We start from the raw sequence: 89,470 nt of genomic DNA, 5'->3' as shown, positions 1-89,470 counted from the left end.
TAAAAAAACACTCTTTTATATAAATTGTTTAGATTATAACCAAAATTACATTAAAAGTTTTTCACATCGTGAATAAAAATTGAATAATATGTGAAAAATGAATTCCTTTTAAGTGAAAATTTATATATAATTTACCAATATAAAGGCAATTTACTATGTGAATAATTTAAAATCTAGGAAATGTGAATAAATTGAAAATATTAGGAATAGACCCGGGAACAAGAAACTGTGGATATGCAGTTATTGAAAAAAATGGAAGAGAAATAAAACTAATAGAAGCAGGTCTTATTAAAATCAAAACAAAAATTCTTCAAGAGCAGATTGTAGAGATGTGTGAAGGTCTTGAAATGATTTTTAGAAAGTTTGATTTAGATGAAGTTGCAATAGAAGATATGTTTTATGCTTTTAACCCTAAAACAGTTATAAAATTAGCTCAATTTAGAGGAGCAATCTCTTTAAAAGTATTACAAGAATTTGGGCATTTTGCAGAATATACTCCTTTACAAGTAAAACAAGCAGTAACAGGGAATGGTAAGGCTCAAAAAGAGCAAGTTGCCTTTATGGTAAAAAGATTATTGGGTATTAAAAAAGAGATTAAACCACTTGATATTACAGATGCTATTGCAATTGCACTTACTCACTCTCAAAGATTAAAATAGTATGTTTAATTTATCATTTTTTATTGTATTAGCTCTTGGAGTCATTTGGGGTAGTAATTTTATTTATATGAAGATGGCAGCAGATTATCTTGACCCAATGCAAGTTACTTTTTATAGGGTTGTTTTTGGACTTTTTCCTGTAGTAATTTATGCAATTTATAAAAAAGCATTAAAGCTTGAAGATTTAAAATATTCAATTCATTTTTTTGTAATGTCTTTACTTGCAGCTGTGATTTATTATTATGGTTTTGTAAAGGGTTCAGCATTACTTCTTTCTGGAATTGCAGGAGCTTTAAGTGGTTTAATACCTGTTTTTTCATTTTTATTAGCAGCACTATTTTTAAAAGAGGAAAGAATTACAAAAAAAGCTTTTCTAGGAGTATTAATAGGGTTTTTAGGAGTGGTTTTAATTAGTGGAGTTTTTAATGAAAATTTAGAAAATGTAAATCTTGAGGGAACAGTTGCAATTATTATTGGTTCTTTAAGTGTAGGAGCTTCATTTATTTATGCAAAAAAATTTATTATGCCTTTAAATTTAAATCCAGCTGCACTTACAACATATCAATTAAGTTATGCACTTTTATTAATGTTAGTTATAGTTGATTTTGAAGGAATAAATAATATTTGGCAAGATACTCACAGTGCATTAGGAATGGTTTTTGGATTGGGAATTTTTGGAACAGGAATTGCTTATATTATGTATTATTATGCAATAAAAAAATTTGGAGCTTTATTAGCCTCTTCAATAACTTATCTTCCCCCTGTAGTAGCTTTAATTATAGGTTTTTTTATTGTAGGAGAAGAGATAAAAATAATTGATTTTATTGCTACAGGCTTAATTTTCTTTGGAGTATTTTTAATTAATAAAAGAAAAGCTTAGTTATAATAAATTAGAAAAGATTAGGAAAACTTATGAAAAGAATTGGAATTTTATCCTCTCATAATGGTAGTGGATTTGATGCAATACAAAAAGCTTGTGAAGAAAAAATTTTAGATGCACAAGTTGTTCTTGTAGTTTCAAATAACTCAACAGCAAAAGTTTTAGAAAAAGCAGAATCAAAAAATATACCAAATTTTATTATAAATGATAAAAAATATCCAAATGAAAATTTAGATAAAAAAATTACTGAATTAATGCAAGAATTTAAAATAGATTATATTTTCTTATCGGGATATATGAAGAAAATAGAAGAGAATTTAGTAAAGGCTTTTGAAGATAAAATTATTAACTCTCATCCAGCACTTCTTCCAAAATTTGGTGGAAAAGGTATGTATGGAACAAATGTACATAAAGCAGTAATAGAAGCTGGTGAAAAAGAGTCTGGATGTACAGTTCATTTTGTAAATGAAAATTATGATGAAGGTAAGTTTATTTTACAAGCTCAAGTAGAAGTAGATAAAAATGAGACAGTAGAAAGTTTAGAAGAAAAAATTAAAAATCTTGAAACTAAAACTATAATTGAAGCACTTAAAATAATTATAAATTAAAAATACTATAATAGATAATTAATAAATTATCTTTTTATTTTTTTGGAGATTACATATGAAATATTTGGTTGTAGATGATTCTAAAATGGCAAGAAAAATGACAATAAAATCATTACAAAGTTTAATTAATGAAGATGATGAAATCATACAAGCTGAAAATGGACAAGAAGCTGTTGATTTATATAAAGAACATCAACCAAATCTTTGTTTAATGGATTTAACAATGCCTATTATGGATGGCTTTGAAGCAACATTAAATATTAGAAGTTTTGATAATGATGCAAAAATTATTATAATAAGTGCTGATATTCAAGAGACTTCAATGGAAAAATCAAAACAAAATGGAGCAATAGGGTTTATTAAAAAACCTGTAAATAATGCGAACTTAGAAGCAATGTTAAAAAAATTAGGGTTAATATAATGTCTGAATATGCACAATTTAATGAGAATGAAAAAGATTGTTTACAAGAGCTAATGAATATTTCTTATGGAGCTGCTACAGCTGCAATTGCAGATATTATTAATAAAGAAGCTACTTTATCTATTCCAAATATCCAAACTGTTACAACTAAAGAGTTTAAAGATTATTTAAAAGAAAAACTTCTTAATAAAATAGAATATTTTATAACAAATCAATTAATTAGTGGATCTTTTTGTGGTGAAACTATGTTTGTAATAGATAGAAAATCTACAGAAAATTTAGCCTTAGAGTTTGATTTAGATGAAGATGAAGTTAAAGATGATGATGAATTAAAAGATGTGATTTTAGAGATTTCAAATATTATAACTTCTACTACTTTAAGTAAATTAGCAGGACTTATTGAAACAAGTATCTCTTTTTCTCCACCACAAGTAGAGATAGTAAAAAATTCAGAATCTTTTTATAGAAATTATATAAATGAGTATGACCATATAATTATTATTTCAACAGATATAATTTTTAAAGAGCAAAATATTAGTGGAGAATTATTAATTCTTTCAAAAGATGAAGCTACAATTTTTTTAAAAGAGGCTTTAAATAGAGTATTAGAAGAGTTTTAATATGCGTTCAAATGACACTATATTTAACACAATAGATAATGGTATTATTATCTTAGATGAAAACCTTAATATATTAGCTTGGAATAGATGGTTAGAGATAAGAACAAATATTTTAAAAGAAGAAGTAATTGATAAAGGTATTTGTCAAAAATTTTCTTATATTGATGAAAAAAGATTAAAAAGAAAAGTTAAAGCTGCTTTGGTTACAAAAAGCCCTTCTTATTATAATGTTGACCCACATAAATATCTAATAAAAATTAAAATAAATTCTATTAATTCGAATTATGACTTAATGCAACAAGACGTTACTATCGTACCTTATGATATAGAAAATAAAATAGTCTGCTTATATATCTATGACAAAACAGCTTTATGTGAAATCAATTCAAAGTTAGAAAGAGCAAATACGGAGTTAGTTGATTTAACTAATAAAGACTATTTAACCAAAGTTTATAATAGAAGATATTTTAATGATTATTCAAAAAAAGCTATTGAGTTAGCTAAAAGAAATAATCAAGATATAAGTGTAGTAGCAATTGATATTGATAGATTTAAAAAAATCAATGATACTTTTGGACATACTGTAGGTGATGAAGCTTTAATAACTGTTGCAAATATTTTAAGAAGTAATATTAGAAAGAGTGATATAGTTTCAAGATTTGGTGGAGAAGAGTTTGTTATGTTATTAAATAATGCTTCTTTAACTGAAGCTACAGTAATTGCTGAAAAAATAAGAGTAATTATTGAAGATACAATTATTAAAGTTGGAGATAAAGAGATAGATATAACAGCTAGTTTTGGTGTGGCAACACTAAATAAAGAGAATGATGAAAATATATCAATAACTCTTCAAAGAGCTGATGATTTACTCTATCTTGCAAAAAAACATGGAAGAAATGAAGTAGTAAACTCTTTATAGTTTAGGTAAACTCCATTTTTTGTAATAGGCAAGAAGTCTTAGTGTTACTCCAAAAATAAAAGTTATTGTTAATGTAACAATTGAAACATAATTTCCTAAATGTAAAAAATAGGTTATAAGTCCAATTATAATAGCAACAGTTCCATAAAACTCAGAAACTAAAATTGAGGGAACTTTGTTTATTAAAATATCTCTGATAGTTCCTCCCCCTACAGCTGTTAAAAATGCAAGCATTAATACACCTAAGAAGTTGAAATCAGCTTTTATTCCAATAAGAGCACCGGTTATAGCAAAAGATACTAAACCTATAGCATCTGAAACAATAAACCAAGTTTTTCCTTCTAAATCAGTTGTTTTATGAAGTTTAAAAATAAATGCTAAAAATAGAGTAGTACTAACTAAAATAATAGGAAGATTATCACTTAAAACATAGGGTGTTTTATTGGCAATAACATCTCTTATCATTCCTCCCCCAAGGGCAGTTAAAAAAGCAGAGATAAAAACACCTAAAATATCAAGTTTATAATGAACAGCAATTAAAAAACCACTAAGTGCAAAAGAGACAATACCAATAATATCAGCAATTTCTAAAGGAGTCATTTAATGCCTTTATAACTAAAAAATTTTTGAATTATACAAAAAGTGTACTTAACTATTAAATTTAATTATAAAATAGATTTTATTCTCTTCATATTTGTGTAGAAGTTGGTATTTATGTTTTTTTACAACTTTTTTTACAATACTTAAACCTAATCCAAAACCATCTCTTTGAGAAAGTTCTTGAGTAAAAGGTTTTAAATAATATTCAAAATCTTTGCTTAGTTTTTTTGCACTATTTATTATTTGTATCTCTTGGTTATTTACTTTAATCTCTATAGGATATGAAGTAGCATATTTTATTGCATTATCTACTAGATTTTTAAGTGCCATTGAGAGATAGTGTAAATCAGCAGTTATTTTAAAATTCTCTTTTATGTCAATATTAATTAAATTTTCATCTTCAATATATAATCTATTTAGAGCTTGAACAATTAAAGTTTCCATATCAAAAGTAGATAATTCTAACTCTTTAGAGTTTAGTTTTTCCAATTCAATTAGTTCATTTGTTAAAGTTTCTAAATCTTTAAATATCTTTTTTAAAAGCTCTTTTTGAGAAAAGTCTTCAATCTTTTCTATAGCAAATTTTCCTTTTGCAATAGGAGTTCTTAATTCATGTCCTATATCTTTTAAAAGCTCTTGTCTAGTTTTTATTAACTCTTCTAGGGATGAAGCCATTTTATTAAAAGCTTGGCTTAGTTGTCCTATTTCATCTTTTGATTTTATATCTAATCTTCTAGATAAATCTCCATTTGCAAATTTTGTTATCTCTGAGCTTATATTTTTTAAAGGGCTTAATAGTTTGATTAGATATAAAAAGATTAAGATTAAAACAAAAATATCTAAAAAAACTAGGGCATTTAAAATCATTTTATCTTTTAAATTTTCTTCATCTTGAGTTTTTAATAGATAGTTTTCATCTAAATAGTTTATCTCTAAAATAAACTCATCTTCAAAACTTCTTTTTTCAATAGAGATATAACCAAAGGTAAACTCTTTATAAAAGAATACTTCATTATTTTTAGGTTTTATCTCTAAAGGTTTTAGATGATGTTTTTCTAAGATTTGTTCTATTTTTTGTTTATTATCAAAATTTTCAAGTATTTCATTTGCTATTTTTACATACTTCTCTTTTATTAAACTATCTACTCTTTTTGAGTTGATATTATCAGTCCAGATACCAATAACAGACATAAGAGTAAGACTTATGATAAATAAAATTGAGATTTTCTTTAATATAGACATCTTAACCTACAAACTTATAACCAATGCCCCAAATAGATTTTATATATTTAGGAAGTTTTGAGTCATCACCAATTTTTTGTCTAATATTAGAGATATGCATATCTATAGTTCTGTTTTTTGTGTCTTCACTTAAAGAAGTTGCATTTACTATTTGTTCTCTTGAAGAGACTTTATTTATATTTTCACATAAGAATAGAAATATCTCATACTCTATCTTGGTTAAATCAATTTGGTAATCATCTATAAAGACCTCTTTATTTACTTTATCAATGATAAAGTCAGAGATTTTTTCTTTATTTTTAAAACTCTTTTTTAATATATATTCTATTCTTAATACAAGTTCTCTTGGTTCATAAGGTTTAGCTAAATAATCATCAGCTCCAAGTTCAAAGCCATGTATTTTATTTCCAATATCTGCCCTTGCAGAAGAGATGATAATAGGAGTATCACAGATTTTCTTAATCTGTTTAAATAAATCAAACCCATCCATTTCTGGAAGCATTAAATCAAGAATTATAATAGCGAAGCTTTTCTCTTCTAAGATTTTTAAAGCCTCTTTAGGATGAGAAACAGCTCTACAATCAAGATGATAATCTTTTAGATATTCAACTATTAAATTTTGCATTTGAATATCATCTTCAATTAATAAAACTCTTTTATTCAACTTTCCACTCCTGTAGATAATGTGAAAATTTCTCTCTTTGTTCTTTTGTTAAAATTTTATGTATTTTCTTTAATGTTTTTACTTCAAGTTCAACTGCTTCTTCTTCTATCTCTTCGGCAATATCTTCATATTTTTCTTCATCAAAATGGTCTTGTTTTATTAATTCTTGAAGTTTTTTCTCTTCTTCTTGTTTAAAAACATAAAACTTTTCATATCTTTTTTTATGAGAGATTAATATCTTTTTTAATTTCTCTTGTTGATTTTTATCAAGATTTAGAAAGTCAAGATTTTTATAAATATGGTTCTCTTTTGCAAATAATGTAAGATTACATAGAACTAGCAAAACTACTAATATCTTTAATATTTTCATCTTCTATTAAACCTTTTTCTATATCATTATGGCAAGCTTTACAGTTTGCTTTGCTTTTAACTAAACTATTTGAAAAAATTTTATCATCAATATTTTTATGTTTTTCTTTCCAATAAGTAGTCTCACTTATAGCTATTATATCCTTATTTTTTAAAGAATCCAAAATCATAAAACTAGCCTCTTTAGTAGAAGTTTCTGCACTATTTTTTTCTAAAAACTTTAAAATTATATTATGTGTCTCTTCTTCAACTGAAGCATCATCTCCAAAGTGGTTCTCTAAATCAGCCATCAACTTTTCCCAAGAATTTTTAGGCAACAAAAAGGGAGGGATAAAGAGTATGACACGATGCACACTCATCTACAAAAAGTTCATTTTGTACTTTATAATCAATAGGCTTGTTAATTGAAGCTACTAAAACATTTTTTGGATTTATTATATTAAATACTAAAAAAGCAATTAGAAGTATAAACATAAAACCTGCAAAAAGTTTTTGAAAAATATTTAGTTTTATACTTTTATCTTCTTTACTATTTTTGTATCCAGTAAAAATTGATTTTAAAGTCTCTACTTCTTTATGTAAAAATTTATCTATTATAATACCAGCTAGGTGTAAAACAATTAAAAAGATGAAGAAGTTTGCAAAGAACTCATGGATATTATCCATACTTTTCATGCCTTTAAAAAAAGTCTCATTTAAAAAACCTAAAATACCTTTTCCTTCTTGTATTCCATAGGTTAATACTCCTGTTAAAATAATAAGAAAAGTAGAAACTAACATAGTAATCATCACATAAGAAGCTGCTGGATTATGTCCTATATATTTTGACTCTTTTTTTAAAGCATTTGAAGAGTACTCTTTAATCTCATTAGTTGGAAAATCTTTAAATTTTGAGTATTTAGGTCCAAAAAATCCCCATAAAACTCTAAAGGCTAAAAGAATCAATAGAGCATAACCAACAATTGCATGATAATTTAACAAATGGTCATCGTCTGTTAAAAAAGCTATTAAAATTCCTACTACAAAAAGCCAGTGAAAGGCTCTTGTAGGAAGTGACCAAATATATGATTTGTTCATCTTAATCCTCCCATTTTCCATAATTTGGAATATCTACATCATCATCATTGAAGATAGCCTTTTTTGTACTTTGATGACAAGCAGTACAGTTAAAAAGACCTTTTACCTCTTTTTGAGTTATTAAATGTTTTTTTATTTTTTTATGCTTTTTATGAATATATGGTGTTTTTGAAATAGCAATATAGACTTCATCTTTTGGAATACTTTGTACTATCTTTCTACTTCTTTTATAATTCATATTTTTTTCAGCACTATTTTCATTTAAAAATTTTGTTAGAGTTTGAAATGTTTGTTCATCAACTGTAGCATCATCTCCAAAATGGTTCTCTAACTCAGCCATTAGCTTTTTCCAAGAGTTTTCAGGTAACAAACCAGGGAAATATGCAAAGTGGCAAGAACCACACTCATTTGAATATACTTCATTTGTAACTAAAGGAACATCTTTTTTTGCACTTGCACTAAACAGAGATAAATTTATAAAAATTAATAAAATTAAAGTTCTCATTTTTTATCCTTATTTACTTAAGATATAAACTAATACATCACCTTTTTCTTGTGCTGTACCAACTCTATTATATACATCTTTGAAATTTCTTTTTAGCCATTTTTCTACTTTTTTTATATCAGTTAATCTTGTAGGGTTAACCTTTTGTGATAGAGGTTCTAGCTCTTTTCCTGTAAAGAAGTTTTCACTTTTTTTTGTTAGGTCTATGCCATGGCATGAAGTACAAGCAATCTCTTTTCCTTTTTTTCCAATATGTTTAGAAGTAAATATCTCTTCACCTTTTTTAATACTAAACTCTTTGAAATTTGGATTTTCTTTTGTTGCTTCTTGTTTTAAATTATTTAAATAAGTATTTAACTGGCTACTAAAAGAAAAAGTAGCAAAGATAAATATTAGAAGTAGATTTCTCATCTTAATTCCTTTATATTTTGTATTATTTTGAAAGTATAAAGGAATAGTTTAAATTTCTTATGTAAAGTTTCTTGACAATTTCTTTACATTTTAAAAAATAGAAAGATCAGTTAAGGTAGTAAATAGTTCTAAGGCTTTTGTTCCACTGTGAGAATTTCCTTTTTCATTTAATCTTGGAGAATAAACACAAATAGCCATCTTCTTTGGAACAATAGCTACAATTCCTCCTCCTACACCACTTTTACCTGGTAATCCCACATGAAAAGCAAAATCTCCTGAGGCATCATAGTGACCACAAGTAAGCATTAAAGCATTTACTCTTTTTGCTTTTGGTGCAGTAATAAACTCTTCATTTGTAAGTGGATCAACTCCATGATTTGCTAAAAATAACATAGCACTTGCTAACTCTTCACAACTCATCATAAGTGAACAGTGTTTAAAGTAGGTTTCTAAAGTCTCTTCTATAGGATTATCAATATTATTAAAACTTTTCATTAAACTGGCAAGGGCTTGGTTTCTATATCCTGACTCTAATTCTGATTTAAAAATTTCTTCATCAAAAGAGATCTCTTTTTTACTTAGATTATTTATAAATTGATTTATTTCATTAAAAGTAAGATTCTTATCTTTGTAATAAGACAACAAGCTATCTGTAGTAACAATAGCACCAGCATTTATAAAAGGATTCCTTGGAATACCTTTTTCATATTCAAGTTGTACTAAGGAGTTAAAAGGGTTTCCTGAAGGTTCATACCAAACTCTTTGATATAACTCTTTTCCATAATGTTTTAAAGCCATTGAAAAGGTAAAGACTTTTGAAATACTTTGAATAGAAAACTTTTTGTCAAAGCATCCTATATTATAACTTGTTCCATCAAGTAGTTTTATACTCATGGCAAAATCATTGGCTTGTACATTTTTTAGTGCAGGAATATAGCTAGCAACTTCCCCTTTTGGAAGTTCAGTTTGAATCTGTTCTTTTATCTCTTCAAGAATTTTTTGATAGTTCATAATAATCCTTATTTATATTAGAGGTATTATACCTCTAATATATTAAGATTATTTTTGAATAATATATCTAATAGTTGGACCACTACTATCTACATTTAATACTTTATATCCATGATTTCTTGCATCAGCAGGGATATTATTAATACTTTGTGGACAATCACTGATAATTTCAAGGATTTCTCCTTCTTTAAGTTCTTTCATAGTTTCTAAAGCATTTACAGCAGGATATGGACAAGGTTCTCCTTGCATATCAAGTCTATAATCAGGAATGATTTCTTCGCTATTCATTTTTTATCCTTATCTATTTTTTGATTTATTTAAATATCTTTTTTCTAACACTAAAATAAGTGCAAAAAGTAAAATTAGAAGACCATAATTTAAGAATAGTCCACCATAATTTCCAAATACTTCAAGTAGGTTGATTTTTGGCCAGCTTGTAGCTAACTCTAAAGATAAATCATCCCATACAAATGCAAGTAAAGTTGCACCAATTACATTTCCGATACCAACAACCCAGAAATGAACTTGACCTTCAACTGCTCTATACATCCAACCACATTCACAACCACCAGCTAAAACAATACCAAAACCAAAAAGAATACCACCAATGATAGCATTTGGTCCTGCCCACATAATTTTAGGAGGTTGTCCAATCATAATATATGAAAAAACTCCAAGTGTTGCAACAGCCATACCAATAACAATACCTTTAGCTAATTCACTTCTTCCTGTTGTAAAAATATCTCTAAATGCAGAAGTAAAACAGATTTGAGCTTTTGCAATTGCTAGACCAAAAGCACTACCAAATAACATAGCCATACCAAGTTTAGTACTTCCTTGTACAAAAATAAGATATAAAGCCCAAATAATAATTGCAATAAAAGCAAAAGAACCTAAAGTAAATAAGCTTTTAGTTTTAGTCTCGTTCTTTTCTAAAGGCTTAGAACAAGATACTTTTTGAAGTTTAATCTTAGATTGGAAAAAAGGTAATAAAGAAAACTTTGCACCTAAATAAACACCAACAATCATAGCAATAGTAAACATCCAAGCATGGAATGTAAATTGAGGAATACCAGTAAAGAAACTTGCAAGGTTACAACCCATACCAAGTCTTGCACCAAAACCTGCAATAATACCACCAATTAGAGCTTGAAAGATTCTAATATTACTTGCTGGCATTCTAAGTTTTACATTGTTCCCCCAAAATGCTGCTGCAATACAACCTGCAAACATACCAATAATCATAACACCATCAACTCTTGTAAAAATATTACCATCCATATTCATGATTTTGTAATATCCCCATGTAGATAAATCTACACCAAAAGTCTCTAATACGTGTCCACCCCATCTAGTAAACTCACCTGTTACAGCCCAATATGTTCCTGTAAGACCGAAATAATAAGCAGATAAAATTCCAAGTGCAATTACAGCAGGAATTGGAGCCCAAAATTTCACTAAAATATCCCTTTTGAAATTTTGCCAAAAGTTCATGCATTCTCCTAACAATGATAAAATGTGATTTTGAAATATATGGTTTAAAGAAAATAAATTAACCATAAATAATGAAAGACAGCACTTGAAAGAATCTAATCAAGATGTCAGTTTGTACCACAAACCTAAAATGTAATATTAACTAAAATAACTTTAACATAAATTAAAAAGGTAAAGTTTTTTTTACCTTTTTAATTTTAATCTTCTGTTCGTATAGTAGATAAAATATCTAACTCTTTTTTATAACTATCAGTAGTTACTTCAAACATTCCAAGTAGAGTATGAAAGAGGTTATCTTGAGAAAGAGGTTTGTCTTTTATTTGATTAAGTTTATTTAAATCTAAATCCTCTTTCATACTCTCTCCAAACCATACTAAAGAGGCAACATGAGTTTGAGTATCGGGAGCCATAAAATATGGCAAGCCATGTAAGTAAATTCCATTTTCTCCTAAACTTTCTCCATGGTCACTTATATAAAGCATGGCTGTTTCATAATCTTTTGAATAAGGTTTTAAAAAATTAATCACTTGTGATAAAAATGAGTCTGTATGTAAAATAGCATTGTCATAGGCATTGTTTATTTCCTCTACTGTACACTTTTCTAATTGATTTGTTTTACAAACAGGAGTAAACTTTTCAAACTCTTTAGGATATCTTTTATAGTATGCAGGACCATGGTTACCCATTTGATGAAGAATAATTAAGATATCGCCATTTTTATTCTCTTTAATATAGTTATCAAGACCTATTAGCATACCTTCATCTCTACACTCTCCATCTTTTTCACAAATAGGGTTTGTTTTAGAGCTTCTAAAATCTTCATATTTAACTCTTAGTGCAACACCTTTTGAATCAGAGTTATTATCTCTCCATAAAATATTTACTTGTTTTGTATGCGTTAATACATCTAAAACATTTTCGTTTGTGATACCTTTTTTATAATTATAACTATCTCTATCAAATTTAGAGAACATACAAGGTACAGAGTGAGCAGTCGAAGTTCCACATGAAGCCATTTTAGAGAAGTTATAAACCTCCTCTTGTTTCAATAAAGGATTTGTTTCTCTTTCATAACCATTTAATGAAAATCTGTCTGCTCTAGTAGCTTCACCAACTACCATGATTACTAGTTCTTTTTTATCTTCTGCTGTTTCATTGATATTTGCATCTTTTCCTACTTCTTTAACAATAATTTTTCCATTATAAAAAGTTCTTTTTGTATAATTTACAACACTATACATCCAAAAAGTAGGGTTTGCATAATATCTTAATGTTTTATGTTCTCTAAAAAAAGAGGTATAAAATTTACTAAAACCAAATACATTTACAGCAATAACTATAAAAAGTAGAAGAAGCATTTTTATTTTCTTTAAACTCTCTTGTTTAAATGTACCAAATGAAGGTTTTATTTTGTAAATAAAAAAACTTGGAACTAAGCCTAAAAATAGCACATATAAAATAAGTTTAAAACTAAATAAATCTAATGATTCTTCAAGATTTGTTTGTAAAGAGTTTCTAAGCATACTATGGTCAATTACAACATTATAAGTATCCATAAAATAAGCAGTAAAAGAAGAGATAATAAGTAATAAAATAACAAAGGGTTTAAAAATATGTTTTGAACTTAGAAGTGTTAATACAAAGGCAATAAATGCAAAGAGAGTAATAGTAATACTTATTGAGTAAGCTATATTTATACCACTAAAATTATAAGTAAGAAAAAAATTTTTAAAGAATGAAAAGTTATAAAATAGAGTAAAAAGTAAAGAAATATATAAAATTACTCTATATGAAGAGATATTTGTCATGGGCTACCTTTAGTTTGTAATACAAAAGTATAAATAATTAGAGTCAATCTTCTATTAATAATAAATTAATAAGAGATTAACAGTATTAGGTATCCTTAAAAGAGTCTCTAATTTTTAAAAATTCATCTAAATGTTCAAAAAAGATATCTACCAATTTAGGATCAAAATGTTTTTCTCTTTCTTCTTTAAAAAGTTTAAAAATTTTTTCATCACTCCAAGCTTTTTTATAACATCTATCACTTCCTAAGGCATCAAATATATCGGCAATGGCAGTAATTCTTCCATATATATGAATTTCTTTTTCTTTTAATCCTTTAGGATAACCTGTACCATCCCATTTTTCATGATGTTCTAAAGAAATTATAGCAGCAGCTTTTAAGAGAGGTCTATTTGAATGTTTAAGCATTTCATAACCTATTTTTGCATGAGTATTCATAATTTTTCTCTCTTTTTCATCAAATCTGCCTGGTTTATTTAAAATAGAATCAGGAATCGCAACTTTTCCTATATCATGCATAGGACTTGCTTGTTTTAAAAGTTCAGCTTCTTCTTTTGAAAGACCATAATATAAAGCTAATAATTTAGAGTATTCAGCAACTCTTTTTACATGATTACCAGTCTCTTTACTTCTACTTTCTCCAATAGCTCCCATTGTAAAAACAACTTCTTTTTGAGTATCTTCTATCTCATGATTTAACTCTTTTATTGTTTTTAAGCCCTCTTCAACTTTTTCTTGAATTTCATCAAAGCTAAGAGCAACATTTTTATTTACTTTAAAAGCTAAATAGATGATTAAAATAATAGTTACTAAGAGTAAAGAGATAATAAAAGAGTAGCTTCTTTTACTAAAGTTTGAAGAGATTTTTTCAATTTCATTTTCAATTTTTAAGTTTAATACTTTATTCTCTTTTACTGTTTTAGAGATATTGTTTTGTAATAGTTTTTCTTCTTTTTCTATTTTTTCTAACTCTAAAGCATGGGCAGAGATAGTTTTTATAATATCAATATATTCAGATAATTGATTATTTGGGTATATCTTTTGTAAAGAGTATATTTTTTCAAGTAGTATATTTAAATATTTATCTTCTTTATGTTGGAAAAGGACTTCTTTACTGTAGTATTTAATATCTGAGAAATGTTTTATAATATTTAGATCTTTAGTCTGTAAAATTTCCTTTTCTATATTTTTTCTAAGTAGACTCTCTTTGGGATAGTCTTGTAAAAATAGAGTTTTTAACTCAATTTTTCTTTTTTGCATTTCAAAGATATTATCAAAATATTTTTCTATATCTTTTTCAGATTTAGATAGAAGAATTAAATGCTTTTCAACATTTGGGTGTTTATGAATATCCTTTATTAATAAATCTAAAAAATCATCTTTGTCTTTTATAAAAAGATAGTTTTTTATTTTTTCAAATTTTTTTTCATAAATTAGAAATTCATTTTTTAACTCTTCTAGCTCTTTTAAATTTTCTGTATCAATGATATCTTTAACTAAAAAGTTCATATTTTCTTGCATAAAGACAAGTTTAGAAATCTCTTTTTTTGAGTATTGGTTCTCTTTTAGTTTTTCTAAAACAATACTATTTATTAGAAAAATAGATACTACTAAAAAGATAATAATTAAAAAGTTTAATTTAACAAGCTTCTTAATATTCATCAACTTCCTTTAGAAATCTAAAAAAGACTTTTGTTCCTTGATTCTCTTCGCTCTCTAATTCAATTTTTCCTTTATGAATTTTTACTATTTTTTCAACAATCGACATTCCTAAGCCTGTGCCACCAGACTCTTTGTTTCTACTTTTATCTGTCCTATAAAATTTATCAAAGATTTTTTCTTGGTCTTCCTTTGAAATACCAATTCCTGTATCTTCTATACAAATTACATTGCTATTTTCTTCTTTGTAGTTTGAGATAGTAACTATTGAGTTCTCATGACTAAAAGTTATGGCATTTTTTAAAATATTTTTTAGAGCTATCTTTAGTAGTTTATGATGACCTTTTATTTGTAAAGGCTCTTTTATTTGACATTCAAGCTTGATTTTTTTTAGTTTTGCAAAGGCTTGCATCTCTTTATAAGCTTCAAGTGATACCTCATCTAAATATATCTCTTCTTCATTTTGTTCTAAAACTTCATGTTCATTTTTAGCTAAGAATAGTAAATCATCAATGGTTTGTTGTATAGTAATAAGTTCATCTAAGCAATTTGATAAAGTCTCTTTATATTCATTTTGGCTTCTATCTTTTCTAAGAGCTATCTCTATTTCTCCTCTAATAATTGTAAGAGGTGTTTTTAATTCATGTGAAGCATCAGAGCTAAATTGTGAAATCTTTTCAAAAGATATTTCAAGTCTTTGTAGAAGGTTGTTTATCTCATAAGAGAGTAAATCTATCTCATCATTTTTGTTTTTAGATTCTAATCTTTTTGATAAATCACTTGCATTTATGTTTTTTAGATTTTGAAGTAATCTTTCAATAGGTAAAAAAGATTTATATATTAAGAAGTATCCACCAATAATCGATAAAACTAAAATAACAGGAACTATAAAAAATAAAATATAAATTAGATTTTCAAGGGTTGAGTCTATAGTAGAAAAGTTTGTAGCAACCTCAACTACATAATCATCATTCATTTCTATTTTTAATCTACTAATTATATAGTGCTCTTGGTATTCAAAATCTATACGATTTAAGATTAGATTTTTTAAGTAGTTATTATTACTAATTATGTCTTTTGGAAAATAAGTACTTTTTACCTCTTTATAGGTATCATCTAGTTTTATTAACCTTATATAAAGAGGTTTAAATTTATACTCTTTCTCTTCATCAAAATTTGTTGCGTGCAAATCTGTTTTATGTTCAATAATATCATCAGCAACATCAAGTAAGATTACTTTTAGTGTAGCTTCAAGTTTATCTTTTGAAGAGATCTCTAAAGTTTTGTAAATAGAAAAAGAGAAAAGCATCAAAATTAGAATTTGAATAAAAATATTATAGATAAGAAGTTTTCTTTTTATTGATAGATTAGTCATCACTTATTTTAAAACCTAAGCCTCTAATTGTTTTGATAAGTTTCTTTTCATAAGGTTTATCAATTTTATTTCTTAGTCTATAAATATATACATTTACTACATTACTAATATTCATATCATCCATATTACTAAGTGAAGAGCTAATTACACTCTCTGATAAAACTTTGTTTTGATTCTTTATTAAATACTCTAAGAGTGCAAACTCTTTTGCTGTAAGGTTTATAGTATCTTCGCCTCTTTTAGCTGTTTTAGTAAGAAGGTCTAATTGTAAATCAGCTAATTTTAGAGTGGTTTGATTTTGATTGGTAGCTCTAAGTTGTACTCTTATTCTAGCAAGCAGTTCACTAAAAGAGAAAGGTTTTGCTAAATAATCATTTGCACCAATATCTAAACCCTTTATTTTATCTTCAATAGAGTCTTTAGCAGTAAGCATTATAATTGGTGTATTAATAGAGTTTGACCTAAGAGTTCTACACACTTCAATTCCATCTTTAATAGGAAGCATAATATCAAGAAGTATTAGATCATAATCATTTACACTAGCTAAATAAATACCCTCATCTCCATTTAATGAGTGGTCAACACTATAAGACTCTTCTTCAAGACCTTTTTTCAAAAAGTTTACGATTTTTTCATCATCTTCTATAATTAATATTTTCATAATTAAATTATAGTACAAAAATATGAATATAATATGAATACTAATTATTTATTAATTTTAAAAGAGTTATTTCGCTATTGGCTTTATATCTAAAATCAATCCCCCAAGTACCTAATCCTCTATTTACATAGATACAAGTATCTTTTTTATAGAAGATACCAGCAAGAAAAGGTTGAAAGAGTCTTACAAAGTAGTGAAAGGGAAAAACTTGCCCTCCGTGAGTATGTCCACATAAAAAAAGTTTTGTATTTGAAGCTATTGCTAAAGAGTAATCCTTTGGTTGGTGGGCAAGTAAGATAGAGTCTTCATTACTTTTTAAAAAGCTAAGAATTTTTTTTTCTTCTCTTTTTATTTTAAAAAATTTTGAGAATCTATCACTTATCCCAGCAAGGGCAATATCTCTATTTTGGTACTTTATAAAAGTGGTTTTATTATCTAAAAAAGTGAAATTTGTCAGAAGCTCTTTTAATCCTTTTATTCCATAAAACAGATCATGGTTACCACTTATATAAAATACCTTTTTTAAAGAGTTTAAAGCTTTAAGCTGAGGTATTATTTTATCTACTTTACAATCTATAATATCTCCTGTAAGAGCTAAAAAATCATACTCTAAACTATTACAAAAAGCTACAAGTTTTTCTATATTCATTACTTTTGTTTTTTTGTTTATATGTAAATCACTTAAGTGAAGAATTTGCAAACCCTGCAAATTCTCACTTTTTACTTTAAGATTTTTTATTTCAAGTTCTGGAAGTCTCATAGAAAAACTTTCTCTAAATCATCTTTTGTAATAAACTCAATACTTTTTATTACACCATTTTCAAGCCTATAAAGAGTTGACATTCCATCTTGAGCTTTAAATCTATCATCATTTTCATCATAAATTAAAAGTATCTCATGTTTATAGTTTTTCATTTTTGGTAAGGCAAACATTTTAGTTATAATCATGGGCATTCCTGAAATATTTGCAATAAAAACAGCATGATGTTCTCTTAAAAAGCCTGAAGTTTTTTGCTCTAAGAATTCATTTACTTCTTTTCCCGTGTCTTTTTCAAAAGAGACGATAATTGTATTTACTTTTGAATCAATTGTCTTTTTTTCATCAAATTGATTAGCTAAAGAGAAATTATTAATCTTATCATTTATACTTAACTCTTGTGAAAAAGCACAAAGTACCAAAGAAAGAAATAGAATAATCTTTTTCATAAATTTATCCTTTAATATAATCTAAATGGTAAGAGATATCTATTTGGTCTCTAACTGTTAAGAAAAGCATTGTTGGTGGTTCAAGATTAAATGCAGTTAAGTTAATAGAAAAATTCCCATCTAAAACTAGATGATTATTTTCATCTTTAATTTGTGCTATTGAGCTAACTTCTTTTTCTAAACCATTTAGAGTAAGAAAACCTTTTATTAAAAAACTATTATCTAGTTTCTCTATAGAGTTTAATCTAAAAGAGATTTGAGGAAAAGCTTTTGAGTGTAAAGTCTCATACATATGTAAATCCCTTTTTTCATTATCACTATGAAATGAAAAGGTACTTAAAGAGATAGTCCCTTTTAATGAATCTATACTCTTATTCATTGATAAGTGTGATGAAATATCTTTAGAAAATGGATTGATATTTTTATCTCCAAAAACCTCAGTATGTGCTTTTATCTCTCCATCTACAAACTGTAGATTTTGGGCATTTGCAGAACTTAAAAGTGCTGCAAATATTAATGTAAATATTAATTTAGCCATGGTAACTCCTTTTTTTGTGTTTGTTGTGTTATTACAATTTTGATTAAACATAATAAAAATATAGTTGGAACAAAATAGGTTAAATTTTCTAAAGCTACAAATAATCCAGCTCCTGATGCAGCCCATCCAATAAATACCATGTAAATACCTAGTGTTTTTAAATCTTTTTTTACAATAGTTTGAAGAATTACTACATTGTAAAAAGAGATTACAAAAGGATAAACAAGTGATAAAATAAAACCTTCATGTAGGAAATAAAATAGATATGAAAGGGCAAAAAGAGTTAAGATAAGAAGCTCTTTTTGTGTTTTTTCCATCTTGATATAAAATGCACTTACTACTCCAATTAGATGAAAAACAATTATCTCTAAAGTAAAACCATCTCTCCAAATAGAAGTAGTTAAATCCCTTGAAAGTGTTTCAAATAAAGTTGAGTCAAGGAAAATCCATAAAACCATCACAAATAGTGAGTATGAATAGTTATTGCTTGTTAAATCTTTATGCTCTTTTTGATTTATAAATAGTGATGAAACAAGAGCAATTATAGTAAATGCAATTGCAATTGAGCCTCTTTGTGAAGCTTCATATGTAAATAGAAAAGTTCCTAAAGCATATGAAATTGCAAGGGCAAAACCCAATTGTATATTTGAAGCTTTTTTTAGCTCATTTATTAATAATGGTGCTAAAGCCCCAACACTTATTCCAAGTATAAATAGAAGTAGGGCATTTAAATTTGGATAGAAAAAACTAACTGCTAATTGTAGAAGTAAAAATGAAAATATCTTATTTTTATTTGATGTCTTAATATAAAAACTTAATATTGAACCAATAACTCCTCCAATAGGAAGAGGGGCTATAACAAAGATATTTGAGGCTAAATGCTCAACAATACCTGTTTGTGCTATAAGTAAGTAGTAACATAACTCAAAAGCAATAAAAAATACTAGGGCTAATTTTTGCATAACTGCTCCTTTTTATAAAAATAAAGTAGGTAAAAAACCACCATTGAAATATCAAAGGCTGATATAAATAGTGCAACAATTTCTAATGTTCCTGCTGTATAAAGTGAGAAAAATAATGAACTTATAAAAACTCTAATAAAAACAGTTAATTTTGTAAGAATTGATTCATACTCTTTATACTTTAAAGCTAAGAAGTGAATAAGTCCAGTCATACTTACAAAAGCAAAAACGATATATTCATATTTTCCTTCAAAACTAAAGTTTAAACTTGGATAGATAAAACTAGCAAGAAGGATTAAAAATACTCCTCCTAAACCATCATTTAAAAAGCCAAAAAGGTTATACTTTTGTAAGTTTGTAAGTTTGAACTTCATATTTACAAAGGCTAAAACTGAAAGAAAAGCAAATATTCCAAAGATAGTTCTTGCTATCCAAAAGTTATGAATAGAGGCTTTTAACACTCCTGCTTGAACAAAACCACTAAGAGATAAAACAGTGAAAATTCCTATAAGACCAAAAAGATAAAAACTATAAAATTTTAGTGTTTGAAGCTCTTTGATATGAGAAACAAACATAGAGATAACCATAAAGAAAACAGAGATTCCCATAGCAACATGAGCATGGGCTACAATTAAATCATTTCTATGAAATAACCATCTAATCTCTGGAATAAATAGAATATTTCCTTCAATATCTACAAAAAGAAATGAAGCTATAGAAATAAGAAGTGCAAGTTTTGCATACTTTTCTATCTTTGCATCTTTATACCATCTATATAAAAGGGGTACATAAAGTAAAGTAAGGTATTGGAAAAACCACTCTTGGTTATAAGTTAATTCTCCTATAAAACTTCTATAAAGAACTGAGATGATATAAAAAAACAGTGGTGTAATCCAAAGAATATTCCATCTAGCTTTAAACTCATTTTGGCTTAGAAGTTTGATGATTAGAAAGTAAATAGGAATTAAAGCAAAGCTCATTCCAAGTGTATTGTCTCCATGTGGTCCAGTAACTGTTTTTTCAACTTGCCCAATTGTAGGATTCATAAGAACTAAAAGTGCAAGGGGAGCTACTAATACAATATATAAAGAGACTTTAACCCATAAAGGTTTTACTCCGTACTGCTTGATAAATTTATATAAAGCAATGATATAAAAAACTCCCGCAAGACTTAAAATAAAGTTTAATTCATAGGGAAAATCATAAAAAGCTAAACCTCTTGTATTTCCAAAAAGCAGTGAAGAAATCATAAATATTAAAAAGATATACCAAAAAATAGTATATAGATTTAAGTAAAAAAGTCCATCTTTACAAGAACCTACTTCTTTATTTATAAGTAAAAAAGGTAAATATGAAAGCATAAGTGGGATAAAACCATAAAGCATAAGTGAGATATGCAAACTTCTAATATTTACTGGATTTAGTGTTGTTGAATCAATAAAAATACCAAGTAAATTTACAGAGTATAAAATACCGAAAAATAGACCTAAAAAGAAAAACAGTAAAGAGATTCTAAACTGTTTTTCAATAAAAATATTAAAGTTGTCCATCTTTTACCTCCAATGTTATATCAGCAAGTTTTGCTAACTCTTTATCATGTGTTGCAACAACTATTGTTACTCCATTTGAAGAGAGTTTTTTAAAAATATTAAATACATTTAAAGAGTTTTTTGAGTCAAGGTTTCCTGTTGGCTCATCTGCAAAGATAACTTTAGGATGGTTTATTAAAGCTCTTGCAATAGCAACTCTTTGTCGTTGACCCCCTGAGATTTCATTTGGATATGAGTTAATTAAGTTATTGATATCTAAAAGAGATAATAGTTTTCTTATCTCTTCTGTACTTGCTTTTTCATTTGCAAGTAGAATATTCTCTTTTACTGTTAGATAATTGATTAGATAGTGAAATTGAAAAACAAAACCAATATTCTCTTGTCTAAACTTATCCATATTTTTTATACTTTTATACTCTGTATCTTCAAAAGTGATTTCTCCAGAGTTTGGTTTTAATAGTGTTGATAAAATAGAAAGAAGAGTTGTTTTACCACTCCCACTCTCTCCTGTAATAGCAACAAAAGAGCCTTTTTTAATATTTAGATTTATATCTTTTAAGGCAAAATCTTTATCATATTTTTTAGAAACTTCTTTTAAAGTTATCATATTTTATCTCCTTGGATTAAAATCATTGGGTCAGTTTTAGAAGCATTTAATGCAGGAAAAATCGAACCTAAAATAGAGATACTAAGTGTTGTGAAAAGTATAAAAACCGATATCTCTAATGAAATCTCACCATTTACATAACCATGTAAAAAAGAGCTGTTTTTTATAAAGTATAAAACAGATTTTGAAATACCAAGGGCAATAAAGAAACTAAAAAATCCAAGAATTAAAGCTTCATTGATAATTTGAATAACAATTTTATTCATAGAAATACCAAGGGCTCTTTTAATTCCAAATTCACTCTTTCTTTGATTAATTGTGATACTTAAAATTGAAGCAATAGTTAAAAGTCCCATGCAAAAAGAGATAAATGAGATAACATTTGATGAAGTTTTGATTATTTTAAATTGGTTATAGTTATCAACGAAATTAGTTGTTGATTTAGCTTCAATATTTTTATCAAAGATATTAATCTTGTTTACAAGCTTTTCTATATCTGTATCAATTTTGCTATTAACCATAATCATTGAAGCACTTTTATTAAAAATCTTACTTGCATCACTTATTGTTAATACAGCACCACCATTTTCAAAGCCAATAGAACTTTCAAATACTCCTGATACTCTAAATTTTTCATTTGAGATTAGAATTTCATTATGATTTTTTAAACTTTCATAAATAGATTTTCCAAGAAGAACCTCTCCTTGTTTAGGGTATTTGCCAGTTACTAATTCATAGTTTTTAAATCTATTTTCACTTACTCCATAAACAGCAACTATTGGTAAATCTTCAACCATTGAAGCCCCTACAATTAGTGCAGAAGTTTTTATAACTTCATCTAAACTATTTATTTTTTCTATTAAATTAATATCAATATTAGAGAAAAAAGTATCAGAGATATTTTTTTGAGTGATAATAATATCTCCATCACTTTTCAACATTGAAGAGTACATAGAAATTACTCCATTTGAAATAGAAGTAATCAAAAAAATAGAAGTAATAGAAAAGATAAGACTTAGAATAATCAATGATGTTTTGAGTCTATTTGCTTTTATAGCTTTAAAAGCGTATGTCATAATTTCCCTTTATTAATTGTTTATGAAAATTTATCAAGAAGCAATGAATAGATTATGAATAGATTATGAATTTTTATTCATAAATTAAAAAAGACTAAATTTAAGCAAATTTTTAGTATAATCGCGAAAATTTATCATAAAGAGAGTAAATGAGAGACATTAGAAATATTGCCGTAATTGCACACGTTGACCATGGTAAAACTACACTTGTAGATGAGTTATTAAAGCAATCAGGAACTTTTGCAGCTCACCAAGAGGTTGATGAGAGAGTTATGGATAGCAACGATATTGAAAAAGAAAGAGGGATTACAATTCTTTCTAAAAATACTGCTATTGATTACGAAGGTGTAAGAATTAATATTATCGACACTCCAGGACACGCCGATTTTGGTGGAGAAGTTGAAAGGGTTCTAAAGATGGTTGACTCTGTGCTTTTACTTGTAGATGCACAAGAAGGGGTTATGCCTCAAACAAAATTTGTTGTTAAAAAAGCCTTATCATTAGGACACAGACCAATTGTTGTTGTAAACAAAATTGATAAGCCAGCTGGTGAGCCAGATAGAGTAGTAGATGAAGTATTTGACCTATTTGATCAAATGGGTGCAAATGAAGAACAACTTGAATTCCCAGTTATTTATGCAGCAGCAAGAGATGGTTATGCAATTCATTCTTTAGAAGATGAAAAGAAAGATTTACAACCACTATTTGAAACAATTTTAAAAGAAGTTCCAAAGCCAAATGGAAGTGAAGAGGAAGGGCTTCAACTTCAAGTATTTACTCTTGATTATGATAACTTCATTGGAAAAATTGGTATTGCAAGATTATTCAACGGTACTATTTCAATGGGTGAAACAGTTATGCTTTGTAAAGCAGATGGGGAAAAAGTTAAAGGTAGAGTAACTAAACTTATTGGATTTAAAGGTTTAGAAAGAATTGAAATTCAAAAAGCAGGAGCTGGAGATATCTGTGCTGTTGCAGGTTTTGAAACTATTGATGTTGGGGATTCACTTTGTGATCCTGCAAATCCAATGCCATTAGATCCAATGCATATTGAAGAACCAACACTATCAGTTACATTCGCAGTTAATGACTCTCCATTAGCTGGAACAGAAGGTAAGTTTGTAACTTCAAATAAAATTGATGAAAGATTAAAATCTGAAATGAATACTAATATTGCTATGAGTTATGAGCAAATTGGTGAAGGTAAATTTAAAGTAAATGGAAGAGGTGAGCTTCAAATTACTATTCTAGCTGAAAATATGAGAAGAGAAGGTTTTGAGTTCTCTATTGGAAGACCAGAAGTAATTACAAAAGAAGAGAATGGTGTTATTATGGAACCATTTGAACACTTAGTAATTGATACACCAGAAGAGTATTCTGGAACAATTATTGAAAAATTAGGAAAAAGAAAAGCTAATATGACAAATATGGTACCAATGGGTGCTGGATTTACAAGATTAGAGTTTGAAATTCCTGCAAGAGGGTTAATCGGTATTAGAACTGAGTTCTTAACTGATACAAAAGGTGAGGGTGTTATGAACCACTCATTCTTAGAATTTAGACCATATTCTGGAACAGTTGAATCTAGAAAATATGGAGCATTAGTTTCTATGGAAAATGGTGAAGCACTTGGTTACTCAATTTTCAACTTACAAGATAGAGGGATTATGTATATTAAGCCTCAAGATAAAGTATATGTTGGAATGGTAATTGGAGAGCATGCAAAATCTAATGATCTTGATGTTAATCCTATTAAAGGGAAAGCACTTACAAACGTAAGAGCATCTGGTTCTGATGATGCTATTAAGCTTATTCCACCAAGACAAATGTCTTTAGAGAATGCTTTAGAGTGGATTGAAGAAGATGAGCTTGTAGAAGTAACTCCATTAAGTATTAGAGTTAGGAAAAGAGAACTTGATCCAACATCAAGAAGAAGAGCAGCAAAAAAAGCGAAATTCGCAGACGAATAAGATTTTATAAAATCTATTTTGAAAGGGGAGGAGCTTTTGCTTCTCCCCTTTTTTTATGCAAAAAATAAAAAGGAAAGTTTATGTCCGATGACATGCCAAGGTGGTTTATAAAAATTAAAAAATATTAATAGGAGAAGTTTTTTCTCCTATTGAAGGGAGAAAAAATGAATAATGTTAATACAAATAAAAAAGATTATGTAATTGTAGTAGCTATCTATTTATTAACAATATTTACTACTTTTATTGTAGTTGCTTAGCACTTTTAATATAAAATTGCTAAAAATATTAGCACTTACTCTTGACAAGTGCTAAAAATATTTGTTATAATTTCATTAACTTGATAAATAAAGTATCAAGAATAATTAAATTAAGGAGTCAAAATGCTACTTACAAGATTTGATCCATTTAAACAAATTAAAGATTTAGAAAAAAGTTTTTATGTTTATCCTAATAGTGAGTCAGTAAATGGCTTTGTTCCTGTTGTAAACACAAGAGAAGGGGAAAGTGCTTATCATATTGATGTTGATTTACCAGGAGTAAAAAAAGAGGATATTAAAGTTGATATAAATAAAGATGTTTTAACTATCTCTGGAGAGAGAAAAACAAAAGAAGAAATTAAAGAAGAAGATTATTATAAAGTTGAAACATCATTTGGTAAATTTACAAGAAGTTTTACTATTCCTGAAAACATTGATATAGAAAATATTGAAGCTAGAAGTGATAATGGAGTTTTAGAAATTATCATTCCAAAAAAAGAAGAACAAAATAGTAAAAAATCTATAGAGATTAAATAAGAGGAAGTTTTCTTCCTCTTATAATCCTACTGCATCTAAAACTTTATTTTCTACATCTCTCATTGAAATAAAAGGTTTAGTTAAATAGTCATCTACTCCTATTCCATCACATTCAATTATTTTATCTTCTGTTGAGAAAGCCGTAATCATAATAATTTTTTGATTAGGTTTTATCTCTTTTATTTTTTTTACTAATTCAATACCATTTATTTGTGGCATCATAATATCACAAAGAATTAAATCATAATTCTTCTTTTGTATTGAATCTAATGCTGCTAATGGGTTTTCAAATGTATCAATCTCAAAAAGATTTTTTCTTGATAAAAACCTTTGTAATATATCTAAAATAGAGATTTCATCATCAATAATTGCAATCTTTTTCATAAGTATCCTTTCTATAAATTGGCATTTTCAACTTTTACTGTATCTAAAGCTTTAAATACTTCTGCAGTAGCTATTTCTACGCCATTACCAATTTCAATTAGTTTTTCATTTGGAGCATGCTCTAAATTCTTATCTAAGAAACATTGTACTCCACCGTGAACTCTTTTATGTGCATCTTTAAGTGCTTGCCAGTTTGCAGTTTTTGTAAATGGTTTTCCTTCTTTTTCTACTTGAAGTATCCACTTTCCTAAATTACATTGAGTCTCATTTACTACTGTAATTTTACTATTTTCTGCAATTCTTGCAAAGTTATTCTCTTTGAATAATATGTGCTGAAGTTTTAGATTATTTAATTCATAAACTAAATTAGTATCAGCAATTTGAGCCCTAGCACTCTCTTTAAATTTTGCATTTTGTGCAACAGAAATTAAATTAGTAGATAACTCTTTTACTTCATTTGCTAGGTTTGCAATACTTGTTGCATCACTTGCATTTTCTTGTGTATTTTTATCTAAGATAGTAATTGCATCGTTAATTTGTGCAATTCCTAAACCTTGTTCTTTTGAGGCATTTGCTACATTATCTATAATTTGTTTAGTCTGAACAATTGCATTTTGAAGTTCATCATAACCTTTAATCATTGTATCAGCAATAGTTTTACCATTATTTGCTTTTGAAGTAGCTTTTTCAACTAAGTCTTTAATCTCTTTAGCTGCTTCAGCAGATCTATTTGCAAGATTTCTAACTTCGGCTGCAACAACGGCAAATCCTTTTCCAGCTTCTCCAGCAGTAGCTGCTTCAACTGCTGCATTAAGTGAAAGAATATTTGTTTGGAAAGCAATTTGGTCAATTACTGTAATTGCATCGGCAATTGATTCAACTTCTGTATTAATCTCATCCATTGAAGTTGCTGTTTGATGAGCAAGCTCTTGACCTTTTTGAGCTGAGTTCATAACAACATCATCAAGCTCTTTCATTTTTTCCATATTTTGAGTACTGTTTTGGATATTACTATTGATCTCTTCTACCGCAGCTGCTGTTTCTTCAAGTGAAGCTGCCTGTGCATTTGCAGAATCAGAAAGAGAAGTTGCTGAAGAAGTTAAAATTTCAATATTGTTTGCAAGTTTCTCTCCACTTGTCATAATAGTTGCTAAAATCTCTGAAACATTATCTCCAATTGATTTTGTTCCTCTTACAACTGAACCTAAGTTACCACTTACATTTTTTACATCAAAGTCATATTCAAAATTACCTTTAGAATACTCATTTAAAGCACTATTTACTTCCCCTAAATGCTCTTTAAATTCATCAATAAGTACATTAATAGCATTTTTTAAATCATTTGTAGATCTATTTTCTGTTGAACTTTCAACTTTATAGGCAAAGAAACCAGCTCTTACCATTTCAATTGCTTTTTCACTCTCTTCAACAATTTTTTGGTCTTGTGCTGTTACTTTTCTAATTGATTCAAGATATTCATTAAAGTATCTTGCTAAATCTCCAATTTCATCTTTTGAATTAATATTGATTTTTTGGTCAGCACTAGAAAATTTTGTAAGGGCTTTAACTGTTCCTGTTAATTTTGAAAGTGGTTTAACAATCATTCTATTTGCAATAAATACAACAATTGTAGAAATAATAACAGTAAGTAAAATTACACCAATAAAGATTACCATAATAGCATCAGCAGTATCTTCATCTGATAATGCTTGCATTTGTGCAACACTATTTTCAACATCATCTAAATAACTACCTGTAGCAATTACCCATCCCCAAGGTTTAAATACTTCTATATAAGTATATTTAGGTTGTGGTTTATCAAAACCTGGTTTATTCCATACATAAGTTACTAAACCTGAAGCTTTGTCTTTTGCTATTTTTTCTATTTCTTTGAAAAAATATTTACCTTCAGGGTCTTTTACTTCTGAAACATTTCTTCCAACTAATGATTTTGAGACAGGGTGCATAAGCATATTTAAGCTGATATCATTAATCCAAAAATATCCTTCTTCTCCATATCTAATTTTTTCAATAGCTTTTAAAGCATTTTGTTTTGCTTCTTCCTCACTTAAACCCTCTTGTGACATCTTGTCATACTCATCTTTAAGTGTATTCATTGCTAAAGAGACATAATTCTTTAAATTAAGCTCTTTATTTTTATAAGCATCAATTGTATATTTTTCAATATTTTGCTTACTTATCTGGTTGATGGTATAGATAGCCTCTATAGCCAAAATAATTGAGACGGTTATAATAGTAGAAATGACTATTATAAGTAGTTTGTTTTTGATTGTTAGATTTTTCATGCATGCTCCTAGTCAACTGTTATTGCGTAACTTAATTGCCATAACTAATAATTTTACTTAAAATTTTTTAGGAATAAGATTAGAACTTGCTTAATTTTCTATAATTGTGTAAAAAAATAATACAATAGCAACTAAATGATAAAGATTATTATTTAAATAGTAATAATAAAAAAAATTAAATAATTTAGTTAATTGAGACAATTTTGAGACACAGTTATGATAAAATTAATAAAATAATCAATTAAGGTATTTATTATGTCTAGTTTTTTTACAATTGACCTTCTTTTTAATTTAACAGTTGCAGTTATAATTTCTTTAGTTGTAATTGAGGGATTTAGTTATTTAAGAAGTAAAGATAAATCATGAAAATAGAGATTTTTTAATAGAGTTTATTTTTAAGTGAATACCACTATATTTCATCACTTTTGCAACTCTTTTCCACATCATTTTATCATAACATGGTGTTTTACATTTTCGACATCTAGGTTTTTCTTCATGAATACAGTTTTGTAATCTTTCAATACTATAATTTATATCTTTTATACACTCTTCACAAAGATTCAATTCATATACAAAAGTATGCCCCTTGTAAGAGACATCTTTTATATATAAATTTTTTTTCTCATGTTTATTATCGCAATAAAATTCAAAAAACTTTTTTAAAGTTTTAACTTCTGAATCAAATTTTTCTTTTGTCATTTTTTAGTGTGCGTGGCAAGGACTTTGTCCTGTTTTAAAAAACATTGCTGTAACAGTATCCATAGTGTGAATATGATTTATTAGCCAATTAACTAAATCACTTTCAAAATAGTTTCTTAATATCTGTGAGTCTTCATTTTTTATAAAATGTTCAAGAATTAATCTCATTTGCTCTAAACATCTTTCATGCTCACTTTTATGCATCATATAAGGAGGAAAATTTAATTCAAGCATTTTCTCTTCTTCTCCTTTAAAATGTGCAACGGTATGGTCATACCACTCTTGATAATTATCTATAAATATATTTTTATTTTCTTTTGTTGAGTCATTTATATAAGTTAATAGTTTTTCATATAAATTATTAATAATTTCAACATCTTCAAAATGAACATCGTTCATAAAATCTTCAGCAACAAGGGGTAAATCATTTTTATTGATTAACATTTATACCTCTTTAAATTTATTTTCAAAATATTTGCATAAAATGTCAAATAAAGCATTGATTGGAATCAAGAATGAGTAAGTTAAAAGATTTCTATTTATTTAGTGGCTTAAGTGCTAAAGATTTAGAGTTATTAGATAGTATAAGTTTTGAAAAAAAATATATAAAAGATGAGTTGATATTTTATAAAGGTGATGAACCTAAATATTTGTTGTTTTTACTAACTGGTTGTGTAAAAATTTATAGACATGACTTTAAAGATAATGAGGTAACCATTCATAATATAAAGGGACCATCTTTTATTGCAGAATTAGCAAATTATGAGAAGATTTCATACCCAGCAAATTGTAGAAGTGAAATGGATTCGACTATTGTTTATATTGATTACGAAAAGTTTGAAAAATATTTTTTAGAAAAAAATGAGTTTTTATTAATTTTTATTAAATCTTTAACAAAGAAGATAAAAGCTTTAGAGATGTTCATTAGTTCAAATATGATTGAAGATATAGATGCAAAAATAGCTAAATTTATTTATGATAATAAAGATGAAATTAGTAATTTAAAACAGATAAAAATAGCTGAACTTTTGAATATTAGACAAGAGACTCTTTCAAGAAAACTAGCAAAATTAAAAAAAGATGGAGTTTTACATGATAAAAAAGGTAAGATAGAATTAAAAAGTGAGAAAAAACTAAAAGAGCTTTTTTAAGCTGGGATAATAGTTATCTCACTTATTTCTGAACTAGCTCCTAATCTCATTGGAGGACCCCAGAAGCCAGTTCCTTTATTTACATAAATTTGTGTATCTTCATTGTGTTGATTTAAACCTTTTACATAAGGTTGTTGAAGCTTAACAAGTAGATTAAAAGGTGCAATTTGACCTCCATGAGTATGTCCACTTAAAACTAAATCAACTTTTTGATCTATTTCTTTTATATATCTTGGTTGATGAGCTAATAAAACTTTTGGTGCATCATCTGTTCCTTCAAGGGCCTTTTTTAAATCAGGAATATAAGCATTAATTCTATTTCCAAAAATATCATAAACACCAGCTAAGTAAAAACCTTTATCTTTTTCTCCAATATAAACATTTTCATTTTCTAAAGTTTTTATTCCTAGACTATTTACATAATTTATAATAGCTTGAACATCATGAAAATATTCATGGTTTCCAACTATAAAATAAGTCCCATATTTAGAGCTTAAATTTTTTAATTCATCTAAAGCAGGTTTTGCATACTTCATTTTAGTATCAACTAAATCTCCTGTGATTACTACAATATCTGCATTTAAAGTATTAACTCTTTTTACAAGATTTGCAATAAAAGTTTTATCTACTAAACCACCAATATGTACATCACTTAATTGAATAATTTTATAAGAGTTTTTTAACTTTTTTATTTTAACAGTTACTTTCTCAAGCTCTATATGTTTTGCATTATACATAGCTTTTGCATTGATTGAACCAGCAACTGCAACAGCTCCAATATCTAAACCTTTTTTAAAGAAGTCTCTTCTTTTTTCACTAACAGGAGTTTTGTTTATAATAAAGGCAAAAAACTCATAGAAAATAGTTGCAATAAAGAGTAAAAATATAATTCCTATAGGTAAAGAGAGAAGAAAATATGCCCAATTAGGTACACTTGGGTTATATCTTACAAACATATAAGCTACGACACCAAATAGATTAACTAATAAAAACAGATTTAGATATCTTTTTACTCTTTTAGAAAAATGAAGTTTTCTAATAAATCTTCTTGAAATAAAAAGGCTAAGTAAAGCCATAACACTTAAAAAAATTGTTGCAAATATAATAAATCTCATGGATGGGATTATACAAATCTTTTTTTAACTGAGTATTAATCAAAAAATGTAAATAATAATTCAAAATAATACATTTCTTTTACAAAATTGATAAAATCATAAAAAAAATGACAAATATTTTAGTTTGCTTAATATATAATCTTATGTAAATCAATAAAGGGAAAAGACCATGAAAAAGGCAATATTACTATTTTTTATATTTCCAACTATACTTTTTTCAAACTATATAAATTTTGATTCCTTTATGAAAAATAATAATACTGTAATGTTAATAATTGACCCTAAGAGTGGTGAAATAATAAATGCAAATGAGTATGCTGCAAAATTTTATGGAAAAACTTTAGAGCAATTAAAAAAGAGTAATATAAAAGATATTAATGTTTTCACAAAAATACAAGTACAAGAAGAGATGCAAAAAGCAAAAAGAGAGAATAGAAACTATTTTATCTTTAAACATAAAATTGCAAATGAAAAAATAGAAAAGGTTGAAGTTTACTCTTTCCCTATTGTATATAATAATCAAAAACTACTTTTTTCTATAATTAATAAATATAAAGATAAATATGCAGTTGAATATTTTAATAAAAATTTAGAAGAGCAAGTAAAACTTCAAACAGCAGAAATTGAAGCTTCTAAAAGAAAAATATTAAATATCTTTTTTATCTGTTTTGTTTTATTGATTATTTGGGTTTTTATCTTAATTTATCTACTAAGACAGAAAAAAGAGCTTGCAATTAAATTACAAGAAACAAATAAGAACCTCTCTGAAACAAACGAAAGATTCGAACTTGCAATGGATACTACAAAAGATGGTCTTTGGGATTGGAATCTTAAAACAAATCAAGTTCTTTTTTCTAAAACCTTAAAAGAGATGTTAGGTTATAAGGAAGATGAATTAGAAAGTAGATTTGATACTTGGGCTTCAATGGTTCATCCTGATGATTATAAAAAAGCTGAAAAAGATATTCATAACCATCTTAAAGGTTTTACTGAATATTATGAAAATATTCACAGAATGAAGCATAAATTAGGACATTGGATCTGGGTACTAGATAGAGGAAAAATTGTATTTGATGAAAATAGAAACCCTATAAGAATGATAGGTTTTCATACTGATATTAGCTCACAAAAAGAGGCTGAAAAGAAGATAGAAGAGCAAAAAGAAGAGTTTGAAAAGATTTTCTCGAATTCAAACGATGCAATTGCAATCTTAGATTTAGAAACTAAGTTCTTAAACTTTAATGATGCATATTTAAAAATGACAGGTTTTAGTAAAGAGGAGCTTCTTAAAAAAAGCTGTTTAGAGTTAACTTTAGAGGATGATATAGAAAATACAAAAAAAGCTTTAGAAATAGTATTAAAAGAAGGACATATAGAAAACTTTGAGAAAAGTTGTGTTGTAAAAGATGGAAGAGTCTTATTATCTAGTATGAATATGGCTTTGATGTCAGATAAAAAAAGAATAATTTTAACTACTAGAGATATAACAAAGATAAAGAATTTACAATCTCAAGAAAAGTTAGTTTCAATGGGGGAGATGATAGGAAATATTGCCCATCAATGGAGACAGCCTTTAGCAGTAATTACAACTAATGCTAGCGGAATAAAATTGCAAAAAGAGTTAGAAGTTTTAGATGATGAAACTTTTTATAAATCAATGAACTCAATAATAAAACAATCAAAATACTTATCAGAGACAATTGATGATTTTAGGGCTTATATTAAAGATGATAAAGCAAAAGAAGATACGACACTTGTTTATATATTAAATAAAACACTTAGTTTAAATGAAGCAACATTAAAAAATAATCATATAAAAGTAGAAACTAATTTTAAAGAAGATATGGAGATATTTGGTTATAAGAATGAGCTTGTTCAATCTTTTTTAAATATATTAAATAATGCAGTAGATGCTATAAAAGAGAGATTAGGACAAGATAAAGTAAGAGTTATCTTTATAAACACAGAAAAAACGCAAGAGGGCTTAAATATAATTATTAAAGATAATGCAGGGGGAATAGAAAAATCAATTTTGCCTAGAATTTTTGAACCTTATTTTACCACAAAACATCAAAGTGTAGGAACAGGGATAGGTCTATCTTTATCTCATGATATTTTAGTAAATCATCATAATGCAGAAATAAGTGTACTTAATGAAGAGTTTTCATATGAAGGTAAAAAGTATAAAGGTGCTAAGTTTATAATTAAGTTTAAAAAACTTTAGTATTATTTACTAAAGTTTTTTAGAAGACTATCTAATTGTGTTTTTAGAGATTGTAGTCTTTTTGTTGTTTTAATTAAATCTTCTGTTGATTCAATCATTATATCTTCACTTCTATCTAAGCCTTTTAAAACATCAGATTTATTTTCAAACTCATTAATTAATTCATCAAATTCTTCTGTTAAACTCTCTAATTTTTGAGAAGCTTTTTTTGACTGTTCTAAAGCTGTTTGTGAATAGTTCATTGCAGCAGAGACTTTATTTATGAAGTTATTCATATTATCTGCAACTTCAACAAACTCTTTTTCTGTATTAATATCTATTGGAGTTAAATCACTTATATCACCTGAAGATATTTTTTTTGATTTCTCTATAAACTCTCTAGCATTTTGTTCTATCTGTCTTAATTGAATTATTGAATATAAAGCAAGTAAAAAGAGTAAACTAAATGCTAAATATTGGAATTTTTTTATAAAATCTGTTTTCTTCTCAATATGAGTAGTATAAAGAGAAACTATCTTGTCTACTTCTTCTAGCAGTCTGTTATTATTGTTATTGATAAACTTTATTGTTGAGTTTAATTTTTGATTATCATTTTTTAATAAAGCCTCTTTAAAATCTTTTACATTTTGTTCAAAGCTATTCCATAAAATTGTAACTTTTGTCATTTGAGCTTTTAGCTCTTCATTTGGTGCAGAAGCTATTCCTAATAAAGAATCTCCACTAATTAAAGTAGTTAATCCATAATTAAATTCTGCAATTGCATTATCTATTTCAGTAAAATTATTCTCTTTGTTTTGGTACAAAAAGTAGATATTTTTTGTAATTCTTTGTGTTAGCATTCTTTGCTTACCAGCAATATTTACTATTGTTGCATCTTTTACATTTTTTTGGTTTAAAAAAATAGTTACAACAATAACTGTAAAAATAGATAGAATTAATAGTGCACCAATAATTTTGATTTTTTGACTCACACTAACTTGTTTCATTTACATTCCTAAGTAGATACTTTTTAACTCATCATAGTTATTAATAGATATTTTCCCTCTATCTATGGAGATAATCTCACTTCTATTAAGTTTTTTTAAAACTCTTGAAAGAGTCTCTGGTTGAATATGTAATAAAAGAGATACCTCTGTTCTTTTTAGTTGGTTGAACATCTTTAAATCATTAATTAACATAAAAGCAACTTTTGAAGTTGCATCAAAAACTAGTTCTCTATTTACAATACATTGAAGTTGTTGATTTTTATAAATTAATTCTTCAATAAATTTTAGTATAAAAGCATTCTCAAATAAGAACATCTCTTTGAACTTTTGATAATCTATTGATAAAATAACACTATCTTCAACAAATTCTGCATTAGAAAAACATTGAATTTTATTTTCATTTAGATTTGAAAGTTCTGAAATCATACTATTTGAATAAATATAATATAGAAAAATTTCATTATCATATTTATCAATCTTATATACTTTTATCTGTCCCTCAATTAAAAATAGAAGTTTATCCATATCTTCAGTTTCATAATATAAAATAGAGTTCTTATCATATTTTGAAATAGAAGAAATCTCAATTAAGGATTCAATCTCTGAATCATTTAAATGAGAAAACAAACTAATATTTTTAAAAATCTCTTTGGAGCTTATCATATGTAATACACCTAAATATTTTTAACAGAGTCAGTATAATAAAAAAATCTCATAATATAATTGATTTTAATCAATACTTAGAAAATCATATATAGAAAAAAGCCTCTAAATAATGACAAATTGAAGTAATCACATAATGAAAATAATTTTTTATACACCTAGGAATTAAGTCTTAAAGTAATATAATTATATAAAATAATCCCTCTTTTATATATTAAAAGTAAATTAAATTTTACCATTAAATTTTGAGTTAAGAAATTTATAAAACAATTTGACGCAGGTCAATGAAGTAATTTTTTCTTAGTGCTAAAATTGATTTGTTTAGAAAATAAACCAAAAATTTAAAGGAGGAGAGTATGGCACTTTCAAGAAGAGACTTCCTTAAAAGTTCCGCAGCAGCTTCAGCAGCAGCAGCTGTAGGTATGAGTGTTCCTTCACAACTACAAGCCTCAGCAACAAATGCTGAAAAAGGTTGGAGATGGGATAAAGCAGCGTGTAGATTTTGTGGTACAGGTTGTGGAATCATGCTAGCAACTAAAAATGGGAAAATCGTAGCCGTAAAAGGTGATCCTGCAGCACCAGTTAATAGAGGACTTAACTGTATTAAGGGTTATTTCAATGCAAAAATTATGTATGGTGCAGATAGATTAAAGCAGCCATTACTTAGAATGAATGCAAAGGGTGAATTTGACAAAAATGGTAAATTTGCTCCTGTATCATGGGAAAGAGCTTTTGATGAGATGGAAATTCATATTAAAAAAGCTTTAAAACATAGTGGTCCAGAAGGTGTGGGTGTGTTTGCTTCTGGTCAATATACAGTTATGGAAGGTTATGCCGCTCAAAAGATGATGAAAGGTGGATTTAGATCAAATGCTATTGATCCAAATGCAAGACACTGTATGGCATCAGCGGTTGTTGGATTCTATCAAACATTTGGTATTGATGAGCCTTCAGGGTGTTATGATGATATTGAATTAACAGATACAGTTGTATCTTGGGGTTCAAATATGGCAGAAATGCACCCAATTTTATGGTCAAGAGTAACAGATAGAAAACTTTCTGATCCAAAAAAAGTACAAGTTGTAAACTTATCAACATATAGACATAGAACTTCTGACTTAGCAGATATTGAAATTATTTTTACTCCAAATACTGACTTAGCAATCTGGAATTTTATTGCAAGAGAGATTGTATATAACTATCCAGAAGCAATTGATTGGGATTTCGTTAAAAAACATATTGTTTTCGCAGCAAGCCCAGTTAATATGGGTTATGGAATGAGAAGATCTGATGAAAAATCAATCAAAGAGGGTAAATATACAGATAAAGAGATGGAAATTATCTCAAAAGAGATGGAAACTATCGTATCTGAAACAGAAGCACCAGCATTAAAACCTTATGGATATAAAGCTGGAGATAAAATGATTCATAAACCAGCTGGATTAAAACACTGGGAAATCTCTTTTGAAGAGTATAAAAAATTCTTAGAACCATATACAGTAGACTATGTAGCTAAAATCTCTAAAGGTAACCCTGACGAGTCATTAGAAGAGTTTAAAGAAAAACTTGAAAAATTAGCTCAACTTTATATTGAAAAAAATAGAAAAGTAGTATCTTTTTGGACAATGGGTATGAACCAACATACAAGAGGTACATGGGTAAATACTTTAGCATATAATGTTCACTTCTTATTAAATAAACAAGCAAAACCAGGTTCTGGAGCATTCTCTTTAACAGGACAACCTTCAGCTTGTGGTACAGCAAGAGAAGTTGGTACATTTACACATAGATTACCAGCAGATATGATGGTAGCAAATCCAAAACATAGAGTAATTGTTGAAAATAGATGGAAAATACCTGCAAATACTTTAAATCCAGTTGGAAACCAACATATTATGAAAATTCATAGAGATATTGAAGATGGTGTAGTTAAATTTGCATGGGTAAATGTATGTAACCCATATCAAGATACTGCAAGTGCATCTCACTGGATTAAAGCAGCAAGACAAATGGATAACTTTATTGTTTGTTCAGATGGATATCCAGGAATTTCTGCAAAAGTATCTGACCTTATTTTACCAACAGCAATGATTTATGAAAAATGGGGTGCATATGGAAATGCAGAGAGAAGAACTCAACATTGGAGACAACAAGTATTACCAATTGGTGATTCAATGTCTGATACATGGCAATGGGTTGAATTATCAAAAAGATTTACTGTAAAAGATGTTTGGGGTGAGTGGACTTTAAGAAATGGTAAAAAACTTCCAGATGTAATCTCAGAAGCTAAAAAAATGGGTTATAACGAAGATACAACTATGTATGAGATTTTATTTGCAAATAATGAAGCAAAATCTTATAAAGTTAATTTAGAAGACCCAGTTCAAAAAGGTTTCGATAATACAGAAGCACTTGGAGATAGTAGAAATGTTAAAGGTAGTGATGGAAAAGTTTGGGAAGGATATGGATTCTTTATTCAAAAATATCTATTTGAAGAGTATGCATGGTTCGGTAGAGGACATGCTCACGATTTAGCAGACTTTGATACATACCATAAAGTAAGAGGTCTTAAATGGCCAGTTGTTGATGGAAAAGAGACTCAATGGAGATTTAATACTAAATATGACCCATATGCAAAAAAATATGGAAAAGAGACAGGTCATACTGAGTTCGCATTCTATGGTAAGTTAGCAAAAGCTTTACCACAAGGTGATTTAAATGGTATTAAAGATAAAACTAAAAAAGCTTTAACAAATAAAGCTAAGATTTTTGCTAGACCATATATGGATCCACCAGAAATGCCAGATGAGGCATATCCATTATGGATGAGTACAGGTAGGGTATTAGAACACTGGCATAGTGGTACTATGACAATGAGAGTTCCTGAACTATATAGAGCAGTTCCAGAAGCACTTGTATATGTTCATCCAGAAGATGCTAAAAAGTTTGATATAAAACAAGGTGAATTAGCATGGGTTGAATCAAGAAGAGGAAAAGTAAAAGCAAGAGTTGAAACAAGAGGAAGAAACAGACCTTCAAGAGGACTTGTTTATGTTCCATGGTTTGACGAAAAAGTATTCATTAATAAAGTATGTTTAGATGCGACTTGTCCAATGTCAAAACAAACAGACTTTAAAAAATGTGCAGTAAAAGTATATAAAGTATAAAACAAAAAACAAAAAGAGTAAAAGATGAAAAAAGAGGTTGTAAGCGATAGAAGAAGGTTCTTCTTAAACATGGCTAGAGCTTTCGGATTAGCAACTTTAGGTGCCTTAACTTGGAGCGCTTATGTAGATGAAGTAACAGCGTCAGAACTTACATTAAGACCTCCTGCTGCTTTAGATGAAGAGGACTTTTTAAAGACATGTATAAAATGTGGTATGTGTGTTGAAGCCTGTCCTTTTGATACTTTAAGTTTAGCAAAACCAGGTGACAACAAGCCTTTAGGTACACCATACTTTACTCCAAGAGATATACCATGTTATATGTGTCCAGATATACCATGTGTTCCAGTTTGTCCAACAAATGCTTTAGATATAACTAAAGTTACAAAGAATAATAAACTCGATATAAATATGGCACAAATGGGTGTTGCAGTAGTTGATTCAAAAAACTGCATTGCCTTTTGGGGAATTCAATGTGATGCCTGTTATCGTGCATGTCCTATTTTAGGAGATGCAATTACAATTGAATACTCTAAAAACGAAAGAACAGGGAAACATGCTTTTATGAAACCTGTTGTTAATAGTGATTCATGTACAGGTTGTGGTCTGTGTGAAAAAGCCTGTGTAACAGATAAGGCAGCCATATTTGTACTTCCTAGAGAAGTTGCTTTAGGAAAAGTAGGAGATTATTATATTAAAGGTTGGGATAAAGCAGATGAGAAAAGATTAGAAAAAGTTACTAGTGAAACAACAAAAACAGAAATTAGTAACAGAAAAGCAGTTGATTCCTTAAATGATATGGAAGGACTTTTAAATGATTAAGAATAAATATTTAATTCAAAGAAGAGTAGTTCAAATATCAATACTATTTCTTTATGTTGCAGCAAACATTTGGGGATGGAAGGTTTTAACAGGGAATTTAAGTACTTCAGTATTTTTAGAGAAAATACCCTTAAGTGACCCCTATGCTGTTTTACAAATGTTTTTCTCAGGAGCACTAATTGCATCTGACATTTTTATTGGAGCATTGATTATTTTTATTTTCTATGCTTTAGTTGGAGGAAGAGTATTTTGCTCATGGGTTTGTCCTATGAATATTGTAACTGACCTATCAAACTTCTTACGAAGAAGATTAGGTTTTAATCAAATTCAAAAAAGACAACCAGCAAGTAGAACTATAAGATATTGGGTATTAGGATTAAGTTTACTTCTATCTTTTATATTAGCAGTTCCTGCATTTGAGTTTATATCTCCTATTTCTATGTTACATAGAGGGATAATTTTTGGTATAGGTCTAGGTTGGGCAGCGGTGCTAATCATTTTCCTTTTTGACCTTTTTGTTTTAAAAAATGGATGGTGTGGACATATTTGCCCCTTAGGAGCTTTTTACTCTTTAGTTGGGAAATATAGTCTAGTTCGAGTAGAACATAATGAAAGTAAATGTACTTTATGTATGAAATGTAAAGAGGTTTGTCCAGAAAGCCAAGTACTTTTTATGGTTGGAAAATCAAGTGAACAAGTTCTTTCAGGCGAATGTACAAATTGTGCTAGATGCGTAGAAGTTTGTGATGATGATGCACTAAACTTCTCAATTAGAAATTTGATAGAGCAAAAAAAACAAGGAGAAATAAAATGAAACTAATCACAAAAATTAGTATTGGTCTTGCAACTTCTTCCTTTTTAATCTTTGTAGGATGTAGTACAGCACAACCTACAATTAGTGAAGAGTCTTTAGGACTTAGAAAAGTAGACTTATATAGTGAAGATAAAGTAACACCTGATGAAACAAAATATAGTAAAGCAGCTCCAAGTACATCAAAAACTATTGCGAGAGCATTCCAAGATGCTCCACCAATGATTCCTCATGATGTAGAAGGAATGCTTCCAATTACAGTTAATAATAATCAGTGTATTTCTTGTCATACTCCAGGTGTGGCAGAATCTTTTGGAACATTACCATATCCAAAATCACACATGATTAATTTTAGACCAGATACATCTTTAACTAAGAATGGTGATATTGTAAAAAATGGTAAAATAGTTGAAAACACTTCAAGTGAGAAATTAGAATACGTGACAATCAATGAGATGCACCAATTATCTAATTCAAGATTTAACTGTTCTCAATGTCATGCACCTCAAAGTGAGATGAAAGAAATCGTTGGTAATACATTTACACCTGATTATACAAGTGAAGATGGATCAAAAAAATCTTCTTGGACTGGAACAAGTCTAACAGAAGGTTTAGATACTTTAATGGAATAATATGAGAAGAAGAGAGTTATTTAACTCTCTTGCTTCTTCTTTTACAAAGAAAAAAGAAGAGCAAGTAGAGTTTATTAGACCCCCATACAATGAAGACAAAAGTCTTTTTTTCAAAGAGTGCCCAAGTTGTGAAGCACCTTGTGTCACTTTGTGTGAAGAAGATATAATAGTTATTGCAGAAGATAAAACACCTATTATTGATTTCTCAAAGGGTGGTTGTACTTACTGTGGAGAATGTGCAAAAGCCTGTGAATATGAGGTATTAATAGAAGATTCAAATCAAAAGATATCTGCAAAAGTAGAGATAGATATGTTAAAGTGTTTAAGTTGGAATAATACAATGTGTTTCTCTTGTAAAGATCCCTGCTTAGATGATGCAATTGAATTTCTAGGTATGTTTAGACCTTCTGTTTTAGAGGATAAATGTACAAACTGTGGATTTTGTATAAATGTTTGTCCAAGTGAAGCAATAAGTGTTAAAGGAGTATAAATGCCAGTGATTTTTAAAGCAAATGTAGAAGAGTCAGATAATAATAGTTGGATAATAAGATTAACTGATGAGCAGAGTACCAAACAAGTAATTTGTAAAGATATGGAAGATTTCTCAAAACAATTAGCCTTAATGGGTGAAGAGTATGGATCAGATATAGAAGTACAGTGGTCAAAAGATGATGATGTAACAGATGAACACTTTTATGAACTTCATCAACAAATGGCAAAAATAAAAGAGGATTTAGAAATAAATGAGTAGATTAGTTTTAGTATTAATTCTTTTTATTGTTTCATCTTATGCGTTAGAGCAAAAAGCACCTACTTATAGTTTAAAAGCTAGTGGGGCAGTTCAATCAATGGTTTATAATAATGAATTATTGTATGCAGGTACAGATAATGGAACAGTTGAGATATTTGATATTAAAACAAAAGAGCTAGTAAAAACTATTGAGATTCCTAAAATAAAAGATTTTATGGGAGATATGATTCCTTCAAAGGTTTATTCTATAGATTTATTTGAAGATAAGCTAATAATTGTTGCGCAAGGGATGAAAGGTTATAGAAACTTATGGATATATGAGAAAGAAAACCTAAAAAAACTAATTGGTATAGAGAAAAAATATTTTATGCAAAGAGCCTCTTTTTTAAGTGACTCTAAAATTATTTTTGCCCTATTAAGTAATCAGTTAGGAGTTTTTGATATTGAAAGAAATGAAGTAATTCTTTTAAGTCAGATTAGTCAGTCCTCTTTTTCTCATTTTATGTTAAATGAAAATAGAAGTAAAGTAGCTACAACAGATGAAAGTGGAATTGTAAGAATTTTAAAAACAAGTGATTTAGTAGTAGAAAAAGAGTTAGAAGCTTTAAATCTAGATAGAGTATATCAAGTGGATTTTAAAAGAGGAAAAATTTTAACAGCAGGACAAGATAGAAAAGCAGTTTTCTATGATAGTTTTAGTTCATATGCACTAAATTTTGATTTTCTTTTATATAGTTGTGCCCTAAGCAAAAATGCAAAATATGGGGCAATTGCTTTTAATGAGGAGAATGAAATTTTAGTGTTTAATACAAGCAGTAAAAAGTATTTATATAAATTAACAGGACAAGATGCAACTTTGACACAAATTTTGTTTCTTTCAGAGAATGAAATTTTTGCAAGTAGCGATAGTCAAATAATTAATTTTTGGAGTTTAAAATGAATATTTCAAGTATAGTAGTACAAACAAGACCAGAGTATATTAATGAAGTTGTAGAGTCTTTAAAAAAATGTGAAGCCTGTGAGTATCATTTGCATGATGAGGTAGGAAGAGTAATTGTAACTATTGAGGGAAATGGTGTTCAAGAAGAGCTTGAAAAGTTAAGAGTAATTGAAAGTATTCCTCATGTGGTAAGTGCAGACATGCAAATGGCTTATAGTGAAGATGAGTTAGATGAACATATAGAAGTACTTGAAGACTCAGATATTGTTCCTAAAATGTTAAATGAAGATATACCAGTAGAAGATATTGTGTATAGAGGTGACCTTAAAAGAAAAAATTTAGAAGGTTTTGCTAAAGAGTTTGATAAAAGGTAAATATCATGGAATTCTTAGAGAGTGAATTTTTAATAGAAACAAAAATTCCTAAAGATGAATTAATTATTTCAAGAACAGATTTAAGAGGAAATATTACTTATGCAAATGAAACTTTTGCAAGAATTTCAGGTTATGAGATTGATGAATTAATAGGACAATCTCATAATATCTTACGACATCCTGATATGCCTAAAAGAGTCTTTCGACAACTTTGGGAAACTTTATCTGTAAAAGAACAATGGCAAGGAGTTGTAAAAAACCTTAGAAAGGATAGAGGTTTTTATTGGGTTCATGCAACTATTAGTGGAGTTTATAAAGATGATAAACTAGTAGAATATAAGTCAATTAGAGTACCTATCTCTTTTGAACAAAAAGTAAAATATCAAAAACTTTATGATGAATATAGAAATGTAGATAGAGATAATATTAGAATTATAAAATATATAAGTTAAACTTTTTAAATATTATTAATAATTATTATCATAATTAAGAAATAGCTAAGTTATTTTTGCTATTATTTTATTTGCAACCAAGTTGCATAAAATAAAAGCAAGGATACAGATGGAAAAGAAAATTCTTTCTATAGTTGCTGCATCTTTTATATTTTTTTCTAATATACTATTTTCAGCAGATATAGAAAATGATAGTAGCGTTACTTTATCTTCCGTAACCGTTACTAGTGAAGACTCAGAAGAGAATAAAAACTCTTACTACAAATTAGGTCCAACTTCAGCCACCCGTACAGATACCCCTTTATTAGAGACTGCTCAATCTGTCCAAGTATTAACAAATCAAGTTTTAGAAGATTTAAATGTTGTAAATTTAAATAGTAGTTTAGATTATGTAAGTGGAGTAACTAGACAAAATAACTTTGGAGGAATGTGGGATAACTTTTCAATTAGAGGTTTTGCAGGGCATGAAAACTCAGGAATAAGTCTTCTTAAAAATGGTTTTGCAGATAATAGAGCTTATAATGCTCCAAGAGATACTGCAAATATTGAAAGAATAGAGTTTTTAAAAGGTCCTTCAGGCTCTCTTTATGGAAATTCAGAACCAGGTGGAACTATAAATATAGTAACAAAACAACCTAAATTTGAAGCAGAGAATAAAGTAGAAGCACTAATAGGAAGTGATGACTTTTATAGAGTAGCTTCTGATATTACAGGACCTTTAAGTGACTCTTTTGCTTATAGACTAAATGTTGCAGCAGAAAAGAAAAAAAGTTTTCGAGACTATGTTGAAAGTCAAAGATTTGTTATTGCTCCTTCTTTTCTTTGGGAACTTAATGATACTACTTCAATCTCTTATATGGGAGAATATATTAGACAAGAAGCTCCATTAGATAGGGGAATCGTAGCAATCAATGAAGATGTAGAAAAGCTTGATCCTAAAACTTTTTTTGGTAATCCAAATGATGGAGATATGACTCTTCAAAATTATACGCATCAATTAAGATTAGAACATTTCTTTTCTGATTCATGGAGTGCAAAAATAGGAGTTGCATATAAAACTGGACGTTTTAATGGAACAGGCTCAGAGGTAAAACCCTTTGTAAATGTTACAGGAGATAGTGTAAAACTTCGTACTAGATATAGAGACTATAATTCAGAAGATATCTCTTTACAAGCAGATATAAAAAATGTTTCAACTATAAAAGGTGTAAAAAACACTCTTTTATTTGGAGTAGAGGCTTATCGTTATGAGTTAGATTCATTAATGTATACTCTTAATAACTCAGTACAAATTGACAATTTTAATTCAAATCCTATTTATACAGTATTAGCAAGAGGAAAAGGAACTCTAAGTACAGATAAATATGAAGAGCAAAGAGGAAAGGCTTTATTTGTTCAAGATGAATTGGCTTTCTCTGATTCTTGGAGACTTCTTTTAGGTTTAAGATATGATGAAATAAAGATGGATTTAGAAGATTATAAAAAAGATAGCTCTTTAGTTCAAAATGATTATGCTCTTTCTCCTAGAATAGGACTAACTTATCTTATTAATCCTAATTTCTCTTGGTATGTAACTTCAGGCAAATCATTTAGACCAAACTCAGGAGTTGATGTAAATGGAAATAGTTTTGAAGCAGAAGAGGGCATCTCTTTTGAAACAGGTTTAAAGTTTGAATCTTCTGATAAAGAGATGGGTGCAACTTTGTCAATATTTAGAATTGATAAAGAGAATGTTTTAACTGCTTCTGATCCAAGTGGAAGTTATTCAATAGCTGCAGGAGAGGTTAGAAGTCAAGGTCTAGAGTTTGATATAGGTGGAAAAATCACAGATAATATCAAAATAAATGCAAACTATACTTTTACAGATACAGAGGTTACTAAAGATGCAGCAGGTGCAAAAGATTATTGGACTGGAGAAGTTGTAAATTTAGAAGGGAAAGCTCTTTCAAACATCCCAAAACATAAAGCAGGACTAGTTTTAATGTGGGAAGATTATTTAGCTAGTAAAGGTTCTTATGGAATAGGGACTAATCTTATTTATGTGGGAGAAAGACAAGGAAACTATATTGATAGTTTTACTTTACCTTCTTATGTAACAGCTGGTTTAAGCTCTTATTGGCAAGTAAATAAGGATTTAAAATTCAAACTTAATATCGAAAATATTCTTGATAAAGAGTATATTGCAAGTAGTTATGATAGGTCTTGGATAACTCCAGGCTCACCAAGAGGTTTTACATTAAGTATGACATATAAATTTTAAAAAAGGAAAAATAGATGAAAAAATTTTTAATGATTTTAACAAGTTTAGCCCTAGGAACAACAGCTTTCTCTCATGATTTATGGGTAAAAGCTTCAAATGATGATGTTTTAAAAGCACAGATAATTTATGGACATGATTTCCCTGTACCTGAAGTAATCTCTGAAAAGAGAACAGGGCTTTTTAATCCCATTGAGATAATTGGAGAAAAAGAGAGTTTTGTTCTTTCTTTAAAAAATGAAAACTATAATTATGAAGGTAAAAAACTAGAAGAGGGTACTTATCTTGTAAATGCTACATATAAACCAACTGCTTGGATTAAAACAACGGATGGAAAATGGGAAATGAATAAAACAAGAAAAGATACTCAAAAAGAAGTAGAGCTGTGTGGTATTTATTCTAAAATGGGTAAATCAATTTTAGTTGTAGGAAATAGTGATGGAGAGTTTGCTACAAAGGCCTTAGGAAAAGGTTTAGAGATTACTCCTTTAGTGAAAGCTTCGGAGTTTAAAGAGGGAATGCCTATTAAGTTTAGAGTTACAAAAGATGGGAAACCTTTAAAAATACATGAAGTTTATGGAAGTTTAGACTCATACTCAAAAGATGAATCAAGAATGGCATTTTACAGTAAAACAGACTTAAAAGGAGAGTTTACTTTCAAAGCTTTAAAGAGTGGATTTTGGTATTTAAAAGCCTCTTATAAAGCAGATACAAATGATGCTAATTGTGAAAAAATAGGAATGGATACAACTCTATCATTTGAAGTAAAATAATATCCTTTGGGATATTATTTTATTGATTCTTTAATAGCCTCTAAAAGTCTATCAATTTCCTCTTTTGTTTGAGAGTAGTGGATAGAAATTCTTAACCAACCTGGCTTCTCTTCTAACTCTTCTTTAGAGGTTTTGCCTAATAAATCATGTCCATATGGTCCAGCACAAGAACAACCTGCTCTTGTTTGAATTCCACTATTTGATGATAGTTTTTCACAAATTTTATAAGGATTTAAATTTGCAATATTAAAAGAGATAATTCCTATATTTGCAGCTGTTTTATTACCATAAATAGTTATATCTTCTATCTCATCTAAACCTTTAAGAAGGTGTTTAAGTAACTCTTCTTTCTGCTTTTTAATAAATTCAAAACCTATCTCATTTCTTAGTTGATAAGCAAGTGCTGCACGAATTAGTTGGATTATTCCAGGTGTTCCAGCAGTTTCCCTTGCACTTATATCTTTTTCATACTCTTGTACTTGAGCATTTACATAAGCAACAGTTCCTCCACCTGCAAAAGTTGGAGCTAAAGAGTTATCCACTAAAGATTTTCTAATTGCAAGTATTCCACAACTAGCAGGACCTCCTAAAAGTTTATGTGGAGACATAACTAATGCATCGTATAACTCACAAGGAATATTCATATAAGGAGAACTAGCTGCTGCATCAAAACATACAGTTGCTCCATAAAGTCTTAAAAGTCTTGAAATCTCTTCATAAGGTGTAATAATTCCAGTAACATTTGAGGCAATACAAAAACAACCTATAATCTCTCTATGTCTATTCTCTTGTAAAACCTCTTTTAATTGCCGTAAATCAACTAAACCTTCATCTGTAAGTCTAATTCTTTGTACTTCACAAAGAGCTTCCCTATAACTTACTTCATTTGAATGGTGTTCATAAGGTCCTACAATAATAAGAGGAAGCTTTTTTTTAGCAACAGAGATTCCAAATCTTTTTAAAGTTGCCGGTGGAATATATACTCCAATAAGCTCTTGAAATTTTTTTATTGCAGCAGTTGCCCCACATCCAGTAGGTATAACTGTAAACTCTTCATTTAGTTCTAAGCTTGAGCATAAAGAATCAATTGCTTCTAAATAGTATTGGTTAGTTATATTTGCATTTAAAGACTCTTTAGAGTGAGTATTAGCATATGTTTCAAGAACATCTCTAATTCTATTCTCTATTTGTCTAAAGGCAAGTCCTGAAGCAGTATAATCAAAATATTCATTTTTGCTTTTACCTATAGTGTTATATCTAATAAAATCTAGAGTTTGAGTATTTTTATCAAAAAATGGTCTGTAGATATCTTTTTTCATTAAATAATTTTAACTTATTTAAATTATATGTTCGATTAATAGTAGAAAAGATTTTATCTTTTCTACTATTTTGCTTTAGTTAAGATGTAGTCATGGAATGATGAAAAATCAGAAGAGATATACTCTTTTATAAATTCTTCAATAGTTTCATTTACATCATCTACTGCAAACTTGATTCCAGTTTTTTCATTGAATTGTGATTTATCACCTTCAAGGAATCCACCAACAAGAAGTTCAAAACCAGTAACAGTTTGCCCATCTTTTTTAACTTTTGTTCCCATTAGTCCAATATCAACAATATGTGGGTGTGCACAAGAGTTAGGACAACCATTTACAGAGATAGAAACTCTCTCCCCAAAATCAGGGAATTTGTTTTCTAAGTGGTCAACTAATCTTTTTGCAACACCTTTTGTCTCAGAAATAGCAAATTTACAGAAATCAATTCCTGTACAAGCTTGAACTCTTGCTCTAAAGTTAGATGGGTATGGATAGATATTAACTTTCTCTAACTCTTGTGCAAACTCTTCTGCTGTATTTGTATTTGCATCTAAGATGATAATATTTTGAGTAACTGTTGATTTTAATGAAGTTGCTCCATATTTTTCAAAAAGTTTGATTAAATCATTTAACCCTTCAACTCCAATATGTCCAGAGTTTAAAGCACATCCGATATAACTTTTACCTTTTTGTTTACTCTCATGAATACCAAAATGTTCTCTATATCTTGAGTTTGTATATTCAATATCGTTTGGTTCTTTGATTTTAAATGTTAAAGAAGCTTGTAACTCTTCAACAAATTTTTCTAATCCCCACTCTTCAATTAAGTGTCCAAGTCTAGCTTTATTTCTTTTTTCTCTTAATCCATGGTCTCTATAGATTTTAGTAATAGCTTTAGCTGCTGGAACAACTTGTGAAGGAGTTACAAATCCTATGTGATTAGCAATTCTTTTGTTTGAAGCTAAACCACCACCAACACTAAGTGCAAATTGAATTTTTCCATTCTCTTGTTTTACTGCATTAAAACTTACATCTTGAATCTCATGGTGCATACAGTTTTTAGAACATCCATTTACACCAACTTTAAACTTTCTAGGTAAGTTTGAAAATAGTCTATTCCCTTTAAATGCTTCATTTAACTTATCAACAGTTTCTCTTACATCAGCAATTTCTTCATGGTCAATACCATTTATAGGACATGATACTACGTTTCTTGGAACATCTCCCGCTGCAAAAATAGATGATAATCCTACAGTATCAAGAAGTCTAAAAATTTCAGGTAAATCAACTACTTTGATAAAGTGAAATTGTAAATCTTGTCTTGTTGTAAAATCAGCAGTTCCCCTTGCATATTTTTCAGATATTTCAGATACAACTTTTAATTGAGGAAGTGTTAACTCTCCACCTTCAAGTTTAACTCTAAGCATGAAATATAAAGTATTATCATCTTCTGCTTGTAGATTTTTATTTTGTGTGTACATTCCGTACCATTTAAATCTATCAATATCTTCTGGGTGTACTTCTTCACCAGTTACTGCATAAAGATAGATGTCTTGAAGTACATCAAGACCATCTTTCTCTTTTTTAATTCTCTCTACTCTTTGTGCTTTACTCTCTTTTGTTGCCATGATTATCCTAAAATCTCTTTACATTCCCATTCTGGAAAATTATTTCTAATATACTGATTTAAAGCAATTTCTGCTTTTGTATATTCTCTTACTTTCTCTTCATTATTTGTAGCTTCACTTGCAACTGAAGATATAATCATTCCTGCCCCAACAGTTGTATTTGTATATCTATCAATAATGATAAAACTTCCTGTATGTCTATTATCATTATATGGGTCAACTGCAATTTGTCTATCTAAAGCTAAAGTACATTTTGCAATATCATTTAACTCTAACTTATCAGTTGCAATCTCTTTAAAAGTATTAATATCTTTTTTAAACTCAATTGATTTAAATGAACCATTGATAACAGAAGTAGCTCTTTTGATAATATAATTACCATTTAGTTCTAATGATTTTTCATTCATCCAAACAACCATTACTTCAAGTTTGTTTGATACTTGAGGAATAGAGTTTGATTTTACAATCATATCTCCTCTACTAATATCAATCTCATCTTTTAATGTAATTGTTGTAGCCATTGGTGCAAATGCTGTTTCAATAGTCTCAACTGTTTCATCTTTTCCAATTGGTCTTAAATCTTTAATATCATTTGATACAATAGATTTTACAACTGATGTTTTTCTTGATGGTAAAACTGTGATTTCATCGCCTACAGAGATTTTACCACTTGCAATTGTTCCAGAGAAACCTCTAAAGTTTAAATGTGGTCTATTTACATATTGAACTGGTAACCTAAAGTCATCATTTTCATCATGGTGAATAGCAACAGTATCTAATAACTCCATTAATGGAAGTCCTTTGTACCAAGAACATTTTGGTGAAATTGAAACAATATTATCACCATCTAATGCAGAGATTGGAATATAGTTAAAGTTAATATCACTATTATGTGGCAAGTTTGGAATAATTGCTTCATAATCTTTTTTAATCTCTTCAAATCTTTCAGAGCTAAAATCAACTAAGTCCATTTTGTTGATTGCAACAATTAGGTTTTTAATTCCTAAAAGTGATGCGATATAAGAGTGTCTTTTTGTTTGTGTTAGCACCCCTTGTCTTGCATCAATTAAAATAATAGCTAAGTCTGCTGTTGAAGCACCAGTAGCCATATTTCTTGTATACTGCTCATGTCCTGGAGTATCTGCAATGATAAACTTTCTTTTATCAGTTGAGAAGAATCTATATGCAACATCAATAGTTATACCTTGTTCTCTTTCAGATGCTAAACCATCAACTAAAAGTGCAAGGTCAATTTTATCTCCAGTTGTACCAGACTTTTTAGAATCTTTTTCAATAGATGCTAACTGGTCTTCAAAAATCATTTTTGAATCATAAAGAAGTCTTCCAATTAGAGTACTTTTCCCATCATCAACTGAACCACAAGTTATAAATCTAAGAATCTCTTTATTCTCATGTTCTTTTAAATATGCTTCAATATTTTGTGCAATTAAATCTGACTGATGTGCCATTAAAAATACCCCTCTTGTTTCTTTTTCTCCATTGATGCATCACCATCACTATCGATTAATCTTCCTTGTCTTTCACTTGTTGTACAAATTAACATTTCCTGAATAATCTCAGGTAGTGTTGTTGCAGAACTTTCAACAGCTCCTGTTAATGGATAACAACCAAGTGTTCTAAATCGCACCTTTTCTTTTTTAGCAGTAGCTCTTAATTCTTCTGGCATTCTCTCATCATCTACCATGATTTTTGTACCCATGTACTCTACTACTTCTCTTTCTTTAGAGAAATATAAATCAGGAATAGGTATTTGCTCTAAGTAGATATATTGCCAAATATCAAGCTCTGTCCAATTTGATAAAGGGAATACTCTAATAGACTCACCTTTTGTGTGTCTTCCATTATAGATATTCCAAAGTTCTGGTCTTTGGTTTTTCGGATCCCATCTATGGTTTTCATCTCTAAATGAGTAAATTCTCTCTTTAGCTCTACTCTTTTCTTCATCTCTTCTTGCTCCACCAAAAACTGCATCAAATTTTTGGATGTTAAGCATATTTTTTAAACCTTCAGTTTTCATGATATCTGTATGAACAGCAGAACCATGTTTAAAAGGAGAGATATCCATCTCAATTCCTTTTGGATTAGAGTAAACGATTAATTCCATTCCTACTTCTTTTGCTCGTCTATCTCTAAATTCAATCATCTCTTTAAACTTCCATTTTGTATCAACATGCACTAAAGGAAGTGGTGGTGGTGCTGGATAAAAAGCCTTTTGTAAAATATGTAGCATTACAGAAGAATCTTTACCTACTGAGTAAAGCATTGCTGGATTAGAAAATTCAGCTATTACTTCTCTCATGATATGCATAGATTCAGCTTCTAATTGTTTTAAATGTGTAAGTCTTTCAGCACTTATATTTATATCACTCATTAATTATTTCCTTTTAAATTGTTCCCATTTAAAAGGGAACCTTTTATCAAATAGATTCCCTCAAATTAAAAGTTTGAATTCATCTACATTTACTTACTTTGCGTGTAATCCGCACTCTTTATGCTCGGGGTTTTCCCACCACCATCTTCCAGCTCTAATATCTTCACCATCCTTAATGGCTCTGGTACAGGGAGCACATCCAATACTTGGAAAGCCTTGGTCATGAAGTTTGTTATATGGCACATTGTTTTGTTTAATGTAATTCCATACATCTTCTTCATTCCAGTTGATTAAAGGATTAACTTTAATAACTTTAAAGTTTTCATCATATTCAACTATTGGCATATCTGTTCTTGTAACACTTTGTGCTGCTCTAAGACCTGTAATCCAAACCTTTAAAGGTTTTAAAGCACGTCTAAGAGGCTCCATTTTTCTAATATTACAGCAGTTTTTTCTATTTTCAATACTTTCAAAATGACCATTAATTCCTTGTTTTTGATAAAGTTCTTCAACTTTCTCATTTAAAGGAAAAAAAACATTTAACTTAACACCATATTTTAAGTTTGTTGCATCCATTACGTCATATGTTTCTGGATGTAATCTTCCTGTGTCAAGTGTGAAAATATTTGCATTGTTGTCTACTTTTAAAATCATATCTGTTAAGACTTGATCCTCTGCACCTAAGCTACTTGATAAAGCAGCATCTTGTCCATACTCCTTTATGAAGTATTCTATTATCTCTTGTGCATTTGAGTTTTGAAACTTTTGGTTTAAATTATTAACGTCCATAATTGCCTTTTTTAAATCTGATAATCAGGTTCTTTAGTTTTTCCAAAAGAGATTTTATTCCAAGCTCTTTCATGGAAGTAATACAATACCATCTTAGTAACTAATTCAATTGAACCAATTGAAGCTGCCATACCTAAGTTACCTGTAATAAAATAAGAGATGATGATTGTATCAAGCGTTCCAACTGTACGCCAAGAGACAGTTTTTACAACTGATCTGTAAGCTTTTTCTGCCATATTTACCTCATAGTTTTATTGTATATGAGGATGAGTTTTACTCATCGTCATATAAACCAACACTTAGATATCTCTCTCCTGTATCACAAAGGATAGTAACGATTGTTTTACCTTTGTTTTCTGGTCTTGATGCAACTTGCTGTGCAATAAATGCATTTGCACCAGCTGAGATACCAACTAATAGCCCTTCTTTTCTTGCAAGTTCTTGAGAAGTTGCAATTGCATCTTCATTTGAAACTTGAATTACTTCATTATAAACAGTAGTATTTAATACATCTGGAACAAATCCAGCACCAATACCTTGAATTCTATGAGGTCCTGGTTTTCCACCACTTAATACAGGAGAAGCTTCTGGCTCAACTGCAATTACTTGAATATCTGGATTGTGTTGTTTTAATACTTCACCAGTACCAGTAATAGTTCCCCCTGTACCAATAGCAGCAACTAAAATATCAACTTTCCCATCTGTATCTCTTAGAATCTCTTCAGCAGTTGTTTTTCTATGAATATCTGGGTTTGCACCATTTGCAAATTGTTGAGGAACAAATGAGTTTTCAGTTTTTTCTGCTAATTCATTTGCTTTTTCAACAGCACCTTTCATTCCTTTTTCTGGCTCAGTTAATACTAATTCAGCACCTAAAGCTTTTAATAGTTTTCTTCTTTCAATACTCATTGATGAAGGCATAGTAAGAATTAATTTAATTCCTAATCCTGCACAAACTGATGCTAATGCAATACCAGTATTTCCTGATGTTGGTTCGATAACTGTAGTATTTTCATTGATTAATCCTTGCTCTAAAGCAGCTTTAATCATATTTGTACCAATTCTATCTTTTACTGAATGAGTTGGGTTCATAAACTCACATTTTCCTAAAACTGTAGCTCCACTTTTCTCACTCGCTGCTTGTAACTTTACAAGTGGTGTATTCCCGATTAATTCTGTAACATTTTGTGCAAATTTCATATTTTTGTTTCCTTTCAATTTTATATACTGTAATGTAAAAATTCGTTATATCTATCTTGATATTCATCTAGCTTTGCTAGTGAGATATCAAACAATTCTTTTGTACTTTTTTTAGCATCATCAAAGAAGATATTTAAAATTGGATTATCAGCTTTACTATCAATGATTTTTAAATCACCTTCTAGGGCAACTAAAATATCCTTTACTGAAATATCTTCAGGCTTTTTCGCTAAAACATATCCACCTTTTGCTCCCCTGATACTTTTTACTAGTTCCGCTCGTCTAAGCTTTCCTAGTAACTGCTCAAGGTAGTTTTGTGGAATATTTGCATTTGATGAAATCTCCTTGATTTGCATGGGAGATTCATCTTCATATTTACTTAATTCGTACATGGCAGTTAAACCATATACTCCTTTTGTTGAAATTAGAGGCATTACTAAATCCTTATGCTAATGCTTGCTCTAAGTCTTCAATTAAATCTTTAGGATTTTCTAATCCAATAGACAACCTAACTGTTGTAGGGTTTACACCTGCTTTTAATAACTCTGATTCACTCATTTGTGAGTGAGTTGTCGAAGCTGGGTGTACAATTAATGACTTAGAATCACCAATATTCACAACAACACTAAATAGTTTAGCTGCATCAATTACAGTCTTAGCTGCTTCATAAGATTCAGCTTCAAAAGAGATAAGACCAGAAGCTTTACCATCTTTGAAATATTTTTGTGCTTTTGCATAGTTTTCATTTGATTCTAATCCAGGATAGTTAACTGCTTTAACCTTTGGATGAGACTCTAAGAATTTAGCAACTTCTAAAGCACTATTAGAGTGTTTTTCCATTCTAATATCTAAAGTTTCAATAGATTGTAATAGTAACCATGAGTTATGTGGTGACTGAGCTGCTCCAATATCTCTTAAAAGAGCAAGTCTTACTCTTAAACAAAAGTTTGGAAGAGGAACATCAGTATAAACTAATCCATGATATGACTCATCAGGTTCAACAAAGTGTGAATATCTTTTTGCATTTTCTTTAAAAAACTCTGCTAAACCATCTCTTTCTACAATAATACCACCAATTGCAGTACCTTGACCATTTGTATATTTAGATGTTGAGTGAACAACTACATCTACTCCCCAAGAGATAGGATTAAATAAAGCTGCACTTGCAACTGTATTATCACAAACTGTTAAAACACCATTTCTTTTAGCAATTTCAACTATCTTTTCTATATCTGCAATAGCAATTTGCGGATTTGATAATGATTCAAAAAAGATAGCTTTTGTTTTATCATCAATTTGCTCTTCTAAATCAGAAGCATCAGCACTTTTAAATACTTTTGCAGTGATTCCAAATCTCTTAATTGTGTGAGTTAATAAAGTAACTGCACCACCATACAATTTATCAGAGATTAAAATATTATCTCCTGCTTCAGCCACATTAGCGATTGCATAAAAGATAGCAGATTGACCACTCGCAACACAAATTGCAGCAGCTCCACCTTCTAATTGTGCAAATCTTTGCTCTAAAACGTCTGTTGTAGGATTTGTTAATCTAGTATAAATTGACCCTAGCTCTTTTAATGCAAATAAGTTAGCTGCGTGTTCAGCATCTCTAAATGCATATGCAGTTGTTTGTGCAATAGGCACAGCCATAGTACCCCAACCTTCTTTATTGTTGTACCCTCCATGAACTGCAATTGTTTCTTTTTGCATTTTTTTTCCTTTTATTAAATTGTCTTTTTTTATTTGTAGTGAAATTGTATAGAAATTTTTTAATAATGTCAAGTGTTTTAATAGTGATTAATCAAATAGGCTTTATATAAGGGCTAGAAAATATAGTTGATTAAAAGAGTCATGTTTAATTAAGATGTTAAGAATTTATTTGTTATAATCCCCATTATATCAAAGTTATATGGAAGTATCAAGATATAAAAAAGCATATTTAATAAATAACTTTTTATACAATAAAAAAAATATAAAAAATTTTGAAAAAAAGAGTAATTCATGAGTAAAATTGCAATAATTGGTGCAGGAGCAGCAGGATTAATAGCTGCAATTACAGCAAAAAAAGATAATAATAGTTTAGAAATTGACCTATTTGATATAAATAATGCAATAGGAAAAAAGATTCTTGCAAGTGGAAATGGAAGATGTAATATCTCAAATATTAATGCAACAATAAATAACTATATAGGTGAAAATCCTACTTTTGTATCTTATGCTTTAAAACAATTTGATTTTAACTCTTTTAAAAAGTTTAGTAAATCACTTGGGCTTTTGCTTGATGTGAAGGAAGATGGTAAAGTTTACCCTTTATCAAATGAAGCAAAATCAGTAACTACACTACTTCAATCAAAACTTGAAAGCTTGGGTTTAAATTTTATTGGAGATACTAAAATAGTAAAGATAAAAAAAGAGGAGGGGAAGTTTACTCTTTTTTCAGATGAAAATGAGTTTAAAGCTTATGATAAAGTATTAATAAGCTCAGGCTTAGCAGCAGCACCTCAGTTAAACTCTACAGAGATAGGACTTGACCTTGCTAGTAGTTTTGGACACTCTTTTAATATGACTTACCCCTCTTTAGTTGGACTTCAAACAGATTTTGAGCATAAAACAAGATTGCAAGGAGTAAAAAAAGAGTCACTTGTAACACTTTATATAGATGGACAAAAAGAGAAAGAGATAGAAGGAGATGTTCTTTTTACTAAATATGGAGTCTCTGGTTTTGCAATTTTAGATATTTCTCAATATGCAGTTTATCCAATGGCTTTATATCAAGATGTACAAATAGCTATAAATCTCTTTCCTAAACAAAATAGGAATGAAGTTTTAGGAATGATAGAGTCTTTAATAAAATCTCTACCTGAAGAGAAACTAGAAAATATACTTAGTGGAATAGTTTCAAATAAATTAATTCCAGTAATAATAGATATGATAAAAGTAGATAAAGAGATAAAAGCAAAAGAGATAAATGCAAAACATATTAGAGCTATTGTAAATACTCTTATAAATCTTAGAATGAAAGTGATAGATACTCAAGGTTTTAAACACGCAGAAGCCAGTGGTGGCGGAGTTAGAACTGATGAAGTTGATGATAAAACTTTTGAGAGTAAGAAATGTGCAGGGCTTTATTTAGCTGGAGAGGTGCTGGATATTGTAGGGAATAGGGGTGGATACAATCTTCAGTTTGCTTGGGCTAGTGGTTACTTAGCTGGAAAGTCACTAGCAAGGGGAAAATAGTTCTTTTTGCAAATCTCTACGTTATTGTAAAAAATATTATAGTCATTTAGTTTAGTAAACTCCTACAATATTTTTTACTGCTTGCCTTGACCTTTACAAAAATTTACTATTTTCTTACTTTGTGACGTGATATGTGACAGTTTTTTGTTAACATTAAAAGAAATAAAAGTAGGAGTTTAAATGGCAGTTCCGAAAGTGTTTGTTAGTTCAACATGCTATGATTTAGGAGAAATTAGGGAACAGTTGCATAATTTCATTGAGTCTTTTGGTTTTGAAGCTGTACTAAGTGAAAATGGTGATATATTTTATCATCCAGATTTGCATACACATGAAGCATGTATAAAAGAAGTATCTAACTGTGAATTATTTATTCTTATTATTGGAGGACGTTTTGGTGGAGAATATATTGTTGATAAAACAAAGTCTATAACTAATGCTGAATATATTGCTGCAAAGAATAATAATATACCAATTTTTGCTTTAGTGAAAAAATCTGTTTATTTAAATCATCATATTTATAAAGAAAATAAAAATAAAGAATTTGTAGGAGATATTGGGTATCCTGCAATTGATAAGCAAGAGTATGCGTTAGATATATTTCAATTTATTGATGAAGTGAGAAGAGCTTCAACTAATAATGCTCTTGAGAGTTTTGATAGTTTTCAATCAATAGATAGTTACTTAAGAAAACAATGGGCAGGAATGTTTTTTGATTTTTTAAAAACTAGAGAAGTTAAAACTCAAATAGATGCCACAAATCATTTAGTTTCAGAAATTAATAATTCAAGCAAAAATTTAGAAGCATTAGTCAAGAGTTTATATCTATCTACTTCTGATAATAAGTCTTTGGCCGAGAAAGAAATAGAATCGATAGAAATTAATAGTTTGGTAGAAATGTTTTTTGATAGTGTATTATTTCCTTCATGGCAAAACTCAGAATATTATCCAATTGATCCATTAAAGTTTGATGTAAAAAAAATAGCTAAGATTTCCCCTAAGAGTCTCTCTTGGGATAAGTATTTAGTAAAAGTGGGACTGTTTGAATATGATAATATATCTAATGATGAAGATGAACTTGAAACCTATCTTCAGTGTGTAGTAAATACATATAGTAATAGGTACTTTTTACTTAATATAAAAGAGAGTATAGAGCATGAAAAGCTATTTGAAAAAGGTGTTAAAAATTCAACATTAAAACAAAGAGAGAAAGTATTAAATAGAATATTATTAAAGTATTCTAAATAGAATCTTTAAAGACTAAAATCTATCTCTTAAAACCTGCACTCTAGAAAGTTTACCAAGCTCAAACTTTCTAGAGTCACTATGTAAGATATTCTCTTCTATCTTTAAAGGCTTAACCTTTTTATATGATTTACCCTCATATGAAAAGCTAACATAGTTTTTATCTTCAACAGCTTTTTGTAAAAATCTTTGTTCTATAGTCATCTATTTGTACTCGATTTTATTCCTACCATTGTCTTTAGCTTGATAAAGTGCATCATCCGCTCTTTTTAAAATAGATTCAATGGTATCATCCTTTTGAGATATGGTTACTCCAAAACTTGCAGTTTTGTCTCCTACTTCATAAAACTTATGAGTAGAAATTTTTTCTTTAAAGATTTCCATCAATCTAAGTACTCCCTCTAAGCTTGATTCAGGACAGATAATTACAAACTCTTCTCCACCATATCGTCCTACAAAGTCTGTTTTTCTTCTATTTGTATTTAGGATATTAGCAATCTCTTTTAATACCTTATCTCCAACTTGGTGACCATATGTGTCATTTACTTCTTTGAATTTATCTATATCAACAATTGCTAAACCAAAGTTGTGGTTAAATCTTTCACTTCTATTTATCTCTATTTCTAAAAGTTCTTCTATTTTTCTTCTATTATATAAATTTGTTAGTTTATCTGTTGTTGCAAGTTTTTCTAACTCTTTATTTTTCTCTTCTATTTTTCTTTGTGCTTCTTCTAAAAGCTTGTTTGTTTTAATGATTTTTCTATTCCAATATATGACTAAAAGTATTACTATTAAAGAAGTAATAGCAATCTTCCATACAAGATCATAATTTACACCTTTTTCATATTTAATAGGAATCCATTTATGGAAAATTTCTCTATGAAGTTCATTTGTCATACTATTTATGGCTTTTTGTAAAATATTTAATAATGTAGTATCTTCTTTAACAACAGCCATTGATAACTTTAGTGTTTCAGAGATTTTCCCTGCAATTTTTAATTCTCCAAAATATTTTTGTTGAAACTCATAGCCTATACTTGCAAGGGTATCAATAAAACCAAAAAGCTCTCCTTTTTTTACTCTATCTAAACCTTCATTTATATTCTCAACTTCTACTAAGTCAAGAGAAGGATATTTTTGTCTTAATATCTTTACAAAAGCATCTCCTTTGATAATACCTACTTTTTCTCCTTCTAAATCTAAAATATGATTTATAAAAGGAACATCAACTTTTGTTGCTACAACTAAAGGGACATCTAAATAACTACTTGTAAAGTTTAGATATTTTTTTCTTTCATATGTTTCCATACCAAGGGCAAGCATATTACATTTGCCTTCTTTGATAAAAGTTATAGATTCATTCCAGTTTTTTGTTTTTACAAGTTCAAATTTAGCAGATAAGATTTTTTCAAATAAACTATAGTAATCTGAACTTATACCAGAATGTTCTTTTTCTTCATTTAATCCTTCAAAGGGTAAGCCATCAGGATTTATACAGTATTTGATAACTTTTGTGTTTAAATAAGCTTTTTCATCTTTATCAAGTTCAATATGTCCACCTTTATACTCTTTAATAGAGCCAATCCACTTAGTTACTAACTCTTCTTTCTCTTTTTTTGTAATAGAGTTAAGTCCTTTTTGTAAGATTGAACTCAAAATTGGTTTTTCTGGAATAATTCCTAATCTTAAGTCTTCTTTTTTTGTGTTTGGTAAAATAAGTTCACTTGCAAGTTTTAGATTTGAGTATAGGTTTTTTTTGATTAAGTAGTTAATATTTGTAAGATTTTGCATTAATGCATCAATCTTACCAAAAACTAAATCCTTTGTTAGTTCTTCATAAGTATCATAATAAACTAAATCTATAGTTCCCATTTTTTCTAGTTCTTTTATATAAAAAACATCTTTTAATACTCCTACTTTTTTACCTTCTAAACTTTTAATTCCTTTATATTCTCCAAAATCATCTCTTACAAAAATCATAATAGGAATATCATAATAAGAGCTAGTAAAAGTAGTAAATGGTTCTCTAAATTTTTTATATGAAATACTTGTGATTACATCAACTTCTTTATTTTTGAAAGCAGTATAGATTGTTGTCCATTTGTCTATTTTCTTTTCAAACATTAAGCCTGTTCTTTGAGATAATATATTTAATAATTCATGTTCAAACCCTACAGGAGTATTTTTTATATAATAAGAAAAGGGTGTAAAGTCAGGCATGATACCTACTTTTATTACAGGATTATTTTTTATAAACTCTTTTTCTTCTTCTGTTAAAGTGATAGTTTTTGCATTTAGTTGTATTGATAAGATAAAAAGAAATAGTATTAGTAGTCTCTTCATTTGTGCCCTTAATGAATTTATAAAAATTATAATACATATTATACATGAAGATACTTATAAGAAAAACAGAACTACTCTGGAGGAAGAAGTAGCTCTGTTACTTGACGGGTACAAAATTAAATTTGACTATATAGTCAAAAGATTAGTCAAAAAAAATTATTGATATTGATAATAATTGATATCTGCTGTAGGTTTACCATTAAACTCTACGATTCTATCAAGTCTAATAACATTTCCATCAGCAGTTTCCATAAATTCACTGTTATTTACATTTCTAAGGTCGACAATTTTAGAAGATACAGTAATCTCTTCTTTTTCTTTTACAAATGTAATATCACAATCAACTTTATTGTTAGCTGCTTCTTCAAACATGTTATATAAATCGCATGAAACCTGTACGTAATTATTCATAATCTACTCCTTATCATTTTTAGCACATAAAAGGACATCTATAAATATACATTTACATTTATAATTCTAGTTTGTCTAATATTTCAAAAAAGATTCTATGCTCTTCTTCTGTGATTTTAGAATTTAACCCTTCCCTAAAAGCTGTTACGTCAGCTAAGGTTTGTTCTAAAATCATTTCGCCTTTTTTAGTTAGCTTTATCTTATTGCTTCTTTTATCATTTTGAATATCACTTTCTCTAGTGATTAACTCTTTTTTTTCTAAAGAGTTTAATGAACGACTTATAGTTGTTTTATCTTTACCAAGAAGGTTCGCTATTTTTGTCTGATTTACATCAGGTTCATATTTTATGATTTCTAGCGTCGCTCTTTGTTCAATAGCAATATCATAAGCTGAAAGTATCCTGTTTAAGCTATTTACTACACTATTTGAACTTCTAATAAGTCTATACGCAATAGAGTCTTTCAATGCATAATTCATAAGGCTCCTTTTAGTTGCATATACAATTATTGCATATGCAACCTTTTTTTAAACTTAAACAAATTTAAGAAAAAATATTGATATATTTAACAATAATTTTTGTCTTTTGGAGAAATTCCATTGAAAAAAAGTATAAAATCTAATCTAATTTGTTGATTATTTTCAAGTATCATAAACTCTTCTTTTTGAATATTTTTTAAATCTATAACTTTAGAATTGATTATTTTTTGCTCTTCATTTTCGAGGTAAATAATCTCACAATTTAGCTTTTTAACTACCGCAGCTTCAAGTTCATCATAAAAGGCACAAGGTACAGGTGTATATTTTTTATTCATAGTAGCTCTTTAATAATTATTTTTATTTGATATTATACACAATCTTAGATTTCATCATAAATAAAGCAAAAAAATATAATAATGCTATTTATTTGCAACTAAGTTGCGGTATATTTAAGAAAAATATTTTAGGGAACAAAATGCCAAAAACTTTAAATCAAAAACAGATAGAAGAGATCAAAAGTCTTTTAGTACAAAATAAGATGACAATCGAGTCAACTTTAAACAATTTGTCGAACGAGCATGTAAATTTAAGTGAAATGGATTTAAATGATGAGGGTGATTTTGCTGCTGCAAGTAGAGATTATATTACTGATGTACATATTAAAAATCAACAACTTAGAGAGCTAAATTTAATTAATCACGCTTTAACTAAAATAGAAGATGGAAAATATACAGGTCTTTGTGAAATGTGTGATTCTGAAATTACAATCAAAAGACTTAGAGTAAAACCTCATGCAATGTATTGTATTGATTGCAGAGATTATATTGAAAAATCACAAGTAAAAAAAGCTGTTTAGTTATTACATAATTTAATCCAGGAAGTGATTTTTCTATCTTCTTGGATTATATGTTGTACTAATGATATATCGATTATTCTAGCTAACTCTTTTTCTAAAACATTCTGTTGCATAAATGAACTATCTCTTACAAAAAGAGTTAAATCATTAATTATTTTTTCATGACAAGCATGATGGTATTTCAGCTTAGGATAGTTTATTTTTTTCATAAACTCTTCTTCTCTTTGAAAATGTGTTTTCATATAAGAGTATAGTCTATTTAAAATATCTTTTATTTTCTCTTTTTTATTCTCATTTTGAGTAATATTAAAAGCTTCTGTTGCAATATCAAATAACTCTTTATGTTCCTCATCAATAAATTTTTCATGTACTAAATAATCTTTTTTCCAGCCAAAAGATTTTCTTAGGTCTTCAATTGGAGTTTTAAAAAGTTTTATTTTTTTGTCTTCAGTTATAATATGAGTTATAAAATACTCGTTGATAAATTCATTTAATTTTGAGTTTATCTCTTCAATTTCAAGACTATTAATATTGCTTATCATCTCTTTTAGAATATTAATTAGCTTTTTATGTATTAATTTGTGCTTAGCCAAATAGGGGTAGTTTATACTACTCATATACTCTTCTTCCGTCATAAAATGAGTAGAAACATATTGAAAAAGTTCTTTTATTATCTCTTTCAATGGTTCCATTTCAAAAGATGTAGCTTTTGTACTTGAAAGTTGATAGGCTTTTTTTGCTATGTTAAATAATTTTTTGTGTTCATTATCAATTTTAAAGTGACCAATATTATATTCAGTTTTCCAAATAAGCGCTTCCATAATTGCTCCTTTGCTGATAACAAAAAATGTTATAAAATAATATTACAATTAAAACCTTAAAGAATGTAAAATTATAAAAATTAGTATATAATTACTAAAAAAAATAGGATAAAACTAAATGTTGATGTTGATTTATTTTTTGATAGCTATAGGAGTATCTTTTTTATGCTCAATACTTGAAGCTGTTTTACTTTCAATAACTGCTTCACATATTGAAATTGTAAAAAAAGAGAATAATAGTTTAGGCTCTTTAATGGAGCATCAAAAAAGAAATATTGATTTTTCTATTGCAGCAATTTTAACTTTAAATACGTTTGCACATACTTTAGGTGCAGCAGGTGTTGGAGCAGAGGCTGCAAAAATGTTTGGTGATGAGTATATGTTTTATATCTCAGCAGTTTTAACAATTTTGATTCTTGTTCTTTCTGAGATTATTCCAAAGACTTTAGGTGCATATTATTGGAAAAATTTAGCAGGGTTTGCAACAAGAGCAATTAAGGTATTAGTTTTTATAACATATCCAATTTTAGTTGTAATGAACAAAATTACTACATATATAACGCCTGCAAAAAAAGAGACAATTACAAAAGATGAAATTTTAGCAACAGCTTCAATTGCTGAGAAAAAAGGTATATTAAGAGTTAAAGAAACAGCAGTGATTGAAAATCTTTTAAAATTAAATGAGATAAAAATAAAAGATATTTTTACTCCAAGATCTGTTGTATTTAGTGTACAAAAAACTGCTTTTTTAAATAGTTTTACAGATAGAAGTAGTGTAGATTTAGAGAAGTTTAAAGAGTATTCAAGAGTTCCTATTTATGATGCAGATATTGATGATATTATTGGGATAGTTATTTCAAAAGAGTATTTTCATGAGTTATTAGAAAATAAGTATGAAAATAAAGAGGATTTAATAAAACCTGCGCAAAGAGTAAATGAAAATATCGCTATTTCTAAATTAATAGATATGTTCCTTACAAAAAATGAGCACCTTTTTATTGTTACTGATAATTATGAACAAACAGAGGGTGTTGTTACTTTAGAAGATGCTTTAGAGTCACTTCTTGGTGCAGAGATTGTTGATGAGCTTGATAGTAATGTAGATTTGAGAGAATTAGCAAAAATGAAAATGAAAAATGCGAGAAGAGTTTTAGCTTAATTTCAAAAGGGGAAACTTCCCTTTTTGAAATCTATTTTTTACTTTTACAATGTTCTGCGTAGAAGTTACCAAATTTAAGACCAGTTCCACCTTTGTCTTTTTTAACTGTATATTTAGTAACAACAGGATTACACTCATCAATCCAAGAGTATAAATCATAAACCTTTACTTGATTAAATCCCATTTTTCTAATTGTTTCTGCTTCAATAGATGCTCTTGCTGCGGAGTTACATACTATAATAAGATTTGGTTTTATAAACTTATCTTCCATATCAAGAGCATGAAGTGCAAGACCTTTTTCAGGAGCTTGTCTTCCTATTCTCACTGAACCTTTAATATGTGCTGCTGCCCACTCTTCCATAGTTCTAACATCTGCAACTAACCAGTCTTTTGCTTTTAAAGCTTTTTGTACTTCTTCAGTTGTAGCATATGTCCCAGCTTTTTTATTTTCCTCTTTTAGTTTTGAACTAAGCTCTTCATAGCTAATAAAATCAGCTGCAAATAAAGAACTAGAAGCAACTAAAAGCCCTAATAATAAACCTTTAAATTTCATTACTTTTCCTTATGATTAAATTATTAGTATTATAAATAATAGTTATTTATGTATACCTTAAAATAAACTTAATCTTATTTATGATAATTATTAATTTTAGTTATAAGTCAATTAAAGAAATAGCTTTTTTTATTTGTTCTTTATTCTTATGTACTATAATTACATATTTTATTTTATGACATAGGGAACAAAATGGATAATAGTGATTTAACAAAACAACCTGAAACTAAGTTTGAAAAAAAGCTTGTACAGGATGCATACAATGTAAATGTAGCTTTTTATGTTCACCTAAAAGAGTATAACAATTCAGTAAGAGATGAATTAGAAAAAAGACTTGAAGAGGTGTTTTTCTATTCAAGAGGTGTTGAATGGAAGTTTGATAGTTTTGGAATAGAAAAAGCAGGAAAAAGAAGTAAAAATATTGTAGGCTTTTTTATTTTTAGAACAGCAAATATTACAGAGCTTAAAAAGCTTTTTAAAGAGTATTTTGAAGATTATGATAATGCAATCAAAATTACTTGTTCAGTTGCAGAGTACAAAAAAACTGACGAAACTTTTTTTGAGTTAGATGTATAACATCTGACTCTCTTTCTTATATATAACTTATCTTTTTAAAATAGTTTGGAATATAATAAACTTATAGATGAAGGAGTTTATTATGAGTCTTAAAAAAATCACTTCCTTAACAATGTTATTATCAATGTTTCTTATGACTTATACAGGAATAATGTTGTTTATTTCTCCCCCTGGAAGAGTTGCAAAATGGTCAAATTGGGAGATTTTAGGATTAGGAAAAGAAGAGTATGCCCAAGTGCACTCAACTTTTATGGTTCTGTTTATCATAGCTACAATTTTGCATGTTTATTATAATTGGAAACCTATGATTAGTTATATGAAAAATAAAGCAAAGGTAGTAATTATATTCACAAAAGAGATGGCTGTAGCTTTTGTAATAACATTACTATTTTTAGTAGGTACTTTATATGAAATTTCTCCTTTTTCAACTTTTATAAATTTTGGAGAAGATATAAAAAATTCATGGGAACAAAAATATGAAAAAGCTCCATATTCTCATGCTGAATTATCTACCTTAGAGGAGTTTTCTTCAAAATTAGGTTTTGATTTAAATAGAAGTATGGAAATATTAAAAGCTAATAATATTGAAGCTGATGAGATGGATACTTTAAAAGAGATAGCTAAAAACAATAATATTAGTGCGCAAAAAGTTTTCTCATTATTAAGTGAAAAACAAAAAAGTACTATTTCAAAAGCTGAGAGTTTAACTGGCTTAGGAAGAAAAAATATCTCTGAGTTATCAAATGATTTAGGTATTACAGCTAATGAGTTAATAGAGAAACTAAAAACAGTAGGAATAGAAGCAAAAAGTGATGATAAGTTTAAAAGCTTATGTGAAGAAGTAGGTAGAACACCTAGAGAAGTAATAGAAGAGTTAGGTTTTTAACTCTTCTTTATTAATTCAAAAATATCAAGTGGAGTTTTTACAATATGGTCTGCTCCATTTTCGATTAACTCTTTTGTTCCTCTGAATCCCCAAGAAACACCAACTGCTTTCATATTTGAATTTTTTGCTGTTTTCATATCAACATCACTATCTCCAACAAAGTAGATATTTTCACAAGTAAGCTCTAAAGCCTTTGCAATCTCTAGTGCAGCATGTGGATGTGGTTTTTTAGGTACATCATCTTTTGAGCCATGAACTTCTAAAATATTTGTATATTTTGGAAAAAATTCATTTACATATTTTATTGTAAATTCATGGGGTTTATTTGATAGAATAGCTACTTTTATCTCATTTTCATGTAATAAGTCTAATAAGTCATAAATACCTTCATATGGTTTTGTATTATAATGAAACTCTGAATCATATACTTGTTTAAATCTTTTAAGTACTTCAATTGCCATCTCATTTGAGGAGTCTTTAGGAATAGCATTGTTTACTAAAACTTCAGCTCCTCCACCTACAAAATATTTATACTCTGTAATCTCATGTATCGGTAGGTTAAACTCTTTTAAAACAATATTTGAACAAAGAGCAATATCTGTTAAAGAGTCAATAAGTGTTCCATCAAGGTCAAAAATAAAACCATTATTTTTCAAGGTAATTTCCTTCTTAAGTTTTAGATACTATTTTATCTTTTGAAAATATAAAAGAGATAAAAACAGTAATTAATGTTAAAAATGAAGTAATCATAAATACATCTGAATAATCTTTTGAAATATCATGAATAAGTCCTGCAATAAAAGGACCAAAGGCTTGTAAGATAGCAAAAAGAATAGTTACAAAAGAGAAAACTTTTGCAGTCATTTTTTTATCAAACTCTATAGAACAAAGTAAAGTCACAAGAGAAGGAATACTCCATACAGAAATACCAAAGAAAATAGCAGAAAGCCAAATAGAATATGAAGGCAAAGAAAAGGCTAATGTTGCATGGGCAATTGTTTGTAAAAGATATACAAAAATAAGTGTTTTATATGCTCCTATTTTATCTGCAATTGTTCCAAAAAGAATACCTGAGAAAATACTCATAAAGCCTAAAAGAGTCCAAAAATTTCCAGATATTTGAGTTGAAAAATCATATTTTTCTATAACTGCACTAACAAAAAAAGTTACATAAATTGAGTATGAAAATCCAAATACCATATAAACAAAAGCAATTTTCCAAAAGCTTGAAGTGAATAAAAACTCTTTTGTTTTAAAATTTATATCTGAAATTGTGTGATTAGCATGTTTTTTAATTCCAGGTTGTGAGAAGAAACTTACAAGAACAAGAATTAAACAGAAAACTAACCAAGCAGACTCCCACGGAACATCTTTAACTAACTTTTGAGTAAAAGGCACAATTTGTCCACTTAAAACAATTGCTAAACCACTTGCACTTACAATAATACCTAAAGCTTTACCTCTAACATTTTTAGGAATAACATTTGAAATATAAGCCATAATAGCAATATTTGAAATTGCAGAAAAGAAACCACTAAATGAATAGAAAAATGAAACTAAAATATAATTTGTAGTTAATATCATTAAAAACATAGAAAAGGCTTGTAATAAAATAGTAGTAAAAACTAATCTATGCGTAGAAAATTTTCTATAAAGATAGTTTGCAAAAAAGATACCAACGAAATATCCAATAAAGTTTGAAGTTCCTATAAATCCAGCTTGAGTAGTTGAGATATTTAAACTCTCTTGTAAGTTTGGAAGTACCATTCCAAATGAGAATCTTCCAAAACCTAAACAGGCTAAGATTACTAAAAATGAGGCAATAATAGATTTTATATATGGTTTCATTTCACAGGCTTTTTTTAAATTTAATCTGCAATAATACACTTTTATAATTAAAGGTAAATAATGAAAAGTTGGGATGATATTTTAAGGCTTGAAAAAAGCAAAGATTATTATAAAGAGTTAGAAAACTTTTTAGAAAAAGAGTATGCTACAAAAAAGATATTTCCTCCAAAAGAGTTGATTTTTAATGCTTTCGAAAAAACAAGTTTAGATAAGATAAAAGTAGTTATTTTAGGTCAAGACCCTTATCATGGAGAAGGACAAGCACAAGGCTTCTCTTTTTCTACCCCAAGTAATATAAAAAATCCACCCTCAATGCAAAACATTTTAAAAGAGATAAAAGATGATACTAGTGTTGATTCTATTTGTCTTGACGGAGATTTAACTTCTTGGGCACAACAAGGAGTACTTCTTTTGAATGCTATTTTAACAGTGGAAGAAGCAAAACCTAAGTCCCATGAAAAAAAGGGCTGGGAAAACTTTACAGATAATATAATTAAATATATTTCAAGTTCATGTGAAGATATTGTTTTTATTTTATGGGGTGCTCCAGCAATTAAAAAATCAAAATTAATAGATGAAACAAAACACCATATTTTAACTGCTCCTCATCCAAGTCCTTTGTCTTCATATCGAGGTTTTTTTGGATGTAAACACTTTTCTAAAACAAATGAAATATTAAAACAAAAAGGAAAGGAGCAAATACAATGGTAATAGATGAAAATAGCTGGGAATTAAAAAGTACAGATAATATAAATCAGTTATTAAGAGTTAAAAAAGAGCTTGATTTAGAAGGTTTTGATAATCTACTTATTGTAAAACATAATTTCCATGTAGCAGATGATATTATGTTTCCTGACCCAGCATGTTTGTCATTTTTTGCAGCTTTTGAAAAAAATCTTTTAGAAGAATTAGAGTTAAAAGAGCAGTTAAAACTTTGTGCAGTTGATATAAAAGAGGGTCTAATGAGATTTTATATCTATTGTAAAAACTATGAAGATACGATAACAAAACTAATTGAATTTTTAAAAACTAGTAGGTTATATGAGTGTGAATTTGAAGTTATATTAAATGACAAAGGGTCTAGATTAAAAAATTTAATCTAGTTTCCCTTATCTAATGCTGTAAGAAAATTTATAAAGTTTCTATTGTGAATTTTGTTTACTTGCATAAAGATGAAAGCTACAACAATTACATTTAAGTGAATCATTGCTTCTTTAAAGTCTAAAAATGCTAAAAGTACACCTGCAATTAAAATAAATACTGGATATGCAAGTTTAATTCTTTGTTCATCTCTTGCAAATAGTACTTGATAATCTTTTAAATTTGTTTTTATAAAAGATTTATCTTCACTTGTAAGTTTCTTTTTCTCTTTTAACTCATTTAATTCTTTTAATACATCAAGTTTCTTTTTGTATTGATAATACTTTACAAAAATCATAACTAAGATGATTAAAGAGATTAAATTAGATATTAACTCTAGTGGTAATTGTGCCATAATTTCTTTTTCCCCTTTGATTTACAAGATTTTAGTATATTTGACTTTATAATTAAATAATATCACTTTAAATAAAATTAAATATTATTTATATATAATTAATTAAATTATTTAAAAGGAGTTGAATATGAAAAAAATATTCTTTGGTCTAGTGTTGAGTTGTGCATTTTTATTTGCATCAATAGATCTGAACAGTGCTACAAAAGATGAGCTCATGCAAATAAAAGGAATAGGTGCTAAAAAAGCAGAAATGATTATTGATTTTAGAAAAAAACAAAAAATCAATAAAGCAGAAGATTTAATGGGTCTAAAAGGCTTTGGTAAAGGCTTAATTGAGAATATAAAAAATGAAGTAAAAGATAAGGAGTAACTCTCCTTATCTTTTAAGAAAGGAAATTTTCTGCTAAAATACAAATAAAAAGGGGTTAGTATGAAAATTTCTGGTAATTCTTTCTGTCCTTGTGGTAGCCAAAAAAAATACAAAAAATGCTGCCGTATCTTCCACTTTGGGGAAACTCCTTCAACTGCATTGGAGTTGATGAAATCAAGATATAGTGCTTATGTTGCAAATAATCCAGAGTATATAATTAATACAACTCATAAAGAGAACTCTGATTATACAACAAATATTCAAGAGTGGAAAAACTCTATAAACAGTTTTTCAAAATATAGTGACTTTAAAAAGTTAGAGATTATTGATTTTATCGACGGTCAAGAAGTAGCTTATGTAACTTTTAAAGCCACTATATTTCAAGGTGCAATTGATTCTTCTTTTATTGAAAAAAGTAAATTTATTAAAGAAGAAAATAGATGGTTGTATCATAGTGGAGAATTTATACAATAAAATTAAAAGGTAAATAAATATGAAGATACTATTAGCTCCAGCTGAGACAAAAAATAGTGGAGGAGATGATAAACCTTTTTGTAAAGAGAATTTCTTTTTAGAAGAATTATTCGATAAAAGAGAGAATATATTTAAAATATATGAAGAGTTTGTTTCTAGTTCTTCTCTTGAAGAATTATCAAAATGGTTTGGTTTAAAAAAGCTTGAAGAAGTAAAAAAATATCAAGATAGCTTAAAGGATAAAGTAACAATGAAAGCTATTATGAGATATGATGGAGTTGCTTTTGATGCTTTAGCTTATAAAAGTTTAGATAAAAATACTCAAAAATATATTGATGAAAATGTTTTACTTTTTTCTAATCTTTTTGGACCAATAAAAGCAGATGATTTAATCCCTGATTATAAATATAAACAAGGAGCAAAACTTCCAAATGTAAATGTAGAGAAGTTCTATTTAGATAATTTTACAGATAGTTTAGATAGCTTTATCGGTGAAGAAGTTATAGATTTAAGAGCTGGATTTTATGAAAAATTTTATAAAGTAAAAGAAGCAAAGGTTTTAACTTTTAAATTTATTAAAGATGGAAAAGTAGTATCTCATTGGGCAAAGTTTTATAGGGGAAAATTACTTCAAGAAATAGCAAAAAATAGTATAAAAAATCATAGTGAGTTTATGCAAATGCAAATACCAGGCTTAAAATTAGAAGAGATTCAAGAAAAGAAAAATATTAAACTTTTAATAATGAGTATTGAAGATTAAGATAAGTACTCAAAAGAGTACTTTATCTTAAAGAAAAATATCAGCAGTTTGATTTTGATACCAACCAACAGCATATTCAGCCTCTAAGGCTCTAAATGTGGCATCAGCACCCATAGGACTTAATCCACCAGCTCCTGGAACTGTTTTAATTTCATCTTCATGTGCTTCATACACGGCAGCAACAGTAATTCCATAATTTGGTGCAATTAAACTATAACAAGTATTAGCTAATTTTGGAGGATTTACCACAGGTTTATCTTTTAATAATCTTGTAATTTGTAAAGCTGCAATTTTAGCTTGAGAATTTGCAGAGAAACCAGATTTTGGCATCTTACTAGCAATTGCTGCATCTCCAATTACGTGTACATTTTTAACAAGTCTTGATTCAAATGTTTTTGTATTAACAGGACACCAATCTCCTTTTGTTAATCCCGAATCAAAAGCAAGTTGTCCAGCTTTTTGTGCAGGGATATAGTTTAAAACATCAGCTTTTACAACTTCATCTTCTGTTTTGATTTCTAGTTTTTTAGGGTCAACTGAAATAACTTTTCCACCAAATTCTGCACTTCTCCACTCAATCATATCTCCATAAAGTTTTTCCCAACCTTCTTGGAATAATCCTTGTTTAGAGAATTTATTTTTTTGGTCTAAAATTATGATTTTTGAGTTAGGTTTATTATTTTTTAAGTAGTGTGCAACTAACGATACTCTTTCATATGGTCCAGGAGGACATCTAAATGGATTTTCAGGTGCAACCATTACATAAGTTCCCCCATCTTGCATACCCTCTAATTGTTCTCTTAATAAAGTAGTTTGTGCTCCTGCTTTATAAGCATGAGGTGCATAGTGTTCAGAACCTTCAACATAACCTTTTTCATATTTGAAATCAATTCCTGGAGCTACAATAGCTCTATGATAAGCAATAACTTGACCATTTTCTAAGATTACACTATTTGTAGTTCCATCTACTTTTTTTACTTTTTCATGGATTACTTGTATCTTATATTTTTTTTCTAAAGTTTTGTAATCATGTTTGATATATTCAATATCATTTAATCCAGCAATTACAGTATTTCCAAATGGACAAGTATAATATTCTTTGTTTTGTTCAATTAAGATAACTTCTGTTTCTGGAGAGAATTTTTTAAGGTATTTCGCTGCAGTCGCACCACCAAAACCACCTCCAACAATAACTACTCTTTTTCTATCTTTTGGTAAAGCTACATTAGTAATACTACTACAAGCAGCAAATGAAAGAGCAATAGAGCTTACAAGTACTTTGTTAAAATGTCTTCTATTTATCATCTTTAATCCTTTATCTTTCTACTTTAGAAAAGTAATAAGAGATTTGTTCTAACTCTGCATCAGTAAAACCTTTTACATGTTTTTGCATCATTGTTCCAGTTCTTTTTCCATTCTTATAATCAAGTAATGTTTGGTACATGATTGTTTTACCCATACCTGCAATATATGGAGTAATAGTAGTAGATTTCCCATCAGTCCCATGACATGATGCACACGAAAGTGATAACATTTTTCCTTGTAAAGCATCATACTCTACAGCATAGCTAAAGCTACATAGACAAAATAGTGCTATGATAAACTTTTTCATTTGTGCCCCTTTTTTAGTGATTAATTTCCCATGGCTTTAAACAAAGCTCTAAATAATAATATTTATTTTTTCTTAAGCGAATATAAATTTCAAAAATTATAAGAATCCAAATTTATATAAAAAAACATTATTACTAAGTTTAATATAAGTTTCATATGTTATAAATTAACACATATGATGTAAAAAATATACATATTAAATGTAAAATAAAATCATATATTAAATTTATTAAAGGAGTACAATGTGTCAATAAGTGAAATAAAAATTTGTAAGCCTAAAAGAGGACAAGCAAGTCAAATTTACAAACTTGTTGAAAAAACAAAGGTATTAGATTTAAATTCAGAATATCTTTATTTACTTCAAACAACCCATTTTAAGGATGTTTGCTCAGTTGCAATATATGAAGATAAAGTAATTGGTTTTGTATCAGCTTATATGATACCAACTGAACCAAATACTCTGTTTATCTGGCAAGTCGCAGTAGATGAAGCTTATAGAGGTAATGACTTAGCAAGAAGATTGATAATGGAGATACTCCAAAGGGATGAATTAAATGTGAATTATTTACATACAACAGTTTCGCCAAGTAACAAATCTTCAATTAGAGTGTTTGAAAAAGTAGCATCTTTTTATAAAACAGAGATGTTAAATGAAGAGTTTTTTGAGAGTAGTGATTTTTTAAATCAGCATGAAAAAGAGGTTTTATATAAAATAGGACCATTTAATAAATAAAAAGGGTAAAGAGTATGAGAATTTTTGAGAATTTAGAATCAGAGGTAAGAGGTTATATAAGAAGTTTTCCCACGATATTTAGTACAAGTAAGGGAGCAAAATTAACAGATGAAAATGGAAGGGAATTTGTTGATTTTTTTGCAGGTGCAGGAACTTTAAACTATGGACATAATAATGAACATATAAGTAGTGCTTTAATTGAGTATTTACAAAAAGATGGAATTGTTCATGGGCTTGATATGGCAACAACTGCAAAAAAAGAGTTTATAGAGACTTTTGAAAATTTAATTCTAAAGCCAAGAAATCTTGATTATAAGTTACAGTTTACTGGACCAACAGGAGCAAATGTAGTTGAGACAGCACTTAAACTTGCAAGATTAGTAAAAGGAAGAAGTAATGTAGTTGCCTTTACTAATGGTTATCATGGTTTATCACAAGGGGCATTGGCTGTTACGGGAAATAATGAGTACAGAGATGAGAGTTATATTAGTAGGGCAAATGCTACTTTTATGCCTTTTGACGGATATTTTGGAGATTGGAATACATTAGAGTATTTTAGAAAGTTTTTAGAAGATGGAAGTAGTGGAGTTGATATTCCAGCAGCAGTTATTTTAGAGACTATCCAAGGAGAAGGGGGCATAAATGTTGCTTCAAAAGAGTGGTTACAAGAGTTAGAATCACTTTGTAGAGAGTATGATATTTTATTAATTGTTGATGATATTCAAGTAGGTAATGGAAGAACTGGAAATTTTTTCTCTTTTGAGTTTGCAGGAATTAATCCAGATATGGTAACTCTTTCTAAATCAATTGGTGGTGGACTACCTATGTCTTTACTTCTATTTAAACCAGATTTAGATCAATGGAAACCAGGAGAACATACTGGAACATTTAGAGGAAATAATTTAGCCTTTGTAGCTTCAAAAGTTTCACTTGAAAACTATTGGCAAAATGATGATTTATCAAATGCAGTATTTTACAAAGAGAAAATTTTAAAAGATAGATTAGAAAAAATTATGAAAAAATATGAAGGTGAATATAAAATTGAACTAAGAGGACGAGGTTTAGCTTATGGGTTAGAGTTTAAAGATGATGCTTCAATTGCAGGAGAAATTTCTTCTTATGCCTTTGAAGAAGGCTTAATCGTAGAAACTTGTGGTAATCAAGACCAAGTAGTGAAATTTTTACCTCCTTTAGTGATAGATGAAGAGACTTTAACTGATGGTTTAAACAAATTAGAAAAAGCGATTGATAGATTATTTAAAGATAAAAAAGCAAAATTAACAGGAGAGTTTTAATTTATGATAGTAAAAGATATTAAAAAAGATGTAATAGGTACACAAAGAGAAGTATTTGCCGAAGGTGAGCAATGGGTTAGTAGAAGAATGCTTTTAAAAGATGAAGGAATGGGTTTCTCTTTTCATGAAACAATTATTAAAGCAAATACAAAAACACATATACATTATCAAAATCATCTTGAAGCAGTTTATTGTGTAGCAGGAAATGGAAAGATAGAAGATTTAACAACAGGAAAAGTTCATGAAATTTATGATGGGGTTATGTATGCTTTGAACAATCATGATGACCACAATCTTTATGGAGGAAGTGAAGATATGAGACTTATTTGTGTCTTTAATCCACCAATAAAAGGAACAGAACACCATGATGAAAATGGAGTTTATCCTTTAGAGGATTGATTGTGCAGTTTATTTATATAAAAAATTATCTAAATATACCAAGAGAAAAAAAATTTCAATTTATGAAATATCTTTATAGCTTTGATGAATTTAAAGTGATTAATCAAAAAATCATTTTAAATGATAATGCCTTAGCAATAGAACTGGATAAAACCTCCTCTTTTTATAAAGCAAAAGAATTAATAGATAAGTTTTTACAAGAGTATAAAGAAATAGACTCATTTTTTATAGATTCTTTAGTTATAGAAGATAAAACATTACTTCTTAAAAGAAAACATAAGGTAGTTAGAAAGGTTGATTTAAGATGAGACTATTAGCTTATAAAGTAGATAAAAAGCTATTGAACTACTTAGATGAAGAGCAGTTATATATTGTAGATATAGCAGAAGATATTAGTGATGCAATATATCATAGTGAAGTAAGATACTACAATCTTATTATGGTTGAATGTAATAACTACTTTAATTGTAAAAAGATATTAAAAGGTATAAATACAAGAGTTACTGCCGTAATATTCTTAGTAGAAGAATATAGTAAAGAGTTAGAGATAAAACTTTTAAATAATGGAGCACTCTTTGTAATAAAAAAAGCTGCTTCAAAAGAGTATCTTTTAGCAAAGATTGAATCTATTCATAGAGATAATTTTAAAAAAGAACTTCTTTATAAAGATAATTATAGAGCCAACTTAGAAGAGAGAACTTTGGTTAGTGATGAGAAAAAAGTAACTTTTAAAGGGAAGTCATTTTCTATTTTAAGTTATTTGATTAAAAATAGATATAGAGCTCCTATTTCAAAAGATGAATTACTACAAGCAAATTGGGATGAACCAGAGATGGTATCTGATAATGTGATTGAAGTTAATATTAATGCAATTAGAAACTCTTTGAAAAAAGAGTTTAATGAGAACTTTATAGAAACAGTAAGACATAGAGGTTATAAAGTAAGTATTTAAATAAAAGGGGAAGAATGAAAATAAAAGTATGTAAGTTTGGGGGAAGTTCCGTAAAAGATGCCTCCCAAATAAAAAAAGTTTTTAATATTGTAAAAAGTGATGAGAAAAGAAGAGTTATTGTTGTTTCAGCTCCAGGAAGAGATGAAAAATATGATGAAAAAATAACTGATCACTTACTAAATATTTCAACTAATGGAAACCATTTTAGTGAACAAAAAATAGATATCTCTTCAAAGCAAAGCTTTGAAACAATCATTCAAAAGTTTGAACAACTTTGTGAAGCTTTAGGTATTGAAAAAAAAGAATTAATTGACTCTTTAATCAAAGACTTGAACAATAAAACTTTAAAAAATGAGAAAAGAGATGCTTTCTTTTTATCAAGGGGAGAACATTATAACGCAAAACTAATTTGTGAATATATGAAAAAAAATGGATTAAATATTAAACTTATGCTTCCTGAAGAGTTTGGTTTTATTCTAAGTTCAGATTATTGTGATGGAAAGGTTATAGAAAAAACATATCTTAATATAAGTGAATACTTTAATTTTCAAAAAGCTGATTATTATATGGTTCCTGGTTTTTATGGAATTACAGAAGACAAAGAGATAGCAGTGATGAGTAGAGGTGGCTCTGATTTGACAGGAGGAGAGCTAGCTTATGCTTTAGATGCAGACTCCTATGAAAATTGGACAGATACAAATGGAGTATATGAAGTAGACCCTAGAGTAATAGAAAATGCTAATGTGATACCAAGACTTACTTTTAAAGAGTTAAGACTATTAAGTTCAAAAGGCTTCAATGTTTTTCATTTTAATGCTATGTTAAATTGTAAGAAAAGCAAAATCCCTATAAATATTAGAAGTACAAACAATCCAGAGCATGAAGGAACTTTGATTTTAAATGAAAGAGTACCTATGGAAGATTTAGTAGGAATTGCAAAACTAGATAATATGGCTGCAATACATCTACAAAAAGATATGCTTGCTGATGAGATAGGTTTTACTGCAGAACTTCTTAAAATCTTTAGTGAGTTTGGAATAAATACTTATCACTACCCAACAGATAAAGATGATATTTCTATTTTAGTAGAGCAAGAAGATTTAAAAGGGAATATTAATAATTTACGAAGAGAGGTAGAAAGAAGATTAAAAACTGATAATATTTATGTAACTTATAATCTTTCAATAATTACTTTAGTTGGAATAGGCTTAAAAGAGAATGCTTTTGCAATAGTTGATGCAATTACTGCTTTAAAGCAACAGAATATCTCTTTTGAAATGTTTGATATGAGTCCTTCAAAAATATCTTTTCATCTGGGTGTTTCTCAAAATGTTTCAGATATTGCTCTTAAAACACTTTATAAAAAAATGTTGCTCTAAATAAAAAGGAAAATAAATGAAAAAGAGTTTGATTTTACTATTTGTAATAGTAGGAATACTTTTTTCTTCAACAACAAAAGAAGAGAGAGTTCAACAAAGAGTTGATGAGTTAAAAAAACCTTTATATAACCCTTTTGTAGAAAACTATATTCTGCATGAGATTAAACAACTAAGGGAAGAGAATAGAAATTTAAAGGTTGAATTACATGAAACATTGGCAAAAAAAGAGATTCAGATGTCAAACAATGTGGTAAATTATGCTACTTCTACTATTAACAATATGTTTTATATTATTGCAGCAGCTACCTCATTACTTGTGATAGTGGGTTGGACTTCTATTAAAGATACCAATGAAAAAGTAAAGAATATGATTGATGAAAAGACTTCTAAGATAATTGAAGAGTATGAAGAGAGACTTCTAAATTTTGAAAGAGATTTAGAGAGTAGGTCAAAACAAGTTAAACGAAATCAATATGAGATAGAAGTCACTAATACTATTCATTCCTTATGGTTAAGAGCAAGTCAAGAGAGTACTCCTTCTGGAAAAGTGGAAATATATGATGAGATTTTAAATATTAGACCAGATGAGGTAGAAGCTTTAGCTTATAAAGCTGATGCAGTTCTAGATATGGGAGAAGCTAATTGGGCTTTAAATCTTACTAATCAAGCTTTAGAAATAGATGATTCCTATGCAAACGCTTATTATCAAAGAGCTAAGATTTATGCAGTCTTAGGTCAAGACGAAAATGCAATTTTAGATTTAGAAAAATCCATAGAATTAAATGAACAGTATGTAAAAGAGATTGAAAATGAGCAAGAGTTTGAATCTTTAGTCAAACATGAAAAAGTACAAAAAATTCTTAAATTAAAAGCAACAGCTTAGACTTCTTTTGGAAGTCTTTTGTTGTATAAAAATAGTAAAGAGAAAAGAGCAAAAATAGTAGAATATAAAAATAGATACTCTCCATATAACCAACCTGCAATTAAAGCTCCTAAAAAACCACCTAACCCATAAGCAACACCAAACATGAACTGTTGAGCAAGTTTTTTATTTTCATATAAAGAGTATAAATAAATTACAACAGCACTATGAAATAGTCCAAATGAAAAAGCATGAATACCTTGACTTATAAAAGTAAGAGTTAAATTATCTGGATACATAAAAAGAATAAACCATCTAAGAGCAGTAATAGCCACAGAAAATTTAATTAAAGTAAGTAGATTCCTTTTTAATAAAGGTCCTTGAAAATAGAGAATAAGTATTTCACAAATAACCCCAAAAGACCAAAGATAAGAGGTCATTTCAAGACTTATACCATGACTTGTCTCATAAATAGTAAAGAAGTTATAAAAAGCACCAAAACTAAATTGCATAAAGAAAAGGCTTACCCAAAAAGGCCAATATTTAAAAAAAGAGAATTTACTATTTGTTTTACTTTCATCTTGTTTTACATCATCATATTTAAGAAGTGAAAAAGCAAAAAATACAGTAAGAAGATTTACAAATAAATAGTAGTGTAAAGCTACATATGGACTTGTAAGATATTGTGCAAGTACAAGAGATATTAACATAAAACCTATTGAGCCAAAAAGCCTTACTTTTCCATATTTTGAATTTCCAAGTATTTTAACAGCAGTTACTTCTAAGTAGGGTAATATCATAGATAAACAGGCAGCTAAAACAGCATTATTTATCATAAGAAGATATAAGTTTTCTAAAGTTACATAAAGCATTAAAGAGCAAACTACAGATAAAAGCAAAGCAGTTTTAAATACATTTTGATTTAGAGTAATATGCTTTAAAAATAGAAAAGGAGTAATAAACTTCATAAGTGGAGCAATAGCAAACACAACACCAATTTCAAAAGCACTATATCCAATATCATGTAATACTTTTGGTAAAAAGATTACATAAACTCCGACTGCTGCAAAATAGAAAAAATAAAATGCTGAAAGTTTAAAAAAGAGCATCAATTTTCAGCTTGAATAACTGTTGATTTAGTAAGTAAATCTTGAATTGTTTTTTTATCTTTTCTAAAAAAAGGTAAAAAAGCTAAAATTATAGTTGTTGCTGAAATTAAAAATATTAAATATCTAAGAGTAGCTTTAGGTAATGATACCTTTTCTTTAGTAGTATCATCAATCAATTTAATTGAGTAAGCTTTATATCCTGGCGTCTGACCCTTTATTATCCAAAAAAGAACAATAATAAATCCAAAAATTAAAGCTGTAATCCATCTTGCTTCATCACTTCCTTGGAAATCATCTTTTCCATCCATGATTAAATAAGTAGTTATATACATAATAGGCATCATAATCATAAACATATCTACAATAAATGCTTTGATTCTATGCCCAATTGGTGCAGAGGCAAAAGAGTCTTTTATCTCTTCATTTATAGAAGAAGACTCTTTAGAAACATTTCCTTGTTTTATATCTCGCCATCTGCTAGCCATAAGAATTAGTTACCTCTACTACCTGGTTTGTAAGCAACACTTCCTTCTTTACATAAAGGACAATCTTCTGGAGAATACATTTCAAAAGTAAAGTCATCTAATGCAAAAAGTGGCTTATCTAGTGGTAATTTACAGTTATCTTTAGGCTCAATATCAGAACCCTCTCTTGAACAGAAACCTCTATTAGCTAATGCAGCATAAGCAACAATGTTTCCACCACCATTTTCAACTTGTTTTGCAGCTTCTAGTGCTGAACCACCAGTTGTGATAATATCTTCACAAACAATATAGTTCTCACCTTCTTGAACTTCAAAACCTCTTCTAATAGTCATTTCACCATCAACTCTTTCTGCAAAAATAAGTCTTACATCAAGAGCAGTTGCAAGTGCAAAACCAGCAATTAATCCACCAAGTGCAGGTGAGCATACAGCATCAACTTTAAGACCAGAGTTTTTAATTTGCTCTGCTAAAGCTTCTGCTAATAGTTTTGCAGTTTTAGGATCTTCTAAAACCTTTGCTGATTGTAAATAAAATTGAGAGTGATTTCCACTACTTAATTTAAAATGCCCTTCTAAAAGTGCATTTGCGTCTTTATATATCTGTTCTACGTTCATAATTATACCGTTAAAATTTCTTGTTCTTTTGCTTTTAGCGTATCATCTGCTTTTGCAACATAAGCATCAGTGATTTTTTGAATTTCATCTTGAGCTTTCTTGTTTTCATCTTCTGTAATTTCTTTGTCTTTATGTAAGTTTTTTACTTTATCATTTGCATGTTTTCTTACATTTCTAATAGCAACTTTTGCATTATCAGTCATTGCTTTAGCTTGTTTTGCACTCTCTTGTCTTTGCTCTACAGTCATTGGAGGGAAGAATAATTTAATTAAATCACCATCATTATTTGGGTTTACACCAATATTTGCATTTTGAATAGCTTTTTCAATATCATTTAAAAGGTTTTTTTCCCATGGGTTTACAACAATTGTTGTTGCGTCAGTTGCAGTTACAGAACCAACTTGAGAAAGTGGAGTAGGAGTTCCATAATAATCAATTTTAACACCATCTAAAATAGAAGTACTTACTTTTCCAGTTCTTAATGTTTTATAGTCTCTTCTTAAAGCCTCAATAGACTTCTCCATATGATCTTTTGTTTCTGCATAGATTTCTTCTAACATTGTATTCTCCTTGATTGTTATCTTTTAAAATTTGAAAAAGATTATACCATTATAATCTTTTATAAATTGATTTTTTAGTTTAAAAAAGAAAGCTACTAACTTAAAAAAATTAGTAGCTAAAATATTGTCTTTTAGAAGTAGAAGATACTTCATATTCTGACAAATTATTTATTCTCAGGAATTGTAGGTACTACTGGAGCTGCATTAGGTGCTGCTGGTGCAGTAGTTGTTTCTTTTGGTGTTGTTGGAATAAGTGTTTCAGTTTTTACACTATCAACAGCACTTTCCATCTTTTGTTGGTTATAAATATAACCTAAAGCGATTGTATTAATAACGAAAAGAAGTCCTAAAGTCATTGTAGCTTTACTTAAAAAGTTACCTGGACCTTTTGCTCCAAATAATGACTCATTGCTTCCACTGTAAGCACCAAGTCCAATACTAGAACTCTTTTGTAATAGAATAGTTATTGTGATAATAATTGCTAATACAAACTGAATTATTAAAAGTGTTGATGTCATTTTAAATTCCCTTTTTAAAAAATGGTAGGTATTTTACCTAAAACTTATTAAGAAAAAGCTAAAATAAAAACTATGTCTAATAAAAATCAATTTTCTAAGTACGCAAATGAGTACAAAAATCATAACATTATTCAGCAAATAGTTGCAAAATCATTAGTACGAGAATTAAAATTTAAACCTAAAAGAATTTTAGAATTAGGTTGTGGTTCAGGACAAGTTTTTAAACATATTAATTGGGAAATAGAATTTTATAAAGCAATAGATGCTTCAGAATCAATGTGTGAGCTACATCCTAAAGCAAAAAATGTAGAAGTAAAATGCTTTGATTTTGACACGCAAGAGTTTATTTCTGAAATTAGTAAAGAAAAATATGATATCGTTTTATCTTCTTCTGCTTTACAATGGTCAAAAGATTTAAATAAAATAATTAAGACTTTAAGTACTATAAGTGATGAGATAAATGCAGTTTTATTTACTTCTAATACTTTTAAAACTATTCAAGAATTAACAAATACAAAATCTCCAATTTTAGATGAAACTTTAATTAAAGAGGCTTTTTCTAATTATTTTGAATGTAACTTTGAAACTATTTTATATAAATTAGAATTTGATAATAAAAAAGAGTTGTTTGATTATATTAAAAAATCTGGAGTAAGTCCTAATGCTTCTTTATCTTTTAAAGAGGCTAAAAAACTTTATAAAGAGTATAATTTAAATTATTTAGAGTTTGAAGTTATATTTATTAAGACAGTTTCTAAATTATAAAGTTCATATCTTATATACTTAAAGTTTTCACTTGTCTTGATTGAAGTAAGTTTTGTAATCTCTTCTAAAACACGAGAACTTTCTTGAGCTCGTTTAAAGTTAGCTATTAAAATAGAGTTTAAATCACTTCTATTTTGTTCACTTTTAATAGATTCTCTTAGCACATCATTGTTTACATCTCTTGTACTTAATACTTCAAGATAGTTGTCAATTCTACATAAATGTCTTAGGGATTTAAGTTTTAAAGCAATCTCTTTGTTATCATAGTTGTATCTGAAAATATCTTCCACAACACGAATGCCTTCTTTTAATCTGTTAAGATTTGCATCAATTAATCTGAGTGTCTTATTGTTTGTCATAGGTTTAGAAGTAAATAACTAGCCAAAAGGCTAGTTATTAGTCATCATTATTCATAATACCAAGTATTTGAAGTAATGATACAAATAGATTAAAGAAATCTAAATATAGTGCAATAGCTGCTTCAATTGGAGTTTCAAATCCACCTTTGATGATTTGTTGTGTATCATAAAGAATGAAAGCAGAAAATAATAATGCACCAACACCTGCAATTCCAAGCTGTAATAATGGAGATTGGAAGAAGATGTTTGAAATAGAACCAACAATAAGGATAATTAATGCAATGAATAACATTTTACCCATTGAAGAAAAATCTCTTTTTGTAGTCATAGCAAACATAGAAATTCCACCAAATGCCACAGATGTCATTAAAAATGCTTGAGCAACAATAGAAGCTCCAGCAGGCATCATTAATATTTTACTTAATAAAGGAGTTAAAGTTAACCCACTTAAAAAAGTAAATCCAAATAAAACAGCAAGGTTAATTCCTGGTTTATTTTTTACTGCATATAATGCAAATAGTAATATAAATTCTAATATTACTAATCCCCAATACCAGCTTGCAATTGTAGAAACCATATCAAGACCGATATAAGCTCCCGCAGTAGCTGCTAAAAGAGAACCAGCAAATAACTGGTATGTTGCTTTTAAGAAGCTCATTAATGAAGCTTTTGATGAATCTACTGAAGACTTGTATTGAGAGGTTTCTTGAGAAAGATAATCTCTGTTATACATTTTAATCCTTTCTAATTTTTTGATATTTTATAATGTTTGTCTTAATATTTTCTTTAATGTTCAATATTAATGTTACATTCTAATGAATATTTGTTCAGTTTGAAAAAATTACTCAAAATAGATGCTATATATATTATTGTTAAAACTAAAGAAAAACTTATAAAATAGAAAAAAAAGCCAAAGTAAAAAGAATTTCAAAATTTAAGGAAACTTTTAGAAAAAAGCCTTGACAAAGGGAAAAAAATCTATTATAATTCCCGTCCAATTTCAGAGGAACGACTCAAAAAGAGAGTCACTAGAGTTTCGAAGAGATGGGAGATCTTTAACAATTTAGAAGGTTTATGAATAACTTTTATAAACCGAATATGAAATTACAACAAACAAGAATATATGTAAATATATCCTTGTCTATTTAACAAGTAATCTAAGATAATTAATTATCGAAGAGAGCTTAATAACAAAGCTAATGCTTTACAATGAGATTTATTTTGTAACTGAAGAGTTACTAAATAGTCAGAGAATTAAACTTTTTTTTATGGAGAGTTTGATCCTGGCTCAGAGTGAACGCTGGCGGCGTGCCTAACACATGCAAGTCGAACGAGAACGGACTTAAGCTTGCTTAAGTTGTCAGCTAAGTGGCGCACGGGTGAGTAATGTATAGTTAACCTGCCCTCGAGAAAGGAATAACAGATGGAAACGTCTGCTAATGCCCTATATGCCCATAATACATAAGTATGCTGGGGAAATGCTTTAGTGCTCGAGGATGGGACTGTATGGTATCAGATAGTTGGTGAGGTAATGGCTCACCAAGTCAATGACGCCTAACTGGTTTGAGAGGATGATCAGTCACACTGGAACTGAGACACGGTCCAGACTCCTACGGGAGGCAGCAGTGGGGAATATTGCACAATGGAGGAAACTCTGATGCAGCAACGCCGCGTGGAGGATGACACTTTTCGGAGCGTAAACTCCTTTTATATAGGAAGATAATGACGGTACTATATGAATAAGCACCGGCTAACTCCGTGCCAGCAGCCGCGGTAATACGGAGGGTGCAAGCGTTACTCGGAATCACTGGGCGTAAAGAGCGTGTAGGCGGGTTATTAAGTCAGAAGTGAAATCCTATGGCTCAACCATAGAACTGCTTTTGAAACTGGTAACCTAGAGTATGGGAGAGGTAGATGGAATTTCTGGTGTAGGGGTAAAATCCGTAGAGATCAGAAGGAATACCGATTGCGAAGGCGATCTACTGGAACATTACTGACGCTGAGACGCGAAAGCGTGGGGAGCAAACAGGATTAGATACCCTGGTAGTCCACGCCCTAAACGATGTACACTAGTTGTTGCCATGCTAGACATGGCAGTAATGCAGTTAACACATTAAGTGTACCGCCTGGGGAGTACGGTCGCAAGATTAAAACTCAAAGGAATAGACGGGGACCCGCACAAGCGGTGGAGCATGTGGTTTAATTCGACGATACGCGAAGAACCTTACCTGGACTTGACATTTACAGAACTTTCAAGAGATTGATTGGTGTCTGCTTGCAGAAACTGTAGGACAGGTGCTGCACGGCTGTCGTCAGCTCGTGTCGTGAGATGTTGGGTTAAGTCCCGCAACGAGCGCAACCCACGTCGTTAGTTGCTAACAGTTCGGCTGAGAACTCTAACGAGACTGCCTGGGCAACCAGGAGGAAGGTGTGGACGACGTCAAGTCATCATGGCCCTTACGTCCAGGGCTACACACGTGCTACAATGGGGTATACAAAGAGCCGCAATACCGCGAGGTGGAGCAAATCTCAAAAATATCTCCCAGTTCGGATTGTACTCTGCAACTCGAGTGCATGAAGTTGGAATCGCTAGTAATCGTAGATCAGCAACGCTACGGTGAATACGTTCCCGGGTCTTGTACTCACCGCCCGTCACACCATGGGAGTTGAACTCATTCGAAGCGGGGATGCTAAGATAGCTACCCTCCACAGTGGATTCAGCGACTGGGGTGAAGTCGTAACAAGGTAACCGTAGGTGAACCTGCGGTTGGATCACCTCCTTTCAGAGAAGAGAAGTTAGATTCGTTTCTAACTTCCAAAGCTATCAAAGATAGCAGTAATTCATGTTCGGTTTATAAAGGTTATTTAAAATAGGTGACAAATGGGCCTATAGCTCAGCTGGCTAGAGCGCTCGACTGATAATCGTGAGGTCCCAGGTTCAAGTCCTGGTAGGCCCACCATTATAAATAATCTGTTAAAGTTATAGGTTAAATGTTGGGGATATAGCTCAGCTGGGAGAGCGCCTGCCTTGCACGCAGGAGGTCAGCGGTTCGATCCCGCTTATCTCCACCATCTATTAAAAAGCTAAATATAAGTTCAAAAGAGATTGAATTTATATTTGGTTTTATACAACCAAAATGCGTTACCTTGAAAAAATGAGAATTTTTTTAAGATAGCATGATATTTAAAAATTTAATGTTAAAGTCTTTAATTTTTTCGTTTAAATCAATATCTTTCGTATGAAGATGATTTAAAAAACAAAAAATTTCATATCTAATAAAATAGATAGACACAACTAACTTATTTAATACAGAAGTATTTAATAAGATAGTAGCCAAGGAATAATTATTCAAAAAGGTTAAAGTAAGAAATTACTTTATCTCAAATAAATAAGCTATTAAGGGCTAATGGTGGATGCCTTGACTGTAAGAGGCGATGAAGGACGTACTAGGCTGCGATAAGCTTTGGGGAGCCGCCAAGAGGCATTGATCCAGAGATTTCCGAATGGGACAACCCAGCATATAGAGATATATGTTACACGAAAGTGGGCGAACCTGGTGAAGTGAAACATCTCAGTAACCAGAGGAAGAGAAATCAAATGAGATTCCGTTAGTAGCGGCGAGCGAACGCGGATTAGGGCAAACCCTATGCTTGCATAGGGGGTTGTAGGACCATAACATGAGACTAAAGAAGATAGATGAAGTAGTTGGAAAGCTACAGCATAGAAGGTGATACTCCTGTAATCGAAATTTTCAATAGCTCTAATGGTATCCTGAGTAGGACGGAACACGTGATATTTTGTCTGAATCCGGGGGGACCACCCTCCAACCCTAAATACTACTTACAGATCGATAGTGAACAAGTACCGTGAGGGAAAGGTGAAAAGTACCCCAGTGAGGGGAGTGAAATAGAACCTGAAACCATTAGCTTACAATCATTCGGAGCCCTATGATTTATCAGGGTGACGGACTGCCTTTTGCATAATGAGCCTGCGAGTTGTGGTGTCTGGCAAGGTTAAGTCAAGTACGAAGCCGTAGCGAAAGCGAGTCTTAATAGGGCGAATTAGTCAGATGCTGCAGACCCGAAACGAAGTGATCTATCCATGGGCAGGTTGAAGCTGGTGTAAGAGCCAGTGGAGGACCGAACCGGTAGGCGTTGAAAAGTCTTCGGATGACCTGTGGATAGGGGTGAAAGGCCAATCAAACTTCGTGATAGCTGGTTCTCTCCGAAATATATTTAGGTATAGCCTCTAGTAGTAGCATGTAGGGGTAGAGCTCTGACTGGGCTAGGGCTGCTCACCGCGGTACCAAACCCTATCAAACTTCGAATACTACATGTGTAATCTAGGGAGTCAGGCGATGGGTGATAAAATCCACCGTCGAGAGGGGAACAACCCAGACTAACAGCTAAGGTCCCAAAGTTACATCTAAGTGGAAAACGATGTGGAGTTACTGTGACAACCAGGAGGTTGGCTTAGAAGCAGCCACCCTTTAAAGAAAGCGTAACAGCTCACTGGTCTAGTGATTCTGCGCGGAAAATATAACGGGGCTAAGATGTACACCGAAGCTTTAGACTCAATTTATTGAGTGGTAGGAGAGCGTTCTATTCAGCGTTGAAGATGTACCGGTAAGGAGCGTTGGAGCGGATAGAAGTGAGCATGCAGGCATGAGTAGCGAGAAAAGAGGTGAGAATCCTCTTCGCCGAAAACCCAAGGTTTCCTACGCGATGCTCGTCATCGTAGGGTTAGTCGGGTCCTAAGTCGAGTCCGAAAGGGGTAGACGATGGCAAATTGGTTAATATTCCAATACCAACATATAAGCGCGATGTGGGGACGCATAGAGTTAATCGAGCTCACTGATGGAATAGTGGGTCGAAGGACGTAGGTTGTTACTTAGGCAAATCCGGGTAACGTTAGACCGAGATCTTACAGGCCGTTGACGCCCTCCGGGGAAGATTCGGAATCGATGATACTGTCGTGCCAAGAAAAGCCACTAAGTATATTATATGTTGCCCGTACCGTAAACCGACACAGGTGGGTGGGATGAGTATTCTAAGGCGCGTGGAAGAACCCTGGTTAAGGAACTCTGCAAACTAGCACCGTATCTTCGGTATAAGGTGTGCCTACTTCTGTATAGAGACTTGCTCTCAAAAGCGGAAGAGGTTGCAACAAAGAGTCCCTCCCGACTGTTTACCAAAAACACAGCACTTTGCTAACACGTAAGTGGATGTATAAGGTGTGACGCCTGCCCGGTGCTCGAAGGTTAACTGATGATGTTAGCGTAAGCGAAGCATTTGATTGAAGCCCGAGTAAACGGCGGCCGTAACTATAACGGTCCTAAGGTAGCGAAATTCCTTGTCGGTTAAATACCGACCTGCATGAATGGCGTAACGAGATGGGAGCTGTCTCAACCAGGGATCCAGTGAAATTGTAGTGGAGGTGAAAATTCCTCCTACCCGCGGAAAGACGGAAAGACCCCGTGCACCTTTACTACAGCTTGACACTGTAGCTTGGATATTCATGTGCAGGATAGGTGGGAGGCTTTGATACTAGGACGCCAGTACTAGTGGAGCCATCCTTGAGATACCACCCTTGAATATTTGAGTTACTAACTGGGATGAGTTATCCTCATTCAGGACAATGTCTGGTGGGTAGTTTGACTGGGGCGGTCGCCTCCTAAAAAGTAACGGAGGCTTACAAAGGTTAGTTCATGGCGGATGGAAATCGCCAGTTGAGTATAATGGCATAAACTAGCTTGACTGTGAGACATACAAGTCGAACAGAGACGAAAGTCGGTCATAGTGATCCGGTGGTTCTGTGTGGAAGGGCCATCGCTCAAAGGATAAAAGGTACGCCGGGGATAACAGGCTGATCTCCCCCAAGAGCTCACATCGACGGGGAGTTTTGGCACCTCGATGTCGGCTCATCGCATCCTGGGGCTGGAGCAGGTCCCAAGGGTATGGCTGTTCGCCATTTAAAGCGGTACGCGAGCTGGGTTCAGAACGTCGTGAGACAGTTCGGTCCCTATCTTCCGTGGGCGTAGGAAAGTTGAAGAGATTTGTCCCTAGTACGAGAGGACCGGGATGAACGTACCACTAGTGTACCAATTGTTCTGCCAAGGGCATCGTTGGGTAGCTATGTACGGATGTGATAAGAGCTGAAAGCATCTAAGCTCGAAGCCAACTCTAAGATGAACTTTCCCTGAAGATCCCAGCAAGACTAGCTGGTTGATAGGCTAGATGTGTAAGCGTTGTAAGACGTTTAGCTGACTAGTACTAATAGATCGTTTGGCTTTTTTATATAATTTCTTGGACTACTATCTTATTAAGTACTTAAAATAGTATTTAATAATTGTGAAAGACTTAACATTAAAACTTTAAACTCTTCAAAGAGTTGAGTATTAAGAGCGAAATTGAATAATAGCATTATTCATTATTCACTATTAATTATTCATTAGTATTAAATGCAACGCTTTTAATACTCAACTTGCTGGTGGTTTTAGCGAAGTGGAAATACCCAGACCCATTCCGAACCTGGAAGTCAAGCACTTCTGCGCTGATAATACTGCAGGGTCCCCTTGTGGAAACGTAAGTCGCTGCCAGCTCTTGAGTATTTATTTAAAGCCTATCTAAGCATTCTTTCTAGTCTGTTTAGGTAGGCTTTTTTTTTAATCTTTAATATATTCTTTAATCTCTTTCCCACAAACTCTTTTCTCTTCTCCAATTTTAAAATAGGATATTGTATATTTGTCTTTTATATAGACATTAAACTTCATATCTTTCATTGTAAAGACTCTACAAGCATCT

General features: G+C 29.3%; 98 protein-coding genes, 2 tRNA genes and 3 rRNA genes (1 of these 103 running past the window's edge). 45 read left to right on the top strand and 58 right to left on the bottom strand.

Annotated elements, in window-relative coordinates; genetic code table 11:
• The first annotated feature begins 191 nt into the window (after positions 1-191).
• From ruvC to ABIV_RS13530, 6 genes are read left to right on the top strand one after another with little or no spacing between them, the layout of a single operon-like run.
• On the top strand, positions 192-659 hold the full coding sequence (ruvC, locus tag ABIV_RS13555) for a crossover junction endodeoxyribonuclease RuvC (RefSeq protein ID WP_114840406.1): 468 nt from the start codon (positions 192-194) through the stop codon (positions 657-659).
• Position 660: 1 nt separating this feature from the next.
• The gene (locus ABIV_RS13550; protein WP_114840405.1) at positions 661-1,539 is read left to right on the top strand and encodes a DMT family transporter; all 879 of its coding nucleotides are present in this window, start codon (positions 661-663) and stop codon (positions 1,537-1,539) included.
• 32 nt (positions 1,540-1,571) lie between these two features.
• A complete protein-coding gene (purN, locus tag ABIV_RS13545) occupies positions 1,572-2,147 on the top strand; it encodes a phosphoribosylglycinamide formyltransferase (protein ID WP_114840404.1) in 576 nt (191 codons plus the stop codon).
• 55 nt (positions 2,148-2,202) lie between these two features.
• Positions 2,203-2,568 carry a response regulator gene (locus ABIV_RS13540; RefSeq protein ID WP_114840403.1) on the top strand — a complete coding sequence of 122 codons (366 nt, stop codon included), beginning with the start codon at positions 2,203-2,205 and terminating at the stop codon, positions 2,566-2,568.
• Positions 2,568-3,188 (top strand): chemotaxis protein CheX, encoded by a 621-nt coding sequence (locus ABIV_RS13535; RefSeq protein ID WP_114840402.1) that lies wholly within the window; start codon positions 2,568-2,570, stop codon positions 3,186-3,188. Before ABIV_RS13540 ends, ABIV_RS13535 begins: the two co-directional genes overlap by 1 nt.
• A 1-nt stretch (position 3,189) precedes the next feature.
• Positions 3,190-4,107, top strand: coding sequence for a sensor domain-containing diguanylate cyclase (locus ABIV_RS13530; protein ID WP_114840401.1), 918 nt, complete (start codon positions 3,190-3,192; stop codon positions 4,105-4,107).
• Here ABIV_RS13530 and ABIV_RS13525 read toward each other — a convergent pair.
• From ABIV_RS13525 to ABIV_RS13420, 22 genes are all read right to left on the bottom strand, one after another.
• On the bottom strand, positions 4,102-4,707 hold the full coding sequence (locus ABIV_RS13525) for a trimeric intracellular cation channel family protein (protein WP_114840400.1): 606 nt from the start codon (positions 4,705-4,707) through the stop codon (positions 4,102-4,104). The genes ABIV_RS13530 and ABIV_RS13525 overlap by 6 nt on opposite strands.
• 48 nt (positions 4,708-4,755) lie before the next feature.
• Positions 4,756-5,949 (bottom strand): ArsS family sensor histidine kinase, encoded by a 1,194-nt coding sequence (locus ABIV_RS13520; RefSeq protein WP_114840399.1) that lies wholly within the window; start codon positions 5,947-5,949, stop codon positions 4,756-4,758.
• Between the two features lies 1 nt (position 5,950).
• Positions 5,951-6,613, bottom strand: coding sequence for a response regulator transcription factor (locus tag ABIV_RS13515; RefSeq protein WP_114840398.1), 663 nt, complete (start codon positions 6,611-6,613; stop codon positions 5,951-5,953).
• A complete protein-coding gene (locus ABIV_RS13510) occupies positions 6,606-6,983 on the bottom strand; it encodes a Spy/CpxP family protein refolding chaperone (RefSeq protein WP_114840397.1) in 378 nt (125 codons plus the stop codon). Before ABIV_RS13510 ends, ABIV_RS13515 begins: the two co-directional genes overlap by 8 nt.
• Complete coding sequence (locus ABIV_RS13505; protein ID WP_237673224.1) at positions 6,940-7,272, bottom strand: diheme cytochrome c; 333 nt, start codon at positions 7,270-7,272, stop codon at positions 6,940-6,942. The genes ABIV_RS13510 and ABIV_RS13505 overlap by 44 nt, the downstream gene beginning before the upstream one ends.
• A 19-nt stretch (positions 7,273-7,291) precedes the next feature.
• Positions 7,292-8,059 carry a cytochrome b/b6 domain-containing protein gene (locus tag ABIV_RS13500; RefSeq protein WP_114840395.1) on the bottom strand — a complete coding sequence of 256 codons (768 nt, stop codon included), beginning with the start codon at positions 8,057-8,059 and terminating at the stop codon, positions 7,292-7,294.
• Between the two features lies 1 nt (position 8,060).
• Complete coding sequence (locus ABIV_RS13495; protein WP_114840394.1) at positions 8,061-8,564, bottom strand: cytochrome C; 504 nt, start codon at positions 8,562-8,564, stop codon at positions 8,061-8,063.
• A 9-nt stretch (positions 8,565-8,573) separates the two neighbouring features.
• On the bottom strand, positions 8,574-8,975 hold the full coding sequence (locus tag ABIV_RS13490) for a DUF1924 domain-containing protein (RefSeq protein WP_114840393.1): 402 nt from the start codon (positions 8,973-8,975) through the stop codon (positions 8,574-8,576).
• Positions 8,976-9,065: 90 nt separating this feature from the next.
• Complete coding sequence (locus ABIV_RS13485; protein ID WP_114840392.1) at positions 9,066-9,986, bottom strand: glutaminase; 921 nt, start codon at positions 9,984-9,986, stop codon at positions 9,066-9,068.
• A gap of 48 nt (positions 9,987-10,034) precedes the next feature.
• On the bottom strand, positions 10,035-10,274 hold the full coding sequence (gene yedF, locus ABIV_RS13480; RefSeq protein WP_114840391.1) for a sulfurtransferase-like selenium metabolism protein YedF: 240 nt from the start codon (positions 10,272-10,274) through the stop codon (positions 10,035-10,037).
• 9 nt (positions 10,275-10,283) lie between these two features.
• Positions 10,284-11,480: a selenium metabolism membrane protein YedE/FdhT gene (gene yedE, locus ABIV_RS13475; RefSeq protein ID WP_114840390.1), complete on the bottom strand. Its 1,197-nt coding sequence runs from the start codon at positions 11,478-11,480 to the stop codon at positions 10,284-10,286.
• 197 nt (positions 11,481-11,677) lie between these two features.
• Positions 11,678-13,288 (bottom strand): phosphoethanolamine transferase, encoded by a 1,611-nt coding sequence (locus ABIV_RS13470; protein WP_114840389.1) that lies wholly within the window; start codon positions 13,286-13,288, stop codon positions 11,678-11,680.
• An 85-nt stretch (positions 13,289-13,373) separates the two neighbouring features.
• Positions 13,374-14,948, bottom strand: a complete 1,575-nt coding sequence (locus tag ABIV_RS13465; RefSeq protein ID WP_114840388.1) for an HD-GYP domain-containing protein — start codon at positions 14,946-14,948, stop codon at positions 13,374-13,376.
• A complete protein-coding gene (locus tag ABIV_RS13460) occupies positions 14,938-16,320 on the bottom strand; it encodes a sensor histidine kinase (RefSeq protein ID WP_228254312.1) in 1,383 nt (460 codons plus the stop codon). Before ABIV_RS13460 ends, ABIV_RS13465 begins: the two co-directional genes overlap by 11 nt.
• Complete coding sequence (locus ABIV_RS13455; RefSeq protein WP_114840386.1) at positions 16,313-16,981, bottom strand: response regulator transcription factor; 669 nt, start codon at positions 16,979-16,981, stop codon at positions 16,313-16,315. The genes ABIV_RS13460 and ABIV_RS13455 overlap by 8 nt, the downstream gene beginning before the upstream one ends.
• 40 nt (positions 16,982-17,021) lie before the next feature.
• Positions 17,022-17,741 carry a metallophosphoesterase gene (locus tag ABIV_RS13450; protein WP_114840385.1) on the bottom strand — a complete coding sequence of 240 codons (720 nt, stop codon included), beginning with the start codon at positions 17,739-17,741 and terminating at the stop codon, positions 17,022-17,024.
• Positions 17,738-18,187, bottom strand: a complete 450-nt coding sequence (locus ABIV_RS13445; protein WP_114840384.1) for a hypothetical protein — start codon at positions 18,185-18,187, stop codon at positions 17,738-17,740. The genes ABIV_RS13450 and ABIV_RS13445 overlap by 4 nt, the downstream gene beginning before the upstream one ends.
• A gap of 4 nt (positions 18,188-18,191) precedes the next feature.
• Complete coding sequence (locus ABIV_RS13440; RefSeq protein ID WP_162918024.1) at positions 18,192-18,725, bottom strand: YceI family protein; 534 nt, start codon at positions 18,723-18,725, stop codon at positions 18,192-18,194.
• Positions 18,713-19,687 carry a hypothetical protein gene (locus ABIV_RS13435; RefSeq protein WP_114840382.1) on the bottom strand — a complete coding sequence of 325 codons (975 nt, stop codon included), beginning with the start codon at positions 19,685-19,687 and terminating at the stop codon, positions 18,713-18,715. The genes ABIV_RS13440 and ABIV_RS13435 overlap by 13 nt, the downstream gene beginning before the upstream one ends.
• Positions 19,675-21,237: a hypothetical protein gene (locus ABIV_RS13430; protein WP_114840381.1), complete on the bottom strand. Its 1,563-nt coding sequence runs from the start codon at positions 21,235-21,237 to the stop codon at positions 19,675-19,677. Before ABIV_RS13430 ends, ABIV_RS13435 begins: the two co-directional genes overlap by 13 nt.
• Entirely contained in the window at positions 21,224-21,844 is a 621-nt protein-coding gene (locus ABIV_RS13425) for an ABC transporter ATP-binding protein (protein ID WP_114840380.1), read from the bottom strand. Before ABIV_RS13425 ends, ABIV_RS13430 begins: the two co-directional genes overlap by 14 nt.
• On the bottom strand, positions 21,841-22,920 hold the full coding sequence (locus tag ABIV_RS13420) for an ABC transporter permease (protein ID WP_228254311.1): 1,080 nt from the start codon (positions 22,918-22,920) through the stop codon (positions 21,841-21,843). The genes ABIV_RS13425 and ABIV_RS13420 overlap by 4 nt, the downstream gene beginning before the upstream one ends.
• 149 nt (positions 22,921-23,069) lie before the next feature.
• Here ABIV_RS13420 and typA point away from each other — a divergent pair, with 149 nt between their 5' ends.
• Both typA and ABIV_RS13410 read left to right on the top strand, forming a co-directional pair.
• Positions 23,070-24,890 carry a translational GTPase TypA gene (gene typA / locus ABIV_RS13415; RefSeq protein WP_114840378.1) on the top strand — a complete coding sequence of 607 codons (1,821 nt, stop codon included), beginning with the start codon at positions 23,070-23,072 and terminating at the stop codon, positions 24,888-24,890.
• A gap of 380 nt (positions 24,891-25,270) precedes the next feature.
• On the top strand, positions 25,271-25,684 hold the full coding sequence (locus tag ABIV_RS13410; RefSeq protein ID WP_114840377.1) for an Hsp20/alpha crystallin family protein: 414 nt from the start codon (positions 25,271-25,273) through the stop codon (positions 25,682-25,684).
• Positions 25,685-25,702: 18 nt separating this feature from the next.
• On the opposite strand, the gene ABIV_RS13405 is transcribed toward ABIV_RS13410, so the two are convergent.
• From ABIV_RS13405 to ABIV_RS13390, 4 genes are all read right to left on the bottom strand, one after another.
• On the bottom strand, positions 25,703-26,068 hold the full coding sequence (locus ABIV_RS13405; RefSeq protein ID WP_114840376.1) for a response regulator: 366 nt from the start codon (positions 26,066-26,068) through the stop codon (positions 25,703-25,705).
• A gap of 11 nt (positions 26,069-26,079) precedes the next feature.
• On the bottom strand, positions 26,080-28,374 hold the full coding sequence (locus tag ABIV_RS13400; RefSeq protein ID WP_114840375.1) for a cache domain-containing protein: 2,295 nt from the start codon (positions 28,372-28,374) through the stop codon (positions 26,080-26,082).
• Positions 28,375-28,734: 360 nt separating this feature from the next.
• The gene (locus tag ABIV_RS13395) at positions 28,735-29,073 is read right to left on the bottom strand and encodes a nitrous oxide-stimulated promoter family protein (RefSeq protein ID WP_114840374.1); all 339 of its coding nucleotides are present in this window, start codon (positions 29,071-29,073) and stop codon (positions 28,735-28,737) included.
• A 3-nt stretch (positions 29,074-29,076) separates the two neighbouring features.
• Positions 29,077-29,517 carry a bacteriohemerythrin gene (locus ABIV_RS13390; RefSeq protein WP_114840373.1) on the bottom strand — a complete coding sequence of 147 codons (441 nt, stop codon included), beginning with the start codon at positions 29,515-29,517 and terminating at the stop codon, positions 29,077-29,079.
• Positions 29,518-29,588: 71 nt separating this feature from the next.
• On the opposite strand from ABIV_RS13390, the gene ABIV_RS13385 reads away from it, so the two are divergent.
• Positions 29,589-30,224, top strand: coding sequence for a Crp/Fnr family transcriptional regulator (locus ABIV_RS13385; protein ID WP_114840372.1), 636 nt, complete (start codon positions 29,589-29,591; stop codon positions 30,222-30,224).
• Here ABIV_RS13385 and ABIV_RS13380 read toward each other — a convergent pair.
• A complete protein-coding gene (locus ABIV_RS13380) occupies positions 30,221-31,339 on the bottom strand; it encodes a metallophosphoesterase (RefSeq protein ID WP_114840371.1) in 1,119 nt (372 codons plus the stop codon). The genes ABIV_RS13385 and ABIV_RS13380 overlap by 4 nt on opposite strands.
• A 169-nt stretch (positions 31,340-31,508) precedes the next feature.
• Here ABIV_RS13380 and ABIV_RS13375 point away from each other — a divergent pair, with 169 nt between their 5' ends.
• Positions 31,509-33,563: a PAS domain-containing sensor histidine kinase gene (locus ABIV_RS13375; protein ID WP_114840370.1), complete on the top strand. Its 2,055-nt coding sequence runs from the start codon at positions 31,509-31,511 to the stop codon at positions 33,561-33,563.
• Positions 33,564-33,565: 2 nt separating this feature from the next.
• Here ABIV_RS13375 and ABIV_RS13370 read toward each other — a convergent pair whose 3' ends face one another.
• The gene (locus tag ABIV_RS13370; RefSeq protein WP_114840369.1) at positions 33,566-34,549 is read right to left on the bottom strand and encodes a type IV pili methyl-accepting chemotaxis transducer N-terminal domain-containing protein; all 984 of its coding nucleotides are present in this window, start codon (positions 34,547-34,549) and stop codon (positions 33,566-33,568) included.
• The gene (locus ABIV_RS13365) at positions 34,550-35,212 is read right to left on the bottom strand and encodes a Crp/Fnr family transcriptional regulator (protein ID WP_114840368.1); all 663 of its coding nucleotides are present in this window, start codon (positions 35,210-35,212) and stop codon (positions 34,550-34,552) included. It abuts the gene before it with no gap.
• 356 nt (positions 35,213-35,568) lie between these two features.
• Here ABIV_RS13365 and napA point away from each other — a divergent pair, with 356 nt between their 5' ends.
• The 11 genes from napA (at position 35,569) to ABIV_RS13310 (ending at position 46,188) form a co-directional block, all read left to right on the top strand.
• A complete protein-coding gene (gene napA / locus ABIV_RS13360) occupies positions 35,569-38,379 on the top strand; it encodes a nitrate reductase catalytic subunit NapA (protein WP_114840367.1) in 2,811 nt (936 codons plus the stop codon).
• 24 nt (positions 38,380-38,403) lie between these two features.
• The gene (gene napG / locus ABIV_RS13355; RefSeq protein WP_114840366.1) at positions 38,404-39,198 is read left to right on the top strand and encodes a ferredoxin-type protein NapG; all 795 of its coding nucleotides are present in this window, start codon (positions 38,404-38,406) and stop codon (positions 39,196-39,198) included.
• A complete protein-coding gene (gene napH, locus ABIV_RS13350) occupies positions 39,191-40,012 on the top strand; it encodes a quinol dehydrogenase ferredoxin subunit NapH (RefSeq protein WP_114840365.1) in 822 nt (273 codons plus the stop codon). Before napG ends, napH begins: the two co-directional genes overlap by 8 nt.
• Entirely contained in the window at positions 40,009-40,641 is a 633-nt protein-coding gene (locus tag ABIV_RS13345; protein ID WP_114840364.1) for a nitrate reductase cytochrome c-type subunit, read from the top strand. Before napH ends, ABIV_RS13345 begins: the two co-directional genes overlap by 4 nt.
• A 1-nt stretch (position 40,642) precedes the next feature.
• Complete coding sequence (locus ABIV_RS13340; RefSeq protein WP_114840363.1) at positions 40,643-41,131, top strand: ferredoxin-type protein NapF; 489 nt, start codon at positions 40,643-40,645, stop codon at positions 41,129-41,131.
• Entirely contained in the window at positions 41,132-41,392 is a 261-nt protein-coding gene (locus ABIV_RS13335; RefSeq protein ID WP_114840362.1) for a hypothetical protein, read from the top strand.
• Positions 41,385-42,332 carry a WD40 repeat domain-containing protein gene (locus tag ABIV_RS13330; protein WP_114840361.1) on the top strand — a complete coding sequence of 316 codons (948 nt, stop codon included), beginning with the start codon at positions 41,385-41,387 and terminating at the stop codon, positions 42,330-42,332. The genes ABIV_RS13335 and ABIV_RS13330 overlap by 8 nt, the downstream gene beginning before the upstream one ends.
• Positions 42,329-42,706, top strand: a complete 378-nt coding sequence (locus ABIV_RS13325; protein WP_114840360.1) for a chaperone NapD — start codon at positions 42,329-42,331, stop codon at positions 42,704-42,706. The genes ABIV_RS13330 and ABIV_RS13325 overlap by 4 nt, the downstream gene beginning before the upstream one ends.
• A 5-nt stretch (positions 42,707-42,711) precedes the next feature.
• Positions 42,712-43,158: a PAS domain-containing protein gene (locus ABIV_RS13320; protein WP_114840359.1), complete on the top strand. Its 447-nt coding sequence runs from the start codon at positions 42,712-42,714 to the stop codon at positions 43,156-43,158.
• A 109-nt stretch (positions 43,159-43,267) separates the two neighbouring features.
• A complete protein-coding gene (locus ABIV_RS13315; RefSeq protein ID WP_114840358.1) occupies positions 43,268-45,418 on the top strand; it encodes a TonB-dependent siderophore receptor in 2,151 nt (716 codons plus the stop codon).
• Between the two features lie 14 nt (positions 45,419-45,432).
• Positions 45,433-46,188 (top strand): DUF4198 domain-containing protein, encoded by a 756-nt coding sequence (locus ABIV_RS13310; RefSeq protein WP_114840357.1) that lies wholly within the window; start codon positions 45,433-45,435, stop codon positions 46,186-46,188.
• A 14-nt stretch (positions 46,189-46,202) separates the two neighbouring features.
• Here ABIV_RS13310 and ABIV_RS13305 read toward each other — a convergent pair whose 3' ends face one another.
• The 9 genes from ABIV_RS13305 to ABIV_RS13265 all read right to left on the bottom strand — a co-directional run bounded on the left by ABIV_RS13305 (position 46,203) and on the right by ABIV_RS13265 (position 55,226).
• Complete coding sequence (locus ABIV_RS13305; protein ID WP_114840356.1) at positions 46,203-47,507, bottom strand: aminotransferase class V-fold PLP-dependent enzyme; 1,305 nt, start codon at positions 47,505-47,507, stop codon at positions 46,203-46,205.
• Positions 47,508-47,572: 65 nt separating this feature from the next.
• Positions 47,573-49,132 (bottom strand): nitrite/sulfite reductase, encoded by a 1,560-nt coding sequence (locus ABIV_RS13300; RefSeq protein ID WP_114840355.1) that lies wholly within the window; start codon positions 49,130-49,132, stop codon positions 47,573-47,575.
• Positions 49,133-49,134: 2 nt separating this feature from the next.
• Entirely contained in the window at positions 49,135-50,601 is a 1,467-nt protein-coding gene (cysN, locus tag ABIV_RS13295) for a sulfate adenylyltransferase subunit CysN (RefSeq protein WP_114840354.1), read from the bottom strand.
• On the bottom strand, positions 50,601-51,524 hold the full coding sequence (cysD, locus tag ABIV_RS13290) for a sulfate adenylyltransferase subunit CysD (protein WP_205526936.1): 924 nt from the start codon (positions 51,522-51,524) through the stop codon (positions 50,601-50,603). The genes cysN and cysD overlap by 1 nt, the downstream gene beginning before the upstream one ends.
• A 93-nt stretch (positions 51,525-51,617) precedes the next feature.
• A complete protein-coding gene (locus tag ABIV_RS13285) occupies positions 51,618-52,313 on the bottom strand; it encodes a phosphoadenylyl-sulfate reductase (RefSeq protein ID WP_114840353.1) in 696 nt (231 codons plus the stop codon).
• 11 nt (positions 52,314-52,324) lie between these two features.
• Entirely contained in the window at positions 52,325-52,549 is a 225-nt protein-coding gene (locus tag ABIV_RS13280; RefSeq protein ID WP_114840352.1) for a DUF2061 domain-containing protein, read from the bottom strand.
• A 37-nt stretch (positions 52,550-52,586) separates the two neighbouring features.
• On the bottom strand, positions 52,587-53,513 hold the full coding sequence (gene cysK / locus ABIV_RS13275; RefSeq protein WP_114840351.1) for a cysteine synthase A: 927 nt from the start codon (positions 53,511-53,513) through the stop codon (positions 52,587-52,589).
• 20 nt (positions 53,514-53,533) lie between these two features.
• Positions 53,534-53,947, bottom strand: coding sequence for an Rrf2 family transcriptional regulator (locus ABIV_RS13270; protein ID WP_114840350.1), 414 nt, complete (start codon positions 53,945-53,947; stop codon positions 53,534-53,536).
• A 10-nt stretch (positions 53,948-53,957) separates the two neighbouring features.
• Entirely contained in the window at positions 53,958-55,226 is a 1,269-nt protein-coding gene (locus ABIV_RS13265) for an O-acetylhomoserine aminocarboxypropyltransferase/cysteine synthase family protein (protein WP_114840349.1), read from the bottom strand.
• A 291-nt stretch (positions 55,227-55,517) separates the two neighbouring features.
• On the opposite strand from ABIV_RS13265, the gene ABIV_RS13260 reads away from it, so the two are divergent.
• Positions 55,518-56,753: a BaiN/RdsA family NAD(P)/FAD-dependent oxidoreductase gene (locus tag ABIV_RS13260; RefSeq protein ID WP_114840348.1), complete on the top strand. Its 1,236-nt coding sequence runs from the start codon at positions 55,518-55,520 to the stop codon at positions 56,751-56,753.
• Between the two features lie 180 nt (positions 56,754-56,933).
• Positions 56,934-57,998, top strand: coding sequence for a DUF4062 domain-containing protein (locus ABIV_RS13255; RefSeq protein WP_114840347.1), 1,065 nt, complete (start codon positions 56,934-56,936; stop codon positions 57,996-57,998).
• A gap of 12 nt (positions 57,999-58,010) precedes the next feature.
• On the opposite strand, the gene ABIV_RS13250 is transcribed toward ABIV_RS13255, so the two are convergent.
• The 5 genes from ABIV_RS13250 to ABIV_RS13230 form a co-directional block, all read right to left on the bottom strand.
• On the bottom strand, positions 58,011-58,199 hold the full coding sequence (locus ABIV_RS13250; protein WP_114840346.1) for a hypothetical protein: 189 nt from the start codon (positions 58,197-58,199) through the stop codon (positions 58,011-58,013).
• Positions 58,200-60,338, bottom strand: a complete 2,139-nt coding sequence (locus ABIV_RS13245; protein ID WP_114840345.1) for a transporter substrate-binding domain-containing diguanylate cyclase — start codon at positions 60,336-60,338, stop codon at positions 58,200-58,202.
• Positions 60,339-60,494: 156 nt separating this feature from the next.
• Positions 60,495-60,749, bottom strand: coding sequence for a hypothetical protein (locus ABIV_RS13240; protein ID WP_114840344.1), 255 nt, complete (start codon positions 60,747-60,749; stop codon positions 60,495-60,497).
• Between the two features lie 58 nt (positions 60,750-60,807).
• On the bottom strand, positions 60,808-61,227 hold the full coding sequence (locus tag ABIV_RS13235; protein WP_114840343.1) for a MarR family winged helix-turn-helix transcriptional regulator: 420 nt from the start codon (positions 61,225-61,227) through the stop codon (positions 60,808-60,810).
• 86 nt (positions 61,228-61,313) lie between these two features.
• Positions 61,314-61,562 carry a transcriptional antiterminator Rof gene (locus ABIV_RS13230; RefSeq protein WP_114840342.1) on the bottom strand — a complete coding sequence of 83 codons (249 nt, stop codon included), beginning with the start codon at positions 61,560-61,562 and terminating at the stop codon, positions 61,314-61,316.
• Positions 61,563-61,702: 140 nt separating this feature from the next.
• Here ABIV_RS13230 and dksA point away from each other — a divergent pair, with 140 nt between their 5' ends.
• The gene (gene dksA / locus ABIV_RS13225) at positions 61,703-62,083 is read left to right on the top strand and encodes an RNA polymerase-binding protein DksA (protein ID WP_114840341.1); all 381 of its coding nucleotides are present in this window, start codon (positions 61,703-61,705) and stop codon (positions 62,081-62,083) included.
• On the opposite strand, the gene ABIV_RS13220 is transcribed toward dksA, so the two are convergent.
• Positions 62,080-62,904 (bottom strand): bacteriohemerythrin, encoded by an 825-nt coding sequence (locus ABIV_RS13220; protein WP_114840340.1) that lies wholly within the window; start codon positions 62,902-62,904, stop codon positions 62,080-62,082. The genes dksA and ABIV_RS13220 overlap by 4 nt on opposite strands.
• Before the next feature lie 118 nt (positions 62,905-63,022).
• On the opposite strand from ABIV_RS13220, the gene ABIV_RS13215 reads away from it, so the two are divergent.
• Positions 63,023-64,063 (top strand): CNNM domain-containing protein, encoded by a 1,041-nt coding sequence (locus tag ABIV_RS13215; RefSeq protein ID WP_114840339.1) that lies wholly within the window; start codon positions 63,023-63,025, stop codon positions 64,061-64,063.
• 31 nt (positions 64,064-64,094) lie between these two features.
• Here ABIV_RS13215 and ABIV_RS13210 read toward each other — a convergent pair whose 3' ends face one another.
• Entirely contained in the window at positions 64,095-64,616 is a 522-nt protein-coding gene (locus tag ABIV_RS13210) for a rhodanese-like domain-containing protein (RefSeq protein ID WP_114840338.1), read from the bottom strand.
• Positions 64,617-64,808: 192 nt separating this feature from the next.
• Here ABIV_RS13210 and ABIV_RS13205 point away from each other — a divergent pair, with 192 nt between their 5' ends.
• Positions 64,809-65,192: a hypothetical protein gene (locus ABIV_RS13205; protein ID WP_114840337.1), complete on the top strand. Its 384-nt coding sequence runs from the start codon at positions 64,809-64,811 to the stop codon at positions 65,190-65,192.
• A gap of 82 nt (positions 65,193-65,274) precedes the next feature.
• Positions 65,275-66,078, top strand: a complete 804-nt coding sequence (locus tag ABIV_RS13200; RefSeq protein WP_114840336.1) for a DUF4405 domain-containing protein — start codon at positions 65,275-65,277, stop codon at positions 66,076-66,078.
• Here the strand turns inward: ABIV_RS13200 and ABIV_RS13195 are convergent.
• A complete protein-coding gene (locus ABIV_RS13195; RefSeq protein WP_228254310.1) occupies positions 66,075-66,734 on the bottom strand; it encodes an HAD family hydrolase in 660 nt (219 codons plus the stop codon). The two genes, ABIV_RS13200 and ABIV_RS13195, sit on opposite strands and share 4 nt — an antisense overlap.
• A gap of 13 nt (positions 66,735-66,747) precedes the next feature.
• Complete coding sequence (locus tag ABIV_RS13190) at positions 66,748-67,926, bottom strand: YbfB/YjiJ family MFS transporter (protein ID WP_114840334.1); 1,179 nt, start codon at positions 67,924-67,926, stop codon at positions 66,748-66,750.
• A 60-nt stretch (positions 67,927-67,986) separates the two neighbouring features.
• Here ABIV_RS13190 and ung point away from each other — a divergent pair, with 60 nt between their 5' ends.
• Positions 67,987-68,637, top strand: coding sequence for a uracil-DNA glycosylase (gene ung, locus ABIV_RS13185; RefSeq protein ID WP_114840333.1), 651 nt, complete (start codon positions 67,987-67,989; stop codon positions 68,635-68,637).
• On the top strand, positions 68,631-69,029 hold the full coding sequence (locus ABIV_RS13180; RefSeq protein WP_114840332.1) for a DUF695 domain-containing protein: 399 nt from the start codon (positions 68,631-68,633) through the stop codon (positions 69,027-69,029). Before ung ends, ABIV_RS13180 begins: the two co-directional genes overlap by 7 nt.
• On the opposite strand, the gene ABIV_RS13175 is transcribed toward ABIV_RS13180, so the two are convergent.
• Entirely contained in the window at positions 69,026-69,421 is a 396-nt protein-coding gene (locus ABIV_RS13175) for a hypothetical protein (protein WP_114840331.1), read from the bottom strand. The genes ABIV_RS13180 and ABIV_RS13175 overlap by 4 nt on opposite strands.
• Before the next feature lie 127 nt (positions 69,422-69,548).
• Here ABIV_RS13175 and ABIV_RS13170 point away from each other — a divergent pair, with 127 nt between their 5' ends.
• Genes ABIV_RS13170 through ABIV_RS13160 form a run of 3 tightly spaced genes read left to right on the top strand, consistent with a single transcriptional unit; the run spans position 69,549 to position 71,025 of the window.
• Positions 69,549-69,791 (top strand): ComEA family DNA-binding protein, encoded by a 243-nt coding sequence (locus ABIV_RS13170; protein ID WP_114840330.1) that lies wholly within the window; start codon positions 69,549-69,551, stop codon positions 69,789-69,791.
• A gap of 60 nt (positions 69,792-69,851) precedes the next feature.
• Positions 69,852-70,265, top strand: coding sequence for a YchJ family protein (locus tag ABIV_RS13165; protein WP_114840329.1), 414 nt, complete (start codon positions 69,852-69,854; stop codon positions 70,263-70,265).
• Positions 70,266-70,284: 19 nt separating this feature from the next.
• Positions 70,285-71,025 (top strand): YaaA family protein, encoded by a 741-nt coding sequence (locus tag ABIV_RS13160; protein ID WP_114840328.1) that lies wholly within the window; start codon positions 70,285-70,287, stop codon positions 71,023-71,025.
• 27 nt (positions 71,026-71,052) lie between these two features.
• Here ABIV_RS13160 and ABIV_RS13155 read toward each other — a convergent pair whose 3' ends face one another.
• Both ABIV_RS13155 and ABIV_RS13150 read right to left on the bottom strand, forming a co-directional pair.
• Positions 71,053-72,330: an NAD(P)/FAD-dependent oxidoreductase gene (locus tag ABIV_RS13155; protein ID WP_114840327.1), complete on the bottom strand. Its 1,278-nt coding sequence runs from the start codon at positions 72,328-72,330 to the stop codon at positions 71,053-71,055.
• A gap of 10 nt (positions 72,331-72,340) precedes the next feature.
• Positions 72,341-72,637: a c-type cytochrome gene (locus ABIV_RS13150; RefSeq protein WP_114840326.1), complete on the bottom strand. Its 297-nt coding sequence runs from the start codon at positions 72,635-72,637 to the stop codon at positions 72,341-72,343.
• A gap of 243 nt (positions 72,638-72,880) precedes the next feature.
• On the opposite strand from ABIV_RS13150, the gene ectA reads away from it, so the two are divergent.
• Genes ectA through ABIV_RS13115 form a run of 7 tightly spaced genes read left to right on the top strand, consistent with a single transcriptional unit; the run spans position 72,881 to position 78,277 of the window.
• On the top strand, positions 72,881-73,369 hold the full coding sequence (gene ectA / locus ABIV_RS13145) for a diaminobutyrate acetyltransferase (protein ID WP_114840325.1): 489 nt from the start codon (positions 72,881-72,883) through the stop codon (positions 73,367-73,369).
• 14 nt (positions 73,370-73,383) lie between these two features.
• Positions 73,384-74,664, top strand: coding sequence for a diaminobutyrate--2-oxoglutarate transaminase (gene ectB / locus ABIV_RS13140; protein ID WP_114840324.1), 1,281 nt, complete (start codon positions 73,384-73,386; stop codon positions 74,662-74,664).
• A 3-nt stretch (positions 74,665-74,667) separates the two neighbouring features.
• Positions 74,668-75,063: an ectoine synthase gene (locus tag ABIV_RS13135; protein WP_114840323.1), complete on the top strand. Its 396-nt coding sequence runs from the start codon at positions 74,668-74,670 to the stop codon at positions 75,061-75,063.
• 2 nt (positions 75,064-75,065) lie between these two features.
• Positions 75,066-75,371, top strand: a complete 306-nt coding sequence (locus ABIV_RS13130; protein ID WP_114840322.1) for a hypothetical protein — start codon at positions 75,066-75,068, stop codon at positions 75,369-75,371.
• Positions 75,368-76,015: a winged helix-turn-helix transcriptional regulator gene (locus tag ABIV_RS13125; protein ID WP_114840321.1), complete on the top strand. Its 648-nt coding sequence runs from the start codon at positions 75,368-75,370 to the stop codon at positions 76,013-76,015. The genes ABIV_RS13130 and ABIV_RS13125 overlap by 4 nt, the downstream gene beginning before the upstream one ends.
• A 14-nt stretch (positions 76,016-76,029) precedes the next feature.
• Positions 76,030-77,394 (top strand): aspartate kinase, encoded by a 1,365-nt coding sequence (locus ABIV_RS13120; RefSeq protein ID WP_114840320.1) that lies wholly within the window; start codon positions 76,030-76,032, stop codon positions 77,392-77,394.
• A 16-nt stretch (positions 77,395-77,410) separates the two neighbouring features.
• Positions 77,411-78,277 carry a TPR end-of-group domain-containing protein gene (locus ABIV_RS13115; protein WP_114840319.1) on the top strand — a complete coding sequence of 289 codons (867 nt, stop codon included), beginning with the start codon at positions 77,411-77,413 and terminating at the stop codon, positions 78,275-78,277.
• Here ABIV_RS13115 and ABIV_RS13110 read toward each other — a convergent pair.
• The 5 genes from ABIV_RS13110 to secG form a co-directional block, all read right to left on the bottom strand.
• Positions 78,274-79,365 carry an MFS transporter gene (locus ABIV_RS13110; RefSeq protein ID WP_114840318.1) on the bottom strand — a complete coding sequence of 364 codons (1,092 nt, stop codon included), beginning with the start codon at positions 79,363-79,365 and terminating at the stop codon, positions 78,274-78,276. The genes ABIV_RS13115 and ABIV_RS13110 overlap by 4 nt on opposite strands.
• Positions 79,365-79,850: an RDD family protein gene (locus ABIV_RS13105; RefSeq protein WP_114840317.1), complete on the bottom strand. Its 486-nt coding sequence runs from the start codon at positions 79,848-79,850 to the stop codon at positions 79,365-79,367. Before ABIV_RS13105 ends, ABIV_RS13110 begins: the two co-directional genes overlap by 1 nt.
• Before the next feature lie 5 nt (positions 79,851-79,855).
• Positions 79,856-80,464 carry an orotate phosphoribosyltransferase gene (pyrE, locus tag ABIV_RS13100; protein WP_114840316.1) on the bottom strand — a complete coding sequence of 203 codons (609 nt, stop codon included), beginning with the start codon at positions 80,462-80,464 and terminating at the stop codon, positions 79,856-79,858.
• Positions 80,465-80,466: 2 nt separating this feature from the next.
• Entirely contained in the window at positions 80,467-81,024 is a 558-nt protein-coding gene (frr, locus tag ABIV_RS13095) for a ribosome recycling factor (RefSeq protein WP_114840315.1), read from the bottom strand.
• Between the two features lie 164 nt (positions 81,025-81,188).
• Complete coding sequence (gene secG / locus ABIV_RS13090) at positions 81,189-81,542, bottom strand: preprotein translocase subunit SecG (RefSeq protein ID WP_114840314.1); 354 nt, start codon at positions 81,540-81,542, stop codon at positions 81,189-81,191.
• Between the two features lie 72 nt (positions 81,543-81,614).
• Here secG and ABIV_RS13085 point away from each other — a divergent pair, with 72 nt between their 5' ends.
• Positions 81,615-82,307, top strand: coding sequence for a methyltransferase domain-containing protein (locus tag ABIV_RS13085; protein WP_114840313.1), 693 nt, complete (start codon positions 81,615-81,617; stop codon positions 82,305-82,307).
• Here ABIV_RS13085 and ABIV_RS13080 read toward each other — a convergent pair.
• Entirely contained in the window at positions 82,259-82,666 is a 408-nt protein-coding gene (locus tag ABIV_RS13080) for a thiamine-phosphate pyrophosphorylase (RefSeq protein WP_114840312.1), read from the bottom strand. The two genes, ABIV_RS13085 and ABIV_RS13080, sit on opposite strands and share 49 nt — an antisense overlap.
• A gap of 37 nt (positions 82,667-82,703) precedes the next feature.
• The gene (locus ABIV_RS13075) at positions 82,704-83,399 is read right to left on the bottom strand and encodes a Bax inhibitor-1/YccA family protein (RefSeq protein ID WP_114840311.1); all 696 of its coding nucleotides are present in this window, start codon (positions 83,397-83,399) and stop codon (positions 82,704-82,706) included.
• 532 nt (positions 83,400-83,931) lie between these two features.
• Between ABIV_RS13075 and ABIV_RS13070 the strand changes: the two genes are divergently transcribed.
• The 5 genes from ABIV_RS13070 (at position 83,932) to rrf (ending at position 89,268) form a co-directional block, all read left to right on the top strand.
• Positions 83,932-85,449 (top strand): 16S ribosomal RNA (locus ABIV_RS13070).
• Positions 85,450-85,549: 100 nt separating this feature from the next.
• Positions 85,550-85,626, top strand: a tRNA-Ile gene (locus tag ABIV_RS13065).
• Positions 85,627-85,662: 36 nt separating this feature from the next.
• A tRNA-Ala gene (locus tag ABIV_RS13060) sits at positions 85,663-85,738 on the top strand.
• Between the two features lie 315 nt (positions 85,739-86,053).
• Positions 86,054-88,964 (top strand): 23S ribosomal RNA (locus tag ABIV_RS13055).
• Positions 88,965-89,152: 188 nt separating this feature from the next.
• A 5S ribosomal RNA gene (rrf, locus tag ABIV_RS13050) occupies positions 89,153-89,268 on the top strand.
• Together the 16S, 23S and 5S rRNA genes with 2 tRNA genes alongside form the textbook arrangement of a ribosomal RNA operon.
• A gap of 63 nt (positions 89,269-89,331) precedes the next feature.
• Here the strand turns inward: rrf and ABIV_RS13645 are convergent.
• Positions 89,332-89,470: the 3' portion of a DUF192 domain-containing protein gene (locus ABIV_RS13645; RefSeq protein ID WP_162918023.1), read on the bottom strand. Its footprint extends 20 nt past the window's final position; only the last 139 of its 159 coding nucleotides appear in the window; its start codon lies beyond the right edge, outside the window; it ends in the stop codon at positions 89,332-89,334.

The sequence above is a fragment of the Halarcobacter bivalviorum genome, assembly GCF_003346815.1.
Lineage (GTDB): Bacteria > Campylobacterota > Campylobacteria > Campylobacterales > Arcobacteraceae > Halarcobacter > Halarcobacter bivalviorum.
The sequence above is the reverse complement of the archived record's forward strand: the minus strand, read 5'-3'. Positions and strand labels throughout refer to the sequence as shown.

Bases quoted from the DNA above. Each gene is read 5' to 3' on its own strand.
- ABIV_RS13550 (WP_114840405.1), top strand. From the start codon at position 661: ATGTTTAATTTATCATTTTTTATTGTATTAGCTCTTGGAGTCATTTGG.
- purN (WP_114840404.1), top strand. From the start codon at position 1,572: ATGAAAAGAATTGGAATTTTATCCTCTCATAATGGTAGTGGATTTGAT.
- ABIV_RS13540 (WP_114840403.1), top strand. From the start codon at position 2,203: ATGAAATATTTGGTTGTAGATGATTCTAAAATGGCAAGAAAAATGACA.
- ABIV_RS13535 (WP_114840402.1), top strand. From the start codon at position 2,568: ATGTCTGAATATGCACAATTTAATGAGAATGAAAAAGATTGTTTACAA.
- ABIV_RS13530 (WP_114840401.1), top strand. From the start codon at position 3,190: ATGCGTTCAAATGACACTATATTTAACACAATAGATAATGGTATTATT.
- ABIV_RS13525 (WP_114840400.1), bottom strand. From the start codon at position 4,707: ATGACTCCTTTAGAAATTGCTGATATTATTGGTATTGTCTCTTTTGCA.
- ABIV_RS13520 (WP_114840399.1), bottom strand. From the start codon at position 5,949: ATGTCTATATTAAAGAAAATCTCAATTTTATTTATCATAAGTCTTACT.
- ABIV_RS13510 (WP_114840397.1), bottom strand. From the start codon at position 6,983: ATGAAAATATTAAAGATATTAGTAGTTTTGCTAGTTCTATGTAATCTT.
- ABIV_RS13505 (WP_237673224.1), bottom strand. From the start codon at position 7,272: ATGGCTGATTTAGAGAACCACTTTGGAGATGATGCTTCAGTTGAAGAA.
- ABIV_RS13500 (WP_114840395.1), bottom strand. From the start codon at position 8,059: ATGAACAAATCATATATTTGGTCACTTCCTACAAGAGCCTTTCACTGG.
- ABIV_RS13495 (WP_114840394.1), bottom strand. From the start codon at position 8,564: ATGAGAACTTTAATTTTATTAATTTTTATAAATTTATCTCTGTTTAGT.
- ABIV_RS13490 (WP_114840393.1), bottom strand. From the start codon at position 8,975: ATGAGAAATCTACTTCTAATATTTATCTTTGCTACTTTTTCTTTTAGT.
- ABIV_RS13485 (WP_114840392.1), bottom strand. From the start codon at position 9,986: ATGAACTATCAAAAAATTCTTGAAGAGATAAAAGAACAGATTCAAACT.
- yedF (WP_114840391.1), bottom strand. From the start codon at position 10,274: ATGAATAGCGAAGAAATCATTCCTGATTATAGACTTGATATGCAAGGA.
- yedE (WP_114840390.1), bottom strand. From the start codon at position 11,480: ATGAACTTTTGGCAAAATTTCAAAAGGGATATTTTAGTGAAATTTTGG.
- ABIV_RS13470 (WP_114840389.1), bottom strand. From the start codon at position 13,288: ATGACAAATATCTCTTCATATAGAGTAATTTTATATATTTCTTTACTT.
- ABIV_RS13465 (WP_114840388.1), bottom strand. From the start codon at position 14,948: ATGAATATTAAGAAGCTTGTTAAATTAAACTTTTTAATTATTATCTTT.
- ABIV_RS13460 (WP_228254312.1), bottom strand. From the start codon at position 16,320: ATGACTAATCTATCAATAAAAAGAAAACTTCTTATCTATAATATTTTT.
- ABIV_RS13455 (WP_114840386.1), bottom strand. From the start codon at position 16,981: ATGAAAATATTAATTATAGAAGATGATGAAAAAATCGTAAACTTTTTG.
- ABIV_RS13450 (WP_114840385.1), bottom strand. From the start codon at position 17,741: ATGAGACTTCCAGAACTTGAAATAAAAAATCTTAAAGTAAAAAGTGAG.
- ABIV_RS13445 (WP_114840384.1), bottom strand. From the start codon at position 18,187: ATGAAAAAGATTATTCTATTTCTTTCTTTGGTACTTTGTGCTTTTTCA.
- ABIV_RS13440 (WP_162918024.1), bottom strand. From the start codon at position 18,725: ATGGCTAAATTAATATTTACATTAATATTTGCAGCACTTTTAAGTTCT.
- ABIV_RS13435 (WP_114840382.1), bottom strand. From the start codon at position 19,687: ATGCAAAAATTAGCCCTAGTATTTTTTATTGCTTTTGAGTTATGTTAC.
- ABIV_RS13430 (WP_114840381.1), bottom strand. From the start codon at position 21,237: ATGGACAACTTTAATATTTTTATTGAAAAACAGTTTAGAATCTCTTTA.
- ABIV_RS13425 (WP_114840380.1), bottom strand. From the start codon at position 21,844: ATGATAACTTTAAAAGAAGTTTCTAAAAAATATGATAAAGATTTTGCC.
- ABIV_RS13420 (WP_228254311.1), bottom strand. From the start codon at position 22,920: ATGACATACGCTTTTAAAGCTATAAAAGCAAATAGACTCAAAACATCA.
- typA (WP_114840378.1), top strand. From the start codon at position 23,070: ATGAGAGACATTAGAAATATTGCCGTAATTGCACACGTTGACCATGGT.
- ABIV_RS13410 (WP_114840377.1), top strand. From the start codon at position 25,271: ATGCTACTTACAAGATTTGATCCATTTAAACAAATTAAAGATTTAGAA.
- ABIV_RS13405 (WP_114840376.1), bottom strand. From the start codon at position 26,068: ATGAAAAAGATTGCAATTATTGATGATGAAATCTCTATTTTAGATATA.
- ABIV_RS13400 (WP_114840375.1), bottom strand. From the start codon at position 28,374: ATGAAAAATCTAACAATCAAAAACAAACTACTTATAATAGTCATTTCT.
- ABIV_RS13395 (WP_114840374.1), bottom strand. From the start codon at position 29,073: ATGACAAAAGAAAAATTTGATTCAGAAGTTAAAACTTTAAAAAAGTTT.
- ABIV_RS13390 (WP_114840373.1), bottom strand. From the start codon at position 29,517: ATGTTAATCAATAAAAATGATTTACCCCTTGTTGCTGAAGATTTTATG.
- ABIV_RS13385 (WP_114840372.1), top strand. From the start codon at position 29,589: ATGAGTAAGTTAAAAGATTTCTATTTATTTAGTGGCTTAAGTGCTAAA.
- ABIV_RS13380 (WP_114840371.1), bottom strand. From the start codon at position 31,339: ATGAGATTTATTATATTTGCAACAATTTTTTTAAGTGTTATGGCTTTA.
- ABIV_RS13375 (WP_114840370.1), top strand. From the start codon at position 31,509: ATGAAAAAGGCAATATTACTATTTTTTATATTTCCAACTATACTTTTT.
- ABIV_RS13370 (WP_114840369.1), bottom strand. From the start codon at position 34,549: ATGAAACAAGTTAGTGTGAGTCAAAAAATCAAAATTATTGGTGCACTA.
- ABIV_RS13365 (WP_114840368.1), bottom strand. From the start codon at position 35,212: ATGATAAGCTCCAAAGAGATTTTTAAAAATATTAGTTTGTTTTCTCAT.
- napA (WP_114840367.1), top strand. From the start codon at position 35,569: ATGGCACTTTCAAGAAGAGACTTCCTTAAAAGTTCCGCAGCAGCTTCA.
- napG (WP_114840366.1), top strand. From the start codon at position 38,404: ATGAAAAAAGAGGTTGTAAGCGATAGAAGAAGGTTCTTCTTAAACATG.
- napH (WP_114840365.1), top strand. From the start codon at position 39,191: ATGATTAAGAATAAATATTTAATTCAAAGAAGAGTAGTTCAAATATCA.
- ABIV_RS13345 (WP_114840364.1), top strand. From the start codon at position 40,009: ATGAAACTAATCACAAAAATTAGTATTGGTCTTGCAACTTCTTCCTTT.
- ABIV_RS13340 (WP_114840363.1), top strand. From the start codon at position 40,643: ATGAGAAGAAGAGAGTTATTTAACTCTCTTGCTTCTTCTTTTACAAAG.
- ABIV_RS13335 (WP_114840362.1), top strand. From the start codon at position 41,132: ATGCCAGTGATTTTTAAAGCAAATGTAGAAGAGTCAGATAATAATAGT.
- ABIV_RS13330 (WP_114840361.1), top strand. From the start codon at position 41,385: ATGAGTAGATTAGTTTTAGTATTAATTCTTTTTATTGTTTCATCTTAT.
- ABIV_RS13325 (WP_114840360.1), top strand. From the start codon at position 42,329: ATGAATATTTCAAGTATAGTAGTACAAACAAGACCAGAGTATATTAAT.
- ABIV_RS13320 (WP_114840359.1), top strand. From the start codon at position 42,712: ATGGAATTCTTAGAGAGTGAATTTTTAATAGAAACAAAAATTCCTAAA.
- ABIV_RS13315 (WP_114840358.1), top strand. From the start codon at position 43,268: ATGGAAAAGAAAATTCTTTCTATAGTTGCTGCATCTTTTATATTTTTT.
- ABIV_RS13310 (WP_114840357.1), top strand. From the start codon at position 45,433: ATGAAAAAATTTTTAATGATTTTAACAAGTTTAGCCCTAGGAACAACA.
- ABIV_RS13305 (WP_114840356.1), bottom strand. From the start codon at position 47,507: ATGAAAAAAGATATCTACAGACCATTTTTTGATAAAAATACTCAAACT.
- ABIV_RS13300 (WP_114840355.1), bottom strand. From the start codon at position 49,132: ATGGCAACAAAAGAGAGTAAAGCACAAAGAGTAGAGAGAATTAAAAAA.
- cysN (WP_114840354.1), bottom strand. From the start codon at position 50,601: ATGGCACATCAGTCAGATTTAATTGCACAAAATATTGAAGCATATTTA.
- cysD (WP_205526936.1), bottom strand. From the start codon at position 51,524: ATGAGTGATATAAATATAAGTGCTGAAAGACTTACACATTTAAAACAA.
- ABIV_RS13285 (WP_114840353.1), bottom strand. From the start codon at position 52,313: ATGGACGTTAATAATTTAAACCAAAAGTTTCAAAACTCAAATGCACAA.
- ABIV_RS13280 (WP_114840352.1), bottom strand. From the start codon at position 52,549: ATGGCAGAAAAAGCTTACAGATCAGTTGTAAAAACTGTCTCTTGGCGT.
- cysK (WP_114840351.1), bottom strand. From the start codon at position 53,513: ATGAAATTTGCACAAAATGTTACAGAATTAATCGGGAATACACCACTT.
- ABIV_RS13270 (WP_114840350.1), bottom strand. From the start codon at position 53,947: ATGCCTCTAATTTCAACAAAAGGAGTATATGGTTTAACTGCCATGTAC.
- ABIV_RS13265 (WP_114840349.1), bottom strand. From the start codon at position 55,226: ATGCAAAAAGAAACAATTGCAGTTCATGGAGGGTACAACAATAAAGAA.
- ABIV_RS13260 (WP_114840348.1), top strand. From the start codon at position 55,518: ATGAGTAAAATTGCAATAATTGGTGCAGGAGCAGCAGGATTAATAGCT.
- ABIV_RS13255 (WP_114840347.1), top strand. From the start codon at position 56,934: ATGGCAGTTCCGAAAGTGTTTGTTAGTTCAACATGCTATGATTTAGGA.
- ABIV_RS13250 (WP_114840346.1), bottom strand. From the start codon at position 58,199: ATGACTATAGAACAAAGATTTTTACAAAAAGCTGTTGAAGATAAAAAC.
- ABIV_RS13245 (WP_114840345.1), bottom strand. From the start codon at position 60,338: ATGAAGAGACTACTAATACTATTTCTTTTTATCTTATCAATACAACTA.
- ABIV_RS13240 (WP_114840344.1), bottom strand. From the start codon at position 60,749: ATGAATAATTACGTACAGGTTTCATGCGATTTATATAACATGTTTGAA.
- ABIV_RS13235 (WP_114840343.1), bottom strand. From the start codon at position 61,227: ATGAATTATGCATTGAAAGACTCTATTGCGTATAGACTTATTAGAAGT.
- ABIV_RS13230 (WP_114840342.1), bottom strand. From the start codon at position 61,562: ATGAATAAAAAATATACACCTGTACCTTGTGCCTTTTATGATGAACTT.
- dksA (WP_114840341.1), top strand. From the start codon at position 61,703: ATGCCAAAAACTTTAAATCAAAAACAGATAGAAGAGATCAAAAGTCTT.
- ABIV_RS13220 (WP_114840340.1), bottom strand. From the start codon at position 62,904: ATGGAAGCGCTTATTTGGAAAACTGAATATAATATTGGTCACTTTAAA.
- ABIV_RS13215 (WP_114840339.1), top strand. From the start codon at position 63,023: ATGTTGATGTTGATTTATTTTTTGATAGCTATAGGAGTATCTTTTTTA.
- ABIV_RS13210 (WP_114840338.1), bottom strand. From the start codon at position 64,616: ATGAAATTTAAAGGTTTATTATTAGGGCTTTTAGTTGCTTCTAGTTCT.
- ABIV_RS13205 (WP_114840337.1), top strand. From the start codon at position 64,809: ATGGATAATAGTGATTTAACAAAACAACCTGAAACTAAGTTTGAAAAA.
- ABIV_RS13200 (WP_114840336.1), top strand. From the start codon at position 65,275: ATGAGTCTTAAAAAAATCACTTCCTTAACAATGTTATTATCAATGTTT.
- ABIV_RS13190 (WP_114840334.1), bottom strand. From the start codon at position 67,926: ATGAAACCATATATAAAATCTATTATTGCCTCATTTTTAGTAATCTTA.
- ung (WP_114840333.1), top strand. From the start codon at position 67,987: ATGAAAAGTTGGGATGATATTTTAAGGCTTGAAAAAAGCAAAGATTAT.
- ABIV_RS13180 (WP_114840332.1), top strand. From the start codon at position 68,631: ATGGTAATAGATGAAAATAGCTGGGAATTAAAAAGTACAGATAATATA.
- ABIV_RS13175 (WP_114840331.1), bottom strand. From the start codon at position 69,421: ATGGCACAATTACCACTAGAGTTAATATCTAATTTAATCTCTTTAATC.
- ABIV_RS13170 (WP_114840330.1), top strand. From the start codon at position 69,549: ATGAAAAAAATATTCTTTGGTCTAGTGTTGAGTTGTGCATTTTTATTT.
- ABIV_RS13165 (WP_114840329.1), top strand. From the start codon at position 69,852: ATGAAAATTTCTGGTAATTCTTTCTGTCCTTGTGGTAGCCAAAAAAAA.
- ABIV_RS13160 (WP_114840328.1), top strand. From the start codon at position 70,285: ATGAAGATACTATTAGCTCCAGCTGAGACAAAAAATAGTGGAGGAGAT.
- ABIV_RS13155 (WP_114840327.1), bottom strand. From the start codon at position 72,330: ATGATAAATAGAAGACATTTTAACAAAGTACTTGTAAGCTCTATTGCT.
- ABIV_RS13150 (WP_114840326.1), bottom strand. From the start codon at position 72,637: ATGAAAAAGTTTATCATAGCACTATTTTGTCTATGTAGCTTTAGCTAT.
- ectB (WP_114840324.1), top strand. From the start codon at position 73,384: ATGAGAATTTTTGAGAATTTAGAATCAGAGGTAAGAGGTTATATAAGA.
- ABIV_RS13135 (WP_114840323.1), top strand. From the start codon at position 74,668: ATGATAGTAAAAGATATTAAAAAAGATGTAATAGGTACACAAAGAGAA.
- ABIV_RS13125 (WP_114840321.1), top strand. From the start codon at position 75,368: ATGAGACTATTAGCTTATAAAGTAGATAAAAAGCTATTGAACTACTTA.
- ABIV_RS13120 (WP_114840320.1), top strand. From the start codon at position 76,030: ATGAAAATAAAAGTATGTAAGTTTGGGGGAAGTTCCGTAAAAGATGCC.
- ABIV_RS13115 (WP_114840319.1), top strand. From the start codon at position 77,411: ATGAAAAAGAGTTTGATTTTACTATTTGTAATAGTAGGAATACTTTTT.
- ABIV_RS13110 (WP_114840318.1), bottom strand. From the start codon at position 79,365: ATGCTCTTTTTTAAACTTTCAGCATTTTATTTTTTCTATTTTGCAGCA.
- ABIV_RS13105 (WP_114840317.1), bottom strand. From the start codon at position 79,850: ATGGCTAGCAGATGGCGAGATATAAAACAAGGAAATGTTTCTAAAGAG.
- pyrE (WP_114840316.1), bottom strand. From the start codon at position 80,464: ATGAACGTAGAACAGATATATAAAGACGCAAATGCACTTTTAGAAGGG.
- frr (WP_114840315.1), bottom strand. From the start codon at position 81,024: ATGTTAGAAGAAATCTATGCAGAAACAAAAGATCATATGGAGAAGTCT.
- secG (WP_114840314.1), bottom strand. From the start codon at position 81,542: ATGACATCAACACTTTTAATAATTCAGTTTGTATTAGCAATTATTATC.
- ABIV_RS13085 (WP_114840313.1), top strand. From the start codon at position 81,615: ATGTCTAATAAAAATCAATTTTCTAAGTACGCAAATGAGTACAAAAAT.
- ABIV_RS13080 (WP_114840312.1), bottom strand. From the start codon at position 82,666: ATGACAAACAATAAGACACTCAGATTAATTGATGCAAATCTTAACAGA.
- ABIV_RS13075 (WP_114840311.1), bottom strand. From the start codon at position 83,399: ATGTATAACAGAGATTATCTTTCTCAAGAAACCTCTCAATACAAGTCT.